Origin of the sequence: Streptomyces sp. LHD-70 (genome assembly GCF_031157275.1) — a bacterium.
GTDB lineage: Bacteria > Actinomycetota > Actinomycetes > Streptomycetales > Streptomycetaceae > Streptomyces.
In genome coordinates this window covers 1-110,003 of sequence record NZ_JAVIFW010000017.1, presented here as the reverse complement: position 1 = coordinate 110,003, position 110,003 = coordinate 1, and the positions used below count along the sequence as shown (strand labels likewise).

113 protein-coding genes and 2 pseudogenes (1 of these 115 running past the window's edge) are annotated in these 110,003 nt (G+C 72.6%); 56 read left to right on the top strand and 59 right to left on the bottom strand.

Annotation, left to right across the window (positions count from 1 at the left end; all coding sequences use genetic code 11):
- From RCO28_RS29045 to RCO28_RS29035, 3 genes are all read left to right on the top strand, one after another.
- Positions 1-711, top strand: partial view of a DNA alkylation repair protein gene (locus RCO28_RS29045; protein ID WP_308944258.1) — the 3' portion only. 42 nt of this gene lie to the left of the window's left edge; 711 of the gene's 753 nt are visible here — the last part of the coding sequence; its start codon lies beyond the left edge, outside the window; its stop codon occupies positions 709-711.
- A gap of 92 nt (positions 712-803) precedes the next feature.
- The gene (locus tag RCO28_RS29040; RefSeq protein WP_308944257.1) at positions 804-1,646 is read left to right on the top strand and encodes a patatin-like phospholipase family protein; all 843 of its coding nucleotides are present in this window, start codon (positions 804-806) and stop codon (positions 1,644-1,646) included.
- Between the two features lie 44 nt (positions 1,647-1,690).
- A complete protein-coding gene (locus RCO28_RS29035) occupies positions 1,691-2,557 on the top strand; it encodes a fused MFS/spermidine synthase (RefSeq protein ID WP_308944256.1) in 867 nt (288 codons plus the stop codon).
- On the opposite strand, the gene RCO28_RS29030 is transcribed toward RCO28_RS29035, so the two are convergent.
- Positions 2,519-3,829: an MFS transporter gene (locus RCO28_RS29030; RefSeq protein WP_308944255.1), complete on the bottom strand. Its 1,311-nt coding sequence runs from the start codon at positions 3,827-3,829 to the stop codon at positions 2,519-2,521. The genes RCO28_RS29035 and RCO28_RS29030 overlap by 39 nt on opposite strands.
- Positions 3,830-3,885: 56 nt before the next feature.
- A complete protein-coding gene (locus tag RCO28_RS29025; protein ID WP_308944254.1) occupies positions 3,886-5,019 on the bottom strand; it encodes a hypothetical protein in 1,134 nt (377 codons plus the stop codon).
- 211 nt (positions 5,020-5,230) lie between these two features.
- On the opposite strand from RCO28_RS29025, the gene RCO28_RS29020 reads away from it, so the two are divergent.
- Entirely contained in the window at positions 5,231-5,668 is a 438-nt protein-coding gene (locus RCO28_RS29020) for a DUF4442 domain-containing protein (RefSeq protein ID WP_308944337.1), read from the top strand.
- 222 nt (positions 5,669-5,890) lie between these two features.
- Here RCO28_RS29020 and RCO28_RS29015 read toward each other — a convergent pair whose 3' ends face one another.
- Positions 5,891-6,421: a gamma carbonic anhydrase family protein gene (locus RCO28_RS29015; RefSeq protein WP_308944253.1), complete on the bottom strand. Its 531-nt coding sequence runs from the start codon at positions 6,419-6,421 to the stop codon at positions 5,891-5,893.
- Positions 6,422-6,569: 148 nt separating this feature from the next.
- On the opposite strand from RCO28_RS29015, the gene RCO28_RS29010 reads away from it, so the two are divergent.
- A complete protein-coding gene (locus RCO28_RS29010; RefSeq protein ID WP_308944252.1) occupies positions 6,570-7,382 on the top strand; it encodes an acyltransferase in 813 nt (270 codons plus the stop codon).
- Between the two features lie 54 nt (positions 7,383-7,436).
- Here the strand turns inward: RCO28_RS29010 and RCO28_RS29005 are convergent, their stop codons facing one another.
- Positions 7,437-8,303, bottom strand: coding sequence for a DMT family transporter (locus RCO28_RS29005; RefSeq protein WP_308944251.1), 867 nt, complete (start codon positions 8,301-8,303; stop codon positions 7,437-7,439).
- 138 nt (positions 8,304-8,441) lie between these two features.
- On the opposite strand from RCO28_RS29005, the gene RCO28_RS29000 reads away from it, so the two are divergent.
- A complete protein-coding gene (locus RCO28_RS29000; protein ID WP_308944250.1) occupies positions 8,442-9,014 on the top strand; it encodes an XRE family transcriptional regulator in 573 nt (190 codons plus the stop codon).
- 64 nt (positions 9,015-9,078) lie between these two features.
- Positions 9,079-9,642: a YbaK/EbsC family protein gene (locus tag RCO28_RS28995; protein ID WP_308944249.1), complete on the top strand. Its 564-nt coding sequence runs from the start codon at positions 9,079-9,081 to the stop codon at positions 9,640-9,642.
- Between the two features lie 54 nt (positions 9,643-9,696).
- Here RCO28_RS28995 and RCO28_RS28990 read toward each other — a convergent pair whose 3' ends face one another.
- Positions 9,697-10,119, bottom strand: coding sequence for a CoA-binding protein (locus tag RCO28_RS28990; protein WP_308944248.1), 423 nt, complete (start codon positions 10,117-10,119; stop codon positions 9,697-9,699).
- A gap of 108 nt (positions 10,120-10,227) precedes the next feature.
- Here RCO28_RS28990 and RCO28_RS28985 point away from each other — a divergent pair, with 108 nt between their 5' ends.
- Entirely contained in the window at positions 10,228-10,746 is a 519-nt protein-coding gene (locus tag RCO28_RS28985) for a DinB family protein (protein WP_308944247.1), read from the top strand.
- Positions 10,747-10,762: 16 nt separating this feature from the next.
- Here RCO28_RS28985 and RCO28_RS28980 read toward each other — a convergent pair whose 3' ends face one another.
- A complete protein-coding gene (locus tag RCO28_RS28980) occupies positions 10,763-11,728 on the bottom strand; it encodes a rod shape-determining protein (protein ID WP_308944246.1) in 966 nt (321 codons plus the stop codon).
- Between the two features lie 188 nt (positions 11,729-11,916).
- Between RCO28_RS28980 and RCO28_RS28975 the strand changes: the two genes are divergently transcribed.
- Positions 11,917-12,189 (top strand): hypothetical protein, encoded by a 273-nt coding sequence (locus RCO28_RS28975; RefSeq protein ID WP_308944245.1) that lies wholly within the window; start codon positions 11,917-11,919, stop codon positions 12,187-12,189.
- Positions 12,190-12,211: 22 nt separating this feature from the next.
- Here the strand turns inward: RCO28_RS28975 and RCO28_RS28970 are convergent, their stop codons facing one another.
- Positions 12,212-12,838, bottom strand: a complete 627-nt coding sequence (locus RCO28_RS28970) for a YigZ family protein (RefSeq protein WP_308944244.1) — start codon at positions 12,836-12,838, stop codon at positions 12,212-12,214.
- 352 nt (positions 12,839-13,190) lie between these two features.
- Here RCO28_RS28970 and RCO28_RS28965 point away from each other — a divergent pair, with 352 nt between their 5' ends.
- The 5 genes from RCO28_RS28965 to RCO28_RS28945 all read left to right on the top strand — a co-directional run bounded on the left by RCO28_RS28965 (position 13,191) and on the right by RCO28_RS28945 (position 19,214).
- On the top strand, positions 13,191-14,354 hold the full coding sequence (locus RCO28_RS28965; protein WP_308944243.1) for an exonuclease SbcCD subunit D: 1,164 nt from the start codon (positions 13,191-13,193) through the stop codon (positions 14,352-14,354).
- Positions 14,351-17,350: an SMC family ATPase gene (locus RCO28_RS28960; protein WP_308944242.1), complete on the top strand. Its 3,000-nt coding sequence runs from the start codon at positions 14,351-14,353 to the stop codon at positions 17,348-17,350. Before RCO28_RS28965 ends, RCO28_RS28960 begins: the two co-directional genes overlap by 4 nt.
- A complete protein-coding gene (locus tag RCO28_RS28955) occupies positions 17,343-18,281 on the top strand; it encodes an endonuclease/exonuclease/phosphatase family protein (protein WP_308944241.1) in 939 nt (312 codons plus the stop codon). The genes RCO28_RS28960 and RCO28_RS28955 overlap by 8 nt, the downstream gene beginning before the upstream one ends.
- Before the next feature lie 73 nt (positions 18,282-18,354).
- On the top strand, positions 18,355-18,591 hold the full coding sequence (locus RCO28_RS28950; protein WP_308944240.1) for a hypothetical protein: 237 nt from the start codon (positions 18,355-18,357) through the stop codon (positions 18,589-18,591).
- Positions 18,592-18,644: 53 nt separating this feature from the next.
- Positions 18,645-19,214 (top strand): DUF6928 family protein, encoded by a 570-nt coding sequence (locus RCO28_RS28945; RefSeq protein WP_308944239.1) that lies wholly within the window; start codon positions 18,645-18,647, stop codon positions 19,212-19,214.
- Positions 19,215-19,217: 3 nt separating this feature from the next.
- Here the strand turns inward: RCO28_RS28945 and RCO28_RS28940 are convergent, their stop codons facing one another.
- Both RCO28_RS28940 and RCO28_RS28935 read right to left on the bottom strand, forming a co-directional pair.
- Complete coding sequence (locus RCO28_RS28940) at positions 19,218-20,180, bottom strand: alpha/beta hydrolase (protein WP_308944238.1); 963 nt, start codon at positions 20,178-20,180, stop codon at positions 19,218-19,220.
- 106 nt (positions 20,181-20,286) lie between these two features.
- Positions 20,287-20,763, bottom strand: coding sequence for an Lrp/AsnC family transcriptional regulator (locus tag RCO28_RS28935; protein WP_308944237.1), 477 nt, complete (start codon positions 20,761-20,763; stop codon positions 20,287-20,289).
- Between the two features lie 94 nt (positions 20,764-20,857).
- Between RCO28_RS28935 and RCO28_RS28930 the strand changes: the two genes are divergently transcribed.
- Together RCO28_RS28930 and RCO28_RS28925 are read left to right on the top strand one after the other, a co-directional pair.
- Positions 20,858-21,361, top strand: a complete 504-nt coding sequence (locus RCO28_RS28930) for a rhodanese-like domain-containing protein (protein ID WP_308944236.1) — start codon at positions 20,858-20,860, stop codon at positions 21,359-21,361.
- Between the two features lie 135 nt (positions 21,362-21,496).
- Positions 21,497-22,345, top strand: coding sequence for an SDR family oxidoreductase (locus RCO28_RS28925; protein WP_308944235.1), 849 nt, complete (start codon positions 21,497-21,499; stop codon positions 22,343-22,345).
- A gap of 48 nt (positions 22,346-22,393) precedes the next feature.
- On the opposite strand, the gene RCO28_RS28920 is transcribed toward RCO28_RS28925, so the two are convergent.
- Together RCO28_RS28920 and RCO28_RS28915 are read right to left on the bottom strand one after the other, a co-directional pair.
- Entirely contained in the window at positions 22,394-24,085 is a 1,692-nt protein-coding gene (locus tag RCO28_RS28920) for a DUF885 domain-containing protein (protein WP_308944234.1), read from the bottom strand.
- A gap of 213 nt (positions 24,086-24,298) precedes the next feature.
- Positions 24,299-24,787 (bottom strand): annotated as a pseudogene (locus tag RCO28_RS28915) (Lrp/AsnC family transcriptional regulator); the annotation flags it as partial.
- A gap of 59 nt (positions 24,788-24,846) precedes the next feature.
- Here RCO28_RS28915 and RCO28_RS28910 point away from each other — a divergent pair.
- Positions 24,847-26,097 (top strand): PLP-dependent transferase, encoded by a 1,251-nt coding sequence (locus tag RCO28_RS28910; RefSeq protein WP_308944233.1) that lies wholly within the window; start codon positions 24,847-24,849, stop codon positions 26,095-26,097.
- A 51-nt stretch (positions 26,098-26,148) separates the two neighbouring features.
- Here the strand turns inward: RCO28_RS28910 and RCO28_RS28905 are convergent, their stop codons facing one another.
- The 5 genes from RCO28_RS28905 to RCO28_RS28885 form a co-directional block, all read right to left on the bottom strand.
- The gene (locus RCO28_RS28905; RefSeq protein WP_308944232.1) at positions 26,149-27,558 is read right to left on the bottom strand and encodes a GNAT family N-acetyltransferase; all 1,410 of its coding nucleotides are present in this window, start codon (positions 27,556-27,558) and stop codon (positions 26,149-26,151) included.
- Positions 27,559-27,719: 161 nt separating this feature from the next.
- The gene (locus tag RCO28_RS28900) at positions 27,720-29,300 is read right to left on the bottom strand and encodes an alkaline phosphatase D family protein (protein ID WP_308944231.1); all 1,581 of its coding nucleotides are present in this window, start codon (positions 29,298-29,300) and stop codon (positions 27,720-27,722) included.
- A 130-nt stretch (positions 29,301-29,430) separates the two neighbouring features.
- Positions 29,431-29,673, bottom strand: a complete 243-nt coding sequence (locus RCO28_RS28895) for a hypothetical protein (protein WP_308944230.1) — start codon at positions 29,671-29,673, stop codon at positions 29,431-29,433.
- A 174-nt stretch (positions 29,674-29,847) separates the two neighbouring features.
- The gene (locus RCO28_RS28890) at positions 29,848-30,027 is read right to left on the bottom strand and encodes a hypothetical protein (RefSeq protein WP_282534235.1); all 180 of its coding nucleotides are present in this window, start codon (positions 30,025-30,027) and stop codon (positions 29,848-29,850) included.
- Positions 30,028-30,289: 262 nt separating this feature from the next.
- Entirely contained in the window at positions 30,290-31,129 is an 840-nt protein-coding gene (locus RCO28_RS28885; protein WP_308944229.1) for an alpha/beta fold hydrolase, read from the bottom strand.
- A 177-nt stretch (positions 31,130-31,306) separates the two neighbouring features.
- On the opposite strand from RCO28_RS28885, the gene RCO28_RS28880 reads away from it, so the two are divergent.
- Both RCO28_RS28880 and RCO28_RS28875 read left to right on the top strand, forming a co-directional pair.
- Complete coding sequence (locus RCO28_RS28880; RefSeq protein WP_308944228.1) at positions 31,307-32,188, top strand: RNA polymerase sigma-70 factor; 882 nt, start codon at positions 31,307-31,309, stop codon at positions 32,186-32,188.
- Between the two features lie 268 nt (positions 32,189-32,456).
- Entirely contained in the window at positions 32,457-33,167 is a 711-nt protein-coding gene (locus tag RCO28_RS28875; protein ID WP_308944227.1) for a GntR family transcriptional regulator, read from the top strand.
- Positions 33,168-33,321: 154 nt separating this feature from the next.
- Here RCO28_RS28875 and RCO28_RS28870 read toward each other — a convergent pair whose 3' ends face one another.
- Complete coding sequence (locus RCO28_RS28870) at positions 33,322-34,482, bottom strand: ROK family protein (RefSeq protein WP_308944226.1); 1,161 nt, start codon at positions 34,480-34,482, stop codon at positions 33,322-33,324.
- 313 nt (positions 34,483-34,795) lie between these two features.
- Here RCO28_RS28870 and RCO28_RS28865 point away from each other — a divergent pair, with 313 nt between their 5' ends.
- Together RCO28_RS28865 and RCO28_RS28860 are read left to right on the top strand one after the other, a co-directional pair.
- The gene (locus RCO28_RS28865) at positions 34,796-35,200 is read left to right on the top strand and encodes a hypothetical protein (protein WP_308944225.1); all 405 of its coding nucleotides are present in this window, start codon (positions 34,796-34,798) and stop codon (positions 35,198-35,200) included.
- Positions 35,201-35,362: 162 nt separating this feature from the next.
- Entirely contained in the window at positions 35,363-36,142 is a 780-nt protein-coding gene (locus RCO28_RS28860; protein WP_308944224.1) for an SAM-dependent methyltransferase, read from the top strand.
- Between the two features lie 75 nt (positions 36,143-36,217).
- On the opposite strand, the gene mug is transcribed toward RCO28_RS28860, so the two are convergent.
- The 8 genes from mug to RCO28_RS28820 all read right to left on the bottom strand — a co-directional run bounded on the left by mug (position 36,218) and on the right by RCO28_RS28820 (position 47,263).
- A complete protein-coding gene (gene mug / locus RCO28_RS28855) occupies positions 36,218-36,751 on the bottom strand; it encodes a G/U mismatch-specific DNA glycosylase (protein WP_308944336.1) in 534 nt (177 codons plus the stop codon).
- Between the two features lie 65 nt (positions 36,752-36,816).
- The gene (purB, locus tag RCO28_RS28850; RefSeq protein ID WP_308944223.1) at positions 36,817-38,250 is read right to left on the bottom strand and encodes an adenylosuccinate lyase; all 1,434 of its coding nucleotides are present in this window, start codon (positions 38,248-38,250) and stop codon (positions 36,817-36,819) included.
- Positions 38,251-38,341: 91 nt separating this feature from the next.
- Positions 38,342-40,870, bottom strand: a complete 2,529-nt coding sequence (locus RCO28_RS28845; RefSeq protein ID WP_308944222.1) for an NACHT domain-containing protein — start codon at positions 40,868-40,870, stop codon at positions 38,342-38,344.
- A 239-nt stretch (positions 40,871-41,109) separates the two neighbouring features.
- The gene (locus RCO28_RS28840) at positions 41,110-41,946 is read right to left on the bottom strand and encodes an SGNH/GDSL hydrolase family protein (protein WP_308944221.1); all 837 of its coding nucleotides are present in this window, start codon (positions 41,944-41,946) and stop codon (positions 41,110-41,112) included.
- Between the two features lie 164 nt (positions 41,947-42,110).
- Positions 42,111-43,793, bottom strand: a complete 1,683-nt coding sequence (gene abc-f / locus RCO28_RS28835; RefSeq protein WP_374991271.1) for a ribosomal protection-like ABC-F family protein — start codon at positions 43,791-43,793, stop codon at positions 42,111-42,113.
- A 23-nt stretch (positions 43,794-43,816) separates the two neighbouring features.
- Entirely contained in the window at positions 43,817-44,830 is a 1,014-nt protein-coding gene (locus RCO28_RS28830; RefSeq protein WP_308944219.1) for a hemolysin family protein, read from the bottom strand.
- Entirely contained in the window at positions 44,827-46,200 is a 1,374-nt protein-coding gene (locus tag RCO28_RS28825) for a hemolysin family protein (RefSeq protein ID WP_308944218.1), read from the bottom strand. The genes RCO28_RS28830 and RCO28_RS28825 overlap by 4 nt, the downstream gene beginning before the upstream one ends.
- A 631-nt stretch (positions 46,201-46,831) precedes the next feature.
- The gene (locus RCO28_RS28820) at positions 46,832-47,263 is read right to left on the bottom strand and encodes a GNAT family N-acetyltransferase (RefSeq protein WP_308944217.1); all 432 of its coding nucleotides are present in this window, start codon (positions 47,261-47,263) and stop codon (positions 46,832-46,834) included.
- A gap of 185 nt (positions 47,264-47,448) precedes the next feature.
- On the opposite strand from RCO28_RS28820, the gene RCO28_RS28815 reads away from it, so the two are divergent.
- Positions 47,449-49,302, top strand: coding sequence for a serine/threonine-protein kinase (locus RCO28_RS28815; protein ID WP_308944216.1), 1,854 nt, complete (start codon positions 47,449-47,451; stop codon positions 49,300-49,302).
- Positions 49,303-49,565: 263 nt separating this feature from the next.
- Here the strand turns inward: RCO28_RS28815 and RCO28_RS28810 are convergent, their stop codons facing one another.
- Both RCO28_RS28810 and RCO28_RS28805 read right to left on the bottom strand, forming a co-directional pair.
- Positions 49,566-52,130: an ABC transporter permease gene (locus RCO28_RS28810; protein ID WP_308944215.1), complete on the bottom strand. Its 2,565-nt coding sequence runs from the start codon at positions 52,128-52,130 to the stop codon at positions 49,566-49,568.
- 7 nt (positions 52,131-52,137) lie between these two features.
- A complete protein-coding gene (locus RCO28_RS28805) occupies positions 52,138-53,154 on the bottom strand; it encodes an ATP-binding cassette domain-containing protein (RefSeq protein ID WP_308944214.1) in 1,017 nt (338 codons plus the stop codon).
- A 121-nt stretch (positions 53,155-53,275) separates the two neighbouring features.
- Here RCO28_RS28805 and RCO28_RS28800 point away from each other — a divergent pair, with 121 nt between their 5' ends.
- Both RCO28_RS28800 and RCO28_RS28795 read left to right on the top strand, forming a co-directional pair.
- Positions 53,276-53,524, top strand: coding sequence for an antitoxin (locus tag RCO28_RS28800; RefSeq protein ID WP_308944213.1), 249 nt, complete (start codon positions 53,276-53,278; stop codon positions 53,522-53,524).
- The gene (locus RCO28_RS28795) at positions 53,521-53,892 is read left to right on the top strand and encodes a fic family toxin-antitoxin system, toxin component (protein ID WP_282534213.1); all 372 of its coding nucleotides are present in this window, start codon (positions 53,521-53,523) and stop codon (positions 53,890-53,892) included. Before RCO28_RS28800 ends, RCO28_RS28795 begins: the two co-directional genes overlap by 4 nt.
- A 1-nt stretch (position 53,893) precedes the next feature.
- Here RCO28_RS28795 and RCO28_RS28790 read toward each other — a convergent pair whose 3' ends face one another.
- From RCO28_RS28790 to bioB, 4 genes are all read right to left on the bottom strand, one after another.
- Positions 53,894-54,571: a methyltransferase domain-containing protein gene (locus tag RCO28_RS28790; protein WP_308944212.1), complete on the bottom strand. Its 678-nt coding sequence runs from the start codon at positions 54,569-54,571 to the stop codon at positions 53,894-53,896.
- A gap of 89 nt (positions 54,572-54,660) precedes the next feature.
- Positions 54,661-55,341: a dethiobiotin synthase gene (gene bioD / locus RCO28_RS28785; protein ID WP_308944211.1), complete on the bottom strand. Its 681-nt coding sequence runs from the start codon at positions 55,339-55,341 to the stop codon at positions 54,661-54,663.
- Between the two features lie 19 nt (positions 55,342-55,360).
- Complete coding sequence (locus tag RCO28_RS28780) at positions 55,361-56,668, bottom strand: adenosylmethionine--8-amino-7-oxononanoate transaminase (protein ID WP_308944210.1); 1,308 nt, start codon at positions 56,666-56,668, stop codon at positions 55,361-55,363.
- Positions 56,661-57,899: a biotin synthase BioB gene (gene bioB / locus RCO28_RS28775; protein WP_308944209.1), complete on the bottom strand. Its 1,239-nt coding sequence runs from the start codon at positions 57,897-57,899 to the stop codon at positions 56,661-56,663. Before bioB ends, RCO28_RS28780 begins: the two co-directional genes overlap by 8 nt.
- 203 nt (positions 57,900-58,102) lie before the next feature.
- Between bioB and RCO28_RS28770 the strand changes: the two genes are divergently transcribed.
- On the top strand, positions 58,103-59,308 hold the full coding sequence (locus RCO28_RS28770) for an 8-amino-7-oxononanoate synthase (RefSeq protein ID WP_308944208.1): 1,206 nt from the start codon (positions 58,103-58,105) through the stop codon (positions 59,306-59,308).
- Between the two features lie 16 nt (positions 59,309-59,324).
- Here the strand turns inward: RCO28_RS28770 and RCO28_RS28765 are convergent, their stop codons facing one another.
- Both RCO28_RS28765 and RCO28_RS28760 read right to left on the bottom strand, forming a co-directional pair.
- Positions 59,325-59,564: a DUF397 domain-containing protein gene (locus tag RCO28_RS28765; protein ID WP_282534207.1), complete on the bottom strand. Its 240-nt coding sequence runs from the start codon at positions 59,562-59,564 to the stop codon at positions 59,325-59,327.
- Positions 59,565-59,573: 9 nt separating this feature from the next.
- Positions 59,574-60,443, bottom strand: a complete 870-nt coding sequence (locus RCO28_RS28760) for a helix-turn-helix transcriptional regulator (protein WP_308944207.1) — start codon at positions 60,441-60,443, stop codon at positions 59,574-59,576.
- A 277-nt stretch (positions 60,444-60,720) separates the two neighbouring features.
- Here RCO28_RS28760 and RCO28_RS28755 point away from each other — a divergent pair, with 277 nt between their 5' ends.
- Positions 60,721-61,152, top strand: coding sequence for an ATP-binding protein (locus RCO28_RS28755; RefSeq protein WP_308944206.1), 432 nt, complete (start codon positions 60,721-60,723; stop codon positions 61,150-61,152).
- A 65-nt stretch (positions 61,153-61,217) separates the two neighbouring features.
- Here RCO28_RS28755 and RCO28_RS28750 read toward each other — a convergent pair whose 3' ends face one another.
- The 4 genes from RCO28_RS28750 to RCO28_RS28735 form a co-directional block, all read right to left on the bottom strand.
- Positions 61,218-61,766, bottom strand: coding sequence for a DUF6328 family protein (locus tag RCO28_RS28750; protein WP_308944205.1), 549 nt, complete (start codon positions 61,764-61,766; stop codon positions 61,218-61,220).
- 102 nt (positions 61,767-61,868) lie between these two features.
- Positions 61,869-62,342 (bottom strand): C40 family peptidase, encoded by a 474-nt coding sequence (locus tag RCO28_RS28745; RefSeq protein WP_308944204.1) that lies wholly within the window; start codon positions 62,340-62,342, stop codon positions 61,869-61,871.
- 675 nt (positions 62,343-63,017) lie between these two features.
- Positions 63,018-63,326, bottom strand: coding sequence for a hypothetical protein (locus RCO28_RS28740; RefSeq protein WP_308944203.1), 309 nt, complete (start codon positions 63,324-63,326; stop codon positions 63,018-63,020).
- Positions 63,327-63,335: 9 nt separating this feature from the next.
- Complete coding sequence (locus RCO28_RS28735; protein ID WP_308944202.1) at positions 63,336-63,977, bottom strand: ATP-dependent Clp protease proteolytic subunit; 642 nt, start codon at positions 63,975-63,977, stop codon at positions 63,336-63,338.
- A gap of 76 nt (positions 63,978-64,053) precedes the next feature.
- Between RCO28_RS28735 and RCO28_RS28730 the strand changes: the two genes are divergently transcribed.
- A complete protein-coding gene (locus RCO28_RS28730) occupies positions 64,054-64,332 on the top strand; it encodes a type II toxin-antitoxin system Phd/YefM family antitoxin (RefSeq protein ID WP_308944201.1) in 279 nt (92 codons plus the stop codon).
- A gap of 34 nt (positions 64,333-64,366) precedes the next feature.
- Here RCO28_RS28730 and RCO28_RS28725 read toward each other — a convergent pair whose 3' ends face one another.
- Positions 64,367-65,365: an ABC transporter permease gene (locus tag RCO28_RS28725; protein ID WP_308944200.1), complete on the bottom strand. Its 999-nt coding sequence runs from the start codon at positions 65,363-65,365 to the stop codon at positions 64,367-64,369.
- 116 nt (positions 65,366-65,481) lie between these two features.
- Between RCO28_RS28725 and RCO28_RS28720 the strand changes: the two genes are divergently transcribed.
- The 8 genes from RCO28_RS28720 to RCO28_RS28685 all read left to right on the top strand — a co-directional run bounded on the left by RCO28_RS28720 (position 65,482) and on the right by RCO28_RS28685 (position 72,906).
- Entirely contained in the window at positions 65,482-66,099 is a 618-nt protein-coding gene (locus RCO28_RS28720) for a TetR/AcrR family transcriptional regulator (protein ID WP_308944199.1), read from the top strand.
- Positions 66,100-66,299: 200 nt separating this feature from the next.
- The gene (locus tag RCO28_RS28715; protein WP_308944198.1) at positions 66,300-66,602 is read left to right on the top strand and encodes an urease subunit gamma; all 303 of its coding nucleotides are present in this window, start codon (positions 66,300-66,302) and stop codon (positions 66,600-66,602) included.
- A gap of 37 nt (positions 66,603-66,639) precedes the next feature.
- Positions 66,640-66,951 (top strand): urease subunit beta, encoded by a 312-nt coding sequence (locus tag RCO28_RS28710; protein WP_308944335.1) that lies wholly within the window; start codon positions 66,640-66,642, stop codon positions 66,949-66,951.
- Entirely contained in the window at positions 66,944-68,665 is a 1,722-nt protein-coding gene (locus RCO28_RS28705; RefSeq protein ID WP_308944197.1) for an urease subunit alpha, read from the top strand. Before RCO28_RS28710 ends, RCO28_RS28705 begins: the two co-directional genes overlap by 8 nt.
- A 16-nt stretch (positions 68,666-68,681) precedes the next feature.
- Entirely contained in the window at positions 68,682-69,356 is a 675-nt protein-coding gene (locus RCO28_RS28700) for an urease accessory UreF family protein (RefSeq protein ID WP_308944196.1), read from the top strand.
- 227 nt (positions 69,357-69,583) lie between these two features.
- Positions 69,584-70,270: an urease accessory protein UreG gene (gene ureG, locus RCO28_RS28695; RefSeq protein ID WP_308944195.1), complete on the top strand. Its 687-nt coding sequence runs from the start codon at positions 69,584-69,586 to the stop codon at positions 70,268-70,270.
- Positions 70,267-71,052, top strand: coding sequence for an urease accessory protein UreD (locus tag RCO28_RS28690; protein ID WP_374991270.1), 786 nt, complete (start codon positions 70,267-70,269; stop codon positions 71,050-71,052). Before ureG ends, RCO28_RS28690 begins: the two co-directional genes overlap by 4 nt.
- Positions 71,053-71,328: 276 nt before the next feature.
- Positions 71,329-72,906, top strand: a complete 1,578-nt coding sequence (locus RCO28_RS28685) for an alpha/beta hydrolase (protein ID WP_308944194.1) — start codon at positions 71,329-71,331, stop codon at positions 72,904-72,906.
- A gap of 68 nt (positions 72,907-72,974) precedes the next feature.
- On the opposite strand, the gene RCO28_RS28680 is transcribed toward RCO28_RS28685, so the two are convergent.
- Positions 72,975-74,018, bottom strand: a complete 1,044-nt coding sequence (locus tag RCO28_RS28680) for an NAD-dependent epimerase/dehydratase family protein (RefSeq protein WP_308944193.1) — start codon at positions 74,016-74,018, stop codon at positions 72,975-72,977.
- A 178-nt stretch (positions 74,019-74,196) separates the two neighbouring features.
- The gene (locus tag RCO28_RS28675; protein WP_308944192.1) at positions 74,197-74,946 is read right to left on the bottom strand and encodes a lysophospholipid acyltransferase family protein; all 750 of its coding nucleotides are present in this window, start codon (positions 74,944-74,946) and stop codon (positions 74,197-74,199) included.
- A gap of 311 nt (positions 74,947-75,257) precedes the next feature.
- On the opposite strand from RCO28_RS28675, the gene RCO28_RS28670 reads away from it, so the two are divergent.
- The 7 genes from RCO28_RS28670 to RCO28_RS28640 all read left to right on the top strand — a co-directional run bounded on the left by RCO28_RS28670 (position 75,258) and on the right by RCO28_RS28640 (position 81,072).
- Entirely contained in the window at positions 75,258-76,013 is a 756-nt protein-coding gene (locus RCO28_RS28670) for a GNAT family N-acyltransferase (RefSeq protein WP_308944191.1), read from the top strand.
- Positions 76,010-76,876 (top strand): lysophospholipid acyltransferase family protein, encoded by an 867-nt coding sequence (locus RCO28_RS28665; protein ID WP_308944190.1) that lies wholly within the window; start codon positions 76,010-76,012, stop codon positions 76,874-76,876. The genes RCO28_RS28670 and RCO28_RS28665 overlap by 4 nt, the downstream gene beginning before the upstream one ends.
- Positions 76,869-77,558, top strand: coding sequence for a VTT domain-containing protein (locus RCO28_RS28660; protein ID WP_308944189.1), 690 nt, complete (start codon positions 76,869-76,871; stop codon positions 77,556-77,558). Before RCO28_RS28665 ends, RCO28_RS28660 begins: the two co-directional genes overlap by 8 nt.
- Positions 77,559-77,628: 70 nt before the next feature.
- Positions 77,629-78,522: a TetR family transcriptional regulator C-terminal domain-containing protein gene (locus tag RCO28_RS28655; RefSeq protein WP_308944188.1), complete on the top strand. Its 894-nt coding sequence runs from the start codon at positions 77,629-77,631 to the stop codon at positions 78,520-78,522.
- 99 nt (positions 78,523-78,621) lie between these two features.
- Positions 78,622-79,518, top strand: coding sequence for a 3-keto-5-aminohexanoate cleavage protein (locus tag RCO28_RS28650; protein ID WP_308944187.1), 897 nt, complete (start codon positions 78,622-78,624; stop codon positions 79,516-79,518).
- Between the two features lie 43 nt (positions 79,519-79,561).
- Positions 79,562-80,581 (top strand): 3-hydroxyacyl-CoA dehydrogenase NAD-binding domain-containing protein, encoded by a 1,020-nt coding sequence (locus tag RCO28_RS28645; protein ID WP_308944186.1) that lies wholly within the window; start codon positions 79,562-79,564, stop codon positions 80,579-80,581.
- Positions 80,578-81,072 (top strand): thioesterase family protein, encoded by a 495-nt coding sequence (locus RCO28_RS28640; RefSeq protein WP_308944185.1) that lies wholly within the window; start codon positions 80,578-80,580, stop codon positions 81,070-81,072. The genes RCO28_RS28645 and RCO28_RS28640 overlap by 4 nt, the downstream gene beginning before the upstream one ends.
- A gap of 119 nt (positions 81,073-81,191) precedes the next feature.
- On the opposite strand, the gene RCO28_RS28635 is transcribed toward RCO28_RS28640, so the two are convergent.
- From RCO28_RS28635 to RCO28_RS28615, 5 genes are all read right to left on the bottom strand, one after another.
- The gene (locus tag RCO28_RS28635) at positions 81,192-81,371 is read right to left on the bottom strand and encodes a hypothetical protein (RefSeq protein WP_282534182.1); all 180 of its coding nucleotides are present in this window, start codon (positions 81,369-81,371) and stop codon (positions 81,192-81,194) included.
- Between the two features lie 152 nt (positions 81,372-81,523).
- Complete coding sequence (locus RCO28_RS28630; RefSeq protein ID WP_308944184.1) at positions 81,524-82,474, bottom strand: cytochrome c oxidase assembly protein; 951 nt, start codon at positions 82,472-82,474, stop codon at positions 81,524-81,526.
- Between the two features lie 91 nt (positions 82,475-82,565).
- Entirely contained in the window at positions 82,566-83,591 is a 1,026-nt protein-coding gene (locus RCO28_RS28625; protein ID WP_282514418.1) for a 6-phosphofructokinase, read from the bottom strand.
- A 232-nt stretch (positions 83,592-83,823) separates the two neighbouring features.
- Positions 83,824-84,552, bottom strand: a complete 729-nt coding sequence (locus RCO28_RS28620) for a glutamine amidotransferase (RefSeq protein WP_308944183.1) — start codon at positions 84,550-84,552, stop codon at positions 83,824-83,826.
- A 41-nt stretch (positions 84,553-84,593) separates the two neighbouring features.
- Positions 84,594-85,841 (bottom strand): MurT ligase domain-containing protein, encoded by a 1,248-nt coding sequence (locus RCO28_RS28615; RefSeq protein WP_308944182.1) that lies wholly within the window; start codon positions 85,839-85,841, stop codon positions 84,594-84,596.
- A gap of 138 nt (positions 85,842-85,979) precedes the next feature.
- Between RCO28_RS28615 and def the strand changes: the two genes are divergently transcribed.
- Positions 85,980-86,543: a peptide deformylase gene (def, locus tag RCO28_RS28610; RefSeq protein ID WP_308944181.1), complete on the top strand. Its 564-nt coding sequence runs from the start codon at positions 85,980-85,982 to the stop codon at positions 86,541-86,543.
- 308 nt (positions 86,544-86,851) lie between these two features.
- Here def and RCO28_RS28605 read toward each other — a convergent pair whose 3' ends face one another.
- Complete coding sequence (locus RCO28_RS28605; RefSeq protein WP_308944180.1) at positions 86,852-87,496, bottom strand: TetR family transcriptional regulator; 645 nt, start codon at positions 87,494-87,496, stop codon at positions 86,852-86,854.
- A gap of 163 nt (positions 87,497-87,659) precedes the next feature.
- On the opposite strand from RCO28_RS28605, the gene RCO28_RS28600 reads away from it, so the two are divergent.
- Positions 87,660-88,886: an acyl-CoA dehydrogenase family protein gene (locus RCO28_RS28600; RefSeq protein ID WP_308944179.1), complete on the top strand. Its 1,227-nt coding sequence runs from the start codon at positions 87,660-87,662 to the stop codon at positions 88,884-88,886.
- Positions 88,887-88,959: 73 nt separating this feature from the next.
- Here the strand turns inward: RCO28_RS28600 and RCO28_RS39480 are convergent, their stop codons facing one another.
- The gene (locus RCO28_RS39480; RefSeq protein WP_372460710.1) at positions 88,960-89,034 is read right to left on the bottom strand and encodes a 50S ribosomal protein bL37; all 75 of its coding nucleotides are present in this window, start codon (positions 89,032-89,034) and stop codon (positions 88,960-88,962) included.
- A gap of 189 nt (positions 89,035-89,223) precedes the next feature.
- Between RCO28_RS39480 and RCO28_RS28595 the strand changes: the two genes are divergently transcribed.
- Positions 89,224-89,571 carry a VOC family protein gene (locus RCO28_RS28595; protein ID WP_308944178.1) on the top strand — a complete coding sequence of 116 codons (348 nt, stop codon included), beginning with the start codon at positions 89,224-89,226 and terminating at the stop codon, positions 89,569-89,571.
- A 13-nt stretch (positions 89,572-89,584) separates the two neighbouring features.
- Here the strand turns inward: RCO28_RS28595 and RCO28_RS28590 are convergent, their stop codons facing one another.
- The 8 genes from RCO28_RS28590 to RCO28_RS28555 form a co-directional block, all read right to left on the bottom strand.
- Positions 89,585-90,124: a 2'-5' RNA ligase family protein gene (locus tag RCO28_RS28590; protein ID WP_308944177.1), complete on the bottom strand. Its 540-nt coding sequence runs from the start codon at positions 90,122-90,124 to the stop codon at positions 89,585-89,587.
- A complete protein-coding gene (locus RCO28_RS28585) occupies positions 90,121-90,669 on the bottom strand; it encodes an AAA family ATPase (protein WP_308944176.1) in 549 nt (182 codons plus the stop codon). Before RCO28_RS28585 ends, RCO28_RS28590 begins: the two co-directional genes overlap by 4 nt.
- A gap of 43 nt (positions 90,670-90,712) precedes the next feature.
- On the bottom strand, positions 90,713-91,408 hold the full coding sequence (locus RCO28_RS28580; protein WP_308944175.1) for an HAD-IA family hydrolase: 696 nt from the start codon (positions 91,406-91,408) through the stop codon (positions 90,713-90,715).
- Positions 91,409-91,815: 407 nt separating this feature from the next.
- Positions 91,816-92,526 carry a phosphatase PAP2 family protein gene (locus tag RCO28_RS28575; RefSeq protein WP_308944174.1) on the bottom strand — a complete coding sequence of 237 codons (711 nt, stop codon included), beginning with the start codon at positions 92,524-92,526 and terminating at the stop codon, positions 91,816-91,818.
- Between the two features lie 66 nt (positions 92,527-92,592).
- The gene (locus RCO28_RS28570; protein WP_308944173.1) at positions 92,593-93,528 is read right to left on the bottom strand and encodes a M56 family metallopeptidase; all 936 of its coding nucleotides are present in this window, start codon (positions 93,526-93,528) and stop codon (positions 92,593-92,595) included.
- A gap of 171 nt (positions 93,529-93,699) precedes the next feature.
- The gene (locus RCO28_RS28565; protein ID WP_308944172.1) at positions 93,700-94,293 is read right to left on the bottom strand and encodes a DUF5134 domain-containing protein; all 594 of its coding nucleotides are present in this window, start codon (positions 94,291-94,293) and stop codon (positions 93,700-93,702) included.
- Between the two features lie 182 nt (positions 94,294-94,475).
- Positions 94,476-95,768, bottom strand: a complete 1,293-nt coding sequence (locus RCO28_RS28560) for a cytochrome P450 (protein ID WP_308944171.1) — start codon at positions 95,766-95,768, stop codon at positions 94,476-94,478.
- A gap of 236 nt (positions 95,769-96,004) precedes the next feature.
- Positions 96,005-96,391, bottom strand: coding sequence for a VOC family protein (locus RCO28_RS28555; RefSeq protein WP_308944170.1), 387 nt, complete (start codon positions 96,389-96,391; stop codon positions 96,005-96,007).
- A 126-nt stretch (positions 96,392-96,517) separates the two neighbouring features.
- Between RCO28_RS28555 and RCO28_RS28550 the strand changes: the two genes are divergently transcribed.
- A complete protein-coding gene (locus RCO28_RS28550; RefSeq protein WP_308944169.1) occupies positions 96,518-97,075 on the top strand; it encodes a GNAT family N-acetyltransferase in 558 nt (185 codons plus the stop codon).
- A 79-nt stretch (positions 97,076-97,154) separates the two neighbouring features.
- On the opposite strand, the gene RCO28_RS28545 is transcribed toward RCO28_RS28550, so the two are convergent.
- Together RCO28_RS28545 and RCO28_RS28540 are read right to left on the bottom strand one after the other, a co-directional pair.
- Positions 97,155-97,838, bottom strand: coding sequence for a glycerophosphodiester phosphodiesterase family protein (locus tag RCO28_RS28545; RefSeq protein WP_308944333.1), 684 nt, complete (start codon positions 97,836-97,838; stop codon positions 97,155-97,157).
- A gap of 1,437 nt (positions 97,839-99,275) precedes the next feature.
- Positions 99,276-99,929, bottom strand: a complete 654-nt coding sequence (locus RCO28_RS28540) for a PadR family transcriptional regulator (protein ID WP_308944168.1) — start codon at positions 99,927-99,929, stop codon at positions 99,276-99,278.
- A gap of 231 nt (positions 99,930-100,160) precedes the next feature.
- Here RCO28_RS28540 and RCO28_RS28535 point away from each other — a divergent pair, with 231 nt between their 5' ends.
- From RCO28_RS28535 to RCO28_RS28505, 7 genes are all read left to right on the top strand, one after another.
- Positions 100,161-101,336 (top strand): LLM class flavin-dependent oxidoreductase, encoded by a 1,176-nt coding sequence (locus tag RCO28_RS28535; protein WP_308944167.1) that lies wholly within the window; start codon positions 100,161-100,163, stop codon positions 101,334-101,336.
- On the top strand, positions 101,333-102,367 hold the full coding sequence (locus tag RCO28_RS28530; RefSeq protein ID WP_308944166.1) for an alpha/beta hydrolase: 1,035 nt from the start codon (positions 101,333-101,335) through the stop codon (positions 102,365-102,367). The genes RCO28_RS28535 and RCO28_RS28530 overlap by 4 nt, the downstream gene beginning before the upstream one ends.
- An 81-nt stretch (positions 102,368-102,448) precedes the next feature.
- Entirely contained in the window at positions 102,449-103,849 is a 1,401-nt protein-coding gene (locus RCO28_RS28525; protein WP_308944165.1) for a DUF6421 family protein, read from the top strand.
- A gap of 29 nt (positions 103,850-103,878) precedes the next feature.
- Complete coding sequence (locus RCO28_RS28520; protein ID WP_308944164.1) at positions 103,879-104,643, top strand: SDR family NAD(P)-dependent oxidoreductase; 765 nt, start codon at positions 103,879-103,881, stop codon at positions 104,641-104,643.
- Entirely contained in the window at positions 104,640-105,722 is a 1,083-nt protein-coding gene (locus RCO28_RS28515) for a low specificity L-threonine aldolase (RefSeq protein WP_308944163.1), read from the top strand. The genes RCO28_RS28520 and RCO28_RS28515 overlap by 4 nt, the downstream gene beginning before the upstream one ends.
- 69 nt (positions 105,723-105,791) lie before the next feature.
- Positions 105,792-106,391, top strand: coding sequence for a transglutaminase domain-containing protein (locus RCO28_RS28510; RefSeq protein WP_308944162.1), 600 nt, complete (start codon positions 105,792-105,794; stop codon positions 106,389-106,391).
- 22 nt (positions 106,392-106,413) lie between these two features.
- Positions 106,414-107,106: a phenylalanine--tRNA ligase beta subunit-related protein gene (locus RCO28_RS28505; protein WP_308944161.1), complete on the top strand. Its 693-nt coding sequence runs from the start codon at positions 106,414-106,416 to the stop codon at positions 107,104-107,106.
- Positions 107,107-107,178: 72 nt separating this feature from the next.
- Here the strand turns inward: RCO28_RS28505 and RCO28_RS28500 are convergent, their stop codons facing one another.
- Together RCO28_RS28500 and RCO28_RS28495 are read right to left on the bottom strand one after the other, a co-directional pair.
- Positions 107,179-107,898, bottom strand: coding sequence for a lysophospholipid acyltransferase family protein (locus RCO28_RS28500; protein ID WP_308944160.1), 720 nt, complete (start codon positions 107,896-107,898; stop codon positions 107,179-107,181).
- 170 nt (positions 107,899-108,068) lie between these two features.
- Positions 108,069-108,497, bottom strand: a complete 429-nt coding sequence (locus RCO28_RS28495) for a DUF4395 domain-containing protein (RefSeq protein ID WP_308944159.1) — start codon at positions 108,495-108,497, stop codon at positions 108,069-108,071.
- 74 nt (positions 108,498-108,571) lie between these two features.
- Between RCO28_RS28495 and RCO28_RS28490 the strand changes: the two genes are divergently transcribed.
- The 3 genes and pseudogenes from RCO28_RS28490 to RCO28_RS28480 all read left to right on the top strand — a co-directional run.
- The gene (locus RCO28_RS28490) at positions 108,572-108,979 is read left to right on the top strand and encodes a thioredoxin family protein (RefSeq protein ID WP_308944332.1); all 408 of its coding nucleotides are present in this window, start codon (positions 108,572-108,574) and stop codon (positions 108,977-108,979) included.
- Positions 108,980-109,184: 205 nt separating this feature from the next.
- A complete protein-coding gene (locus RCO28_RS28485; protein ID WP_308944158.1) occupies positions 109,185-109,694 on the top strand; it encodes a flavin reductase family protein in 510 nt (169 codons plus the stop codon).
- Positions 109,695-109,884: 190 nt separating this feature from the next.
- Positions 109,885-110,003: pseudogene (locus RCO28_RS28480) on the top strand (electron transfer flavoprotein subunit beta); the annotation flags it as partial.

Here is a 110,003-nt window from a genome sequence, read left to right as displayed (position 1 = left end):
TCTCCCGGGGCGCCCCCCGTTCCCGCCAGTGAGCTCGCCGACGAGGTGCTCGCGCGGCTGGTCCTCACGTACCCGAAGGGCGCCGACGCGGAGCGTGCCGGGGAGATGGCCGCGTACATGAAGGGCGTCGCGCCGTTCCTCGGGATCATGTCGACCGAGCGGCGGGCCCTGTCCCGCGGGGTGCTCGCCGGGCTGCCGCGGCCGGGCGAGGCGGACTGCGCGGCGGTCGCGCTGCGCTGCTGGCGGCTGCCGGAACGGGAGTACCACTACTTCGCCGTGGACTACCTGCGGCGGTACGTGCGCGCCTGCTCGTCCGCGTTCCTGCCCGTCGCCCGGCATCTCGTGACGACCGTCTCGTGGTGGGACACCGTGGACCTCCTCGCCGGGCACGTGGTGGGCGGGCTCGTCGCGGCCGACCCGGGGCTCAGGCGGGACATGGACCGCTGGATCGAGGACGACGACCGGTGGGTGGCCCGTACGGCACTCCTGCACCAGCTGCGCTTCAAGGACGCCACCGACACCGAACGCCTCTTCGCCTACTGCCTGCGGCAGTCCGGCCACCCCGACTTCTTCATCCGCAAGGCGGTCGGCTGGTGCCTGCGGGAGTACGCGAAGACGGACCCGGACGCCGTCCGCGCCTTCGTCGCCGACCACGCCGACCGGCTCGCGCCGCTGTCGGTGCGCGAGGCGCTCAAGAACGTCGGAGCCTGACCCCCGCCGGGACCGGGCGCGGCGCCGTGCGCCAGACTGCTGCCCCTGCGAGCCGTGCACCGGCACGGCGGTACGGCGGAGGGGTGGCGGTCATGGCGGAGACGGCACTGGTGCTCGGAGCGGGTGGACTCAGCGGCGTCGGCTGGGAGATCGGCGTGCTTCACGGCCTCGCCGAGGCGGGCGTGGACCTCAGCGACGCCGACCTGGTCGTCGGCTCCTCCGCGGGCTCCGTCGTCGGCGCCCAGCTCACCTCCGGCAAGCTGACGCTGCCCGAGCTGTACGAGCGCCAACTCGCCGATCCCGCCGGGGAGATCCCCGGACAGCTGGGCGCGGGGCTCGTCCTCAAGTACGCCCGCGCCGTGCTCGGTTCACGCACCCCCGAGGCGTACGGCAGGAAGCTCGGCGCGCTCGCCGTGGCCGCCGACACGGGGGACGAGGCGTCGCGGCGCGAGGTGATCGCGCGGCGCCTCGTCTCCCACCGCTGGCCTGAGCGGCGCCTGCTCGTCACCGCGGTCGACGCGGCCACGGGGGAGCTGCGGGCCTTCGACGCCGCCAGCGGGGTGCCGGTCGTGGACGCCGTCGCGGCGAGCTGTGCGGTGCCCGGGGTGTGGCCTGCCGTCACGATCGAGGGGCGCAAGTGGATCGACGGCGGGATCCACTCCTGCGCCAACGTGCATTTGGCCACGGGGTACGCGCGGGTCGTCGTGCTCGCCCCGCAACCGGCGGGCGGCGGTCCGTTGCCCTCCCCGCGGCGTCAGGCGGAACGCTTGGCCGCGGAGGGTGCGCGGGTGACTGTGATCACCCCGAACGCGGAGGCGCGCCGTGCGTTCGGGCGCCGGACCCTGGACCCGAGCCGTCGGGCGCCCGCGGCGCGGGCGGGGCTTGCGCAGGCGGCTGCTTGGGTGGGGGAGGTGGGGCGGGTGTGGGTGAATTGATCCCCTCCCTGGGACTGGCCTCCGTGCCCCGGCACAATCACCCCGTGGACGCATCGACACCCCCGGCGGACGAGCCGATCCCCGTCACCCGCCCCGTGGACCACGGCACCGCCAAGCTGCTGCCGGACGTCGACCGCCCTCGGGCCTGGCTCCTGACCGTCGACGGTGCGCCGCAGTCGTACGTGGATCTGGACGAGCCCACGTACCTGGAGTTCGAGTACGCCCGCAGGCTCGCGCACGTACTCGATCTCGCTGCGGACGAGGGGCGGCCCCTCGATGTCGTGCACCTCGGTGGGGGTGCCCTCACGCTGCCGCGCTACCTCGCCGCGACCCGGCCCGGGTCGGCGCAGGACGTCGTCGAGGCCGACCAGGGTCTGGCCCGGCTGATCGCCGAAGTGCTGCCGGTGGCCGACGGCTCCGGGATCCGTACGCATCGCGCCGACGCCCGCGCCTGGCTGGAGGCGGCGCCGGACGACAGTGCGGACGTCGTCGTCGGGGACGTCTTCGGCGGCTCGCGGGTGCCCGCGCACCTGAGCACCCTCGACTACGCGCGCCAGGCCGAGCGCGTCCTTCGGCCCGACGGGATCTACCTCGCCAACCTCCCCGACAGTGCCCCGTTCACCTTCCTGCGCTCCCAACTCGCCACGTTCCGGGCGGTGTTCGAGGAGCTGCTGCTCATCGCCGAACCCGCCGTGCTGCGCGGGCGGCGCTTCGGCAACGCGGTCCTCGTCGCCGCACACCGCGAACTCGACACCGCCGCCCTCGCGAGGCGTACCGCCGGTGACGTGTTCCCGGCGCGCGTCACCGGCGGCGCGGAGCTGCGGCGGTTCGTCGGGGACGCGCGACCCGTGGCCGAGCAGGACGCCGTGGCCTCACCCGAGCCGCCGGGCGGCACCTTCAGCGTCGGCTGAGGCGTCCGTCCCGGCCGGACCGGAGGAGCCCGCCACCTTCTCCTCGGTGCGGCGCGTGAGGCGGCGTACGTCCGGGACGCACAGGACCGCCGCCGTCATCAGCACGACGAGCACCGCGCAGCCCCACAGCGCGGTGCCCCGGCCGAAGGCCGTCTCGGCCGGGCCCGCGAGTGCAGTGGCCAGGGGGACGAGGGAGACGGAGCCGAACCAGTCGTACGCGGAGACCCGGGAGAACTTGTCCTCGGGGATCTCCTGGTGCAGGGCCGTCATCCACGAGACGCCGAACACCTCGATGGCGACGCCGCTGACGAACATCGCGGCGGCGAGCAGCGGGAGTTGGACCGGCACGGCCAGCGCCGCCGACGGCAGTGCGAGCGGGAACACGCACAGCGAACCGGCGAGCAGCAGCCGCCGCGGCTTCCACCGCATCATCAGGAACGCGCCCGCGATCGTGCCCACGCCGAACGCGCTCAGGGCGAGGCCCCAGGGCGCCGCACCCCCGAGCGAGTCCCGGGCGACCAGCGGACCGTAGACCGCCTCGGCCGCGCCGATCACCGCCACCACCACGGAGAACTGGACGACGATCGTCCACAGCCAGGGCCGGCCGATCACCTCCCGCCAGCCGTCCCGCAGATCGGCGAGCATCCCGCCGCCGGGCGCGCGCTCGGGCACGTCGGCCACCCGCAGGAACGCGCGCAGCCCACCGGCGAGCGCGAACGCGACCGCGTCCACGGCGAGCACCCAACCGGGCCCGATCGCCGCGATCAGGGCGCCGCCGAGCGCCGCACCGCCGATCGCGGCGCCGTGCATCGCCATCCGGAAGAGGGCGAACGCGCGGCTCGCCTGGTCCCCGGTGACGCTGGAGAGCAGCATGCCCTCGGCGGCCGGGCTGAAGAACGCCTGGCCCGTACCGCCGAGCGCGGTGAGCAGCATCATCTGCCACAGCTGCGGTTCCCCGGCGAGGACCAGGACCGCGAACGCCGCCTGGGAAAGGCAGTTGAGGATGTTGGCGGCGACCATCACATGGTGCCGCGGCAGCCGGTCGGCGACGGCGCCGCCGATGAGCAGGAAGACGACGAGCGGGATCGTACGGGCCATGGCGACGAGCCCCACGTCACCGCCGTCGCCCCCGGCGTCGAGGACCGCGAAGGCCGCGGCGATCAGGGCGCCGTGGCTGCCCAGGTTGGTGACGACCGCGGCCGCGGTCAGCAGGGTGTAGTTGCGGCCGGCCCAGGCGGGGCGGCGCAGTCGGGGCGTCACGGCTCTGTCCACCGCTGAACTATCGCCGCACCGCCCCTGGCCTGCCAAACCGCTTCAGCGGAGCGAGGTCAGCTCTGCGGCATGCCCGCGAGCCGCACCGAGCTGAGGATCTTCTTGATCGTGGCCTCGCTGAGCTCGTCCTTCACGTCCTTCGGACCGAAGAGCGACCACACCACGAAGTCGTTGGCCTTGTTCTTGAACGCGAACGACAGGGCCTTGCCCTCGGTGGCACACGGGTTCTTGGACTTCGGCACGCCCTGCGACTCGGCGTACGCGATGCTGCCCTCGAGGCCGGTGAGCTTCGACTTGTACTTGGAGGGCTTGGACAGGCCGATGTTCTTCTGGCTGGGCTGCGTGTACGGGCCGTACACCCACCAGCCGACGGTGTTCTGCGCGGCCTCGCCGGTGTTCTTCGCGCCGTTGGCGCCCTTGGTGCCCGCGGCGGCCAGCTTCCAGCTGTCCTTCTGGCCGTCCTCGTCCTCGTCGTACTGGCACCAGTCGGGCTTGTACTCCGTGATGCCCGTCATCGTCGTGACCGGCTTCTCGGTCTTCTCGTCGAGGTAACTCAGCGTGCTGTCCGGCTCCTTGACGACCCAGCCGGGGGGTACGTCGAAGGCGGTGCCGCGCTTGGGGTTGACCACGACCTGCCAGCCGTCGATGACCGGTTCGACCGAAGGTCCGTTGCCGCGGCCCTCCTCCGTGGGCGAGGGCTCCTCGCTCGGCGTGGCCGGGGCGGAGGACGTGGGCTTCTTCTCGCTGCCCTTGGACTCGTCCTTGGTCTTGTCGTCCTTGCCGCCGAGGACCAGGAAGCCCGTCACACCGGCGGCGATCACGACCGCGGTCGCCGCGACGATCGCCGTGACGGTCGTCTTGTTCCGGCCGCCGCCGGGGGGTTGGGGCGCGCCGAGCGGAGTGGTCGGCACGTTCCAGTGCGGTCCGCCCTGCTGCTGGTAGTCGCCCTGCTGCGGGTACGCGCCGGGCGGCGGCGTGCCGGGCTGCAGGGGCGCACCGGGGGGCGGGGGAGGAGTGCCCGGCTGCATCGGCGCGCCCGCGGGAGGCGTGGCCTGCTGCGGATAGCCCGGCTGTGCGTACGGGTTGGGCTGCTGTTGTCCCGACTGCGGGTACCCCGGCTGCTGGTACTGCTGCTGATCAGGGTCCTGCGGGTTTTGCTCGCCCCCGGGCGGCTGCTGTCCTGGCCACATGGCCCGTAACGATAGAGGTGCGGCGGGCCCGCCTGCCACGCGCGCCCCCAATTGTGACCTGCGGGCCGCCCAAAGGGCCGGGCAAAGGGGGTGACCTGCGCATATAGGTGCCGCTCCGGAGTGGCCGAGCGGCACGTGACGTACGTCACCGGGGTGGCCGGAGGCGTGGAAGATACCCACGGGTAACATCCCGCTCATGAGCGCTGACCAGATGTCCATCGGCGAGATGCTCGCCGCCACCGTCCCGATGGTCCGGACCCTGAACCTGGAGTACGCCGAGACCACGCCCGAGCGGGCCGTTCTCCACCTGCCCGACGACCCCGACTACCGCAACCACGTCGGCGGCCCCCACGCCGGGGCGATCTTCACGCTCGGGGAGTCGGCCAGCGGCGCCATCGTCCTCGCCGCGTTCGGGGACCAGCTGTCGCGTGCCGTGCCGCTGCCGGTCACCGCCGACATCGCGTTCAAGAAGATCGCCACGGGCCGCGTCACCGCCACCGCGACCCTCGGCCGCCCGATCGCCGACGTGCTCGCGGAGCTGGACGAGGGCAAGCGGCCCGAGTTCCCCGTGGCCGTCGCCGTCACCCGTGGGGACGGCGCCGTGACCACCGAGATGACCGTCGTCTGGACGCTGCGCCCCAACAGCTGAGCCACACCTCCCCAGGCCCCGCCCCCTACGCCGCAGGCAGGGGAGCGGGGCCGTCCCGTGTGATCCCGTGGGCTGCGCCGCGTGCGCCCGCTGGGCATGTCAGCGGCCACATCAAGCCCGTCTGGGGGCACCTCCCGGCCGGAGGCTGGGGGAGTTTGAGGACGAGCCCGGAGGGCGATCTGCGGTGCCAAGGTCGACGACCCGGATCACCCTCCGTAAGACCTACTCCGCGTGCGCAGCCGCGTGCGTCTTCGCCAGCTCCGTGTACATCGCCGCGTTCAGCTTGATGCCCTCGCGCTCCTCGTCGGTCAGCGGGCGCTTGACCTTCGCCGGTACGCCCGCGACGAGTGAACCCGGAGGCACCTGAAGTCCCTGCGGTACGAGCGCCTGCGCCGCGACGAGTGAACCGGCGCCGATCACCGCGCCGTTGAGGAGCGTCGCGCCCATGCCGATGAGGCAGTCGTCCTCGATCGTGCAGCCGTGCACCGTGGCGTTGTGGCCCACCGAGACCCGGTCGCCGATGGTCACCGGGAAGCCCGGGTCGACGTGCACGGTGCAGTTGTCCTGGATGTTGCTGTCGGCGCCGAGGACGATCGGGCCGCAGTCGGCGCGCAGCACCGTGTGGTACCAGACGCTGGCCCCCGCCTTCAGGGTCACGTCGCCGATGACGACGGAGGTGGGCGCGGCGAAGGCCGTCTCGTCCACCTCGGGTTCCGCGCCGCCGACGCCTGCGATCAACGCCCGCTCTGCCATTGCGTCTCCTGGGTTGTCGTTCGTGTCCGTCGCGCCCATGTCTTTTCCGGAACGGTAAGTCACGGCTCTCTGGCCTCGCGCGCCGGGTGGGGTGAAGATCACAGCTCACGGGCCTGTCGGCCGCTGCGGCGCTGAGTACGGTGAGCGGGTGCCGAAAAACAAGAACGCGTTCTCATTCGCGGGCAGGGCGGGCAGGTCGGGCGGGCGGAGCAGTGCTCTTGCCGCCTGGCGCCGCCGCGCCGTCACGCGTGCCGTGCACGCCGGCTGGCGCTGGGTGCAGTGCGCAGGCGCGGTCACGGCGGCCCGCCCCGGGCGGCTGCGCTTCGGCGCGATCGGTACGGGAACCAGGCTGGCCTTCCCGCAGGGCACCGTCTTCGGCGAACCGTGGATCCGGCTCGGCGCGCACTGCATCATCGGCGAGCAGGTCACGCTGACGGCGGGTCTGATGCCGGACCTGGATCTCGGGCCCGAGCCCATCCTGCGTATCGGCGACGGTGTGGTCCTGGGCCGTGGCAGCCATGTCATCGCCGACACCTCGGTGACGATCGGCGACGACTGCTACTTCGGCCCGAACGTCTACGTCACGTCCACGAACCACAGTTACGACGACCCGCACACCCCGGTCGGCAAGCAGTGGCCGCGGATGGAGCCGGTGGAGATCGGCCCGGGCTGCTGGATCGGCACCAACGCCGTGATCCTGCCGGGCGCGCGCATCGGCCGGAACGTGGTGGTGGCGGCCGGTTCCGTCGTACGGGGCGAGGTGCCGGACCACGCGGTGGTGGCCGGGGCGCCCGCGCGGGTGGTGCGGACCTGGGACGCCGAGCAGGGCTGGCAGCCGCCGTTGCGCACCCCCGCGCCGGTGCCGATCCCGGAGGGCGTCACCCCCGAAGAGCTGCGCGCGCTCGCCGAGTTGGCGGACCACCTGAAGGCCGCCGAGGACAGCCGGGCGGCCGGACAGTAGGCCCGCGTCGTGCCGGCGGGGCCGGTCAGTAGGCCCGCGTCGAGCCCGCAGACCTCAGCCCCCGGCGAGGAGGACGGTCCCGAGGAGGGCGAGTCCCGCGCCTGCGGCCTGGACGGCGCGCAGCTGCTCCTTGAGCACTCCGCGCGCGGCGAGCGCCGTCACCACCGGGTAGAGCGAGGCGAGTACGGCGGCGACGGTGACGGGTCCGGTCCGCGCGGCCATCGCGTACGTCCCGTTGGCCGCCACATCGGCGAGACCCACGAACGCGAGCGCGGGCAGCGCCGCCCACACGACCCGGAACCCGCCCTCCTCCGGCAGGGCCCGTGCCCCGCGCCGCACCGAGAGCCAGAGGGCCGAGCCGCCCGCCACGACGTTGGTGACGCGCTGCACGAAGAGCGCGAGGAACAGCCCGGTGACCGTCGTCGAGGCCTCCGCGATCAGCGCCATCACGGCGCCGAACCCGAACGCGGCGACGAAGGTGAGCAGAATGGCCTGCCGCTGCACCGGCGCACCCCGCAACTCCGGCCCGCCCGCGAGGAGTACGCCGACGACGGCGACCGCGATCCCGCCGTACTGCAGGAGTCCCGGCCGCTCGCCGAGGAGCAGGCCGACGCCGACCGGGACGAGCACGCCGATGGAGCCGAGCGGGGAGACCACGCCCATCGGGCCGAGGGCGAGGGCCCGGTAGAAGGCGAGCATCGCGACCGGTCCGACGGCACCGGCGGCGACCGCGAACCACAGCTGCGGGCCCCACTCGCTCCACGCGCCGGTCGCGACGACGAGTCCGCCGAGCACGACCACCGCGACGCACTGCGAGACGACCACGACCGTCAGGGCCGGGATACGTCGCGTGAGCAGCCCTCCGCCGAAGTCGGCGAGCCCCCAGAGGAGGCTGGTGGCCAGGGCGAAGAGTGCGGACATGCGGCGGCCTCGCAGTACAGTGTGCTGGACGTTTGGTGCACCACACCGTAGTTCAGTGAAGTGAACTCTATCATTCAAAATATTCGACTGCGCGTGGTGGCGCCGGTTTCTGCCCGCAGACTCGACCATGGACGGGACGTGTCGGACCTCGATCAGCTCACCCAGTCGCTCGCCCGCAATCTGAAGCGCTGGCGCGGTGAGCGCGGCTTCACGCTCGACGCCCTCGCGGCCCGCTCAGGGGTCAGCCGCGGCATGATCATCCAGATCGAGCAGGCGCGGACGAACCCCAGCGTGGGGACGACGGTCAAGCTCGCCGACGCGCTCGGCGTCAGCATCACCACGCTCCTCGACTACGAGCAGGGCGGGCACGTCCGCGTCGTGCCCGAGGAGCAGATCGTGCGCATGTGGTCGACGGAGGCCGGGAGTTGGACCAAACTCCTCGTCGGCACGGAGAAGCGCGGCCCGCTCGAACTCTGGTCCTGGCGGATCATGCCCGGCGAGAGCAGCGAGTCCGACCCGCACCCGCGCGGCACGGTCGAGCTGGTGCACGTCTCGGCGGGCGACCTGACCCTGCGGGTGGACGGCGTCGACCACTCCGTACCGGCCGGATGCTCGGCCACGTTCGAGTCGAACGTCCCGCACGGCTATCACAACGACGGTGACGTGCCGGTCGAGATGACGATGGCGGTGTCCATCCCGCCGGCGACGTGACGGGGCGCGTTCGGCACGTGAGACGGCCGGGGGCGGCCCCGGGGTGCGCTGTTACGTTCAGCTCATGCGCGCTCCCATCGGCTCCTTCGACCACGCCCGTCCCGCCCCCGAGTGCCTGGACGAGCTGACCACGCCCGTCGCCAACGCGGTACGCCACTGGCGCGGCAGCGTCCCCGCCGAGCGATTCGTGTACGTCGACACGGACCCGGAGATCGCCGACACGGCGGTCTTCGTGGAGCACTACGGGCCCGAGCTCCTCGACCAGTCCGCGAACTGCGTGGTCGTCTCCGGCAAGCGCGGCGGCGAGAGCAGCCTCGCGGCCTGCCTGGTCCTGTCCGGCACGCGCGTGGACGTCAACGGCGTGGTCCGCCGTCAACTCGGCGCCCGCAAGGCCTCGTTCGCCCCGATGGACACGGCGACCGGCGAGACCGGCATGGAGTACGGCGGCATCACGCCGATCGGGCTGCCCGAGGAGTGGCCGGTCCTCGTGGACGCGGCCGTCCTCGACGTCCCGTACGTCCTGGTCGGCAGCGGCCGCAGGCGCGGCAAGCTGATCGTGCCGGGCAAGGCCTTCGCGGAGCTGCCCGGTGCGGTCGTCATCGAAGGGCTCGGGGTGGCGGCGGGCTGAGCGGACGCGGGGATGCCAGCGTGCCGGGGCCAACTCGCCCTGGCCGCCCGGCGGTTACCGCGCAGGCGCTGAGTCCAGGCCGGGTATCTCGATCGCCGGGCACCGGTCCATCACCATGTCCAGGCCCGCCGCGCGCGTCCGTTCGTACGCCGCCTCGTCGAGCACGCCCAGCTGGAACCAGACCGCCCGGGCGCCCACCGCGACCGCCTCGTCGGCCACCTGGCCTGCCAGCGAGCCGTTGACGAAGACATCGACCACGTCCACCGGGAAGGGGACGTCCGCGAGCGAGGCGTACCCCTGCTCTCCGTGCACCGTCTCCGCCTTCGGGTGGATGGGGACGATCCGCTTCCCGAAGCGCTGCAGCACCTCGGCGACCCCGTACGCAGCGCGCTCCCGGTTGCCGGACAGGCCGACGACCGCCCAGGTGTCCCCGGTCTCCGTGAGAATCCTGCGGATGGTCGCCTCGTCCGCGTACATGCTCGGCCTCCGTCGGTTCGCTCCACTGCCCGGTCGGCAGTGCTCCGTCCACGCCAACAGCCGCGACCCGGCGGGCATTCCCGCCGTCGCTGTTGCCAGGATGGCCGGATGACTCAGCGGAACGACACCCGGCCCCTGCGGACCGAGGCGGACGAGCGCGCCTCGCTCTGCCGCTTCCTCGACGACCAGCGGGCGATCCTCGAGCGCAAGTGCGCGGGCCTCACCGTCGGGCAACTGCGCACGCGGGCCGTCGAACCCTCCGCGCTCACCCTGCTCGGTCTCGTCCGGCACGCGGCCGAGGTCGAGCGGAGCTGGTTCCGGGGCGTCCTTGCCGGGCAGGCGACCACGACGCGCTGGCCGGGCGGGCGGCCGGGTGAGTTCGCCGAGTTCGACGTGGGGGGCGCCGACCCCGGCGAGGCCTTCGCGGCCTGGCGGGAAGAGTGCGCGTACGCAAGGGAGTTCACCGCCTCGGCCGCCTCGCTCGACGTGACCGGGACGGCCCACGGCGAGGAGTACACCTTGCGCTACGTCCTCACGCACATGATCGAGGAGTACGCACGCCACAACGGCCACGCCGATCTGCTGCGGGAGCGCGTCGACGGGGCGACGGGGGAATCGGGGGAGTAGCTCCCCTGCCCGGCGGTCAGACCTCCACCACGTCCCAGGCGCCGAGGACCCCCACGTCCCCCGGCTGGTCCGGAACGTGGACCGGCAGGCTGAGGTGGTCGCGGAGGCGGTCGGCGAGGCCGCGCATGCGGGCGCCCTCGCCGCACAGGACGAGGCCCCGGTCGTGCACGTCCTCCACCAGCTTCGGCGGACTGTCCGACAGCAGGGCGAGCACATGCTTCGCCAGGGCGTCATACGTGGCGAGGGGGACCCGGGCCAGGTCCGCGACCGGGACCGTGCGGGTGTCGGGCAGGCCGCGCAGCAGGTCGTGGCCGCGTACCGGAAGGGTGTCGGCCGCGGCCGTGCCGATCCGGACCTTGGTGCGCTCCGCCTCGGTCGGGGAGATGATCAGCCCGTGCCGGTGCCGGAGGAGCCGTACGAGCCCCTCGTCCACGTCAAGCCCGCCGACCGGGAAGCTGCTCGTCGCGATCACGTCACCGCAGGAGAGCAGCGCGGCGGAGCTGCGCTCGGCGCCCACGTCGACGACGAGCGCGCCCGCGGGCTCGGCCAGCGGAATGCCCGAACCGACCGCGGAGGCAAGGGACTTGGCGACAAGCCGGACCCGCCGCAGCCCTGCCGTCTCGCACGCCACAAGCAGGGCCTCGGCCTGTAGCTCGCCCAACCGGTCCGGCACGCACAGCGTCGCGGCGGCGAAGTGCTTGGCCTTGGCGTCGCCCGAGACCTCCCGCAGCGCCGCGCGCAGCAGATACGCGGCGACCAGCGGGTCGGCGACGGACCGCTGCAGCACCGGCCGGACCAGGTGCAGCATGTCCGGACGGCTGCCCTGGATCTCCACGGCGCGGCTGCCCCGTGCGCGTATTCGGCCCTCGAAGTCGAGCGCGGCGACCGTCGGCATGTGCAGGATCCGCTCCCCGTTGCGGGCGAGGATCCGCAGCATCGCGCTGCCGAGGTCGATCGAGTATCCGCGGGCCAAGGTGCGCATGGGCTCTCCGCTCACTGGAACCGGTACGCCGGAGACCCGGGAACCCGAAGGGAACAGGCGGGCCGTGCCTTCGACGCTCGCACAGCCCGAACAGGGCGGCGAGCGTGGGGCGTCCGATTCAGCGGTGCGTGGCGGAAGGGCCCGGCCGACGGGAGGCGGGGTCCCGGCGTGCGGCTTAGCCTCGGGGCATGAGCGCGATCCCGGAGCGGTTCACCGTCGTCCTGAAGCCCCAGCTCACCGACGCCGAAGGCCATCCCGACCACGGCACCGCGCTGCGCTCGGCCACCGTCGTGCGCACCGGCGAGACCGGCGCGAGCGGATTCCCCCGGTACGCGGGCGAGGGCGTCCAGGCGGACATCGACCCGGCGACCCGCACCGTCGAGGCCGCGACCGTCGACGGCGACGAGCTGCCGTACGGCTGGGTCGCGGAGGTCGACGAGGCCGCGCCGGACGAGGAGTGAGCGCCCCGGCGCGGGCGGGCCTTCACGCGTCCCCGTACGCCTCCCCGCCGAGCTGGAGCTCCGCCGTGCCCGCCGTCGCGTCCGCGAGCCAGGCGCGGAAGGCCTCGACGTCCGCGTCCGGCAGGCCGATCTCGATCGTCACCGCCTCGCCGTAGTGCACGTCCCGCACCTCGCGCCCCGTGGACCGCAGATCGTTCTGCACCTTGCCCGCGCGCTGGTGGTCCACCGTCACCGTGGCGAGGCGGAAGCGGCGCCGCGTGATCGTGCCGAGCGCGTCCAGGGCCTCGCCGACCGCGCCGCCGTACGCCCGGATCAGGCCGCCCGCGCCGAGTTTCACGCCGCCGAAGTAGCGCGTGACGACCGCGACGACGTACCGCATGTCCCGCCGCGTCAGCATCTGCAGCATCGGCACGCCCGCCGTGCCCCCGGGCTCCCCGTCGTCGCTCGCCTTCTGCACGGACGCGTCGGCGCCGATCACGTACGCCCAGCAGTTGTGGTTGGCGCCCGGGTGCTCCTTGCGGACGCGCGCGACGAACGCCTGGGCCTCCTCCTCCGTCGCCGCCGGCGCGAGCGCGCACAGGAAGCGGGAGCGGTTGACCTCGGTCTCGTGCACGCCCTCGCGGGCCACGGTGCGGTACTCGTCCTGCATCCGGCCAGCCTATGTGCGCACCGCCGACCCCTCCTCCCCCAGGGGGCTCCGCCCCCGGCCCCCCGCTCCTCAATCGCGGAGGGGCTCCCCCCTGTCGTCGTTCGGCTTTCCCGCCGTCGTGGCTCGGGCTTTGCGCAGTTCCCCGCGCCCCTGAAAAGATGCGCAGTTCCCCGCGCCCCTATCCATCAGCCCGTCCGGCGAGGGCTTCGGGAAGGGGCGGGGAGGGGAAAGCAGAAGTGAGCGGGCCGGCGCCGTGCCTCGTCCCGGCGAGCGGTGACGGTGGTCACGTGGGACGCCCGTACGTCCCGAAACCGGCCGAAGCAGCGCCGACCGGCCGATACCCTCGGGGATCATGAGGCTCCTTCACACGTCGGACTGGCACCTGGGGCGGGCGTTCCATCGCGTGAATCTGCTCGACGCCCAGCGGGCGTTCATCGACCATCTCGTCGCCACCGTGCGGGCCGAGCAGGTCGATGCGGTGCTCGTCTCCGGCGATGTGTACGACCGGGCCGTGCCGCCGCTCGCGGCCGTCGAGGTCTTCGACGACGCGCTGCACCGGCTCGCCGAACTCGGTGTGCCGACCGTGATGATCTCCGGGAATCATGATTCCGCCCGGCGGCTCGGCGTCGGGGCCGGGCTGATCGGGCGCGCGGGCATTCACCTGCGGACGGCCCCCGCCGCCTGTGACACGCCCGTGGTCCTGGCCGACGAGCACGGCGACGTCGCCTTCTACGGCCTTCCCTACCTCGAACCCGCCCTGGTCAAGGACGAGTTCAAGGTGAAGAAGGCCGCTCATGAGGCGGTCATCGGGGCCGCCATGGACCGCGTACGCGCCGATCTGGCGGAGCGCCCGCCCGGCACCCGCTCCGTCGTCCTCGCGCACGCCTTCGTCACCGGCGGGGAACCCAGCGACAGCGAACGGGACATCACGGTCGGCGGCGTCGAGTCCGTGCCCGCCACCGTCTTCGACGGCGTCGACTACGCCGCGCTCGGCCACCTCCACGGCTGCCAGACCGTCTCCGAGCGCGTCCGCTACTCCGGCTCCCCGCTCGCGTACTCCTTCTCCGAGCAGCACCACCGCAAGACCATGTGGCTCATCGACCTCGGGCCCGCCGGGGAGATCGCCGCCGGGCGGATCGACTGCCCGGTGCCGCGCCGCCTCGCCCGGATCGAGGGTGAGCTCGAAGTGCTGCTCGCCGAACCGGAGTTGGAGCGGTACGAGGACGCCTGGGTGGAGGCCACCCTCACCGACTCCGTGCGCCCGCAGGAACCCATGGCCCGGCTCTGCGCCCGCTTCCCGCACACCCTCAGCCTCGCCTTCGCCCCGCGCAGGCCCGACGGCGATCCGGTCGTCTCGTACGCGCAGCGGCTCAAGGGCCGCGAGGACCGGGAGATCGCCGAGGACTTCGTCGCCCACGTCCGCGGCGCCGGGCCCGACGAGGCCGAACGGGCCGTGCTGCAGGCCGCGTTCGACGACGTGCGCGTCTCCGACGGCGTCAAGGAGGTCGCTCGGTGAGGCTGCACCACCTCGCGGTCACGGCCTTCGGGCCCTTCGGCGGACGCCAGGAGGTCGACTTCGACGAGCTCGGCAGCGCCGGGCTCTTCCTGCTGCACGGCGCGACCGGCGCGGGCAAGACCTCCGTCCTCGACGCCGTCTGCTTCGCCCTCTACAACGCCGTGCCCGGCGCCCGCCAGACCCCCGGCGGCACCCTGCGCTCCGACCACGCGGCCCCCGCCGTACGCACCGAGGTGTGCCTCGACCTCACCGTCGCCGGACGCCGCATCGAGGTCACCCGGCAGCCGCCCTGGGAGCGCCCGAAGAAGCGCGGCACCGGCACCACCACCGAGAAGGCCAAGGCCTGGCTGCGCGAGTACGACGCGGAGTCCGGCAGCTGGAAGGACCTCAGCCGCTCCCACCAGGAGATCGGCCACGAGATCGAGTCGCTGCTCGGCATGAGCCGCGAGCAGTTCTGCCAGGTCGTCCTGTTGCCGCAGGGCGACTTCGCGCGGTTCCTGCGCGCCGACGCCGAGGCGCGCGGCAAGCTCCTCGGACGGCTCTTCGACACCCGCCGCTTCGCCGCCGTCGAGACCCATCTCGCCGAGCGGCGCCGCACCGCCCAGGCCCAGGTCAGCGCGGGCGACGACCGGCTCCTCGCCGTCGCCCACCGCATCCAGCAGGCCGCGGGCGACGCCGCCGAACTCCCGCTCCCCGACATCGCCTCCGGCGAACCCGGCCTCGCCGCCGCCCTGGCTCAGTGGGCGGCCGTCGCCCGCGCCGGTGCCCGCGAGCGCCTCGCCGTCGCCGCCTGCGCCGTCACCGCCGCCGAGTCCGCCCAGGCCAGCGCCCAGACCGCACTCGACGCCGTACGAGAGACCCACCGGCTGCAGGCCCGGTACGCACAGGCGCGGGCGGGGGCCGTACGGCTCGACGAGCGCGCCGGGGAGCAGCGGGCCTGGCAGGAGCGGATGGACCGGGCCCGCAAGGCCGAGGCCGTGACGCCCGCGCTCGCCCTGCGTGCCGAGACCGACGCCGAGCACCAGAGCGCCCGCCGGGCGGAGGCGGGCGCGCGGGCACTGCTTCCCGCCGCGTTCGACGGAGCCTCAGCCTCCGGCCTGACCACCGCCGCCCGCAAGGCACTTGAGGAGCTCGGCGGCCTCGAATCCGCCCGCCGCGCCGAACAGCGGATCGCCGAGCTCACCGAGCGCCGCGCCGAGGCCGACCGGCAGGAACGCGCCGACACGGAGGCCCTGCACGAGGCCGCCGCCTGGCTCGACGGCTGGGAGACGAGCCGCCGCACGCTCCAGGAGCGGATCGAGCACGCCCAGGACGCCGCGACCCGCGCCGAACACCTCGCCGGGCAGCTCGAACCCGCCCGCGAGCGCGCCGCCGCCGCACACCGCCGCGACCGGCTCGACGCCCAGGCGGGCCGGACCAAGGAGCAGGCCCTCGCCGCCCGCGAGGCAGCCGGGGCGGCGCACGAGCACTGGCTGCACCTCAAGGAGCGCCGCCTCCAGGGCATCGCCGCCGAACTCGCGCAGGGCCTCACCCCCGGCGAGCCCTGCGCCGTCTGCGGCGCCACCGACCATCCGGAGCCCGCCCGTACGGTCGAGGGCCACGTCGGACGCCAGGACGAGGAGGCCGCGCTCGCCGCGTACCGGCAGGCCGACGAGCGGCGCGCCGAGGCCGAGCGCGCCCTCGCCGACGTACGCGAGGCCCTCGCCGCGCAGACCGCCGCCGCCGGGGACGCGCCCGCCCGCGAACTCGCCGACGCCGCTGAGGAGTTGACGCGCCACCACGCCGATGCCCGGCAGCTCGCGCTCGGCCTGCACGGCGCCCGCGAGGCACTCGCCCGCGCCGAGGCCGAGCACGAGCGGCGGCTCGCCCAGCGCCAGGAGGCCGCCACCCGCGCCGCGTCCCGCACCTCCCTGCGCGAGTCCCTCGACCGCGAACAGGCCACCCTGGAGGAGGACTTGGCGCAGGCCAGGGGCGGCGCCGCGAGCGTCGCCCAGCGCGCCGCCCAACTGGAACGGCAGGCGGCCCTGCTCACCGACGCGGCCGACGCCGTACGCGCCGCCGAGGACGCCGCCCGCCGCCTCAAGGACGCCGACGCCCGCCTCGCCGACGCCGCCTACCGCGCCGGTTTCGCCACCCCGCAGGACGCCGCCGACGCCGCCCTCGACGACGCCGCGTACCGCGAACTCCAGCACCGCATCGACGCCCGCCGGCAGGAGGAGGCCGCCGTACGCGCGGTCCTCGCCGAGCCCGAGACGGCCGCCGCCGACCGGCTCCCGCCCGCTGACCCCGCCGCAGCCCAGGTCACGGCGGAGGCGGCCGACCGCCGGCTGCGCACCGCCGTCACGACACGCGCCGCCGCAGACCACCGCTGCGCCGAACTCGACCGCCTCTCCCGCCAGTCGGCCACCGAGACACGCCAACTGGGGCCGCTGCGCACCGTGTTCGACCGCGTCGCCCGGCTCGCGGGCCTCACGGCGGGCACGTCGGCGGAGAACGAACGCAAGATGCGCCTGGAGTCGTACGTCCTGGCCGCCCGGCTCGAACAGGTCGCCGCCGCCGCGACGGCCCGCCTGCAGCGCATGTCGTCCGGCCGCTACACCCTCGTCCACTCCGACGACCGCGCGGGCCGCGGCCGCTCCGGGCTCGGCCTGCACGTCGTGGACGCCTGGACCGGCAGCGAACGCGACACCGCGACGCTCTCCGGCGGCGAGACCTTCTTCGCCTCCCTGGCCCTCGCCCTCGGCCTCGCCGACGTCGTCACCGAGGAGGCGGGCGGCGTACGCCTCGACACCCTCTTCATCGACGAGGGCTTCGGCAGCCTCGACGACGAGACGCTCGACGAGGTCCTCGACGTCCTGGACTCCCTCCGCGAACGCGACCGCACCGTCGGCATCGTCAGCCACGTCGCCGACCTGCGCCGCCGCGTCCACGCCCAGCTGGAGGTCGTGAAGGGGCGGGCGGGGTCGCGGGTGCGGGTGCGGGGCGTGGGTGGGTAACGGGGGGACTGCGCCGCGCGGGCGGTGGCTCGCGGGGCTCGCCGTGCTGGTGGCCACGCTGCTCCTGGGCCACCGGTGGGTGCCCAACTCCGGTGTGCGGTCGGGGAGTCTGCTCGAGTCGTTCCTGCCGTGGCTCGGGCTCGTGGTCGTCGTGCTGCTCGGCGTCGCGCTCGTGCGCCGGTCCGCCCTGGCCCTGGCCGCCCTGGTGCTGCCGGTGGCGGCCTGGACGTACCTCTTCGGCGGGCTGCTGCTGCCCGAGGCGCAGGCCGGGCCGCGCGATCTGCTCGTCGTGCAGCACAACGTCAGTGACGAGAACGCCGACCCGGCGGGCACCGCACGCGCGCTGGCCGCCGCCGAGCCCGATCTGATCGCCGTGCAGGAGCTGGTGCCCTCGGCGCTGCCCGCGTACGAGAGGACGCTCGCCTCGGACTACCCGTACCACGCGGTCCGGGGCACGGTCGGGCTCTGGTCGCGGCATCCGCTCTCGGGGGCCCGGCTCGTGGACATCAAACCCCGTGGGATCACGGAGAGTTGGCGGCGCGGACTGCGGGCGGTGGTGCGGACTCCGCACGGAGACGTCGCGGTGTACGTCGCCCACCTGCCGTCGGTCCGGGTGGGGGCGGGCGGCCTCGCTTCGGCCCGGCGGGACGAGAGCGCCGAGCTGCTCGGGAAGGTCGTGGCCGCGGAGCGGCGGAGCCGGGTGGTCCTGCTCGGCGACCTCAACGGCACGGTCGAGGACCGGGGGCTTGACCCGCTGACCTCGCGGCTGAACGTCGCGGAGCGCGGCTTGGCGTTCACCTTCCCCGCAGCGTTCCCGGTCGCCCGGATCGACCAGGTGATGGCGCGTGGGGCGATCGTCGCCGACCTCCGCACCCTGCCCCGGACCGGCAGCGACCATCTGCCGGTCGCCGCCCGGATCGCGCTGGGCTGAGTCGCGTCGGGCCGGTCGGCGCTCTCCGCCGCGCGGGGGAGACGACCAGGACCTGCGGAGGATGCCGGGGCCGGTGCGGGCCGCGACGATCAAGGCGTACGACATCACCGCGTCCCTGCCTGGGACCACGTCCAGACCGTTGGATCGGAGTTTCACCGTGCTCAAGACCGCCCTGCGCGCCGCCGCCGTCCTCGCCATCGTCGCCGCGATCGCCGTCCCCATCGCCGCGTCGCCCGCGCCCGGCCCCGAGGCCGAGGCCGCCTCACCCCGGCCGGCCGCGGTAGTGGCGGTGGTGTCCTCCCACATCTGAGCGGCACCGAGGGGGCGGGGCGTTGTCAGTGCGGCCCCGTACCCTCCGGCTGCATGGCTACCCGGAACCTCTGCGCCGTCGCTCCGCACCGTCCCGCCGAGGACATCGGCGTGCTCCCCGAGGGCGGGGCGGACGCCGCGTGTTCGGCGGTCGAGCGGCTCTTCCCCGGGCGGTACGCGCCGGTGGCCGACGGTGAGTTCCGGATCGGGACGTACGGCCCCACGGTCCTGATCGTCGGCGACCCGGCGGCGGAGATCCGCGTCCCGGAGGGGCACGGCACATACGCCTACACGTTCCAGACCGCCGCGCTCGCCGCCTCCTTCGAGGTCCAGACCGAGGTGCTGCGGCGGCTGGTGGCGCTGTCGCCGGAGTCCGTCGACTTCGAGGAGGGTGAGCCGCTGCCGTTCGAGGGGGAGTTCCGGGCCGGTGAGTGTGTCCTCGACTCGGACGGCCTGAGCGTGGCGGCACAGCGGTGGATGTTCGGCCCGCACGCCGACGACCCCGACCCCGCGCACTGGCTGGACCGCACGCAGCTGCATGCGTTCGGCCCGCTCCCGGAGCGCACCGGACCCGCCCCGGCCGCCGGATGGCTCAGACGCCTGCTCGGCAGACGCCTGGATTGAGGCTCAGCGGTTCGTGTCGAGCACCGCGCTGAGCTTGATCGCGAACGTCTCCGGCTGCCCCGGATAGCCGGAGCTCTCGTCCGCGAAGCCGCCGTGGTGACTGGGGAAGACCGTCGCCTTCTGGCCGAGCAGTTCGGCGGCCGCGTGGGTCGTACGGCCGGTCAGGGCGTCGCCGGACTCCTCGGCGACCGCGAGCACGATCCGGGTCGGCGCGGCGGTGAGCGCCTCGGCGTCCGGGCGGTAGCCGCTGACCGCCCAGGAACGGTCGGAGAGCAGCGGGTCCTCGCGCGTGCCGTCGTCCTCGGTGGGCAGGTCGAACGCGCCCGGGTCCGGGTCGGGCTGGGCGAAGTACGCGTCGGTGAACTCGCCCTGCCAGGACGTCCACGCGATGAACGCCGCGAAGCCCGCGCCCCAGCCGTTCTTCTCGTAGGCGTCCCTGACCCCCGCGCGGGCGCGCTCGGCGGCCTCGGCGTCCGGGAGGAGCGCGAGCAGGGGCGGCTCGTGCGCGACGAGCGTCGTGACGTCGCCGGGGTGGGCGGCCACGAGAGCGAGTGCGGTCACCGCGCCGCCGCTGCTCGCGAACATCTCCACCGGACCGGCGCCGAGCTCCCCGATCAGGGCGTGCAGATCACCGGCCTGCACGCCGGGATCGTGGTCCACCCGGCCGTCCTCGCGGCTGCTGCGCCCGAGCCCGCGCGGGTCGTACGTGACGACGGTCCGGTCCGGGAAGTACGAGGCCAGGGCTCTGAAACCGGAGGCCTCCATGGGCTGGCCCACCATGAGCAGCGGCGGACGCCCGTCGGCGGTGGGCAGCGGGCCCTGCGTGTCGTAGGCGAGGCGGGCTCCGGCGTGCCGCAGGTCGTGCGGGGTGGCCGTGGTGGCCGTGGTGGCCGTGGTGGCCGTGGTGGCGGTGATGGCTGTGGTGGCTGTGGTGGCTGTGGTGGCTGTGCCGTTGTCGTTCGTCATGTACGTAGAGACCGCTCGCGCCGCGAGAACTCATCGCATGCCCGGCGGGCCCCAGGCCCCCCAGGCCCCCAGGCCCCCTGGGTCCCCCGGGTCCCAGGCCCCGGGCTCACGTGCCCAGCGGGCGGCGGGGCAGTGGCGAGGAGTAGACGACGCTCGTGGTGACCGAGCCGAGTGCGCCGACCTTGCCCGAGATCTCCTCCAGGTGCCGCATCGAGCGGGCCGAGACCTTGAGGACGAAGCAGTCGTCGCCGGTGACGTGGTGCGCCTCCAGGATCTCCGGCGTCGCCTCGACCAGATCGTGGAACGGCTTGTAGTTGCCGTGCGGATAGCGCAGCCGTACGAACGCCAGGATCGGCAGGCCGAGCCGCTCGGGGTCCACCACGGCCGCGTACCCCTGGATCACCCCGGCCTCCTCCATGCGCCGCACCCGCTCCGTGACGGCGCTGGCCGACATGGCCACGGCGCGGGCCAGCTCCGCGTAGCTGGCGCGGCCCTCGCGCTGGAGGACGTCGAGGATGCGCCGGTCGGTGGCGTCCGGGCTGTAGGGGTACGCAGGGGAGGCGTCCGGGGAATGAGCGGTCATGCGCGAGAAGTAGCAGGGAAATCCCGGGCGGGACAAGGGAGCCGCCGGGGATCGTCTCTTCACCGTGATCTTCGGCGAGCCTAGATTTCTCTCCATGAACACACAGGTCAGCCCCACCCTCGCCGTTTCCGCCGACAACCCCGTGCTGCGGGTGCCGCCCGCCTCCCCGTCGGCGGCCGCCGCCTACTTCGCCGCGTCCCTCGCCTTCCACGCCGACGTCTCCGACGTCGCCGTCGCTCTCGCGGCCGACGGCGACCCGGGCTTCGTGCTCGTCGACACCCGCTCCACCGAGTCCTGGGACCAGGGGCACATCCCCGGCGCCGTCCACCTGCCCACCGCCCACATCGCCGAGCAGGCCGGGCAGATTCTGGACCCGGCGGTGCCCGTCGTCACGTACTGCTGGGGTCCCGGCTGCAACGGCGCGACCCGCGCGGCTCTCGCCTTCGCCCAACTCGGCTACCAGGTCAAGGAGATGCTCGGCGGATTCGAGTACTGGGTGCGGGAGGGATTCCGGTACGAGACCTGGGAAGGCCCTGCCCCGCAGCGTGCTGCCGACCCGCTGACCGCGCCGGTCACGGGGGAGGACTGCGGTTGCTGAGCCGCCCTCAGCACCCCCTCAGCACCCCTCAGCACCCCTCAGCACCCCTTCAGCACCCCCTGAGCCCCCTGAGCCTCGCCGGGCCCGGTGATTTCCGGTGGCGTCCCTCCCGTACCGGAACCATCATCAGCTGTCATGCCTCAACTCCCGCACCCCACGCCCGAACAGCTCCGCCGTGACCCGCTGCCGCTGCGCGGCCGAACCGCCCTCGTCACCGGTGCCAGCCGGCGCGGCGGCATCGGGCACGCCGTGGCCCGCAGGCTTGTCGCGTACGGCGCGAGCGTCTATCTGCATCACCACGTCCCGCACGACGCCGCCATGCCGTGGGGCGCCGACCGGCCCGAGGACGTCGTGGCGTCCGTCCGGGACGCGGCGCCGGATCCGCGGCAGGCCCAAGTCCTGCACGGGCCGGGCGACTTGACCGAGGCGGGCGGGCCGGCACGGCTGCTCGCCGAGGCGGCCGACGCGCTCGGCGGGCGGGTCGACGTGCTTGTCGCCAACCACGCCCTCAGCGGCGACGACGGCCCGCTCGACGCCATCGACCAGGGCATGCTCGACCGGCACTGGGCCGTCGACACCCGCTCCGTGATCCTGCTCGTCCAGGCCTACGCCCGGCTGCGGGCCGAGCTGCCACCGCGCACCCCTGGCGGGCGCGTCGTGATGATGACCTCCGGCCAGGACATGGCGGGCGGCATGCCCGGCGAGGTGGCGTACGCGCTGCAGAAGGGCGCCCTCGCCTCCGCCACCCGCACCCTCGCCAGCACGCTCGCCGACCTCGCGGTGACCGTGAACACCGTCAACCCCGGCCCCGTGGACACGGATTACCTCACCTGCGAGGTGTACGACGCGGTCGCCGCGAGGTTCCCCGGCGGGCGCTGGGGCATGCCCGACGACCCGGCCCGCCTGATCGCCTGGCTCGCCACCGACGAGGCCGAGTGGATCACGGGCAACGTCATCGACTCCGAGGGCGGCTTCCGCAGGTAGGGCCCGGACCGGGGGCGCGACAGGCGTGCCCCCGATCCTCAACTCCCGTCACAGCTTGGACAGTTCGTCCACCAGATCGTCCAGGCCGAGCGAGCCCTGCGACAGCGCCGCCATGTGCCACGCCTTCGCGTCGAAGGCGTCGCCGTGGGCCTTGCGGGCGTTCTCGCGGCCGAGGAGCCAGGCGCGCTCGCCCAGCTTGTAGCCGATGGCCTGGCCCGGCATCGAGAGGTAGCGGATCAGCTCGCTCTCCACGAAGTCCGCGGGCCTGCCGCTGTGCAGACCGAAGAACTCCTGCGCCAGCTCCGGCGTCCAGCGCTCGCCGGGGTGGAACGGCGAGTGCTCCGGGATCTCCAGCTCCAGATGCATGCCGATGTCCACGATCACCCGGGCCGCCCGCATCATCTGCGCGTCCAGGTAGCCGAGCCGGCGCTCCGGGTCGGTGAGGAAGCCCAGCTCGTCCATCAGGCGTTCCGCGTACAGTGCCCAGCCCTCCGCGTTGGCGCTGACCAGGCCGACCGAGGCCTGGTAGCGGGAGAGGTTCTCGCGGACGTGCACCCACTGCGCGAGCTGGAGGTGGTGGCCGGGCACGCCCTCGTGGTACCAGGTCGACACCAGGTCGTACACGGGGAAGCGGGTCTGGCCCATCGTCGGCAGCCACGTGCAGCCGGGGCGGGAGAAGTCCTCCGACGGCGGCGTGTAGTACGGCGCGGCGGCGCTGCCGGGCGGGGCGATCCGGGACTCCACCTTCCGTACGGGCGCGGCCAGTTCGAAGTGGGTGCCGTCCAGGGCGTCCATGGCCTCGTCCATCAGGCCCTGCAGCCAGCGCTGCACCTCGTCCACGCCCTCGATGTGCGCGCCGTGCTCGTCCAGGTGCTTCAGGGCCGCCCACGGAGTGGCCGCGCCGGGCAGCACCTTCTCGGCCTCGACGCGCATCTCGCCGAGGATGCGGTGGTACTCGGACCAGCCGTACGCGTACGCCTCGTCCAGGTCCAGGTCCGTGCCGTTGAAGTAGCGGGACCAGCGGGCGTACCGCTCGCGGCCCACCGTGTCCGCGCTGCCGGTGACCGCGGGCGCGTACACCTCACGCATCCACTCCCGCAGCTCGGCCACCGCGCGGGTCGCGGCGGCGGCCGCGGTGTCGAGCCGCTCGCGCAGGGACTCGGGGCCGGAGGCGGCGAACTGCTCGAACCAGCCCTTGCCGCCGTCCGCCCCGGACCACTCGGCGAGCTGGCCGATGAACGTCTCGGTGGCGCGCGGACCGCCGTGCAGCTTGCGGTCCAGGCCGAGGGCGAGGCTCTCGCGGTAGCCGTCGAGGGCGGTGGGCACCGCGGCGAGGCGCTCCGCGACGGCCGCCCAGTCCTCCTCGGAGTCGACCGGGGTGACCGTGAAGACCTGCCGCACCGAGTGCACCGGCGAGCTGAGATTGCTGACCGCGCGCAGATGTTCGTCGGAGTCGTGCACGGCCAGCTCCGCCGTGAGGCGTTCCCTCAGGAGCCGGGCGCAGCGCCGCTCCACGTCGCTGTCGCCGCCCGGGGCGCGTTCGGCCTCCGCGAGCCGGTCGAGGGTGGTGCGGGCGAGGTCCGCGAGCGCCTGCGCGCCCGCGGGGGAGAGGTCGGGCAGCGCGTTCGAGCACTCCCGCACCCCGAGGAAGGTGCCGGTGATGGGGTCGAGGGCGATGAGGGCGTCGACATACGCGTCGGCGACCTGGCGGGGCAGTGGGGTGCGCGTCGTGTCTGGCATGCGCACATCCTCGTACGGCGGGCCGGTTCGCGTCAGTCGATTCTGCTCTGGGCGTGCCCGGTCTGCTGTCGGCTATTTTTCCGTGACGCCGCCAGGTTCGTCGGGTAGGGAGCCGGTTTTCGTTCCGGGTGCTCCGGGTGCTCCGGGTGCTCCGGGTGCTCCGGGTGCTCCGGGTGTTCCTGTCGCTCCTGGCGTTCCGGTCGTTCCCTGCGCTCCGGACGTTCCGGGGGCCGCGGGCGGCAGGAGGGGCCCGCAGTCCCAGCGCTGGAAGATCAGCCGGGTCTCGACGCGGGCCACCTCGCGCCGGGACGTGAACTCGTCGAGGACGAGCCGCTGCAGGTCGGCGGTGTCGGCGACGGCGACATGCACCAAGTAGTCGTCGGGACCCGCCAGATGGAACAGCGCGAGGGCATCGGGCAGACCCCGGATCCGCTCCACGAACGGCCCGACGATCTCCCTGCGGTGCGGTCGCAGCTGCACGGAGAGCAGCGCCTGCAGGCCCCGCCCGAGGCGCGCCGGGTCGAGCCGCAGCTGGTGTCCGAGGATCACGCCCGCGCGCCGCAGCCGCGCCACCCGGTCCAGGCACGTGGAGGCGGCCACTCCGACCTGGGCGGCGAGGTCGCGGTACGTGGTCCGTGCGTCGTTCTGCAGCAGTCGCAGAATGTCCAGGTCCACCGGGTCCAGTACGACGGAATCAACCATCGGCCGAACGTAGCACGGGACTCTCACCCACGACCCCGGCCAGTGTTCAGGCTCTGCCCATGGACTCCACCAGGGACACAGACGCCAGGGACACCGACGGCAGGGGCACAGACGCCAGGGACTCGCACGCCGCACACCCCGCCTTCGCGCGGCGGGCCCTGACCACCGAGGCCGTGCACGCCGGGCGCGAGGACCTCGCCGGACTCGGCCTGCACGCCCCGCCCCTCGACCTGTCCACCACGTACCCCTCGTACGACAGCCGCGCGGAGGCCGAGCGCATCGACACGTTCGCCGCGACCGGGGAGCTCGACGAGGGCCCGCCCGTGTACGCGCGGCTCGGCAACCCCACCGTCGGGCGGTTCGAGACCGGGCTCGCGCGCCTGGAAGGGGCCGAGAGCGCCGTCGCGTTCGCCAGCGGCATGGCCGCCCTGACGGCGGTGCTGATGGTGCGCATCGCGGCCGGGCTGCGGCACGTGGTGGCCGTACGGCCGCTCTACGGCTGCAGCGACCACCTGCTGACGGCCGGACTGCTCGGCTCCGAGGTGACCTGGGTCGACCCGGCCGGGATCGCCGAGGCCATCCGGCCCGACACCGGCCTCGTCCTGGTCGAGTCGCCCGCCAATCCGACGCTCGCCGAGCTGGACCTGCGGGCCGTGGCGCACGCCTGCGGGACCGTGCCGCTGCTCGTCGACAACACCTTCGCCACGCCCGTCCTGCAGCGGCCCGTGGAGAGCGGTGCCCGGCTCGTGCTGCACAGCGCCACCAAGTACCTCGGCGGACACGGCGACGTGCTCGGCGGGGTCGTGGCCTGCGACGAGGAGTTCGCGCGCTCGCTGCGCCAGGTGCGCTTCGCCACCGGCGGGGTGCTGCACCCGCTCGCCGGGTACCTCCTGCACCGCGGCCTCGCCACCCTGCCCGTACGCGTGCGCGCCGCCTCCGCGACCGCCGCCGAGCTGGCTCAGCGCCTCGCCGCCGACCCGCGGGTGAGCCGGGTGCACTACCCGCGGATCGGCGGCGCGATGGTGTCCTTCGAGGTGACCGGCGAGGCGCACGAGGTGATCGCCGGGGTGCGGCTGATCACCCCGGCGGTCAGCCTCGGCAGCGTCGACACCCTGATCCAGCATCCGGCGTCCATCAGCCATCGGGTGGTGGCCGAGGGGGATCGCCGGGCGGCGGGGGTCGGGGAGAAGTTGCTGCGGATGTCGGTGGGCCTTGAGGATGTCGAGGATCTCTGGGCGGACCTTGATGGGGCGCTGGGGGGCGCGGGGGCGGCCCGGGTCGGTGCGGCTCGGGGGACGGCTGCGGGCTGAAGAATCAGCCCCTCCGGCGTTTGAGGAGCGGGGTCTGGGGCGGAGCCCCGGTTACGACGAAGCCGCACCTTTTTCCGCGCCGACCGGAGCCGCCTGCAGACGCGCCGTCACCACCAACGTCCCCTCCTCGATCTGGTAATCAAGGGGAAGCCCGAGCCCGCGCATCGCGGCGACCATCGCCGTGTTGGACGACTGCGTGACCGCGTAGACGCTCTCGCAGCCCGCCTCGAACGCCAACCCGGCCAGTCGGCCGAGGAGTTCGGAGCCGATGCCGCGGCGCTGCCAGTCGTCCTCAACGAGCAGCGCCACCTCGGTCTCGTCGCCGTCCCACAGCAGGTGGCCGAGCGCGACGAGCCGGCCGGAGGGCGTCTGCACGGTGAGGGTGCGGCCGAAGCGAGGGCTGAGCAGGTGGTTGAGGTAGCGGTCCGCGTCGCCGACGGGGCCGTGGTACCGCATGCTCAGGGTCCGCTTCGAGCAGCGCTCGTGCATCGCCTTGGCGGCCTCCAGGTCGTCGAGGTCGGCGCGGCGCACCGTGATGTCCGGGCCCTCGGGCAGCGTGAGGACGTCCTGGCTGCGCGGCATCCGCGGCCCGAGCCGGGAGTCGAGCTCGACGAGGGCGCGGGCCCGGGCGAACTCGGTGGGCGTGAACGGCAGATACGCCCGCTCCACGGTGAGCACCCCGCCGGACTGGTCGCGCAGCCGCATCAGGGTGCCGTCGAGCACGCCCTCCACGGGGACGTCCGCCGTCTCCGTCGTCCTCGACGGCGATTCGGCCGGGATCGAGCGGATGGTGCAGCGGCCCAGCAACTGCCGCAGGGAGAGCGGGAGTTCGGCCGCGTCGAGGGCGGTGCGGGTGGCGAGGTTCAGCATCCGGGTCGGCGCGTCGACCAGGTCGTGGGCGTCGGCGCGCTCGATCCAGGTGCCCGAGCCGCCGGCCGCGGAGACGGCACGCGTCAGCTCGGCGGCGGTGCGCTCGCCGGGGGCACGGAGGAGGAACTCGTCGACGGTGCCCGTGGCCAGCGGGTGCGTCTGCAGGCTGAGGATGTCGACGTGCCGCTCGGCGAGCGCCGTGCACAGCGCGGCGAGCGAGCCCGGCTCGTCCCGGACGGTGGTACGCATCCGCCACAGGCCGGCCGGGGCGGCCTCGGTCTGCTCGGTGGTCCCCGCGGCGGGCGGGGTGCCGGTATCGCCGCCCGTATAGCCGCCCGTATCGCTGCTCGTATCGGGCTTCGGGGGAGCGTGGCCCTGGCGCCGCGCCCACCAGGTGTGCAGGCCGGCCGTGACGAGCAGGGCCACCGCCGAGAAGATCAGGGCGGTGGGTCCCTCGGGGCCGTGCACCACGGTCTTGGCGATGGTGTCGGCCACGGCCACGGCCGTGAACAGGGCGGCGAGTTCGACGACGTCCCGCCGCCAGTGGTGCTGGGCGCGGCGGGCGCGCTTCGCGGAAGTCGGATCAGTCATGTCTGCACTCTGAACCACCGGTGTTGCGTGATCACGAACGCTTTGTGACTGATCGGTTAAGAGGGCTTCTGTCCGATTTGCCGCTGTCTTTCTGCTGTCGCGCCGCTGTCTTCCCGCCGTCTCGCCGCTGTCCTGCCGCGCGGCCGTCCCGGGCCTAGCCGCTACTGCCCGACCCGCCCCGGCTGCAGCACCTTCGTGAACAGCACGCCGCCGCCCTCCTGCCGGAGCCGCACCGTCAACTCCCCGCTGCCGCCGTCGATCTCGACCTCGCCGAAGTACGGCGGCACCTCGGCCGGTGAGACGTTCGCGCGCGTCGGCGCCTTGACGAAGGGCTGCTCCGGGCCGAACGTGCCGTCCAGCTTCAGCGCCGGGAACCCGCCCGCCGCCAGCGGTCCCGAGACGAACTCCCAGAACGGCGCGAAGTCCTTGAACGCCGCCCGCTCCGGGGCGTAGTGCTGCGCCGAGGTGTAGTGCACGTCCGCCGTCAGCCACACGGTGCCGGTGATCCGGCGGTGCTTGATGTGCCGGAGCAACTCCGCGATCTGCAGCTCACGGCCGAGCGGCGCACCCGGGTCACCCTGCGCGACGGCCTCGAAGTTCTCCTTGCCGTCGGGTACGACGAGCCCCAGCGGCATGTCGGAGGCGATCACCTTCCACACGGCCCGCGACCGCGACAACTCCCGCTTCAGCCAGTCGAGTTGCTCGGCGCCGAGAATCCCGACCGGGTCCTCGACCTGCCGGCCGGGCGAGTTGGCGTTGCGGTACGTCCGCATGTCGAGCACGAACACGTCGAGCAGCGGGCCCTGCCGTACGACCCGGTACATCCGGCCCTCCCGGTCGCCGGACGCGAGCGACGACACCGGGAAGTACTCGCCGAAGGCCCGCAGCGAACGCGCCGCGAGCACGTCGACGTCCTTCTCCGTGTACCGCCCGTCGTCCAGGATCTGGCCCGGGTACCAGTTGTTGCGCACCTCGTGGTCGTCCCACTGCACGATCGACGGCACCTGCGCGTTGAAGCGGCGGAGGTTCTCGTCGAGCAGGTTGTAGCGGAAGTTGCCGCGGAACTCCGCGAGGGTCTCGGCGACCTTGGCCTTCTCCTCCGTCGTGACGTTCCGCCACACGCGGCCGTCCGGCAGCGTGACGCTCGACTGGATCGGGCCGTCGGCGTAGACGGTGTCGCCGCTGCACAGGAAGAAGTCCGGGTCCAGGCGGCGCATCTCCTCGAACACGCGGTAGCCGCCGCGCTCCGGGTTGATGCCCCAGCCCTGCCCCGCGATGTCGCCGGACCACAGGAACCGGACCCCGTCGGACCGCCGCGCGGACGCGGTACGGAACGTGCCGGTGACGGCCTCGCCGGTGCGGCGCGGGTCGTCCGGGTCGGCCAGGCACACCCGGTAGTGCACCTGCTCGCCGGGCGGCAGTCCGCGCAGCCGCGTCGTCCCGGTGAAGTCGGTGCCGGGGCCGAGGAGCGGGCCGTGCCAGCGGGTGGGGTTGCGGAACGACTCGGTGGCGGAGGTCTCCACGATCATCCGGGCGGGCCGGTCCGAGCGCACCCAGACGAGCCCGGAGTGCGCGCCGATGTCACCGGCCTGCACGCCCCAGGCCGCGCGCGGCCGCCCGGACAGCGAGAGCGCCGGTGCGGCCCCGCTGAGCGCGGGCAGCGCCAGCGCGGCCGAAGCGGCGACCGAACCACGGAGTACGGCACGACGGCCGGGGGAGTTGCTCGGCAGACCTTGCGACATCGATGCGCCTCCTGTGACGGCTACGACGATCCAGGTACGGGACGGCCGACGCCCGCCCCAGGTGCCCGCACGCTACTAGGTCGGGCGCCGCAAGGCTGCGGTCATGGGTGAAGGGAGGCTGAACCGAGGGTCACAAGATCGTGCCGCGCGGTGCCCGCGCACGGGTGTGTGCGCCCCGTGGATGGTCGTCGCGGGCGCGCGCGTTCCGGCGTGCCAGACAGTGCGTGAGGATCGCCGCGACCAGGACGCCCGTGCCCGCGGAGGCCCAGGCGACCAGCGCGAGCCGGGCCGTCGTGGGCCCGGCCGCGCTGTCGAGGCGCATCACCACGACCAGACCCAGCGCGCCCAGCAGCCCGAGCACGGGCGCCTGCACGAGCCGGAACGGGACGCGATGGGGCGAATCGGGTGCCACTGACCGCGGTGCGGAGTCTGACGATCTATGTACGGAGGAGCCTGACGATCTACGGATGGAGGAGTCTGGCGATCTAAGGGCAGAACGGACAAGGGTGTGGATATCGATGCGGCGCATGACGTGCTTGCGCCCGGCTCAGGCGGCGCGGTGCTGCTCGCCGCGCACGGCGGCGGCCCACTCGACGACGAGCCGGTCATAGGCCACCCGCTCATCGGCGGACAGCCGTCCGCGGGCGCGCGCCCAGAGCGCACGGATGTCCGCGTTCACCGACGCGGCGGAGCGCGGCGCTCGACGGTACGAGGAGAAACTGGCCATGTCCGCCAGAGTACGGAACACCCGTGTCAGTCCGGCGTAAGTGGGAGCCGCCGGGGTGAAGGCCTCAACTCGGGCACGCTTGCAGTGAGTTGATGCTCTCGACGGCCCATCCGGGCTTGCCCGTACTGCCTTCGGGTGAGCCGACTCACAACTCCCGCCGCCCCGTGATCTTCCGCCCGGCGCCCGCCGCCGCGACGCCGCTCGCCGCGTCATGGCGGGCCTGTCGGCGGGTGCCGCCGGGTGCGTCCCGGCGGCCGGCCGGTCAGCGGCTCGTGTCGAGGATCACTCGGGCCACCGCGGCCGGGTCGTCGCTCATAGGCACGTGCCCGCAGCCGGGCAGGCGGACGAGCCGCGCCTGCGGCATCGCGTGCTTCGCGCGCACTCCCTGGCGGCGCAGCAGCAGCCGGTCCTTCGTGCCCCACGCCACAGTGACCGGCAGGCCCTGCACATCGTCCCGGAAGGCCACGTCGAGGCCCGCGGCCAGCGTCTGCTCGAAGCCCGACGCGTCCCGCAGCGCCAGCGTCTCCGCGACGACCGCCTCCGGTGAACGGCGCCACGGGCGGGCGTAGATGGTGCTCGTCAGCGCCCAACGCCCCGCCGCCGTACGGGAGAGCCGCTCGATCGCGGGCAGCGGAAGCAGCCGTGCTCCCTGTCGCATGCCGAGCAGCACACCGAAGGCGTACCGCCGCTCCGCCTCGCTCCAGAAGCCTGCGGGGGCGAGCGCGGTCACCGAGCGCACCAGCTTCTCGCGCCCCAACTCCAGGGCGAGCAGCCCGCCGAGCGAGTTGCCCGCGACATGCGGGGTGCCCACCCCGAGCTCCTCGCAGAGCCCGCGCAGCGCGGCGACGACGGTCGACAGGTCGTACGCGGCGCCGTCGGGCAGCGCGGGCGAGGCTCCGAAGCCCGGCAGGTCCACGGCGATCACGTCCCGCTCGGCCGCCAGGATCTCGAACACCGGGTCCCAGGCCTGCAGATGGTGCCCGATGCCGTGCAGCAGAAGCAGCGGCTCGCCCGCGCCCGCGCGCCGGTACGCGACGGTCACGGGGCGTGGTCCGTGCGCGGTGTCGATGGGGAAGGACGTGAAGGACACAGGGGCCGTCATGCTGCTCCTCGTCAGGGCGCCGGTGGGTCATAGACAGCTTGTCAGCAAGAATTACCCCTGGGTAGCCCCCAGTTCAGGACCGGAGGCCCGCCGTCCGTCGTCCGGCGGTGTGTGCGCCGCGCCACGACGGGCGGAAGTGCCTGGACAGCGGCCCTCGCGCGGCCTTGGATGGGGTGCGTGGCCACCGATACCGCGACCGCCCTCTTCGAAGAACACCGCCCGGTCCTCACGGGCGTCGCCTACCGCATGCTCGGCCGCGTCGCCGACGCCGAGGACGTGGTCCAGGACGCCTGGCTCCGCTGGTCCGCGGCCGAGCACGACGAGATCCGCGAACCCCGCGCCTACCTCGTACGGATCACCACCCGGCTCGCCATCGACCGGCTGCGCCACGTCCAGTCACGGCGCGAGGCGTACGTCGGGCCGTGGCTGCCCGAGCCGCTCGCCACGGACTTCGGCGCGACCGTGCCGGACACCGCCGAGCAGGCCGTGCTCGCCGAGTCGGTCTCCCTGGCGGTCCTGGTGGTCCTGGAGTCGCTGTCGCCGCTCGAACGCGCGGTGTTCGTGCTCCGCGAGGCCTTCGGCTTCCCGTTCTCGCAGATCGCCACGGCCCTGGAACGCTCCGAGGCCGCCGTACGCCAACTCGCGGGCCGCGCGCGGAAACACGTCGAGGAGCGCAAACCGCGCTTCGACGTCGACCCGGCCGAGCGCCGCGACCTCACCGAGCGCTTCCTCGACGCCGCGGCCGAGGGCGACCTGGACGGACTGATGAGGCTGCTCGCGCCCGACGCCCGGCTCGTCGGCGACAGCGGCGGCAAGTCCAAGGCGCCGCTGCGGGTCCTGGAGAGCGCCGAGCACGTCGGCCGCTTCATGGCGAGTGTCGTCCCGCAGGGCGTGCCGAACCCCGAGATCCGCGTGCTCGAACTCAACGGCGGCCCGGCCCTGTTGATCCTCTCCGACGGCAAGCCCGACAGCGTCCTCCAGGTCGATGTCGTCGACGGCCGCATCCAGTCCGTCTACATCGTGCGCAACCCGGACAAACTTATCTCGCTCGCGGACTGAGTCCCCACGGCCCCTCCGGAGCCCTCGCCCCTGCCGGGCGGGGGCTCCGTGCCGTTTCCCGATCCGTTCGCCGGATTGCGGGCGCGTGTACCGCCGCGAACAGCGCATGAACACTCAGCGGAATCAAGCGAGTTCTTTCTGTAACAGCCTGAGGATTGGTCTTGACCAAGGGTGGGGGCGCGCTTATCGTCGCGTAGATAGTGCAGGAACCTTTAATAAACAAAGGCGCGTAATGAGCCGCCGGGCCACGGCGAATGCGGAGGACAGGGTGGGGACCACGCAGCTGCAAACGGTGCCGGAGCCGAAGTACTGGCACCTCAAGACCGTGCTCGCCGAGGCGCTCGACTCCGAGTTCGCCGTCGGCGAGATCCTGCCGAACGAACGAGAGCTCGCGGCCCGCTTCGGCGTGGCCCGCGCCACCCTGCGTCAGGCGCTCGAGCAGCTGGAACTCGAAGGCCGGCTCCAGCGCCGCCGCGGCGTCGGCACCACCGTCGCCCCGCCCCGTATGGGCGTCTCCGTCGGCTCCGCGCAGCAGGGCAGGCCCGGCGAGAGCGGGGACGACTGGGAGGCGGCCGACAGCACCCCGGCCGCTCCGCCCGCCGCCGTCGCCCGCCTCCTCGGCACCGAGGCCGGCGAAACCGTGCACATCGTCCGCCGCTCCCGCGTGACCGGCGGGCAGCCCGTCGCCACCGAGCTGCTCTACGTCCCCGCCGCATCGGTGCCCGCGCTCGCCGTGGACGACGCCCCGGCGGGCCCCGCGGGCGCGCACGCCGTCCTGCGCGAGCTGCGGAACCTCGGCTTCGACGACGAGGACCAGGCGGTCGAGCTGGGCTCGGCCCGCGCGGACGAGGCCAAGCAGCTGGACCGGCTGCCGGGCGCTCCGGTCCTGGTCGTCACGACGCGCTACTTCGCCCAGGGGCGGACGGCGGCGGTCGCGGTGGCCACGTATCGGGCGGACACCTGCCGCCTCACGTTCTGAGGGACGTTCCGGGTACGGCCCTTGTGTACGACCGGTGGGCGTGACCTGTGCGGTACGGCCCGTACGTATGACGTGTTGTGCGTACGGCCCGCACGTATGACGTGTTGTGCGTACGGCCCGCACGCATGACCTGCGCGTACGACGCAAGCCGTCGCTACGCGCGGCGGGCCGTGACCGTGCCCTCCACCGCGAACAGCTCCTCCTCGACGTGGTCGAGGGCCAGGCGCAGGGCGCCCGTGGCGATCGCGGCCTCGCCGAGTGTGGAGAGCGTGACGCGCGGCGGGCGCAGACAGTAGCGGGCCAACTCGCGGCGCAGCGGCTCCAGTACGCCGTCCAGGCCGGCCGCCCAGCCGCCGATCACCACGACCTCCGGATCGAGGGCGAGCACCAGCGCCGCCACATCGTGCACCAGACGCCGGATGAAGCGTTCCACAGCGGCCGCGGCCTGTTCGTCGCCCCGCTTGGCGTGCGCGAAGACCTCGGTGACGGCCTGCTCGTCCAGGGGGTGCAGCGGCTCGCCCGTCGTGGACAGCAGAGACTCCGGCGTGACCTCGCGGCCGAGCAGATGCAGCGCGCCGATCTCGCCCGCAGCGCCGCCGAAGCCGCGGTGCAGCCGTCCGCCGATCAGCGAACCCGCGCCCGGGCTCAGGCCCGCGAGCACGAACACCAAGTCGTCCGAGTCCGTCGCCGTGCCCTTCCAATGCTCGCCCACCGCCGCCGTGTTGGCGTCGTTCTCGACCAGGACCGGGCACTTGAAGGAGCGCCGCAGCCGGTCGCCGAGCGCGAGGCCGGTCCAGCCGGGCAGGGCGGTGCAGAGCCCCACCGTGCCGTCGGCCTGCACGATGCCGGGGCTGGCCGCGCCCACGGCGCGCAGCGACTCCCGGGCGATCCCGGCCTCGGCGAGCAGGTCCGTGACGGTGAGCCGGAGCCGCTCCAGGCGTTCGTCGGCGCGGGCCTTCTCGTCGACCTCCCGCTCGGCGGTGCCGAGTACCTGCCCGTCCAGGTCGGAGAGGACGGCGGCGACCCGGTGCGCGCCGATCTCCAGGCCCAGCAGATGGCCGGCCTCGGCGCGGAAGCGGAACCGGCGTGCGGGCCGCCCCTGCCGTCGGGCGACGCCCTCCTCGGCGGCGACCTCGACGACGAGGCCCGCGCCCATCAGGCCCTCGACGACGCCCTCGACCGTGGGCCGGGAGAGGCCGGTGACCCCGGTGATCTCCGTGAGCGTCGCGAACTCCACGCCGCGCAGGGCGTGCAGCACCACCGCGGAGTTGATCCGCCGCAGCAGCGAGGGATCCCCGCCGGTCAGCCGCCCCACCGTCGTCCTCCCTGGTCGCGAGCGTGTTCGCCGGATCGTACTCGCCGGGGCGGCCTGCGGCGAGGGCGAGCCCCTGAGCTCTCCCCTCCCCGCCCCTTCCCGAAAGTCCTGCGGACAGCTTCGGTGGGCTGCGCCCCGGGCCCTCACTGCGACGCCCGTCTTTCGGCTGCGGCTCCGTCGTGGCTTGTCGCGCCCCGCAGCGGAGCCGCAAGTGTCACGGTCCCGCGCCCCTTTGGGGCGCCCGCCTTCGGCCCAACGTCCAGCAAGTCCAGCCCGTCCGGCCGTTGTCAGTGGTCGCCGGTTTACTGGAGGCATGAGTCCGGCCCGGCATCTGCACGCCATAGACCAGCTGTGTGCCCGCGCGCTGCCCACGGAGCGCGCGTTCCACGTCGAGGAGTTGCAGCGCACGGACTTCGACGCGACGGACCCGGGGGAGTACGAAGACAGATGCGAGCAGTACGCGGCGGAGCTGGCGGCCCTGCACGAGCCGCTGGGGGAGAAGTGGGTGGCCCACGGCCCGTTCGGGCTGCAAGGGGTGCTGCTGCGCGGGGGAGAGGGGGAGGACATACCCGAGCCGTGGCACGGCCTGAGCTGGTCGGCGAGCAGCGCCGATCTGTGGCACACCGGCGACCGCTGGCTGGCCCTGGCCGTCACCGACCGGGAGCGGCCCAGGCTGCTGCGCTTACTCGCGGTGGCCACGGACGTCGACCCACCGTGAGCCGTGAGCCGTGAGCCGTGAGCCGTGAGTCGTCAGCCGTGAAGCCGAGACCCGGGGGCAGGGCCTCCCGGTCCGCGGACACGCCGGAGTTGAACGGCCGTGCCACCATGGCCTCTTGAGGATCATGGACGGCGAAGCCCATGGACGGCCGAAGGAGCCCGGATGACTGAGCACAGCGGACAGGTCGCGCACAACGCCCGCGTCTGGAACTACTGGCTCGGCGGCAAGGACCACTACACCGTCGACAAGGAGGTCGGCGACCAGGTCACCTCGATGTACCCGAGCATCGGCCAAGTCGCCCGCGCCGACCGGGAGTTCCTTGGCCGCGCCGTCCGGTACCTCGCGGGCGAGGCCGGCATCCGCCAGTTCCTCGACATCGGTACGGGGCTGCCCACCGCGGACAACACCCACGAGGTCGCCCAGCGCATCGCCCCCGACTCCCGCATCGTCTACGTCGACAACGACCCCACGGTCCTCGCCCACGCCCGCGCCCTGCTGACCAGCACACCGGAGGGCGCCACGAGCTATGTCGACGCGGACGCGCACGACCCGGACGCCATCCTGCGCGCCGCCGCCGAGACCCTCGACCTCGACCGCCCGGTCGCGGTGATACTGCTCGGCATCCTCAACTTCGTCCTGGACACCGAGCAGGCCACGGAGATCGTGCGCCGCCTTGTGGACGCGGTGCCGTCCGGCAGCTATCTGGTGGTCACCCACCCCACCCTGGAGCTGGGCGGCTCCGGCAACGCGGAGGCGATGGCGTTCTGGAACGAGAACGCCAAGCCGCCGATCCGCGCCCGTTCCGGCCAGGAGATCGCCGCGTTCTTCGACGGCCTCGAACTGCTCCCGCCGGGCCTGGTCTCCTGCTCCCGCTGGCGCGCCGAGCCGGGCACGGAGCCTCAGCAGGTCGCGCAGTACGGGGCGATGGGGCGTAAGCCTTGATCTGAAAGGTGCCGTAGTCATGGGGCGCCGCCTGGGGCTGAGCCCCAGACCCCCTTTTGGTCTGCGGCCTCGTCCTCAATCGCCGGAAAGGCTGGATCTGAGCCTGCCGTACTCCTCGGCCATAGCACCCACCGTCCAACGCGCGTTCAGCCCACTGGGGTTGGGCAGCACCCACACCCCGCTGCCGCCGACCGTCCGCTCCTGCGGGCCGATCTGCGCGGAGCGCTCGCCGAACGCCGCGCGGTACGCGGTGATCCCGACGACCGCCAGCCACTCGGGCCGCAGCCGGGCCACCTTCTCCTCCAGGAGCCGCCCGCCCTGCACGTACTCCTCCGGGGACAGCTCGTCGGCGCGGGCGGTCGCGCGGGCCACGACGTTCGTGATGCCGAGCCCGTACGAGAGCAACTCCCGCTGCTCGTAGGGGCGGAGCAGCCGCGGGGTGAAGCCGGACAGGTGGAGGACCGGCCAGAAGCGGTTGCCGGGGCGGGCGAAGTGGTGGCCCGTCACCGCCGTCATCAGGGACGGGTTGATGCCGCAGAACAGCACACGCAGTCCGCCCGCCCGTCTCCCACCGCCGCCCTCAACCGAGGCGCTACGCGCCACCCCCATATCTGCGACCACATCGGGAACGATGCGGTCGCGGGCGGCTTCGAGTTCGTCCCGGCCTGGGAGCGTCAGAGGATCGCTCCCGGCGTGTACCCGGCGGCCTCCGGGTGCTGCTTCACGATCTCCTCGACGCGGGCCACGACCTGCGTCACCTGGTCTGCGGCCGCGCCCGTGAAGGACAGCTTGTCCGCCATCAGCTCGTCGAGCTGCGCACGGTCGAGCGGGATCCGGGAGTCGGCGGCCAGCTTGTCGAGCAGCTCGTTGCGCTCGGCGCCCTGCTCGCGCATCGCGAGGGCGGAGGCGACCGCGTTCTCCTTGATCGCCTCGTGCGCCTCCTCGCGGCCGACGCCCGCGCGCACCGACGCCATGAGCACCTTGGTGGTGGCGAGGAACGGCAGGTAACGGTCCAGCTCACGGGCGACGACGGCGGGGAAGGCGCCGAACTCGTCGAGCACCGTCAGGAACGTCTCCAGGAGGCCGTCGAGCGCGAAGAACGCGTCCGGCAGCGCGACCCGGCGCACCACGGAGCAGGACACGTCGCCCTCGTTCCACTGGTCGCCCGCCAGCTCGCCGGTCATCGACGCGTAGCCGCGCAGGATCACCATGAGGCCGTTGACGCGCTCGCAGGAGCGGGTGTTCATCTTGTGCGGCATCGCCGACGAGCCGACCTGGCCCGCCTTGAAGCCCTCGGTGACCAGCTCGTGCCCGGCCATCAGACGGATCGTCTTCGCGAGCGAGGAGGGCGCGGCGGCCAGCTGGACGAGCGAGGTGACGACCTCGTAGTCGAGTGAGCGCGGGTAGACCTGGCCGACCGAGGTGAAGGCCTGCGCGAAGCCCAGGTGCCCGGCGATCCGCTGCTCCAGGTCGGCCAGCTTCTCGGCGTCGCCGCCGAGCAGGTCCAGCATGTCCTGCGCGGTGCCGACGGGGCCCTTGATGCCGCGCAGCGGGTAGCGGTTCAGCAGCTCCTCGATGCGGCCGTACGCGACGAGCAGCTCGTCCGTGGCCGTCGCGAAGCGCTTGCCGAGGGTGGTGGCCTGGGCGGCGACGTTGTGCGAGCGGCCGGCCATGACCAGCTCGCCGTACTCACCGGCGAGCTTGCCGAGGCGGGCCAGGACGGCGACCGTGCGGTCCCGCATCAGCTCAAGGGAGAGCCGGACCTGCAGCTGCTCGACGTTCTCCGTCAGGTCGCGGGACGTCATGCCCTTGTGGACCTGCTCGTGCCCGGCGAGGGCGTTGAACTCCTCGATGCGGGCCTTCACATCGTGCCGCGTGACCTTCTCGCGCTCGGCGATCGAGGCCAGGTCGACCTGGTCGAGGACGCGCTCGTAGTCGTCGAGGGCGGTCTGCGGCACCTCGATCCCGAGGTCCTTCTGGGTGCGAAGGACGGCCAGCCACAGCTGGCGCTCCAGTTTCACCTTCTGCTCGGGGGACCACAGGGCGGCGAGCTCGACGGAGGCGTAGCGGCCGGCCAGGACGTTGGGGATGCGGGGCTTTGCAGTCACAGTCGGCCAGTTTACTGACACTTTCGGACAGGCCGACGCCCCGGTCCCCTTCGTCGGAACCTACGAGAGCCCCAGGGCGCGCTGGGAGGGCTCACTCCCGCCAGATCGGCCCCTCCACGTACGGGAACGAGGCCTGCCACTGCTCGTCCGCGGCCGGGTGGTCGGGTTCGAGGCGCAGCCGGCGGACGCGCTCGACGGGCAGTATCCCGGCCAGCCGCGCCGGGTCGAGCTGGCCCTTGACGTGCAGATGGGCGCGGCCGCCGAGGTCGGCGAGGGCGCGTGCCTCGTGCAGGTCGGAGACGGGGAAGTAGAGCCCGCCGTGCTCGTCGAGGTGGGCGATGACCTCCTGCGCGTAGCGGGCCGTGTCGTACCGCGGCCAGGCGTTCGCGAGCTGCACGCGGATGTCCATGCGCTCGCGCTCGCGCAGGCCCGCGAGGTAGTCGATGGCCATGTCGTCGGCGACCGAGGACGCGGTGATCGCGAGGATGTACGCCCGGTCGTCTGAGACCGTGCGCGGGTCCGGCAGCATCTCCAGGACGATCGGGCCGATCCAGCCGAGCGCGCGGGCCCCGGCCGGGCTGGCCGGGTTCACCATCTGCTGGGTGGCCCGCTGCACCAACTGCCGTACCTCCGGGTCGATTTCGCTCACGTTCTCCAGACAGGCCGCTGCGAGCAGCTTGCTGTGCCGGGCGTGCGCGGTGCGCAGTCCGGGACGGCGGGAGACCATGCCGCGCAGCAGTTCCGCGACCTCGTTCGGCCGGGACAGGGAGACCGCCATACGGACCACGTCCTCCCACTCGGTGAGATGGGAGTGGTTGAGCAGCAGCCCGAAGTCGTGCTGCTGCACCATCGCGTCGGCGGCGAGATAGTCCTGGAACGTGCGGTGGATGAAGTCCACGGACCCCGCGGTGGGTTCGCGCAGGAGGCCGGTGCGGTTGAGCAGGTGGCGGTAGATCGTCTCGGCGTCGCCCTGCCTGGCCGCGGCCGGTACGGCGGGCAGATGGCGCCGCAGGATGTCGACGGCGATGTCCCGCTCCATCTCCGACTTGCCGTTGATCAGCATCCAGTGCGCGAGCTTCTGCAGCAGCTGGATCTTCGGCTGCCGGCTGAGCGCGATGCCGTCGTCCGGTACGACGCGCTGGCGGTCCCGCAGTTCGAGCAGCATCGACATGGCCGCGTCGTACAACTCCCTGCGGCCGCTGGGGAGATAGCCGCGCAGATGCCGGTGCAGGGCGCAGAGGAGTCCGCACATCAGCGGGTTGGTGGCGAGGCGGCCCAGGTCGCGGGTGAGGCGCAGGGCGTCGATCAGCGTCTGCTCGTACCGCGCGAGGACCGCCGGGTCGGCGCCGGGTTCCTGGCGGGCGGCGGCGTGCCAGCGCTCGACGAACGCGGCGACCTCGTCCCGGCTCATCGGGGCCAGCTGGACCTCGCCGAACTCCTCGGCGGCCAGCCAGTCCTCGGGTACGGCGGAGGGGCGGGTGGTGACCAGCCAGACGTTGCCCGGGTAGAGCGCCGTCCAGTCGCGCAGGGTGTGGCGGAGGCGTTCGCGGGCGGGCTCGGGCGCCTCGTCCACCCCGTCGATGAGCAGGAGCCCGCGGCCCTGCCGCAGCACCCGGTCCGCCCAGCCGGGCGGCTGCGCGTCGGAGCCCGGGTAGCCGTTCACGGCGAGGAACTCGCCCGGCACAGGCGGGTTCTCGCGGCTGAAGCGGCGTACCGGAAGGACGAACGGCACCCGGTCGCGCAGGCCCGCCAGCTGCTGCGGCAGCTCGCCCTTGGCGGTGGCGACGGCGAGCCACTGCAGCAGTGTCGTCTTCCCGGAACCGGCCACTCCGCGCACCAGGATCCGGCTGCGCCCGGCCAGCGCGCGCGACACCGGCACCGGCGTGGCCGAGCCCTGCGGCCCGCCGCCGGGTTCGCAGCGCAGCCCGAGGTACGTGGTGTCGAGCGGCCAGGAGTCGGGGGCGCTGGCGAGGTCTATGCCGAAGATCGTCAGGCGGTTGTGGAGGATCGCGGTGTCCCGTGCGAAGCGCTCCTCGAACGCGGCGTCGGCGGCCCCCTGCGAGGGCACGCGCGCCTCCAACCGCTCGTACCGCTTGCAGAGTTCGGCGAGGAAGCCGCTGTGCTCGACGAGGGTGCGGGGTACGAAGGCCGACCGGGTGGTGAAGAACTCCAGGATGTGCCGGGCGGTGACCTCCAGGAGCAGGGCGTGCAGGAGCGCGCCCTCCTCGGACAGCTCGCGGGTGGCGTCCGGGGCGAGTGAGCCGAGGTGCTGCGCGAACCCGTCGGCCTGCAGCGCCACCGCCTGGACGTCGCTCATCCCGACCTCGCCGAGCGCGTCGAGGGTGCGGGCGAGCGCGTCGGCGACGACCTGGTCCTCGTCCGGCCGCACGGGCCTCTCACCGGGCCCGCCCACCGCCTGCCGTACGAGCTTCGCGCCCAGGGCGTGCAGTTCGCGCTCCCGTACGGTGCGGGGCTCGCCGTGTAAGCCGACGAGCCGGCGGACCGGCACGGCGCTCTTCTCGACGAGTCCGGCGCCGGGGCCGGGCGTGACGAAGAGCCGCTTCACGAGGGCGGTGACGAACGGCTGGGTGAGACGGCTGAGGACGAGTGCGGGATCCACCTGCGTACCCCCGACAACTGGTGTTCCGGTGAAGGCTGTTGGGTGGCAGACGGTAGAAGGCACCGGAGAGTTCCCGCCACCCCGTATCGGCACAAACCCTTCGCATGTCGGGGGAGGGGTGGTGCGGGGCGCGGGTGTGGGGGCGTGGGTCGCCCCGGTCCGTACGGAGGCTCAGGCCGTACGGAAGCTCAGGCCGTACGGAGGCTCAGGCCGTACGGAAGCTCAGGCCGTACGGAGGCTCAGGCCTCCACGCGGCGCCAGCCCGTCACCGGAACCGGCGTGCCGTCCTCGGCGGGGCCGATCCAGAAGGCCTTGCCCTCGGCCGGGTCGAACTGGGCCCCGTTGCGGCCGTCGCCCGAGGACCGGCCGGTCAGGCGTCGGCCGATCCAGGGCCCCAGGTGCTCCCGCGCGAACCGGGCGTCGGCGACGCGGCGCTGCGCCCAGCGCGGGTCGACGGCGGCGGGCAGCGGGGCGCGCCAGTCCTCCTCGGCCGCGTACCCGAGGGTCTGCCACACCGCCTCCGCGACCCGGCGGTGCCCCTCGGCGGTGAGGTGCAGCCGGTCCACGTCCCACAGCCGCTGGTCGCCGAGCACGGACGCGCCGTACAGGTCGACGACGAGGGCGCCGTGCCGCTCGGCGAGGCCGTCGATGTGCGCGAACAGCTCCTCCATCCGCGGCCGGAACCGTTCGAGCACCGGGCCCTGGCGGCCGGGGCTGCGCATCAGCACGAGCTGCTTGCAGGCGGGCGCCAGCTTCTCCACGGCCTCGTCGAGCAGCGCCCGTACGCGGCCCATGTCGCACTTGGGGCGCAGGGTGTCGTTGAGCCCGCCGACCAGTGTCACGACGTCGGGTCGCAGGGCGGCCGCGGCGTCGGCCTGATCGGCGGCGATCTGCCCGATGAGCTTGCCGCGCACGGCGAGGTTGGCGTACCGGAATCCGGGCTGTACGGCCGCCATCCGCGCGGCGAGCAGATCGGCCCAGCCGCGGTAGGAGCCGTCGGGGAGGCGGTCGGACATGCCCTCGGTGAAGGAGTCGCCTATCGCGACGAGACTGGTGTAGGTGGCATTCATCTGCATGGCGTCAGCGATGGTAGCCGGGGGGTTCGGGGGCTGCGCCCCCGTACCCCCGCAGGATGTTCTTCGGCTGCCGCCGTACCCCCGCAGGTTGGTTCTTCGGCTGCCGCGCCGTCGTGGCTGGTCGCGCCCCGCGGCGGAGCCGCAGATGTCACAGCCCCGCGCCCCTATCGGGGCACGCCCCCAGGGCTGTCCGCAGGACGTTCGGGAAGGGGCGGGAAGGGGGGAACCCGCCCCCTGACCACCTCGATCCGGTGTCCCGTGAACGCGGCCCGCAGGCGGCGGTCGTGGGAGACGACCACCAGCGTGCCGGGGTAGGTCGCGAGGGCCTGGTCCAGGTCTTCCGCCAGGGCGGGGGAGAGGTGGTTGGTGGGTTCGTCGAGGAGGAGCAGGTCGGCGGGGCGGGTGACCAGGCGGGCCAGGGCCAGGCGGCGCCGCTGGCCGACCGAGAGTCCGCGTACGGGAACCACGAGGTCTGCCTCGCGGAAGAGGCCGAGGGCGAGAAGCCGGTCCGCGTGGTCCTCGGGCAGGCCGGGCAGGCCCGCGGCGAAGGCGGCCAGCAGAGTAGGACCCGAGGCGCCCGAGCCGTCGTCGTACGGGACCTCCTGCGGCAAGTGGCCGACGCGGACCGGGCGTTGGACCTCGCCGCGGTCCGGGGTGACCGCACCCGCGAGGACGCCGAGCAGCGTGGACTTGCCCGCGCCGTTGGGCCCCGTGACCAGGAGCCGCGTGCCCGGCGCGAGGCGGAGGCGCTCGACGGCCAGGCGTTCACCCACCGCCACGTCCGTCAGCTCCACGGGCAGCAGGAACGGATGGTCCCCGCCCTCCGGCTCGGCCGTGAACCGCAGCGGGTCCGGTGGCCGCGGCACCGGCTCGGCCCGCAGCCGCCGCAGCCGCTCCCGGGCGTTGCGCACCACCCCGGACACCTGGCCCTCCACCGACCGCTGGTGCTTGGAGAACTTCGCGAACGTGCTGCTGTCCCGCATCCGCCAGCCCGAGCCGAGCCGGTCGGCGGCGCCCTCGGCGATCTTCTCCTGGCGCTCCACCTCGTCCCGCCACTCGCGGTGGCGCTGCTCCCAGCGCTGCCGGGCCGCCGTGCGCTGCGCGAGATAGCCGTACCAGCCGCCGCCGTACCGATCGACGCTGTGCCGGTCGCCGTCGACCTCGACGATCGCGTCCGCGACCCGGTCGAGGAAGACCCGGTCGTGGGTGACGGCGACGACCGTGCCGCGGTGGGTGCGCAGCCGTTCCTCCAGCCAGTCGAGGGCGGCCGCGTCCAGGTGGTTCGTCGGCTCGTCGAGGAGCAGCAGTTCGGGCGCGGCCGCGAGCACGCAGGCGAGCGCGAGCCGCGCGGCCTCCCCGCCGGACAGCGAGCCGAGCGTCCGCCCACGCCCGAGATGCGGTACGCCGAGGCCGTGCAGGGCCGCGTCCAGGCGGGCGTCGGCCCGGTAGCCGTCGCGGGCCTCGAAGGCGGCGACCAGGTCGGCGTACGCGGAGAGTTCGGCGGGACCGGCCGAGCCGAGGGACTCCTCGGCGAGCCGGATGCGCCGCTCCAGGTCCCGCAGCTCGGCGAGCGCGTCCTCCACGGCGTCCTGCACTGTGGCGTGCGGCGGCAGTTCGAGGGTCTGCGCGAGATACCCCGTCCCGCCGTCCGACACCACCCGCAGCTCGCCCTCGGCGGGTACGGCACGCCCCGCGAGGAGCCGCAGCAGCGTCGACTTGCCGGAGCCGTTCTCCCCGATCACGCCGACGTGCTCACCGGGCCGCACGGACAGCGAGACCCGCTCCAGGACCGGCCGCTCGGGGTAGCCGAACGACACGTCCCGCAGGACCAGTTGACTCACCAGCACCCCTCTCGCACAGGCCCCCGCGCTCAGACGGGCTGGCCGAACAGCTCCCGCAGGACGTCCTCCATGGTCACCAGGCCCGCGAGCCGCCCGTCCTCGCCGAGGACCGCCGCCACATGGGTGCGGCTGCGGCGCATGGCGGTCAGCACGTCGTCGAGCGGCGTGGCCTCCCGTACGCGGGCGATCGGGCGCATGTCCCTGACCTGGAACGGCAGGTCGCGCGGCGAGGCGTCGAGGGCGTCCTTGACGTGCAGATAGCCCACGATGCGGCGCCCCTGGTCCACCACGGGGAAGCGGGAGAACCCGGAGCGGGCCGACAGCAGCTCCAGCTGCTCGGGGGTGACGCCGATCTCCGCGTACACCACCTGCTCAAGCGGCAGCACCACGTCACGGACCGGGCGGCGGCCCAGTTCGAGGGCGTCGTGCAGGCGCTCCTGCGCACGGTCGTCGATCAGGCCCGCGTCCCCGGAGTCCTTGACGAGCCGGGCCAGCTGGTCGTCCGAGAACGTGGCCTCCACCTCGTCCTTGGGCTCCACCCTGAGCAGCTTGAGCAGGGCGTTCGCGAAGGCGTTGATCGTGAAGATCACCGGGCGCAGGGCCCGCGTCACCGCCACGAGCGGCGGGCCGAGGAGCAGCGCGCTGCGCACGGGTTCGGCGAGCGCGATGTTCTTCGGGATCATCTCGCCGAGCAGCATGTGCAGATACGTGGCCACGGCGAGGGCGATCACGAACGACGCCGGGTGGATCAGGCCGTGCGGCACGCCCACCGCGTCGAAGACCGGCTCCAGGAGGTGGGCGATCGCGGGCTCGGCGACGATGCCGAGCACCAGGGTGCACAGCGTGATGCCGAGCTGGGCCGCGGCCATCAGGGCGGAGACGTGCTGCAGGCCCCACATGACGCTGCGGGCCCGCCGGTCGCCCGCCTCGGCGTGCGGCTCGATCTGGCTGCGCCGGACCGAGATCAGGGCGAACTCGGCGCCGACGAAGAAGGCGTTGACCACGAGCGTGGCCAGGCCGATCAGTAGCTGGATCGCGGTCATCGCGCACCCTCCCCGGTCCCGGGCGTGCTGGTCGGGGCGGTGGACGCGGCGGTGCGTCCGGGCAGGTCGAGCGGTGCGTGCAGGAGCAGCCGTGCGGCGCGGTGGCCGGTGGCGTCGATCACGTCGAGGCGCCAGCCGTCGACCTCGACCACGTCCCCGGCCGCGGGAATCCGGCCGAGCTCGGTGGCGACCAGACCCGCCAGCGTCTCGTACGGGCCGTCCGGCGTGCGCAGGCCGATCTTCGCGAGCTGGTCGGTGCGGGCGGCGCCGTCGGCGTCGTACAGCCTGCGGCCGTTCTCGTCGGTGCCCGCGGGGGCCAGGTCGGACGTCTCGTGCGGATCATGCTCGTCGCGGACCTCGCCGACGACCTCCTCGACGATGTCCTCCAGGGTGGCGACGCCGGCCGTGCCGCCGTACTCGTCGATGACGACGGCCATCGTGCGCTTGCCGGAGATGCGGTCCAGGAGGCGGTCCACGGTGAGCGTCTCGGGGACGAGCAGCGGCTCGCGGAGCAGCTCGGCGACGGGGAAGCGGGGCCTGCGCTCGGCGGGTATGGCGAGCACGTCCTTGATGTGCGCCACGCCGACGACGGAGTCGAGGTTGCCGCGGTAGACGGGGAAGCGGGACAGGCCGGTGGCGCGGGTCGCGGTGGCCACGTCCTCGGCGGTGGCCTGGATGTCCAGGGCCATCACCTGCACGCGCGGCGTCATCACGTTCTCCGCGGTGAGGTCCGCCAGGTTGAGCGTACGGACGAACAGCTCGGCCGTGTCCGCCTCCAGGGCGCCCTCCTTCGCGGAGTGCCGGGCGAGGGCGACCAGCTCCTGCGGGCCGCGCGCGGACGCCAGCTCCTCGGCGGGCTCCAGGCCGATCCGGCGCACGGAGCGGTTCGCGGTGTTGTTGAGGTGCGTGATCAGCGGCTTGAACGCGGCGCTGAACCAGCGCTGCGCGGTGGCCACGCGCTTGGCCACGGCGAGCGGCGAGGAGATCGCCCAGTTCTTCGGGACGAGCTCGCCGACGACCATCAGGACGATCGTGGAGAGCACGGTGCCCAGGGTCAGGGCGACGCCGTCGGCGGTGCTCTTCGACAGGCCGAGGTCGTTGAGCGGCCCGGAGAGCAGCTTGCCGATCGACGGCTTGGCGAGCATGCCGATGACCAGGCCGGTCACGGTGATGCCGAGCTGGGCGCCGGACAGCTGGAAGGTGAGGCTGCGGACGGCCTTGAGGGCGCTGTCCGCACCGCGCTCACCGTCGGCGACGGCACGCTCGAGGCTGCTGCGCTCGACGGTGGTGAGGGAGAACTCGGCGGCGACGAACACACCGCAGGCCAGGGTGAGCAGCAGGGCCACGCCGAGCAGGAGCAGTTCGGTCATCGGGTCACCTCCGTCCCATGATCGGGCAGGGGAGGGAGGGCCGCGCGATGTCGGTCCGATGTGCTTCTGGTCGTGGAGACGCTACTGGGAGGCTCGCCCATGGACGGACGCTCACACCTTTCGTTCGGGTACGGCCGCTCGGCTCGGAACGAGCGGGAGCGGAGCTACCAGAGTAAAGGACCAGCAAAGGGAAGTGGCCGGGACGAGCTCTGGGCCGGGCTCTGGGCCGAGCTCCGGACCAGCTCCGGGACCAGCTCTGGGTCCAGCTCTGGGCCGGGCTCCGGGGGCAGCTCTGGGCCGGGCTCCGGACCAGCTCCGGGACCAGCTCGGGCCGGGCTCCGGGCCGAGCTCCGGGTCCAGCTCCGGACCAGCTCTGGGTAGAGCTCCGGGTCCAGTTCCCGGGCCGAGCTCTCCGGCCGAGTTCCGGTCCAGTTCCCGGGCCGAGTTCTGGGTAGAGCTCCGGGTCCAGCTCTCGGGCCGAGCTCTGGGTAGAGCTCCGGGTCCAGCTCTCGGGCCGAGTTCCGGTCCAGTTCCCGGACCAGCTCTGGGCAGAGCTCACCGGGCAGAGCTCCCGGACCGAGCTCCGGACCGATCTCCGGGTCCAGTTCCCGGTCCGGCTCCGGGGAGGTGTTCAGGCCCGCTCGGCCAGCGGCTTCACCCAGCGCCGCCAGTGGTCCTCGCGCCGATACCCGGCCGCCGACCAGGCCTGCTGCGCCCGCTCGTTGGCCTCCAGGACCATGGCGTCCCCGCGCCGGCCGCCGAGCGCCGCGAACCGCTCCTCGGCCGTGTCGAGCAGCGCCGACGCGATGCCCCGCCTGCGGTGCGAGGGAAGGACGGCCAGCCGGTACAGGCTGCAGCGCCACCCGTCGTAGCCCGCGATCACGGAGCCGACGAGCAGCCCGTCGGCCTCGGCGAGGAGCAGGGCGCCGGGGTCGCGCGCGATGAGCCCGGTCACCCCGGCCTCGTCGTCGCTGACGCTGGTCCCCTCGGCGGCCTCCTTCCAGAAGGCGAGCACGTCGGTGGCGTCGGCGGGTTCGGCAGTACGGATGGTCAGGGCGCTCATGATCGCCAGCGAAGCATGGCGCCCGCGAGAGCCGCGAGGGGATTTCACGGGCCGAGACGCCAGGACACGGGCGGGTCCGGAGGCCCGGCCACGGGCGGGTCCGGAGGCCCGGCCACGGGCGGGTCCGGAGGGCCGGACACCGGTTCGTATCATGTCCACTCCAACGAACGGGGAGGCGTACGCGGATGGAACAGCTGGCTCCTGACGAGCCCAGGGAGATAGCCGGTTACCGGCTGCAAGGGCGCCTCGGCCAGGGCGGCATGGGCGTGGTCTATCTGTCGCACACGCGCGGCGGCCAGCCCGTCGCCCTGAAGGTGGTGCGCCGCGAGTACGCCCAGGACCCGCTGTTCAAGGAGCGGTTCAGCCAGGAGGTGGCCGCCGCACGCCGCGTACAGGGCCCGTACACCGCGCCCGTCCTGGACAGCCGCACCGAGGACGGCGAACTCTGGCTCGCCACCGCCTACGTCCCCGGGCCGCCGCTCTCCGAGGCCGTGAGCCGGCACGGGGCCCTTCCGCTGCGCACGGTCCTGCAGTTGGCGGGTGGTGTGGCCGAGGCGCTGCAGACCATCCACGGCGCGGGCATCGTGCACCGCGACCTCAAGCCGTCCAACGTGCTGCTCGGCGCGGACGGCCCGCGCGTCATCGACTTCGGCATCGCCCGCGCCGCCGACACCGCGGCCCTCACGGGCACCAACGTCGCGCTCGGGACGCCCGCCTACATGGCGCCGGAGCAGGCCACCGGCGGCGACATCAGCCCGGCCCTCGACGTGTTCGCGCTCGGCCTGGTGCTGCACTACGCGGTCACCGGTACGCACGCCTACGGCGAGGGGCCCTCGCAGGCGATCCTGCACCGCATCGTCGCCAACGAGCCGCAACTGGACGGCTGCCCGCAGGAGTTGCGCGGTCTCCTGGAGAGCTGTCTGAGCCGCGACCCGGCGGCCCGGCCGTCCCCGGCGGAGATCGTCGACCACTGCCACGCCGTCGCGGGCGCCGCCGGGCTCGACCGCTCGGAGGGCTGGTGGCTGCCGCCGAACCTGGCGCAGGCCGTGCAGCAGCAGGAGCACACCCTGCGGATCGCCGCGTCGGCCCCGCAACAGGCTCCGCAACAGGCCCCGCAACAGGCCCCGCAGGCGGCGATGCAGCAGCCCCCTCAGGCGGCCCCCGTCGCGCACCTGCCGACGCAGCCGCCGACGCAGCCGCCCCGGCCGCCCGCCTTCGCGCCGAGTACGCCCCCGCCGCCCCAGCACGCCGCCCCCGTACCGGATCAGCAGCTCCAGGCGCAGACCGCGCCGGGGTCGACGCCGCGCCGCCGGAAGACCGGGCTGATCGTGGCGGCCGCCGCCGTCGCCGTGGTGGCCGTCGGCGTGGGCTCGGTCTTCGGGTACAAGGCGCTCACCGAGGACGACACGCCCCCCTCGAACGAGGCGAACGGCCAGGGCACGCAACAGCCCGGCCAGAACACCGGACAGCCCACCGGCGACGGGAACGCCGACTCCGGTGCCGGGGACGGCAGTTCGGGCGGTGAGCAGCCCGCGCCGGGCGGCGCCAGGACCGAGGCGGGCTGGCGGCTGACCGTGCAGGACAAGACGGTCACGATCGCCGGTCCGAAGCCGGAGAAGGCCACCAACGTCTCCAAGTGCGACACCCTGCACGTCGACATCGACAACGACTTCCGGGTGACCCGCCCCGGCAACATCGACGCCGCCGACTACCTCGGCGCCCTCGCGTACCACGCCTGCGCCGAACCCGAGGAGGAAGAGGGCCTGCAGGCCACCGACGGCAGCATCATGAACACCGTCACCGCCGAGTTCCCCACCCCGAGCGCCTGCCTCAAGGCCGCCCGGGACAGCTCCCTGCCCAACCCGGTCCCGCTGGACAAGCTGCGCGACGACTCGGTCCTGAAGAAGGGCGTCGGCCTCTGCGTGGAGACCGCCGACAAGGCGGTGGCCCACCTGTGGATCCGCAAGGTCAACCGGGACACGCCCGACAGCCTGCCCACGTATCTGACGACGGCCACGCTCTGGGAGCCCGAGAAGTAACTCCCTTACGGACCAGGCCCTGTCTTCAAACTCCCGCCTGCCCCGAGACGCCCGGCACGCTCCCCCAGCCTTCGGCCGGGAGGTGCCCCCAGAGCAGGGGAGGCCCCAATCGAGGACCTTCGCCCGGCACGCCGAGAGCACGCACTGGGGGTCCCCCCGGCCGAAGGCTGGGGGAGCCGCGGGGCCTCCCTCCGGGAGACGACGGGAGTTTGAAGACAGGGCCTGGGAGTTCGGGCCGCGCCCACCGGCCGCACGGGCGTGGCTCACTCGTGCGCGATCGCCGCGAGCACGTTCATCCGGGACGCCCGCAACGCCGGTACGAGCGCCGCCGCCAGGCCCACCACCACCGAGCCGAGCACCACCGCGACGACCGTGCCCCACGGGATCGCCAGCTCCGTCATACCCTCCAGGGCGAGCACCTGCTGCACGGCGAGCCCCCACACCAGACCGAGACCGAGCCCCAGGACCGCGCCGAACACGGCGATCACCACCGACTCCAGGCGGATCATGCGCCGCAACTGCCGCCGCGAGAGCCCGATCGCGCGCAGCAGACCGATCTCCCGAGTGCGCTCCACCACCGACAGGGCCAGGGTGTTCACCACACCGAGCACCGCGATCACGATCGCCAGGCCGAGCAGCGCGTACACCAGATACAGCAGCACGGCCATCTGCCCGCGCACCAGCTCCTTGTAGTCGGCCTGGTCCCGCACCTGCACCTGCGGATACGGATCGAGCGCCTCGTTCAGGGCCGCGCGCAGGGTGTCGGGGTCCGTGCCGTCCGCCGCGTTCACGAACAGCACCGAGTCCTGCCCGCCCGGCACGTACCGGTCCGCGGTGGCCATGCCGACGACGAGGTTGCCCTGCGTGCCCGGAGTGCTCGGACCGCCCAGGTCGGTCAGCGCCCCGACGATCAGCCCGGCCTTCCGCTCGCCGGGGAACTCCACGGGCACCGTGTCGCCGACCCGCACCCGGTGGTCGGCCGCGAACTCCTGGTCCATGCCGATGTGTCCGGGCGCGAGCGCCTCGGCCGAACCGTTCACCGTGTACTCGATGCGGGCCACCCGATCGAGCCCCGGATCGTACGCGGCGGCCGCCGACTCCACCCGCTTCCCGTCCGGCAGCGACAGCGCCAGCGGTACGAAACGCTGCCGTACGACGAGACCCGCTCCGTCGACGTCCTGGACCCGCTCGGTGATCTCGCGGGGGAACGGGCGGAAGTTCGCCGACTGCACCATGAAGTCGGCGCCCAGGGTCCGGTCGATCTCCTTGTCGAAGGACGCCGTCATCGACGCGCTCGCCACCGAGAGCCCGCCCACCAGCGCGAGCCCCACCATCAGCGCCGCCGCGGTGGCCCCGGTGCGGCGCGGATTGCGCAGCGCGTTGCGCTGGCTCATCCGGCCCACCGAGCCGAACAGCGCCGGGAACGCCCCGCCCAGGACCCGGATCACCGGCCGCACCAGGAGCGGGCCCGCGATCACCGTCGCGACCAGGGTGAGGACCACGCCGAGGCCGAGCAGCGAGGCCGAGGTGGACGTGTCCGCGCTCACCGCACAGCCGGTCATGGCCGCCGCCCCGGCCACCGCCACCACCGCGCCGACCACGGCACGCACCGTCAACGGCCGCCCCACACCGGCGACTTCGGCATCCGCGAGTGCCGCCATCGGGGAGACCTTGGCGGCCCGCCTGGCCGGAAGATACGCGGCGACGAACGTGACGCCGACGCCCACCCCGTACGCCGCGACCGGGGTCACCGGGCCGATCACCATCTCCGTGGCGTCCAGGTTCATCCCGGCGAGCGCCATCAGCTCGATCAGGCCGAAGGCGAGCCCGATGCCGGTGGCCAGGCCGAGCGTCGAACCAACCACGCCGAGCAGCAGCGCCTCGACGAGCACGGAGCGGCGCACCTGTGCCCGGTCCGCCCCCAGGGCGCGCAGGAGGCCCAGCTCGCGGGTGCGTTGCGCGATCAGCATCGAGAAGGTGTTGACGATCAGGAACACCCCGACGAGCACGGCGACTCCGGCGAAGCCGAGCATCACGTACTTGATCACGTCGAGGAATCCGCCCAGTTGGGCCGCCGACGACTCGGCCTGCTCGTCGGCGGTCCGCAGCTCGTAGCCGCCGCCGAGCTCCGCGCCGAGCCGCTGCTTCAACGTGGCGTCGTCCACGCCGGGCCCGGCGGTCACGGACAGCGAGGTCGCCGCTTCCGGGTCGCCGAGGAGTTCCCGCTGCGCGGTCGGGGTGTCGAGGAAGACGAGGGCCGCGCCGGGGTTGGTGGTGGTGAAGGTGGCGATGCCGACGACCCGTACGTCGAAGGAGCCGGGCGGTGCGAGCACGGTCAGGGTGTCGCCGATCGCGACGTCCTTCTCGTCGGCGGTGTCCGCGTCGAGCAGCGCCTGCCCGGGTCCGCGCGGCGCGTGCCCGGAGGTCAGCTCGACCGGACTGCGGTCGCTGACGTACCAGTTGGTGGCGATGGTCGGGGCGCCGGTGGTCGGCCCCACGGGCTCTCTGCGGGCGTCCACGACCGTGATGTTCTCGACGGCCGCGTCCACCTGGACGTCCGCGACCCCGTCCACCGCCCTTACCCGCTGGGCGAGTTGGGCCGGGATCGTCGGCACGGTCCCGGACGGCACGGACTCCCCGAAGCCCTCATTCGGCCCGACCGTGACGTCCGCCGACGTGGACGCGAAGAGCCGGTCGAACGTACGGCTCACCGTGTCCGAGAAGATCAGGCTGCCCGCGACGAACGCCACGGACAGGACGACGGCGAGCGCGGAGAGCACGAGCCGGCCCTTGTGGGCGAAGAAGCTGCGCAGGGTGGCTTTGAGCACGACCGGTTCACCCCTCGCGAAACCCGGCCCCGGCCTGCGGTCCGCCGCCGCCGGGCCGGGCCTCTGATGGCGATGCGGGTGCTGGCTGCTGCCTGGCCTCTGTCGGCGATGCGGGTGCTGGCCGCTGCCCGGCCTCAGGCGACGCCCCGGCCCCTGGCTGCTGCCGGGCCTCCGATGGCGATCCGGTCCTTGGCCGAGACCCAGCCTCCGAAGGCAATCCGGTCCCCGGCCGCTGCCCGGTCTCCGGCAGCAGTGTGTCGAAGCGCTTCATCCGCTCCAGTACGGCTTCGGCGCTCGGCTCGGCCATCGTGTCCACGATGCGCCCGTCGCCGAGGAAGAGCACCAGGTCGGAGTGGGCGGCGGCGCCCGGGTCGTGGGTGACCATCACGACGGTCTGGTCGAGCCGGTCCACGGCCTCGCGCAGAAAGCCGAGCACTTCGAGCCCGGAACGCGAGTCGAGGTTGCCGGTCGGCTCGTCCGCGAAGATCAGCTCGGGCCGGGAGACGAGCGCCCGCGCGCAGGCCACCCGCTGCTGCTGGCCGCCGGAGAGCTGCGCCGGGCGGTGGCCGAGCCGGTCCCGTAGGCCGAGCGTGTCCACGACCCGCTCCACCCACGCCGGTTCCGGGCGGCGGCCCGCGATGTCCAGGGGAAGCGTGATGTTCTCGGCGGCGGTGAGCGTCGGCAGCAGATTGAACGACTGGAACATGAAGCCGATCCGGTCCCGCCGCAGCCGGGTCAGCTCCCGCTCCTTCAGGCCGGTGATCTCCGTCCCGCCCAGCCAGACGCGGCCCGCCGACACGGAGTCGAGCCCGGCCAGGCAGTGCATCAGCGTGGACTTCCCGGAGCCCGAGGGCCCCATCACGGCGGTGAACCGGCCGCGTGCGATGTCCACATCGACGGCGTCGAGGGCCCGGACCGCGGTCTCCCCGGTCCCGTACGCCTTGGTGAGGCCGCGGGCGCGGGCCGCGACGGGGCCGGGCTCCGCGTCCTGGACGGCGGCTGCGGCCGCGGCAGATCTGGACAAGGCCGCCTCCTCGGGGTCGACCGTGGGGGCCGGGGCACCGGCCAAGACCACGGTAGTCCGATGCCCGGAATGCCGGAACTCGCCCTTGCCGCTGCTAGCGCTCCGGCGCTAGCTTGGAGGGGTGGCGAAGACTCAGTTGAACGTACGCGTGGACGAGGACACCGCGAGGGCCGCCCGCGAGCGCGCCCTGGCCCGCGGGATGAGCGTGAACCGCTATATCGAGGAGCTGGTCCGCCAGGACGTCGGCGAGACCGGCCAGACCTTCGTGGACGCCGCGGCGGACTTCATGAAGCAGTACGAATCGGTGTTCGCGCAGGAGTTCGCGGTCACCGACCCCCAGAACCCGACGCGCACCGAGGGCAGCCGTTGAGCCTGCGGATCGACCTCGCCTGGCTGTTGATGATCGCCGAACAGAAGACGCCGTCCGACCCGCAGGTCGCCGACTGGGGCTCCCTGGTCGCCGCCGTCGCCCGGCACGAGGCGGAGATCTTCGGCGTGCCCGTCTACGACGACCCGCACACCCGCGCCGCCGCCCTGCTGCAGCAGCTGCTGCACATTCCCGCCCTGGAGCGGGCCAACGCGATGTTCGCCTCGGCCGTCGCGTACGCCTATCTCGTCGCCGACGGCCAGAAGGTCGTCACCTCGCCCGAGCAGGTCCGCGACCTCGCCCGCCTGGTCAAGGACGGCACGGCCGACGTGCACACGATCGCGGCCGAGCTGCGGCAGTGGAGCAACTGAGTCACGTACCGTCCGCGACCGGCCGCCGCGCGGTGCCGAGCACGCAGTACGACGAGGGCAGCTTCGGCCCCCGCTCCGGCACGAGGAACCGGCGGTACGAGGTCACCTCGAAGCCGGCGTCCCGGAGCGCGGCGAGCGGCTCGCGGCCGACGTGGCAGCCGCCGAACAGCCGTGGCCAGACCGTACGGTCGAGCCCGCGCTGCACGGCCTGCATGCCCCGGCCATCGGGTGCCCGCCCGTGCTCGAAGAACCGCAGCTCACCGCCGGGCCGCAGCACCCGGCGCAGCTCGCCGAGCGCCCGTGGCACGTCCCGCACGCTGCACAGCACGAGCGAGAGCACGGCCGCGTCGAACGCCTCGCTCTTCACCGGCAGCGCCTCGGCCGCGCCGGGCACGACGTCCACCGGCACGTCGGCCCGCAGCGCGGCCTCGACGGCGAGCCGACGCAGCACGCTCTCCGGCTCGATCGCGACGACCTCGGCGACGGTGCTCGGATAGCGCGCGAAGTTCAGCCCGTTGCCCGCGCCGATCTCGATCACGCGCCCGGAGAGCCCGGCGAGCAGCTCGTCCCGGTGCGGCCCGATGGCGGACTCGGAGATTGTGCTCTGCCAGGCGTAGAACCGGGCGAAGAGGGGGTGGTGAACGGTGTCTTTGGCGGCACGGCTCGGTAGCGACGGCATAAGGGACCTCCCGGGTCGGGGCACACTTCGCATTCTCCCCGCCCCACCCCTTCCCGTAAGCCTGCGGCGCTTCGGGGTCCGGCAGGACGTCAGGGAAGGGGCGGGGAGGGGATGAACCACCCCGGCGCCGCCGCACGGAACTGCGGGGGCGCAAGGGCCCCCGCCCCCTCCGGGATCCGCCCCAGCAACGGCGCCCCCGCCGCAACGGGAAGATCGTCGAGGTTGCACCGCTCCGCAAGGCCGGGCTCGGCAGGCCAACTGCCGATGACGACCCCCGCCTGCTCAACTCCCCGAGCCCGCAACGCCTCCCCCGTCAGTGCCGCCGCGTTCAGCGTGCCCAGACCGGCCGCCGCCACGACAAGGACCGGCGCCGCCAGCAGCCGCGCCGCGTCCGCCAGCGTGCCGCCCTCGGCGTCGAACCGTACGAGCAGACCGCCCGCGCCCTCGACGAGGACCAGGTCGTGCTCGGTGGCCAGCTTCTGCGCCGCGTCGGCGACCTCGTACGGCCGCACCGGAGGGAGCCCCGCACGGCGCGCGGCGGTGTCGGGGGCCAACGGCTCGGGGTAGCGGGCGAGTTCGAGCGCCGTCACCGGGCCCGCGAGCCGCACCACTTCGTCCGCGTCGCCCCGCTCGTCCGGCGCCACACCCGTCTGCGCGGGCTTGAGCACGGCGACCGAACGCCCCTCGGCGAGCGCGGCGGCGGCGAGCGCCGCCGTCGTCACCGTCTTGCCGATCTCGGTACCTGTGCCACTGACCAGCAGAATCGTCATCTCACGCACCCATCCCAGCTCACGCAGCCCGCGCCACAGCACCGACCGCCCGGCAGATACGGGCCACGTCCGCATCGCCGGTGATGAACGGCGGCATCGTGTAGACGAGGTCGCGGAACGGCCGCAGCCACACGCCCTCGTCGACCGCCGCCCGGGTCGCCGCGGCCATGTCCACCTCGTGGTCCAGCTGCACGACACCGATCGCGCCGAGCACCCGTACGTCCCGTACACCCGGCGTGTCCGTCAACGCGCCGAGGCCGTCCGCCAGTCCGGACTCGATCCGCTTGACCTCGGTCCGCCAGTCCTGCGCGAGCAGCAGCTCGATGGACGCGCAGGCCACCGCGGCGGCGAGCGGGTTGCCCATGAACGTCGGCCCGTGCGCGAGCACCGGCACCTCGCCGCGCGAGATTCCGTCCGCGACCCGCGCTGTGCACAGCGTCGCCGCGAGCGTCATGTAGCCGCCGGTCAGCGCCTTGCCGACGCACATCACGTCGGGCGTCACGGCCGCGTGGTCGGCGGCGAACAGTGTGCCCGTACGCCCGAAGCCGGTGGCGATCTCGTCGAAGACGAGCAGTACGCCGTGCGCGTCGCAGGCCTCGCGCAGCACCCGCAGATACGCGGGGGAGTGGAAGCGCATCCCGCCCGCGCCCTGCACCACCGGCTCCACGATCACCGCGGCCACCTCGTGCGCGTGCGCGGCGATCGTCTCCCGCAGGTGCTCCGCGTACGACTCCTCGTACGCGGCGGGCGGCGGGTCGGCGAAGATCTGCCGGGGGAGCGCGCCCGACCACAGCTCGTGCATGCCGCCCTCGGGGTCGCACACCGACATCGGCTGCCAGGTGTCCCCGTGGTAACCGCCGCGCCAGGTCAGGAGCTTGTGCTTCTCGGGACGGCCGAGCGAGCGCCAGTACTGCAGGCACATCTTGACGGCCACCTCGACCGACACGGAGCCCGAGTCGGCCAGGAAGACATGCTCAAGACCCTCGGGCGACATGTCAACAAGGTGCTTCGCGAGCCGTACGGCGGGCTCGTGCGTGAGCCCGCCGAACATCACATGGCTCATCCGGTCCAGCTGAGAGCGCGCCGCGTCGTTGAGCACCGGGTGGTTGTAGCCGTGGATGGCCGACCACCAGGACGACATGCCGTCCACCAACTCGCCGCCGCCGTCCGCGAGTCGGAGCCTGACCCCGGACGCGGACTCGACGACCAGCGGCTCCTGCCGTCCGGGCATCGGACCGTACGGGTGCCAGACGTGGCGGCGGTCGAGGTCGAGCAGTTCGTGCGTGGTGTACGTGGATCCGTGCAGGGAGGGGACAGGCTCAGGCATTGGGAGCCAGATCCGTGCCCGCTCCGCGGCGGCGCACCGCGACCAGATCCGTACGCGCCTCGTCGGCGGCGGCAGGCTCCTCCGCCGGACCGGAACCGCACGGTCCGCAGCCGCCGGAGCTCTCGCCCTCGTGGGAACCGCAGCCCGCGCCCCCGCTCTCGTGCGAACCGCAGCCCGCACCCGCGTCGGCCGCAGCGTGCGAACCGCAGCCCGATCCGCCCTCCGCTCGCCGGTGCTCGGGCAGCGTCACCTTGTCGGCGCCCTCCACCTCGAACCCGGCGTCCGCGATCATGTCCAGGTCGGCCTTGCCCGCCTGGCCCTCACTGGTCAGGTAGTCGCCCAGGAAGATCGAGTTGGCCAGGTGCAGGGCGAGCGGCTGCAGCGAGCGCAGATGCACCTCGCGCCCGCCCGCGAGCCGCACCTCGACGTCCGGGCAGACGAACCGCACCATCGCCAGGATGCGCAGCGCCCGCTGCGGCGTCAGGTTCCACTCCTTGGCGAGCGGTGTGCCCTCGAACGGGATCAGGAAGTTCACCGGCACCGAGTCCGGGTCCAACTCGCGCAGCGAGAAGACCACGTCGACCAGGTCGCCGTCGCTCTCGCCCATGCCCGCGATCAGGCCGGAGCACGCCGAGAGCCCGGCGGCCTGCGCCTGCTGCACGGTGTCCACCCGGTCCTGGTACGTGTGCGTGGTGGTGATCTCGCCGTACGTCGACTCGGAGGTGTTGAGGTTGTGGTTGTACGCGTCGGCGCCCGCGTCCCGCAGCCGGTCGGCCTGGCCCTCGGAGAGCAGACCGAGGCAGGCGCAGACCTCGACGTCCTCGTTCTGTTCCTTGATCGCCTCGATGGTCTTCCCGACCCGGTCCACGTCCCGGTCGGTGGGCCCGCGGCCGCTCGCCACCAGACAGACCCGCTTCGCGCCGCCCGCGACACCGGCGGCCGCCGCCTCGGAGGCCTGGTCGGGCTTCAGCCAGGTGTACTTGAGGATGTCGGCCTTGGAGCCGAGCCGCTGCGAGCAGTACGAGCAGTCCTCGGGGCACAGGCCGGATTTGAGGTTGACCAGATAGTTGAGCTTCACCCGCCGCCCGAACCACTGGCGGCGCACGCGGCCCGCCGCGGCCACCACGTCCAGGAGTTCGTCGTCGGAAGTCGCCAGTACGGCGAGCGCCTCTTCACGGGTCGGCAGTTCGCGCCTGAGCCCCTTGTCCACCAGCGTGTTCAGCAGGTCCATGAAGGGTGATCCTCGCTTACGCCAGGGCCCGCAGCCAAGTAGGAACCTCACAAGAGAGCGGCCACGGGGTGTGGGTATTGCCACACCCTGACCCCGCGTTACGCCGACTAGGGTCTGTTGACTGCTGACAAAGCGACCGGGACGATCAAGGCGCGCACACCGGGCGGTCCACGCCCGTGCGCCCGCCGTGCGAGGGATGGCCGATGCACCGCCAGGAGACCGACGACCGCACCGCCGCAGCCCCGACGGGCGCGCCGCACCGCGACCCCTTCGCCTGGCTCGACGACCAGGCCGAGCGCCGCCGCGCCGCCGGTCTCGTCCGCACCCTCAGGCCGCGCACGGCCGACAGCGACCTCCTGGACCTGGCGAGCAACGACTACCTCGGCCTCGCGCTGCACCAGGAGGTCACCGAGGGCGCGGCGGCCGCGGCGCACCGCTGGGGCGGCGGCGCCACCGGCTCCCGGCTCGTCACCGGCACCACGGCCCTGCACACCGAACTGGAGCGTGAACTGGCCGAGTTCTGCGGTTTTGAAGCCGCGCTCGTGCTGTCCTCCGGGTACGCCGCGAACCTCGCCGCCGTCACCGCCCTCGGCCCGCACGGCGGCCTGATCGTCTCGGACGCGGGCAACCACGCCTCGCTCATCGACGGCTGCCGGCTCGCCCGGGCCACCACGTCCGTCGTCGCGCACGCCGAGCCGGACGCGGCCCGCAAGGCGCTCGACGGCCACGAGGGTCCGGCGGTCGCGGTCACCGACGCGGTGTTCTCGGTCGACGGCGACGCCGCCCCGCTCCCCGAACTCGCCGCCGTCTGCCGCTCGTTCGGCGCCGCCCTGATCCTCGACGACGCACACGGGCTCGGCGTGCTCGGCGACGGCGGCCGGGGCTCGGCGCACGCGGCGGGGCTCGCGGGCGCGCCCGACGTGGTCGCCACGCTCACCCTGTCCAAGTCGCTCGGCAGCCAGGGCGGTGCGGTCCTCGGCCCGGCCAAGGTGATCGAGCACCTGGTCAACACGGCCCGTACGTTCATCTTCGACACCGGCCTCGCCCCGGCCGCCACGGGTGCCGCGCTCGCCGCGCTCCGCCTGATCCGCCGTGAACCCCGGCGCGCGGCCCGCGCCCGCGAGGTGGCGAGCGCCCTGCACACGCAGCTGACGGCGGCCGGTCTGACGACGGTGCGCCCGGACGCCGCGGTGGTCTCCGTGCACGCGCCCACCCCGGACGAGGCGGTCCGGTGGGCGGCGGACTGCCGCTCGGCGGGCCTGGTCGTGGGCTGCTTCCGCCCGCCGTCCGTGCCCGACGGCATCTCCCGCCTCCGCCTCACGGCCCGCGCCGACCTGACGGAGGCTCAAGTCACGGACGCGGTACGCACGATCGTGCGCACCGCGCCCGCAGGTGCCTTCAAGGGCTGATCCCTGCCCGGGACGCCTACCGTCGGACGGCGGCGAGGAAGGAGTCCCAGGCGGCGGAGGTGAACAGCAGAGCCGGACCGGATGTGCGCTTCGAGTCGCGTACGGCGAGCCGGCCGGCCAGCGGGCCCCGGCTGATCGGCGCGGTCTCCACGCAGTTGTTCATCCCGGTGCTGCGGCTGCTGCGCCGCCAACGGGCGTCGTGCGGTGCACTGTTCAACGAAGTGCTGGTGGGTACGTACCGAGGCAGAGCTGACATGGTGCCTCCTTACGTGCCATCACCGATCCCGGCGATGAATTCCAGGCTGTCATCGGGCGCAAGGGCGTGTTCTCCCAGCGAGTCGAAGGCCTCGCTGTAGGCCTGGAGGTCTTCTTTCCGTTCGAGATAGAGGCTACTCACCAAGTGGTCGAGGACAACCACGTCCAGATCGGCGATGTTCGGAAAGGAGAAGATGACGAAAGGGCCCGTCAACCCGATGTGCGCCCCGACCGTGAACGGCAGCACCTGCAGCCGTACGTGCGGCAGCTCCCGGCCCACCTCCACGAGGTGCCTCAACTGCCGTGCCATCACGCCGTATCCGCCGATGGGACGGCGAAGGACCGCCTCGTCGAGCACCGCGCTCAGCTCCAGCGGCGGGTCCCCGCGCAGCACGTCCTGGCGGGCGAGGCGGATCTCCACGAGCGTGTCCACCTGGTCCTCCGGCAGCCCGTCGAGTGAGGCGCGCGTGACCGCCCGTGCGTAGTCGGGCGTCTGCAGCAGACCGGGCACCACTGAGGTCTCGAGCGTACGAAGGCGGCAGGCCTGCGCCTCCAGGCTGATGAAATCGCGGTACGCGGGCGGCAGTAGCCCCTTGTAGGCGTGCCACCACTGCTGCCCCGCACCCCGGTCGCCGTCCGCCGCACCCGCCAACGCCTCCAGGAGCGCCCGGAGTTCGGTGTCCGCCACCTCGTACGCGTCGAGCAGCAGCCGTACGTCCGCCGGCTTCGCGCTGCTGCGGCCGGTCTCGATCCGGCTGACCTTCGACTGGTGCCAGCCCACCCGGAGCGCGGCCTGCCCGCTGGTGAGACCCGCGCGGTCGCGCAGCGCCCGCAGCTCCGAGCCGAGCTTGCGGCGCCGCACGGCAGGTCCGTACTGCATGGCCGATTCCTCTCCGGCGGCGGTGGTGGTGGTGGGCGAACTGTGCTGCAGACGCACCTCGATGCGCCAGTCTGCCGCCCAAATACGGTCTTCCGTGGCAGAGTTCACCGCTTTGAGCGACAGATATATGCATATCTTGGGGGATCGGCACGTCGGGCGGCTCCGGAGTGGCACTCTGGCGCGAAGCACCGTTCCGGGTCCGTCGGTCATCCGGTGATGCACAGGTCATCGACCGTGTGCCGGATGCCGACCCCGGTGGGAAAGGGACAGCGTCGCCATGGCAGATCACAAGGAAGCCTCCGTCACTCTGCCGAGCGATCCCGCCTCGGTCTCCAGGGCACGGAGGTACGTGACGGAGGTGCTCGCCGACTGGGGCCTGCCGGACGATACGGAGACGGCGGACACGGTCCGCCTGATCGTCTCCGAGCTGGCGACCAACGCCGTACAGCACACCCTCGGCCAGTCGCCGACCTTCACCGTCGACATCGAGCTGGATCGGGACGAGCAGCTGCGCATCGGCGTCACCGACAGCCACCCGCGCCTGCCGAAGCGGCTTCCGGCGGCGGTGCAGCAGGACAACGGGCGCGGCATGGTGATCATCCGCTGGCTCGCGATGGAGTGCGGCGGCCGGCTCTCGGTGAAGCCCACGGCGGAGGGCGGCAAGACGGTGTGGATCGCGCTGCCGTGGACGGCCCCGGTGCAGAGCTGACCCGCCGCTCCTCCTCCGCCTCCCCGCTACGTCTCCGCCTCCCCGGCTACTTCTCCGCGTCCCCGCTACTTCTCCGCGTCCCCGCGGCTGCGACCGTTCCTGCTCCCGATCACGTGCGGCAGCACGCCCCACAGCCCGGAGCACATCACGAAAGTCCCCACGGCCGAGACGATTCCGGCGGGACGGCCCGCCGCGACGTCCACGACGAGCAGCACGGACCCGGTCAGGGCGAGCGCCAGCACCGCCATGCCGATCGACGCGAGCCGCGAGGAGACCTGCACGATCTGCGGCTTGGCGTGCCGTTGGAACAGCGCGCGGTGCACGGCCGCGGGAGCCGTGAACAGCGCGGCGGCCGCGACGGCTAGCAGCAGAGTCGTCACGTACGTGCCCCGCTGCACGGAGTCGAGCGACGGGAAGCGCGGCGTGAACGCCAGGGTCAGCAGGAACGCGAAGAGGATCGCCACCCCGGTCTGCGCGACCCGCAACTCCTGAAGCAGCTCACCGAAGTTCCGGTCGGCCCGCTCGAAGGCCGTCTCGCGCCGGGCTTCGTCCCTCGCCGCCGTGTGCCTGGGAGCGTCGTTGCCGGATCCGTCGTGCCTGGATTCGTCGGCCATGACGGACGAGTATCCAGCCCGGGCGTCCTCAAGCGCCGAAGGCGAGGCGGCGGCGCCCCGGCACGCCGCCCCGGCCCTGCGCACCACCGCCCTACGGTGCCCCTAGCGGACGCGCCCGTACGACACGCTGCTGGTCCAGATCTTCTGCAGCCGCACCACGTCGCCGGTCTTGGGCGCGTGCCAGATGCGGCTCTTACCGGCGTAGATGCCGACGTGGTAGACGTTCCCGCCCGAGTGGAAGAAGACCAGGTCACCGCGTTCGCGCCGGTCGGAGGAGACACGGCGGGTGCGGTTGTACTGCTGGGCGGCGGTGCGTGGCAGCTTCTTGCCGGCCTTCTTGAAGGAGTACTGGGTCAGGCCCGAGCAGTCGAAGCGACGCGGGCCGGTGGCGCCGTAGCGGTAGGGCGAGCCCTTCTTCGCCGCCGCGACCTGGAGGGCCCGCGCCGGCGCCGAGGCGGCCTCGGCCTCGGTCACGGCTCCGGGTGCCAGGGCGGTGCCGCCCACCGCGGCGAGTGTCAGGGCAGAGGCGGTCCCGGCTCGGGTGAGCAGGGCGGGAATCCGAACGCGCGAGGTCATGCGCAACCCTTCGTCAGCCGCCTGTGAAGGATGACCTGTCGGATTCGGGCCAACGAAGAATCTGCCCGGCCGCGGCCTGCGCCGCGGCTTCACCCCAAGGGGCTTGGGGGTGTCTGGCAAACCCCGCACGGCACCCACGGCGCCCGGCACGCACTCTCGCCGCACCGGCCAAAGGCCCTAGTAGCTCCGCTACGAAGACCTTCGTCCGGCACGCCGAGAGCACGCACCGAACCCCGTGGGCACCGCACTGGATTCGCCAGACGCCCCCAGCGCCCCGTCGTGCTCGGGTCCTCCACTCCTGCCGGTCCACCGTCGTCGACCTGGCATCCGGACGGCGGCAGGATTCGGCGTCCGCCCGGACCGCCCCGCCGCGGTGGCGGGGGCTTGTCGTCGCAGGGATCCTCACGCACAGAACCTGTCAAATCCGTGCATACCCGGCCGAGTGTGACGTTCGTCACATGTGCACTGTTCGGGTGGATAAGGGATCTTCGCCGATGGTGACGATCAAGGCCCTTGAGGCCCGTACCAGCAGCGGAAGAGATCACCGCGCCGAGACGGCCCCGCGAAGATCGCAACTGTGCGGGTACGTCGGCGAGATCGGCGCATAGGCCATCCGTGCGAGCCCAACTGGTCACGCCGTGAGGCCGAACGGACGACCCGCGTGCCGACGCACCGTCAACTCCCCGACCTGGGCGGCACCGTGACCCGCCCCGCGCGCCGCTCACCGTCCAGGACGCGCAGGGCGCGCGTCAGCGTCTCGGCGTGCACCTCGCTCTCGCCGCGCTGGTGCATCACGGTCAACGCGTCCCGCAGCGCTGCCGCCTTGGTGACCAGGGCCTGGGCGGCGCGCAGTCCGCCATAGGTGTCACGGCCGCGGGCGGGGTTGATCCGGCCGAGCAGGTCGACGACTTCGAGATAGCGGTCGATCAACTCGCCCTCGGCGCGCGTCAGTGCGGGCAGCCGGGGCAGATCCGGTGGCAGCATCGCGTCCCCTCAGTCGTCGCCGGGTGCGAGCAGGGTGGAACTGCGGCTGTCGATGATCCGGTCCACCAGGCCGTACTCCCGTGCCTGCGTGGCGTCGAGGATCGTGTCGCGCTCGATGTCGGCGGAGATCCGCTCCCGGCTCTGTCCGGTGTGCCGCGCGAGCATCTCCTCCAAGAGGGCCCTGATGCGCTGGAGTTCGGCCGCCTGGATCGCCAGGTCGCTGGTCTGGCCCTGGATCGGCTCGGTGAACTCCGGCTGGTGGATGAGGACTCGGGCCCCCGGCAGCATCGAACGCTTCCCCGGAGTTCCGGCCGCGAGCAGCACCGCCGACGCGGAGGCGGCCTGGCCCATGCAGACCGTCTCCACGTCGCAGCTCACGTACCGGATCGTGTCGTACACGGCGGTCATCGCGCTGAACGAGCCGCCCGGCGCATTGATGTAGAGCGAGATGTCCTGGTCGGGCGCGCTGTGCTCCAGATACATGAACTGCGCCATCACATCGTTGGCCGCCGTGTCGTCGATCGGCGTGCCGAGGAAGATGATCCGCTCCTCGAGGAGCTTCGAGTACGGGTCCCGGGTGCGCGTCCCCGCACTGGTGCGCTCGGTGAACTCCGGCAGGACATGGCGTGCGTACGGGCGGTTCCGGTTCATGGCGGCCTCCTTCAGGGCACGGCATCGCGCGTTCTGTAAAAAATGTACAGGACGTACGTGACGTTATGATGGACCCATGGCCTACGAGATTCCGGTGACGCAAGCCCGCGCTGAGCTCGCCGACCTGATCAACCGCGTGGTGTACGGCGGCGAGCGCGTGGTCGTCACCCGGCACGGCAAGCCGCTCGTGGCCCTGGTCTCGGCGGAGGATCTGCGCCGCCTGGAGGAGTTGCCCGAGGCGGCGGAAGAGCAGGTGATCAGCTCCGTCTCGACGGTCGGCTCGGGCGCGTCCGCGCAGGGCGAGCGCCAGCGCTTCGGGATCGCGGCGGAGCATCGGGGGGCTACGGGGGTGTAGGGCGCCCCGGAGGGGAAAAGGGGGGAACTCGGCCTCAGCCGGCCCGCCGCCCCCGCACCGCCCCACCGACCAGGACGAGCACCAACCCCACCCCCGCCCACACGGCGAGTGTCCACGCAGGCCTGGACGCCGCCGCGCCGTCGAAGAACGACACCGAGCGCAGCAGCGTGCCGCCCGCGCCCGGCGGCAGCCACTGGCCGATCGCGCCCGCGGGCTCGGGCAGCAGCTCGGGTGCCGAGGCGACGCCGGAGAACGGGTTGCCGATCAGGACCACGGTCAGGGCGCCGAGGGCGATCCCGGCGCGGCCGAGTACCGCCGCGAGTCCGGCCACGGTCGCGCTCACCGCCAGCGTCGACAGGGCGAGCACTCCCGCCTCCGTCCACCAGTCACCGGTCAGTGCCCCGAGCCAGCTGTGCGTCAGCGCGGCCGCCACGACTCCGACCAGGGCGGCGGCGCCCACCAGCGCGCAGGCGGCGCGCACCCCACGCAGGCCCAGCAGTGTCACTACCGCACCGGCCGCGACCCCGGCCAGCGCCATCGGCAGCACGCTCGCGCCGAGCGCCGCCCCGCGCGGGTCGCCGGGCGGAGCCGCCACCACGTCCTCGACCTGGACCGGGGCGCCCTTCGGCGCCTGGGCCGAGGCCGTCTCCTTGAGCATCTGCGCGACGACGGGACTCGCGGCCGAGGCGGTGAGCAGCCGGGGCCCGCGCTCGGTGGCGACGATCGCCCCGTAGACGTCCCGGTCCTCGATCGCGGCGCGCGCGGCGGCCTCGTCGTCGTACCGGTGCACCTCGAACGCGCCCTCCTTGCGCTCCAGTTGGTGTTCCAGACCGGCCACCGCGGCGGGCGCGCCGGCGACCGCGATCGGCAGGTCGCGGGGTGCCGTACGGGCGGCGGGCCAGGCGAAGGCCCACAGGGCGAGCGCGACGACGGCCGGGATGAGGACGAGCACCGCGAGCACGTGCCGGGCCCGCCCGGGGGCTGGGCCCGGTGCTGCCGCGGAGGTCGTGCCGGGGGTGGGTGTGGCGGACATGGCGGGCTCCCTCGGATCGGGAACGTATAGAGAATGACCGTTCGTTTTACGTGAGGCCACTGTCCCGCCGTCGCTGTGCCTTGTCAAGAATGAATGTTCGTTTTAGTTTGGGGTCCATGGCTCGCGTATCCCAGGAACACCTCGACGCCCGTCGCCGGCAGATCATCGACGGCGCCGTCCGCAGCTTCACGCAGGGCGGATTCCACGCCACGTCGATGCAGGACGTGCTGCGCGAGGCCGGGCTCTCCGCCGGGGCCGTATACCGCTACTTCAGCGGCAAGGAAGAGCTGATCGCCGCCATCGTCGGCGAGGTCTTCGGCACCATCAGGGGAGCCTTCGAGGACGCCGCCAAGCAGGACCCGCCGCCGCTGCCGGACCAGCTCCTCGGTCAGGTTCTGAACATCGTCCTGAACGGGCGGGTCGGCGGCGGCAGCATCGAGTTCCCGCGCCTCGTCCTGCAGGTGTGGGCCGAGACGCTGCGCAACGAGGAGCTGGCGGCGCCGCTGCGGCAGGGCTTCGTGGAGATGAGGGCGGCGTGGGGCGGGCTGGTCGACGCCTACCGTGAGGCCGGGCTCATGCCGGACGACGTCGAGCCCGACCACGTGGCGCGCACGATGATGGCGCTCGCGCAGGGCTTCATCGCCCAGCGGGCCCTGTTCGGGGACGCGGAGGTCGAGCAGCTGGAGGGCGGGCTGCGGGCCCTGATGCGTATGGAAGTACCCAAGGTCAGTTAACGCGCAGGAAAAACTTCGGCATTAGCGTGCAATCTCTTCCGGCGGGACGCCCAAACGCGAGTCAACAAGATGTTGAAGGCAACTAGTCTCCGCCTGCGTCCTGGCGGAGGCCTGCGCCCCAGCAGCCTCCTCGGCCCGGACGATGCCGGTCACGCCTGCCCGCACACAGGCGGACCATGACGGACTGTGAGGTGGCACGCGTGCAACTGACCCCGCACGAGCAGGAGCGACTGCTCATCCATGTGGCCGCGGACGTGGCGGAGAAGCGAAGGGCACGCGGACTGCGCCTCAACCATCCCGAGGCGGTCGCACTGATCACCTCGCACGTGCTCGAAGGCGCGCGCGACGGCCGCAGTGTCACCGAACTCATGTCCTCCGGGCGGAAGTTGCTCCGCCGCGAGGACGTCATGGAGGGCATCCCCGAGATGCTCCACGACGTCCAGGTCGAGGCGACGTTCCCCGACGGGACGAAGCTCGTCACCGTGCACGAGCCGATCGCCTGACGGGGGAGTCCTGCCGATGTCCTCGTCCCTCCAGCCGTTGGTCCCCGGAGAGATCCTGTACGCCGACGAGCCCGTCGTCCTCAACGAGGGCCGCCCCGTCACCCGCCTGACCGTCCTCAACACCGCCGACCGGCCCGTCCAGGTCGGCTCCCACTACCACTTCGCCGAGGCCAACCCGGGCCTGGACTTCGACCGGGCCGCCGCGCGCGGACTGCGTCTGAACATCGCCGCGGGCACCGCCGTCCGCTTCGAACCCGGCATCCCCGCCGACGTCGAACTCGTCCCCCTCGCAGGGCTGCGCCGCGTACCCGGCCTGCGCGGTGAGACCGGAGGTGCCCTCGATGGCTGAACTGACCCGCGCCGCCTACGCCGATCTGTTCGGCCCGACGACCGGTGACCGGATCCGGCTCGCCGACATCGACCTCCTGGTCGAGATCGAGGAGGACCGCAGCGGCGGGCCCGGACGCTCCGGCGACGAGGCCGTGTTCGGCGGTGGCAAGGTGATCCGCGAGTCCATGGGGCAGTCCTGCGTCACCCGTGCTGAGGGCGCCCCCGACACCGTGATCACCGGTGCCGTCATCGTCGACCACTGGGGCATCGTCAAGGCCGACATCGGCATCCGGGACGGCCGGATCACCGGCATCGGCAAGGCCGGCAACCCCGACACCATGGACGGGGTGCACCCGGACCTGGTCATCGGACCCGAGACCGAGGTCATCGCGGGCAACGGCCGGATCGTCACCGCGGGCGCCATCGACGCGCACGTCCACTTCATCTCGCCGACCCTCGTTGACGCCGCGCTCGCCGGCGGCATCACCACCCTCGTCGGCGGCGGCACCGGTCCCGCCGAGGGCAGCAAGGCCACCACGATCACGCCCGGCTCCTGGCATCTGGGCCGGATGTTCGCCGCGCTCGACTCGACGCCGCTCAACATCGGCCTGCTCGGCAAGGGCAACACCATGTCCGCCGACGCCATGCACGCCCAACTCCGCGGCGGCGCACTCGGGTTCAAGATCCACGAGGACTGGGGCGCCACCCCGGCCGTGATCGACGCCTGCCTGAACGTGTGCGAGGCGTCCGGCGCCCAACTCGCCATCCACACCGACACGTTGAACGAGGCGGGCTTCGTCGCCGACACCCTCGCCGCGATCGCCGGACGCTCCATCCACGCGTACCACACCGAAGGTGCGGGCGGCGGGCACGCGCCCGACATCATCACCGTGGTCTCCGAGCCCAACGTGCTGCCCAGCTCGACCAACCCGACCCGGCCGCACACCGTCAACACCGTCGAGGAGCACCTCGACATGCTGATGGTCTGCCACCATCTCAACCCGGCCGTCCCCGAGGACCTGGCCTTCGCCGAGTCCCGGATCCGGCCGTCCACGATCGCCGCCGAGGACGTCCTGCACGACCTCGGCGCCATCTCGATCATCTCCTCGGACTCGCAGGCGATGGGCCGGATCGGCGAGGTCGTGCTGCGCACCTGGCAGACCGCGCACGTGATGAAGAAGCGCCGCGGCCTCCTGCCGGGCGACGTCCGCGCGGACAACCACCGCGTACGCCGGTACGTCGCGAAATACACGATCAACCCGGCCGTCGCCCAAGGCCTCGACCACGAGATCGGCTCCGTCGAGAGCGGCAAGCTCGCCGACCTCGTCCTGTGGGACCCCGCGTTCTTCGGCGTCAAGCCGCTGCTCGTCCTGAAGGGCGGACAGATCGCGTACGCGCAGATGGGCGACGCCAACGCCTCCATCCCCACGCCCCAACCGGTCCTTCCGCGGCGGATGTTCGGCGCCCTCGGCTCCGCCCCGGCCGGGAACTCCCTCAACTTCGTCACGCAGTCCGCCCTCGACTACGGGCTGCCCGAACGCCTCGGCCTCGGCAAGGAGTTCGCCCCCATCGCCAGTACGCGCGGGGTCACCAAGGCCGACATGCGGGAGAACGACGCCCGGCCGCGGGTGCACGTCGACCCGGACAGCTTCGCCGTCACCGTTGACGGCGAGCTGATCGAGTCGGCGCCCGCGGCCGAACTGCCCATGACCCAGCGGTACTTCCTCTTCTGAGCGCCGGGTCAACGTGATGAACAGAGCAACCCTGCTGGTCCTGGCCGACGGCCGCTTCCCCGCCGGAGGGCACGCGCACTCCGGCGGGGCCGAGGCCGCCGTCGCCGCGGGCCGGATCAAGGACGCGGCCGACCTGGCGGAGTTCTGCCGCGGCCGGCTGCACACCAGCGGCCTGGTCGCGGCCGCCCTCGCCGCCGCTGCCGCGCTCGGCGTCGACCCGCTGGAGCTCGACGAGGCCGCGGACGCCCGCACCCCGTCGGCCGCCCTGCGCGCCGCCGCGCGGAAGTTGGGGCGTCAGATGATGCGGGCGGCCCGCGCCACCTGGCCGTCGGCCGAGCTCGACGCCCTCGCGTCCGTACGCCCCAAGGGCGCCCACCAGCCCGTCGTGCTCGGGCTCGCCGCCCGCTCGGCCGGACTCGGGCCCGAGGACGCGGCGTACGTCGCGGCGTACGAGTCGGTCAGCGGACCCGCCACGGCCGTCGTGCGCCTCCTGAGCCTCGACCCCTTCGACGCGACCGCCGTCCTGGCCCGGCTCGCCCCCGAACTGGACCGGGTCGCGGCGGACGCGGCGGAGTGCGCGCGGCGGGTGCCGGACGAGGGCGCGGATGCCCTTCCGGCCGCGTCCGCCCCGCTCCTGGACATCGGGGCGGAGGCGCATGCGGCTTGGGCGGTACGGCTGTTCGCGTCGTAGACCTGTAACTGGGGCTCCGCCCCGGACCCCGCTCCTCAATCTCCCCCAGCTACCGCTGGGAGGTGCCCCCAGAGGGGCTCATTTTGAGCCCCTCCGGCGATTGGGGAGGCCCGTCCGGCAGGACTTTCGGGAAGGGGCGGGGCGGGGAGAAAAACGCCCCTGACCACCGCCCCCTCGCCGACACCTGACCCCTGACCCCTGAACCCGACAACCCCTTGGAGTCCCAGATGCACCTCGACCACTCCCACACCCACGACGGCCCCGCCGCCCTCAGTGCCGATGCCGTGCGGCCCGACGGGCGGCGGCGGGCGCTGCGGATCGGGCTCGGTGGGCCCGTCGGGTCCGGGAAGACCGCGACCGTGGCCGCGCTCTGCCGGGCCCTGCGCGACGAGCTGTCCCTCGCCGTCGTCACCAATGACATCTACACCCGCGAGGACGCCGCGTTCCTGCTGCGCGAGGCCGTGCTGCCGCCCGAGCGGATCGCCGCCGTCGAGACCGGCGCCTGCCCGCACACCGCCATCCGCGACGACATCTCCGCCAACCTGGAGGCCGTCGAGGACCTGGAGGACGAAATCGGGCCGCTCGACCTGGTGCTCGTCGAGTCCGGCGGCGACAACCTCACGGCCACGTTCTCCCGGGGCCTGGTCGACGCCCAGCTGTTCGTCATCGACGTGGCGGGCGGCGACGACATCCCGCGCAAGGGCGGCCCCGGCGTGACCACCGCCGACCTGCTCGTCGTCAACAAGACCGACCTCGCCCCGTACGTCGGCTCCGACCTGCAGCGGATGGCGCGGGACGCGAAGGAGCAGCGGGCCGAACTCCCGGTCGTCTTCCAGTCGTTGCGGTCCGCGGAGGGCGTGTCCGAGGTCGCCGCCTGGGTGCGGGAGCGGATCGCCGCCTGGACCGCCGCGTGAGCGTGTCCGCGGGGCAGGCCCTGGCGGACGGAGGGCTGCGGGCCACCGCCCGGATCCGCGCCGAGGCGGACGGCCGCGGCACCAGCCGCCTCCCCGTCCTCGAAGGCGAAGGGCCCCTCGCCGTACGGCGGATCCGCAGCGCGGGCCGGGAGGCGCGCGTCGCCCTCGTCGGCGCGATGAGTGCCCCGCTGGGCGGCGACCGGCTGACCGTGTCGGCCGAGGCGGGGCCGGGGGCGCGGCTCGACGTGACCTCGACGGCCGCGACCATCGCGCTGCCCGGCCAGTCGAAGCAGCCCGCCCACTACGACGTGCGGCTGAGCGTCGACGAGGGCGCCGAGTTGCGCTGGCTGCCCGAGCAGCTGATCTCGGCGTACGGCAGCGAGCTGCGCGTGACCACCCGGGCCGAACTCGCCTCCGGGGCACGCCTGTTGCTGCGCGAGGAGCAGGTGCTCGGGCGGGCGGGGGAGGAGCCGGGCGCCCTCACCAGCCGGCTCACCGTGCGCTGCGAGGGGCGGGTTCTGTTCGACCAGGAGCTGGCCTGCGGCCCCGGCGCACCTGGCGGCTGGGACGGTCCCGCCGCCCTGGCCGGGCATCGCGCGATCGGTCAACTCATCGTCGTACGACCGGAGTTGGTGCACGCCCCGGTGCGGCCCCGGATGCTCGGCGAGCTCGCCGCGCTGACCCCGCTCGCCGGTCCGGGACTGCTGGTGACGGCGGTGGCGTCCGACGCGCTGCGGCTGCGGCGGGTCCTCGACGAGGCGGTACGACGAGTGGCCCCGTGAGCGAACGGGTGGCGGCGGGCGGCGGGCGGCCGGTGGCGCGGTTTCCTCGCTGCACGGTGCACTCCTTCGCTGGGCGGTGCACTCCTTCGCCGGGCGGTGAACTCCCCCGCGCGGGGCCACCGCTGAGCGGAGCAGGGGCCACCGGTTATCGGATTGGCAAAGAACATCTGTCCGATCTGTTGCCAGGTACCCGTCAGACGCAAGGATCCCCCGAGAGCGCGTGACGACCTGAGAACGCGTGACGATCTGATCGAAACGATCTGGGGGAGGTACCACTTGAGACGCACAGCGGTGCTCGGCTCGGCCGGCACTCTGATCGCGGGGACCCTCATAGCGGGTGCGATGGCGGCTCCGGCGGCGAACGCCGACAGCGGCCGTCGCACGGTCTCCGAGGCGCGGGGCGTGACCATCGCCGCGGCGCGGGCGGCGAAGACGGGGATCGACTGGAAGGACTGCCCGGCGGACTGGGGGCTCGCTAAGCCCGTCCAGTGCGGCTGGGTCAGCGTTCCGCTCGACTACGGCAATCCGCATGGCAAGCAGATCAAAATCGCCGTCGACCGGGCGAGGAGCACTGGCACCAAGAGCGAGCGGCAGGGCTCCCTGATCTACAACCCGGGCGGCCCTGGCGGCTCCGGGATGCGTTTCCCGCTGCGTGTGACCACCAAGGCCCCGCTGTGGAAGAAGACCGCGGAGGCCTACGACTTCGTCGGGTTCGACCCGCGCGGTGTCGGTCACTCGGCGCCCATCTCCTGTGTCGACCCGCAGGAGTTCGTCAAGGCGCCCAAGCTCGACCCGGTGCCGGACTCCGAGGCCGACAAGCGCGCGCAGCGCAAGCTCGCCGCCGAGTACGCGGAGGGCTGCAAGGAGCGCAGCGGCGAGATGCTGCCGCATATGACGACTCCGAACACCGCCCGCGACCTGGACGTGATCCGCGCCGCGCTCGGCGACCGGAAGCTCAACTTCATCGGGGTGTCCTACGGGACGTACATCGGCGCGGTGTACGCCACGCTCTTCCCGGACCACGTGCGGCGGATGCTCGTCGACAGCGTCGTGAACCCGTCCCGGGAGAAGATCTGGTACCAGGCCAACCTGGACCAGGACGTCGCCTTCCAGACCCGCTGGGAGGACTGGAAGAAGTGGGTCGCGCAGCACGATGCCACCTTCCACATCGGCGACACCCCGCAGAAGGTCGAGGCCCAGTGGCTGAAGCTGCGGGCCGCGGCCAAGAAGGAGCCCATCGGTGGCGTCGTCGGCCCCGCGGAGCTGATCGGATTCTTCCAGGCCGCGCCGTACTACGACTCCGCGTGGGTGTCGACCGCCGAGGTGTGGAGCAAGTACCTCGCCGGTGACGAGAAGGCCCTCGTCGAGGCCGCGGGCCCGGACCTGTCCGACACCGCCGGCAACATCTCTGCGGAGAACGGCAACGCCGTCTACACCGCCGTGGAGTGCACCGACGCCAAGTGGCCCACCAGCTGGAAGAGGTGGGACCGCGACAACACGCGTCTGCACGAGGACCACCCCTTCATGACGTGGGCCAATGCCTGGATGAACCTGCCGTGCGCCACCTGGGGCGTGAAGCAGCAGACCCCGGTCGAGGTGAAGTCCGGCAAGGGCCTGCCGCCCGTCCTCATCGTCCAGTCCGAGCGGGACGCGGCCACGCCGTACGAGGGCGCGGTCGAGCTGCACAAGCGGCTCAAGGGCTCCCGCCTGATCACCGAGAAGGACGCCGGATCGCACGGTGTGACCAACGCGGTCAACCCCTGCATCAACGAGCGGGTCGACAGCTACCTGCTGAGCGGGAAGACCGACAGCCGCGACGTGACGTGCGCCCCGCACGCCGCGCCCAAGCCGTAGGTCCTCCTCCCGGACCTGTACGGCACCGAGAGGCGGGCGGGGACAACTCCGTCCGCCTCTCCGCCAGTTCAGACGGCCTTGCCCCGCCGCGTGAGCCACGCGTCCTCCGCCTCGTAGTCGAAGAGGTCGCCCATCGGGTCGTACGCCGCCGCCAGCACCGGGAAGGCCTCCCGCCAGTCCTTGCCGTGCAGCCGCGCGGCGAGCCACTCGACGGTCTCGGGCAGGGACCGCTCGTACGTCACCACCGGGCGGTAGCCCAACTCCCGTGCCGCCGACATGTCCAGCACCAGCGGGTGCGCCAGGCTCCACGGGGTGCTGCCGACCGTCGGCGCCGGAGGCTCGCCCGGTATCAGGACCGTCTCCGACTCCACGCCGAGCAGCGCGTCGATCGCCGCGCCGATCTCGGCCACCGCGGGCGCCGCCGGATCGGCGGCGTTCAGGACGCGTGAGCCCGGTCGGGCGGCCGCCAGGCGCACCAGTTCCGCGATGTTGTGCACGCTCGCCGGGTGGAACCTGCTCGCCCCGCCGTATGCCAGGATCCGCCGCGGCCGGCCGTCCAGGGCCCGCTTGACGAAGTACAGCTCACGCGGCGTGGTGCAGTGCGGTCCGTGCACGGCGCCCGCGCGCAGCAGCGTCGTCGGCAACGTGTCCCCGGCGCCGAGGAGTTCGTCCTCCAGGGCCACCTTGCGCCCGCCGTACGTCTCGCCCGGAGCCAGTCTGCGGTACGACTCGGGGAGCGGCACCGGATAGCGCGGGTGCCCGTCGGGCTCGTCCTGGGTGAGGAAGCTGCGGCCCTGCTCGTCCTCGTAGACCGCCGCGCTCGATATCACCACCGCCGAGCCGATGCGGTCGGACAGGGCCCTCAACTGCCGGGCGTGGCCCCGGCCGTACGCCACCACGTCCACCACGACGTCCACGCCGTCGCCGATCAGCCGGGCGAGAGCGGCGTCGTCCTCGCGGTCGAGGCGGGCCGTGCGCACCCCCTCCGGCCGGTCCGCGTCAGGGGTCGCGCCGCGCGACGCCGCGGTGACGTCCCAGCCGTCCTGCGCGAGCGCGCGCACCGCCGAACGCCCGATCTGCCCTGTGGCCCCGATCACCAGCGCATGAGTCATGTCTGGAACGTACGACGCTCGGGGCCGTTCGTCCCAGGGTGTTTTGCTGACCGCAGATTCGCGGGCGCGTTGAAGCGGTCGGGGCTTGAGACCTGGTGGGCCGGGTAGAGGGCGGCACGCCCGTCAACGCGGGTCGGGGCTTGAGGCCCGGTGGGCCGGGTAGAGGGCGGCGTGCGCCTCAACGCCCGGGCAGCTTGGGGAACTTGCGGCCTCCGGCCGCCGCCTGGCGCTCCTTCTCCGCCTGCGCCTCCGCCTGCTCCTCGGCCTTGACCACGGCCGCGTACCGGTCCACGTACTCCTGGTCCGAGAGCCCCAGGATCGCGTACATGATCTCGTCCGTGACCGCCCGCAGGATGGCCTTCTCGCCGTCCATGCCCTCGTACCGGGAGAAGTCGAGAGGCTCGCCGAAACGAATCGTCACGCGCTGGAACCGCGGCAGCTTCTGGCCCGGAGGCTGCGCCTCGAACGTGCCGATCATCGCGCACGGGATCACCGGCACATGGGCCTTCAGCGCCATCGCGGCGACGCCGACCTTGCCCTTGTAGAGCCGGCCGTCGTGCGAGCGCGTGCCCTCCGGGTAGATGCCGAGCAACTCGCCCTTGCCGAGCACCCCGAGCCCCTCCCGGATCGCCGCCTGGCCCGCCTCCTTGCCCGAGCGGTCCACCGGGATCTGGCCCGCGCTGTGGAAGAACGCCGCGGTCAGCCGGCCCTTGACGCCGGGGCCCGTGAAGTACTCGGCCTTCGCCAGGAAGGTGATCCTCCGCTTGAGGATGGCCGGCATCAGGAAGTGGTCCGAGAACGACAGATGGTTCCCCGCGACGATCGCCGCACCGTCTTCGGGGATGTGCTCCAGGCCCTCGATCCGCGGCCGGAAGACCAGCCTGAGCAGGGGACCAAGCAGCACATACTTGAGCACGTAGTAGAACAAGAGGGTCGCTCCTCACTCGGCAGGGCCATGTCGACACTGCGTTTTACCAGGTCGCCGGAGTGCCGGGGAGAGCGCGGTCGGGCGGTCGCGCGAGCCGCCGCGCCGCGAGTAACCCTGAGGCAACCCTGAATGTCCCTCATCCTTCCCTGACAACTGTCAGAAATCTTTGACCTGTTCACCGGGCGACTGCACCGTGGTGTGAGGCGGGCCGCCGAGCGGCAACTCGACGGCCCGTGCACGACCGAGCCGACTCGCGCGGTCATGAGCCACGACCCGCGCGGGCCTTCCCCTGCGTAGAAAGCGGGTTCGTCATGCCCAGTCCTGCACCGTCCACTGTAGTCGCGGCCTCAAGCAGCTACGCCGTCGCGATCGCCGACTCCGACGATCAGATCCGCGCGGCCCAGCGCCTGCGCCACCAGGTCTTCGCGGGCGAGATGGGGGCCCGCCTGCACACCCCGCTGCCGGGCCACGACGTGGACGACTTCGACGCGGTGGCGGACCACCTGGTCGTCACCGACGCGACCACCGGCGAGGTCGTCGGGACGTACCGCCTGATCCCCCCGGGCCGCACCCAACGGCTGTACTCCGACGGCGAGTTCGACCTCACCGAGCTGGCCGGGATCCGCTCCCAGCTGGTCGAGACCGGCCGCTCCTGCGTGCACCCCGACCACCGCAACGGCGCGGTGATCAACCTGCTGTGGGCGGCCCTCGCCCGCTATCTGCTGCTCTCCGGGCACAAGTACCTGGGCGGCTGCGCCTCCGTCCCGCTCGCCGACGGCGGGCGGGACGCGAGCAGCACCTGGCTCCTCGGCAACGGCAGGCACGCCTCGCCGCCCGAGCTGCGCGTCCACCCGCACCGCCCCTGGCACCCCTCCGGCCCGCTCGACGGCCCGGCCCGCCCCGCCGACCTGCCGCCGCTGCTTCGCGGCTATCTGCGGCTCGGCGCCTGGATGTGCGGAGCACCCGCCCACGACCCGGAGTTCGACGTCGCGGACTTCTACGTCCTGCTGCCGATGGACCGCATCAACGACCGCTACCGCCGGTACTTCCTGGGGGAGGAACAGTGAACGGACCGGTCGCCACGGCCGCCTCGACCCCCGTCGCTCCCCCCGGCGCCTCCCTCGCGCCGCCCCTGCCGCAGAGCCCCTGGTTCCCGGCCTCGCCCTGCACGCCGCACTGCGCCCGCCCGGCCGCCCCGCCCGTGTCCCGCCTGGCCACCGCCCGGCGCTACGCCGCGTTCGGGCAGGTCGTCGCCGGCGCCCTCGCCTCCCCGTCCGCGACCCGCGACGGGCAGGCGGTACGCGACCGGGCCCGCGCCCTCCTCACCTCGCTCGACGTGCACCTGGACGCGGGCGACGTCCCGCTCACCGTCCCTGGGACCGGCACACTCGTGGTGGCCGACCACATCTCCTGGCTCGACATAGTGGCGCTGCTCGCCTGTGAGCCGGTCACACTCGTCGCCAAGCGCGAGGTGGGCCGCTGGCCGGTGGTCGGCCCGCTCGCCCGCCGCGTCGGCACCTGCTTCATCGACCGCGGCAGCCTGCGCGCGCTGCCCCAAGCGGTCGACCGGGTGCGGGAGTTCCTGGCCGCGGGCCGTACCGTCGCGGTCTTCCCGCAGGGCACCACCTGGTGTTCGGCCGCGGGCGGCGGATTCCGGCGCGCGATGTTCCAGGCCGCGATCGACGCGCGCGTGCCCGTCCGCCCGGTCACCCTGAGCTATCTCCAGTACGGCAGGCCGAGTGCGGTCGCCGGCTTCCTCGGCGACGAGGGCTTCGTCCCCTCCCTGCACCGGGTGGCGCAGGCGGACGGCCTCGCCGTCCGGATCCGCGCCCACGCACCGCTGCCCACCGGCCCCGGCAGCGACCGGAGGGAACTGGCGGCGGCCGCGCAGGAATCGGTCTTCCGGGACCAGCCGAGGCGCCATGGCTGAGTGGCTCGACCCCTATGTGGCGTTCCTGCAGGGCCTGTTGGACTCGCCCTGGCTGTGGCTGGTCATCTTCGGCACGGCGGCTCTGGACGCCCTGCTGCCGTTCATGCCGAGCGAGGGCACGGTCGTCTTCGCGGCCGTCCTGATCGGCCCGGACCTGGGCCGCCTCGCCCTGCTCACGGTCCTGGCCGCGGCGGGCGCGGTGGCGGGCGACCTCGGCGGGTACGGAGTGGGGCGCCGCGCGGGCCCCCGGCTGACCCGACTGCTGCTCCGCGGCGAGAAGGGCAGGCGCCGCCTCGCCGCCGCCCACTCCCTCCTCGCGCGGCACGGAGCGCTGCTGATCGTGGCCGGGCGGTACGTGCCGGGCGGGCGCGTGGTGACCGGCCTGAGCACGGGCGCCGTCCGCTATCCCGTGCGCCGCTTCCTCCTCTTCGACGTGATCGGAGCGAGCGTCTGGGCCGTCCTCAGCGTGGCCGTCGGCGCCCTCGGCGGAGCCGCCTTCGCCGACCGCCCCGTGTACGGTCTGCTGCTCTCGTCCGGCACGGTCGTGCTCCTGACGCTCACGGGGGAGTGCATACGGAGACGGGGCCGCGGCCGATGGGCCCGCCTGGTGTTGCGCAGGCCGACTGATGAGTCAGTCATCATCACAACACCGCCGGATTGCTCGCTGAAAGCCCAGCAGTAGAGGGGGAGTGGCGGAAAGGGTCGGTCGAAGATATTGCGGTTATCTCAACGTGCGGGTACCGTCGTCGACCATGCAGCAGGAACCCGGAAGCCGAGTCGGTGACACCGGCGGCGAGGTGGCGGAACGCGTCCGTCAGGTGATCGCCGCCGTCGGCGTCAGCCAGCGCGAGTTCGCGCGCCGTATCGTCATGGACCCCTCCAAGCTGTCCCGCTCCCTGAGCGGAGCCCGGCGCTTCACCGTCGCCGAGCTGGCCCGCGTCGCGGACACCGGGGACGTCGACGCGGCCTGGCTGCTCGGCTCCGGCGGCCAGCCGGACCAGGCCGCCACGGGACGGGCCACGGCGCGCCCACGGCGTACGACGGGACCGGCGCCGGAGGACGGCGGGCGGCCGTTGCAGATCGTGCGGGAGACGGTCCGGCTCATCGCCGAACGCGGCTTCCACGCGGTCCGGGTCGCCGACATCGCCGAGGCCTGCGCCACCAGCACCGCCGCGATCCACTACCACTTCCCCGGCCGTGACGACCTGCTCGAAGCAGCCGTGCGCTGGTGCATGGACGAGGACACCGCCCGCCGCGCCGCCCACATCGCGGAAGCGGCCGATGTGGCGGGCGAACTGCGGCAGTTGATCGAGCTGCAGACCCCGGACACCCGACGCCAGCGCCGCCAGTGGAGCGTCTGGCTCGACCTGTGGGCGGAGGCCGCCCGCTCCACCGTCGTCGGCCGGCTGCACGTCGAGTACTACCGGCAGTGGCGCGAGACCGTCGCCGACGTCATCCGCCGCGGCGTCGCCGCCGGAGCCTTCCGCCCCGTCGACCCGGAGGCCGCCGCGCTCACCCTGACCGCCCTCATCGACGGCCTCGCCTCCCAGGTCCTCGCGACCACCCCGGGCGAACCCGGCACGAGCGCGGACGACATGCGGCGCGCCCTGCTCGCCCACGTCGAGACCTCGCTCGCCGCGCGCTGAGCGGCAACCCTGCCCACTGAGCGGCAACCCCCGCACGTCGGGCGGCACAGCGACTTCGTCATACCCCGTCATATCCCGTACCAGGAAAGGGAGTTCAGCATGCCCATGAACCAGGACGTCATCATCACCGCCGCGCTCACCGGCGCCGGCGACACCGTCCGCAAGAGCCCGCACGTGCCCGTCACGCCCGAGCAGATCGCCAAGTCCGCCGTCGAGGCCGCCGAGGCGGGCGCCGCCGCCGTGCACATCCACGTACGCGACCCCGAGACCGGCGCCCCCTCCCGCGACCCGAAGCTCTACCGCGAGACGGTCGAGCGGATCAAGGAGACCGGCACCGACGTCATCATCAACCTCACGGCCGGCATGGGCGGCGACCTCGTCGTCGACCCCGTCCAGCCCCTGGAGAAGCTCGGCGAGCTGCCCGGCACCGACCTCGTCGGCGGCCTCGACCGGCTCCCGCACGTCGACGAGCTGCTCCCCGACATCTGCACCCTCGACTGCGGCTCCCTCAACTTCGGCGAGAACCTCTACGTCTCCACCCCCGAGATGCTCCGCCAGGGCGCCCGGCGCATCCAACAGCTCGGCGTACGACCGGAGTTGGAGATCTTCGACACCGGCCACCTGTGGTTCGCCAAGCAGCTGCGCGAAGAGGGACTGCTCGACGACCCCACCGTCTTCCAGCTGTGCATGGGCATCCCGTGGGGCGCGCCCACCGACCCGGGCGTCCTGCAGTCCATGGTCAACATGCTCCCCGAGAACGCCCAGTGGGCCAGCTTCGCCATCGGCCGCATGCAGATGCCCTGGGTCGCCCAGTCCATCCTGCTCGGCGGGCACGTCCGCGTCGGCCTGGAGGACAACCTCTACCTGGGCAAGGGCAACAAGGCCACGAACGCACAGCTCGTCGAGCGCGCCGTGCAGATCACCGAGTCCCTCGGCGCCCGTGTCGTCAGCCCGGACGAGGCCCGCGCGAAGCTCGGCCTCAAGCCCCGCGCCTGACCCCTTCGCAAGCACCCCGCACACCCCTGCCCGAGGACCCCTCATGACCGCAATCAACACCCCCGCCGCCCCCTGCGCCCCCGAGGACGTCACCCGTGTCGCCTGCATCGGCGCCGGCGTGATCGGCGGCGGCTGGGTCGCCCACTTCCTGGCCCGTGGGTACGACGTCACCGCCTGGGACCCGGCCCCCGACGCCGAGCTGAAGCTGCGCCGCCTCGTCGACGCCGCCTGGCCCGCCCTCACCCAGCTCGGCCTGGCCGACGGCGCTTCGCGCGACCGGCTCACCGTGGCCGCGACCCTCGAAGAGGCCGTCGCCGACGCCCAGTTCGTGCAGGAGAGCGCCCCCGAGAAGCTGGAGCTCAAGCGCGACCTGCTCGCCCAGCTGGACGCGGCCGCCCCCGCCGGAGTCGTCATCGCCTCCTCGACCTCCGGCTACCCGATGACCGACATGCAGACCACGGCCGCCGACCCCGGCCGCCTGGTCGTCGGCCACCCCTTCAACCCGCCCTACCTGATCCCGCTCGTCGAGGTCGTCGGCGGCGACCGGACCGCCGAGCACGCCGTGAGCTGGGCCTCCCGGTTCTACGACGTGGCCGGCAAGTCCGTGATCACCATGAAGGCCGAGGTGCCCGGCTTCACCGCCAACCGCCTCCAGGAAGCCCTCTGGCGCGAGGCCCTGCACATGGTCGCCAACGGTGAGGCCACCGTGCAGGAGATCGACGACTCCATCACCGAGGGCCCCGGCCTGCGCTGGGCGTTCATGGGCCCCATGCTCACCTTCGCGCTCGCGGGCGGCGAGGGCGGAATGGCCCACATGCTGGACCACTTCGGCCCCTCCCTGAAGTCCCCATGGACCCGCCTGGAGGCCCCGGAGCTGGACAAGAAGCTGTACGACGCCGTGGTCGAGGGTTGCGACGAGGAGGCCGGGGAACGCACCATCGCGGACCTGGTGGCCGAACGCGACCAGGGCGTCATCGACGTCCTGCGCGCGACCGGCCGCCTGCCGCAGCAGCAGCGTGCCCAGCACGCCGCACAGCACGAACAGCACCAGGAGACCGCATGACCACCACCCCCGAGCAGGCCCTCCCCCTGCTGCACCGCACGGTCAGGCCGGAGTGGATCGACTACAACGGCCACATGAGCGAGGCCTTCTACGTCCTCGTCTTCGGCCACGCCACCGACGCCATGATGATCGAGGCGGGCCTGCACTCCGCGTACCGCGAGTCCAGCGGCTGCTCCCTCTACACCGTCGAGTCGCACATCCGGTACCTGAACGACGTCCCCGAGGGCGCCCACCTCGCCGTACGCACCCGGATCCTCGGCGCCGCCGCGAAGAAGGCGCACTTCGTGCACGAGCTCTTCGTCCTGGACGAGGCCGAGTCCCCGGTGCCCGAGGGCGCCGAGCCGGTCGCCACCAGTGAGCTGCTCGCCCTCCACGTCGACCAGCAGGCCGGCCGCACCACCCCCTTCCCGGAGGACATCCAGGGCCGCCTTGCCTCCTTCACGGAGGCGGCGCCCGACTGGGCGGGACGGTCCATCGCCCCCGTGGCCTGACCGCCCACACCCCGAACGGGCCCTGCCCCATCCCCCGGGGGCGGGGCCCGTTCGGCTGCGCGCACACGGTTTCGTACGGACGCCCGTGCACGGGCGCACGTGCTGGGACGGCGGGGCCCTCAGGGAGCCGGGTTGGACAACGCGATCGCGGCCGTGATCAGTCCGAGCACGATCCAGCCGAACCACAGCCAGCCGTTGCTGCCGAGGGCGACCGTGTAGCCCGTCACCGCGACGAGCGCTCCGACGGTGGCCACCCCCATCGTCTTCGTGGAACTGGGCATCTTCGTGGAACCGGGCATCGCAACACCCTCCTCGCGCCGAGCGGACACCCGGCCGGTGTCCACCGGTGACCTGGGGACATCGTCTCGCGCCCGGGCCCGGTTCCGCCAGCGTGCGTAACAGAAGGCCCCCGGAACTGCACGTTCCGGGGGCCTTCCAGGTGAGCGGTGTGCTACTGCCCCCGCGCGTGCAGCGAGGCCAGATACGCGTTGTACGCCTCCAGCTCCTTGTCGCCGTCCCGGTCCGCCGCGCGGTCCTTGCGGCGGGCCTCGCGCTCCTCCGACTTGCGCCACTGGAACAGCAGCGCCACGAGCACGACCACCGAGGGGATCTCACTGAACGCCCAGGCGATGCCACCGGCCGCCTCCTGGTCGGCCAGGGCGTCGATGCCGAGCGAGGCCGGCGGGTTCATGTACGTACCGACCATCGGCTGGGTCGCCATCATCAGCGCGATGCCGAAGAACGCGTGGAACGGCATGCCCGCGAACAGCTCCAGCATCCGCATGATGTACCCCGGCCGGTGCGGCCCCGGGTCCACGCCCATGATCGGCCAGAAGAACACCATGCCCACCGCGAGGAAGTGCACCATCATCGCGATGTGCCCCGGCGTGGAGCCCATCAGGAAGTCGAAGAGCGGCGTGAAGTACAGCGCGTACAGGCTCGCGATGAACAGCGGGATGGTGAAGGCCGGGTGCGTGATCACCTTCATGTACCGGCTGTGCAGCAGCATCAGCAGCAGCTCGCGCGGCCCCTTGCGCCCACGCCCCGCGACCGGCAGCGCCCGCAGCGCGAGCGTGATCGGCGCGCCCAGGAGCAGCAGGATCGGCGACAGCATGCTGATCACCATGTGCTGCACCATGTGCACGCTGAACATGACCATGCCGTAGTCGTTCAGCTTGGTGCACATCACCAGGGCGACGGTCAGCACACCGAGCACGAACGAGATCGTCCGGCCCACCGGCCAGGAGTCGCCGCGGCGCCGAAGCCGCACCATGCCCCATCCGTACAGGCCGAGCGCCAGCAGGCAGCCCACCAGGAAGAACGGGTCCGAAGAGAACTGAAGGGCTCGGCCCAGCGTGAACGGCGGCAGATCCATCATCATGCCGTGCCCGCTGTGATCCATCCGCTGCTCCTGATTCGTGCCGGTTGTCCGAACCAGAGTAGAACCGCCCCCGGCCGGGAGTTCGGCCGGGGGCGGTTCGGGGCAGCCGGGGTCAGAGGACGGTCTCGGCCTCCGCGTACCGGTCGGCGGGCACCGTCTTCAGTGTCTCCACGGCCTGCGCGAGCGGCGCCATGATGATCTCGGTGCCCTGCAGCGCGGTCATCATGCCGAACTCCCCGCGGTGCGCGGCCTCGACGGCATGCCAGCCGAAGCGCGTGGCGAGCACCCGGTCGTACGCGGTGGGGGTGCCGCCGCGCTGCACATGGCCGAGGATCACCGGCCGGGCCTCCTTGCCGAGGCGCTGCTCCAGCTCGATGGAGAGCTGCCGGGCGATGCCCGCGAACCGCTCGTGGCCGTAGATGTCCTTGCCGCCCTCGTCGAACTCCATCGAACCGGCGCGCGGCTTGGCGCCCTCGGCGGCGACGACGATGGCGAACTTCTTGCCGGCCTCGAAGCGGGCGCCGACCTTCGCGGTCAGCTCCTCGATGTCGAAGGGCCGCTCGGGCACGACGATCGCGTGCGCACCGGCGGCCATACCGGAGTTGAGCGCGATCCAGCCGGTGTGGCGGCCCATGACCTCGACGATCAGGACGCGCTGGTGCGACTCGGCGGTGGTCTTCAGGCGGTCGAGCGCCTCGGTGGCGACGCCGACCGCGGTGTCGAAGCCGAAGGTGACGTCGGTGACCGCGATGTCGTTGTCGATGGTCTTCGGGACGCCGACGATCGGCAGCCCGGCGTCGGAAAGCAGCCGCGCGGCCTTCAGCGTGCCCTCACCGCCGATCGGGATGATCGCGTCGAGCCCGAGCTCCGCGACGTGGCCCTTGGCCCGCTCGACGCCGTCGCGCAGATGGGCGGGCTGGACGCGGGACGAGCCGAGGATGGTGCCGCCGCGCGCGAGGATGCCGCCGACGGCGTCGAGGTCGAGCTTGCGGTAGTCGCACTCGAGCAGGCCCTTCCACCCGTCGTGGAAGCCGATGACCTCGTCGCCGTGGTCGGCGACGGCACGGTGCACGACTGAGCGAATGACCGCGTTGAGGCCGGGGCAGTCGCCGCCGGAGGTGAGGACACCAATACGCATGACCCAAGAACCCTTGCAACGTGGGGCGGATGACCGGACCACGTCGTCCGGCTAAGACAGCGTCACCCTACTAGTGCGAAGCGACGGCGCCGAATCCGTTCCAAGGGCCGGTCTTCGTCCAAGACGACAAAAACGCCTCAGGGGTCGTGAAGACCCCTGAGGCGTCCGCTCAAGCGTGCTGAGGCCCGCTCAGGCGGGCTGCGTGGACCCGCTCATGCGGTGGTGGTCCCGCTCAGGCGGGCTGCGTTGCGGCCGCGATCCGCTCGGAGCGCAGCGCCTCGTACCAGCGGTCGTCGACCTGCGGCAGCGCGTTCACGTCGAGCGCGAGGCGCAGCAGCATGTCGGCGATCTGCGGGTTCCGGGCGAGCACGGGGCCGTGCATGTACGTGCCGAACACCGTGTCGTTGTACGCGCCTTCGGTGCCGTCGCCGGTGCCGTTGCCCTTGCCGAGGCGGACCCGGGCGAGCGGGCGGGCGGTCGGGCCGAGGTGCGTGACGCCCTGGTGGTTCTCGAACCCGGTCAGCTGCGGCAGGCCGAGCGGCTCGTCGATGTCGCCCAGTACGTCACCGACGCAGCGTTCGCCCTCGCCGCGGGTGGAGGTCACGTCGAGCAGGCCGAGGCCGGGCTCGCGCTGGCCGAGGTCGTTGATGAACTCGTGGCCGAGGATCTGGTAGCCCGCGCACACCGAGAACACGATCGCGCCGTTGGCGACCGCGCGGCTCAAGTTGCCGTCGCGGCGGAGCCGTTCGGCGGCGAGCCGCTGCGGTCGGTCCTCGCCGCCGCCGATCAGGTAGATGTCGCCGGAGGTCGGCACCGGCTGGTCGCTGCGTACGTCGTGGCGCTCCACGTGCAGGCCGCGCTGGTTGGCGCGGCGCTCCACGACGAGGGCGTTGCCCTGGTCGCCGTAGGTGCTCAGCAGGTCCGGGTAGACCCACACCAGGCGAAGACTGTTGTCACTCATGCTTGATGGTCCTCAATCCTTGAAGTGCCTTGAGGCGCGGGTCAGTTGCCGACGCGGCGGCGCAGGTCCTGGAAGGCGGTGTAGTTGGCGATCGCCTCGATCCGTCCGGGCGGAGCCAGCTGCACGGCCTCGTCGACGCTGTCGCAGACCCGGAACTCCAGACCGGCCACTTCGAGGCGTACGGCCAGGTCCAGCTTGCGGTCGCCGATCACGAAGATCGGGTGCCCGGCGAGACGGGTGTAGTCGACGTCCCACAGCCAGGAGGTGTCCGTGCCGTCGGCGCCGCGCGCGTTCACCGAGAGGATCACCGGCGTGGGCGGCGGGTCGATCAGCGAGAACGTCTCCAGCCAGCCGGCCGGGTTCTTCGCGAGCAGCAGCCGCAGGTCGCGGTTCATGAACTGCACGACGTCGTACCGTCCGGCGACCGCCTGCACCTGGTACATCCGCTCCAGGGCGACCTGCGGCGGCACCCCGAAGGCGGCGGCGACGGCGGCGGAGCTGGTGGCGTTGGCCTTGTTGGCGCGGCCGGGCAGCTGGAGCTGGATCGGCCAGGCGGAGCCGTGCGGGTCGAGCACGTGGTCGCCGTTGAGCGCCCAGCTCGGCGCGGGGCGGCGGAAACCGCACTCGCCGCAGAACCAGTCGTCGCCGGGGCGCTGCATCACGCCACCGCAGGACGGGCAGGACCAGGCGTCGTCCTTCCACTCCTGGCCCGCCGCGACCCACACCACGTTCGGCGAGGAGGACGCGGCCCACACCACGAGCGGGTCGTCGGCGTTGGCGATGATCGTGGCCTTGGAGCCGGCCAGGCCCTCGCGCCACCTCTCGGCCAGCATGCGGGTCTCGGCGGCCCGGTCGAGCTGGTCGCGGGAGAGGTTGAGCAGGGCGATGGCCTTCGGGGCCACGTCGCGCGCGACTCCGGCGAGGTACTTCTCGTCGACCTCGATCACACCGAACTTGGCGTCCGAACCACCGGCGAGCGCCGAGGTGATGCCCGCGGGCATGTTCGCGCCGAGCGCGTTGGACACCACGGGCCCGGCGGCGCCGAGCGCCTCCGCGATGAGTCGCGTGGTGGTGGTCTTGCCGTTGGTCGCCGAGACCAGCACCACATCGAGGTGCTGGGCGAGCCGGCCGAGCAGATCCGGGTCGAGCCTCAGGGCCACACGGCCGCCGATCACCGAACCGCTGCCGCGGCCGGCCGCCCGCGACACCGCCGCGGCCGCCTTGCCGGCCGTCACGGCCAGCTTGGCCCGCGGCGACAGCGGGTCCACACCACCCGGGTTTGCTGCCATCGTCCTTGTTCCTCCTTGCTTCCGGCGCCGCGCCTGCCCCCGGCACTGGTCGCATCAGCCTATCGAGATCCCCGCCGCTGCCCGAACTGCGGCACCGTGACGCCCGCCGCAATACACCGGAACGTACCCTTGACCGCTATGCGACACGGATCGATCCCCGGCAGTTCCGGGCGCGTACGGCCCCTGACCCTGCTCGGCGACCCCGTGCTGCACGGGCCCTGCGAGGACGTCACCGAGTTCGGCCCCGAACTGTCCGCCCTGATCGACGACATGTTCGCGACCATGTACGCCGCCGAGGGCGTGGGCCTCGCCGCCAACCAGGTCGGCGTCCCGCAGCGGGTGTTCGTCTACGACTGCCCGGACGACGAGGACCGCCGCCACCTCGGGCACGTGGTCAACCCGCGCCTGATCGCCGCCGACGGCGACACCGTACGCGGCCCCGAGGGCTGCCTCTCCCTGCCGGGCCTGGAGGCGCAGACCCCGCGCTTCGACCGCGCGCTGATCGAGGGCGTGGACCGCCACGGCGCCCCGGTCCGCATCGAGGGCACGGGCTGGTTCGCCCGGTGCCTCCAGCATGAGTGCGATCACCTGGAGGGCACGGTCTACCCGTCCCGTCTCGGCAACTGGCGTCGCGCCCGGCTATTGCGCGCGGCGCGGCGGGCACCCTGGGGCGCGGGCGTGGACGTGCGGGCACTCGGCTAGCGCGCTTCTTTCCCCTCCCCGCCCCTTCCCGAACTGGGGCTCCGCCCCAGACCCTCCCCCAAGCTCTCGGCTCCGCTCGAGCAGGGGGACCCCCATCTCAATCGCCGGAGGGGCTGGTTTTTCAGGGGCGCGGGGCTGTGACATGTGCGGCTCCGCCGCGGGGCGCGACAAGCCACGACGGCGGGTCAGTCGAACGACAGCCGCTGCAAGCTTTCGGGAAGGGGCGGGGAGGGGACCAAGACGAGCCCGTCCGGCGTTTGAGGACGAGCCCGCAGGGCGACCGGCGTGCACCGAGCCGACGGTGCGGGTCAGAACCCAGGACCCCCCTCACGATTCCCCGCGGCAGCGAGCCGCCCCCACAACAGATCCGCCAGATCCCGCACCAACTCGGCCCGGCTGCAGGGCCGTTCACCCAGCCACCAGTCACCCGCCGCATGCATCATGCCGACGATCCCGTGCCCCCACACCCGCGCGAGCCGCTCGCTGTCCGAACCGAGGTCGACCCGCTCCGCGATCACCTCGGCCAGCTCCTCGCCCAGCCTGCGCAGCAGCGGCGCGGAGTGCCGGCCCACGTCGAAGCCCTGCTCGCCGGGCGAGGCGGCGTCGGCGGGGTGCATCAGGAAGCGGTAGACCTGCGGCGCACCCTCGATGGCCGAGAGGTACGTGTCGAGCGTGGCCTCGACGCGCGCGCGGCGTTCCGACGGGGCGTCCAGGGCGGCGCGCAGAGAGGCGAGGAGCGCGTCGGTGTGGCGCTTGGCGAGGGCCGCGTAGAGCCCGCCCTTGTCGCCGAAGTGCCGGTACAGGATGGGCTTGGTGATGCCGGCCTCGGCGGCGATGGCGTTCATCGACGCTCCGGGGCCGTCGCGCAGCACGACCCGGTCGGCGGCCTCGAGCAGCTCCCGCTTGCGGCGCTCAGCCGCCAGGGCCTGCTCGGTCCGTTCAGTCGTGTCCATGGTGTTTCTCCCCGCCCGTGCGATTCCGTGACGCAACGCGCAACGTAGCACCCGCCGGTTCGGGTCCTCGAACGCATCGAACGGCACCGCGGAGTTGACAGGCGCTACTGGCGGGTAACAGACTCGAGTTACCGCAAGTAACAAGGTGTTGGAGGGGACGGGCATGGCCGAGTTCACCATGGACCTGAACGACGAGCAGAAGGAGGTCCGGGACTGGCTGCACGGCTTCGCCGCCGATGTGATCCGCCCCGCCGCCGCCGAGTGGGACGAGCGCGAGGAGACCCCCTGGCCCGTCATCCAGGAGGCCGCCAAGCTCGGCATCTACTCCCTGGACTTCTACGCCCAGCAGTTCTTCGACCCGACCGGACTCGGCATCCCCATGGCGATGGAGGAGCTGTTCTGGGGCGACGCGGGCATCGCCCTGTCCATCGTCGGCACGGGCCTCGCCGCCGTCGGCGTCCTCGCCAACGGCACCGAGGAGCAGATCGGCACCTGGGTCCCGCAGATGTACGGCGACCCGAACGACGTGAAGGTCGCCGCCTTCTGCTCCTCCGAGCCGGACGCCGGCTCCGACGTCGCCTCGATGCGTACCCGCGCGGTGTACGACGAGGCCAAGGACGAGTGGGTCCTCAACGGCACGAAGACCTGGGCGACCAACGGCGGCATCGCCAACGTCCACGTCGTCGTCGCCTCCGTCGACCCCGAGCTCGGCTCCAAGGGGCACGCCTCCTTCATCGTGCCGCCGAACACGGAGGGCCTCTCGCAGGGCCAGAAGTTCCAGAAGCACGGCATCCGCGCCTCGCACACCGCCGAGGTCGTCCTGGAGGACGTCCGCGTTCCCGGCCACTGCCTGCTCGGCGGCAAGGAGAAGCTGGACGAGCGCCTCGCCCGCGCCCGCGAGAAGGCCAAGAAGGGCGGCGAGCGTGTGAAGAACGCCGCGATGGCCACCTTCGAGGCGTCCCGCCCGGCCGTCGGTGCCATGGCGGTCGGCACCGCGCGTGCCGCGTACGAGGAGGCGCTGGAGTACGCGAAGACGCGTGAGCAGTTCGGTCGCCCGATCATCGACAACCAGGGCGTCGCCTTCCAGCTCGCCGACATGGCCACCCAGGTCGACGCCTCCCGGCTCCTGGTCTGGCGCGCCTCCTGGATGGCGACCACGGGCAAGAAGTTCGAGAACGCCGAGGGCTCGATGTCCAAGCTGTACGCCAGCGAGACGGCCAAGAAGGTCACCGCCCAGGCGATCCAGATCCTCGGCGGCAACGGCTACACGCGCGAGTACCCGGTCGAGCGGATGCACCGCGACGCCGCGATCTACACGATCTTCGAGGGCACCAGCGAGATCCAGCGCCTGGTCATCGCCCGCACGCTCTCGGGCCTGCCGATCCGCTAGATCATCCGGCCTGTACGCGAGTACGCCGCGGCCCCCACCCGAACTCGGGCGGGGGCCGCAGTGCGCTCACCGCTCAGGTGTTGGGGCGCTTTCCGTGGTTGGCGCCCTTCTTCTTACGGGCGCGGCGCTTGTTCCCTCGCTTGGACATGGAGGCGGCTCCTTGCCGTACGTGCCGACTATTTCGGGATATGTCGGCGTGCTGGCCAGTGTAGGGAGGGGTGGTCCGAGGCCGCATCCGAAGCGGGGGCGAAGTCGCAGGCGCCGGGGGAGTCGGTAAGGGTGAGGACGGTGCTCCGTCATCGGCACCCTCGTACGACCCACGCGAAAGGCTGTGCTCATGTCCTTCACCCACGTCCTCGCGGTCGCCCCCGTGCGTGACATCGACGCCTCGGTCGCCTGGTACGAGCGGCTCCTCGGCCGCCCCGCCGACGCCCGCCCGATGCCCGGCCTCGCCGACTGGCACATCGCGCCGTACGCCTGGCTGCAGGTCTTCCAGGCGCCCGAGCAGGCCGGCAGCACCCTGGTGAACCTCGTCGTGGACGACCTCGACAAGGCCCTCGCGGACCTCGTGGCCCGCGAGATCACCCCAGGCCCGGTCGCGCCCGGCGCGCAGCGCGTCCGCTTCGCCGCCGTCGAGGACCCGGACGGCAACCGCGTCACCCTGATCGAGAACCCGGTCGCCTGAGCGTCGCCCCTGGTCAGGCCTGCCGCAGCGGGTACGCCGTGCGGTCCCGCCAGCCCGTGCCGTCCCAGACGATCAGGTCGACGGCGGTCACGGGCGCGGTCAGCGGCAGCGTCGGCGCCAGTTCGGCCTCCAGCGCGTCGTACGCGGAACGGCAGGTGTCCGGGCCTGCGTCGTTGGCGAGGGTCAGATGCGGCGCCAACGGGCTCGCGCCGAAGATCCCGCGGTACGGCACCGCCTCCGGCCAGCACTCCATGAGCTGCTTGGTGAGGGCGGTGACCGGGTCGTGCGGCCACGGGTCCAGGTACAGCACACCGGGGTAGCGGCCGAACTCGGCGAAGGTCAGCTCGAACGCCTCGTGCCCGGCGAAGAGCGTGCCGAGCCGTGCGTCCGTCGCCGCGTCGATGCGGCTCGCGTGCAGAAAGGGGTAGAGCACCGTGACATGCGCGGGGAAGGGAGCCCGCACCAGTGGGTCGGCCGCGGGCACCTTGATGGTGAGCGCGGTGTCACCGGGACGGTCCGGCCAGCCGTGCGCGTCCTCGTCCGTGCCGCTCACGCCGGGGCGACCTGCGCGTCCAGGTGGCCCAACACCTCGTCCACCAGGCGCTGTTCGGGCAGCAGCCCGTCCAGGAGGACCGTCCGCTCGGGCAGCGTGGCGACGGCGGCCGTGCACGGTTCGATCATGGCCCGGCACCAGCGCCTGGCGGCGGCGTCACGCTCCGGGTCGCCGGGCGCGACCGTGCGCTCCTCGATCCGGCGCTCCAGCTCCTCGGGCGGCACGCGCAGGAAGAAGTGGTGCAGCGTGACCCCGGCACGGTCGAAGGCGCCGAAGACCTCCGCCGCGTACCGGGGATCGACCAGCGTCATCGGCACAAGGAGCGGACGCTCGTACTCCGCGACCAGGCCGAGGCCAAGCTCCGCGACCTGGCGGCGCCACAGCGGCAGATCCTGAAAGTTCCCGGTGGGTACGTCGACGATGCGGCTGAGCACCTGGCCGACGTCCTCGGGGTCGAAGACCAGCGCCTCGGGCAGCCGCCTGCGCAGGTGCGCGACCAGGGTCGTCTTGCCGCTGCCGAAGGCGCCGTTGATCCAGACGATCATCCCGGGACCGTAGCACCGGGCCCGAACTGCCGGGCGCGCGGGCTCAGTCGAGGAGTGCGAGCACCGGTTCCAGACCCGCCGGGCGCTGCTCCACCGGCAGGTGGTCCACGAAGTGCACCGAGCAGCCGAGCCGGGCGGCGCCCCCGTCCGCCCGCCGGTCGTCACCCACCATCAACGCGTCCTCCGGCGCCACCCCGAGTGCCTGACAGGCCACCGCGAACAGCCGCGGATCGGGCTTCTGCACGCCGTGTTCGTACGACAGGACGTACGTGTCGACGTACCGGTCGAGGCCGTGCGTGCGGAAGACGGGCCGCAGGTCCCAGCCGATGTTGCTGACCACGCCGACGAGCAGTCCGCGCTCCTTGAGTGCGGCGAGCACGTCGGCGGTGTCCGGGTAGGGACGCCAGGCGGCCGGAGTCCTGTGGCGGTCGTACAGCGCCTCGTGGAGGCCGGGCGCCGGCAGGGCCACCTCGCGGGACAGACCGGTGAACGCCGCGCGGTGCAGCTCGGCGCTGACGTCCCGGGTGGCATACAGCTCCTCCAGGTGCGCGGGGACCGTACCGGGAGGCGTGCCGCCGGGCAGCGCGCCGACGGCTTCCAGCTCGGCGACGTAGTGCCTGAACTCCTCGTCGGCAACGGTCAGTTCGGACGCGTCCAGAGTGGCGCGCAGCCAGGACTCGGTGGACTCGAGACGCAGCAGGGTTCCGGAGAAGTCGAACAGCACACCCTTGATCGCCATCCCCCGATCCTCAGCGCCCACGCCCAACCCGGTCAAGAACGCGGGGGCGGCCTCCGGCTCCCGTACAACGGATCGCGGTACTGGCCGGCTGACGGCGCTGGCCCCCGCGCAGGCGAACGGGCGGCACGGTCACGGCAAGCGCGCCGTGTGCGCTGGTCCTCGGCGCCCCGGCCCGGCCCGGCCCGGGCAAGAACGGCCTGTCCCGGTCCGGCCGTTCGGCGGGAAACCGCGGCCCGTCTGCGGCGTCCGGCGCGCAGGGCGGTTTCCGGGGCCTGCCCGTGTTGGTGACGGGAGGCGCAGGCAGGGCGCGCCGCGTGCGCGGGTCCTCGGTGCTCCGGCCCGGCCCGGCCTGGCCTGGTCGAGAACGTCCCGTCCCGGTCCGGTCGTTCGGCGGGAACCGCGGCCCGTCAGGGACGTCCCGCTCGCGCCGTCCGGCCGTACAGCACCGCCGTGAGCAGGACCAGGAGTGTGCCGATGAGCCAGCCGCCCAGGACGTCCGATGGCCAGTGGACGCCGAGCCAGACTCGGGTCCAGCCCACGCCGAGGACCGAGACGGTCGTCACCGTGAGCGCCGTGCGCCATACCGCGCGGCCCACGTGACGGAGGGCGAGGACCCACAGGACGAGGCCGCCGACGACCGTAGCCGTCATCGCGTGCCCGGACGGGAACGCCGCGAAGTGGGCGCTGTCGACCGGGTCCGGCCACGTCGGCCGCTCCCGCCCGACGGCCGCCTTCAGGCCCTGCTGCAGCAGCGTCGCGAAGAGGCAGCTCGCGCCCACCCACACGGCGAGCCGCCGGTCGCCGAGCCACCACAGCCAGACGACCAGGACCGTGCACAGCGCGCGCATCGTCCACGTGTCCCAGATCCAGTCGGTGAGGATCCGGTTGGTCTGGGTCAGCGTCGGATCCTCGACGGCCCAGCGGTGGGTGGCGCGGGCGAGCGAGGCGTCGGCGTCGAGCAGCGGCGCCCAGTCGGCCGCCACGGCGCCGACCAGCAGAGCGGTCAGCACCCCGAGCACGGCGGCGGAGACTCGGCCCGCCCGCCCGGCAAGCGGCGCCGACGGACCTTCCGCCGCGGGGGAGTTCTGGGGCGCGTCGGGGCGTGGTGCGGAGTGCATACGAAGATCCTCGCCGACGCGCGCCCGTACGGGCCAGAGCCGAACGGGAGGAATGGGCGGCGCGGCTCAGCCGAGGGCGCTCAGACCCGGAACGAACGCGATCAGCACCGGGACCACCGGAACAAGAGCGGCCGCCGCGGTCAGACGCAGGCGGCAGCCCGCGGTGAGCCGGGGCAGCGGCGACAGCAACCGCTGCACGCGCTGCGGCACTTCGGCCATCGTGCCGGGGCAGGGGCCGAACACACCCCGGTGCTCGTTCAGTTCGACCAGGGCGAGCGCGATCGTCAGGCGCCCGAAGCGGCGCGAGGCCACGTCGTCCGCCGCCAACTCCACGAGCCGGTGCATCTCGTCGCGGAACGACGCGAAGACCCGTACCTGCGGAAAGCCGTTGGCGAGCGCGCCCGAGCAGTGCAGCAGCCAGTCGTGGCGGGCCTGCGCATGGCCCTGCTCGTGGGCGAGGACCGCATCGAGCTGACGGCCCTTCAGGCGGCGCAACGCGGCGGTGGTGATGACCAGTTGGGGCGCCGTGCCGGGCAGCCACCAGGCATCCGGACGCTCACCTTCCAGAACGACCAGGCGGTCCGTGCCGGGCTCCTCGCCGGGCAGCAGTGGGGAGCGTACGAGGAGTTCGGCCCGGCGCGCGCGGCGGCGGACGCGCGCCCGGAACACCTCGCGGCTCAGCATCGCAGCGGTCCACACCCCGCCGAGGGCGAGCGCGACTGCGGTGGCGGCGGCCCAAGGGCCCGCGGCCGACAGGGCGTACGCCTCGACGACGCCTTGTGGGGCGGGCGCGAAGAGCTGTCCTCGTACTGCCTGCCAGGCCGCGGCGGCGCTCAGCGTCATGGACAGCGCGCAGCACAGCAGCACGGTCGCGATCACGCACTGCCACACCCACAGCGCGACCACGGGTTCGCGCTCCGGCCACTCGGCGCGTGCAAGGAGTCTGGGGCCCACGACGGCGGTCAGCGCGCCGAGCATGAGCAGGGCGACGGGGACCAACATGACCCCAGCCTATGAGTGCGCGCTACCGGAGGACATGGGCTGAGCCGTCAAGTGACGCACGCCACGGATTTCGTAGGTGTGGGCGTCGACGACGGATTCCGCAGGGGGTCGGCGCATGCCACGGATTTCGTAGCGGACAGGCCCTAGCGCCACGTCCGTGGCGCGGAGGGCTCACATCGTCAGCAGCATCGCGAACATCCCGATGCCCATGGCGAGTCGGCAGGCGAGCGCCACCTCGGCCCGGTCCCCCCAGGCCACGGCACCAACGCCCCCGGCACCCGCGCCCCCGCCTGGGCCCCCGACCGAACCCGCAGCAGGCACGAGCCGCACCCCTGCCCCGAGCACGTACCCGGCGAAGTACAGCAGCAGCACACCGGTGACCAGCGGGGCGCCCGCCGGACCCGCATGCGCCGCGTGCCCCGCGCTTCCCGCGGGCGCCGCCGCCATCGCCACCGCCATGTACACCATCGCGAGGGTGCCGACGAGATGGTGCAGGTGATGCGCACGGGCGTGCCCTCGCGCATTCCACAGCGCGCGCACCGCGGCCGTGCCGAACACCACTCCGTACGCCCACCACGCCCAGCGGGGCGGCCCGAACACCGCGGCCGGGACCGCCATCACCGCCATCCCGAACCCCATCAGAGCCTCACCGCCCGCCGCGCTGCGCTGCTCGGCGACCGGGCTGCGCATCCGCAGCAGGCAGTACGCCCCGGTCGCCGTGCACAACGCGACGAGCAGCCACCCGGCCAGTGCCGGTCCGTGCACGGCACACCTCCCCCTCCGTCACCGTCGACGTATCGGCACTCATCCGTGTCGACAGGTCGATGCCCGGTGGGGCCGTCCCCTACGCGGCGCACGGGTGTACGCGGGGAGCACGCACCGGCGGAAGGGGAGCGGAAGTACTCCGAGGGGAGCGGGCGGGGAGCGGGCAGGGAGCTGGGGGAGCGTCAGCGCAGATGCACCGGAAGGGACTCGACGCCGTAGACGATGGACAGCTTGCGGAAGGCGAGTTCGTCCGGCGAGACGGCCAGCTTCATCTCGGGGAAGCGGCGCAGCAGCGCGGGGTAGGCGGCGCGCAGTTCCATACGGGCCAGCTCGGCGCCGATGCAGCGGTGGATGCCGTAGCCGAAGGCGACGTGTCCTGAGGCCTTGCGGTCCGGGTCGAAGGCGCCGCGGTCACCGCCGGTGAAGCGCGGGTCGCGGTTGGCGCCGCTGAGGGAGCACAACATGAAGTCGCCCTTGGGGATGTGCACCCCGGCTATCTCGATGTCCTCCTTCGCGAACCGCGGGAACGCCAGCTGCACCACGGTCAGATAGCGCAGCGCCTCCTCGACGAACGGCGCCGCCGCCGCGTCCTCGTCCCGTACCCGGGCGAAGGCCTGCGGGTCCTGGAGGAGGACGAGCGAACCGAGCGCCAGCATGCTCGCGGTCGTCTCGAAACCGCCGGTCAGGACGCCGTCGGCGAGGCCGGCGAGCTCCTCGTCCCCGACGGTGTCGCCGTGCTCGCGGACGATCATGCCGAGGAGTCCGTCACCGGGCTTCTCGCGCTGCTTCTTCACAACGTCCCGGAAGTAGTCGAGCGAGGCCGAGGTGTGGCCGAAGGGTGCTATCGCGCCGTCGGACAGGTCGAAGCGGGCCATGCTCAGCTGCTGGAAGTCGTGCCGGTCCTCGTAGGGAACGCCGAGCAGTTCGCAGATCGTGAGGGAGGGGATCGGCAGGGCGAAGCTCTGCACGAGGTCGACCGGACCGGGGCTGCGCTCCATCGAGTCCAGACAGTCGCTGACGATCTCGTCGATCCGCGGAGTCAGCCTGCGCAGGCGGCGCATGGTGAACTCCGGGGTGAGTATCTTGCGCAGCCGCGTGTGCACCGGCGGGTCCGCGAAGCCGAGGCCGCCGGGGTTCTGCTCCTCGAGCACGCCCGCGTTCCCCGCGAGATTGGTGAAGTCCGTGCTGAATCCGTCGGTCGCGCCGAGGACGGCCTTCACTTCCTCGTGCCCCGTGACGACCCAGGCGTCCATGCCGAACGGCAACGGCACCTTGGAGATCGGTGCCTGCTCCTGGGCGCTGATGAGCTGCGGCGCCGGATCGAGCCCCTCGCGGCGCAGCGGCATCAGGAGTTGCTCGGGCAGGAGCGAGATCGTGGACGACCCGATGCCGTGCTTCTTGATCCTGGCCAGGTACTTGCGCCCCAGCCGAGCGGCGATGCGGGATCGGAGATTCGCCCTCAATGTGAGCTCCATGGTCGACGTACAGCCCAGACTCTCGATGCGGTCTCGGTATTAACGGGAGCGGTCAGCATAAGTGGCCGACCGGTACCCGTGGTGACCGAGGGGCGTCCCCGGGCTGGGAATCAGGGTCGAATCAGGGACGCTCGGGCCCCGTCTCGGGGTTGCACGGATCATGGTGTGCGCTGTGGCACAGGGGGCGCGTGAGGGCGCCCCGCGGGGAGCGGGGGAGCAGGGTTACGCGCGGTACGTCACGGGCGGTGGCGCAGCGGGTGGTCGGCGGGCACCTCGACGAGCACGATGTCGTTGCCGTCGGGGTCCTTGATCCACATCTCGATGAGGCCCCACGGTTCCTGACGCGGCTCCCGGACGATCTCGACGCCGCCCGACCGCAGTCCGTCGTGCGCGGCGGCGACGTCGGCGACCTGCAGCCAGAGCTGGATCCCCGGCGACGGCGCCCGCTCCGCCCGCCCGGACAGCTCCAGGAAGCCGCCGCCCAGGAAGTAGACGGTGCCGCGCTCCGGCCCGGTGCCGAACTCGCGGTAGATGTCGAGGCCGAGGACCTCGCCGTAGAAGGTGCGGCTGCGCTCGGGGTCGACGGGGCGCAGGAGGGTGCGGCTGCTCAGTACGTGGACCATGAAACGGCACTGTAACGGCGCGCTAGGCTCGACGGCATCGCGAGCGGAGACCGCCGGGGGGCGCGTGGTGGTCCGCCGCGGTATCCCGTCACAACCCCGCCGCGAGACACGAAGGGCAGCACCTCCATGGACACCGCATCCCGCACCGCCACCACCGGCGAACCGACCTTCCGCGACGCCACGTACGCCGACGTCGAGGCACTCGTCGCCCTGATCGAGTCGGCCTACCGGGGGGACAGCAGCCGCACCGGCTGGACCACGGAGGCGGACATCCTGGAGGGCCGGCGGACGGATCCGGAGGGCGTACGCGCGGTCGTCGAGGCGCCGGACAGCCGGCTGCTCGTGGTGGAGCAGGACGGCCGGACGATCGCCTGCTGCCAGCTGGAACACCGGGGCGACGCGGCGTACTTCGGGATGTTCGCGGTCAGCCCCGAGCTGCAGGGCGCCGGCCTCGGCAAGGTGATCATCGCGGAGGCGGAGCGCACGGCCCGCGCGCAGTGGGGCGTACGACAGATGCAGATGACGGTGATCTCGGTCCGCGAGGATCTGATCGCCTGGTACGAGCGCCGGGGCTATCGCCGTACGGGGGAGATGTCCCCGTTCCCGTACGGCGATGAGCGCTTCGGTGTTCCGCAGCGGGACGACCTGCAGTTCGAGCTCTTGGTGAAGCCGCTCGGCGTCTGAACAGGGCGTGTACGGAAGGCAGTTGGGTGGTTGTTGACGTGGCTGCCCTGAGATGCCTCTGAGATGCCTCTGAGGTGGCTCAGGCGGTGAAGCGGCCGGTGCGTTTGATCTCCGGGTAGTCGGTGGTGGCGCCGTCGAGGCCGAGGGCGCGGACCAGGCGCAGATGGTCCTGGGTGTTGACGACCCAGCCGATGATCCGCAGGTCCGCCTTGCGCGCGGCCTCGACCGTCTCCAGGGTCAGACGGCGGATGTTGAGTACGAGCGTGGTCGCGCCGACGGCCACGGCCCGCTCCACGACGTCGGTGCCGTAGCGGCTGGCGACCAGCGCGGTGCGGACGCCGGGGACGAGCCGGGAGATCTCCGCGAGCGCCTCGTCGTGGAAGGAGAGCACCTCGACGCGGCCCACGAGGTCGCGCCGGTGCATCACCTCGGCGAGGGCGCGGGCGGCGGCCACGTCCTTGATCTCCGCCTGCAGTGGCGCCTTCACCGCGTCCAGGACCTCTTCGAACACGGGGATGCGCTCGCCTCGCCCGGCGTCGAGGGCGCGCAGCTCGGCGAGGGTCTTCTCGGCGATCGGTCCCTTGCCGTCGGTGGTGCGGTCGACCAGCGCGTCGTGCATGACGACGAGGGCGCCGTCCTTGCTGAGGTGGAGGTCGAGTTCGATGACGTCGAGGCCGCCCTGCTCGGCGGCCACGAAGGACCTGAGGGTGTTCTCGGGCTCGACGCCCATGACTCCACGATGACCGATGGTGAGGAAGTTCAAGGGTTCACTCGCTTCCGTCGACATGCCTGACGCTGTCCAGGTGCGCCGCGATGGCGGGCGGTCCGGGAGGTCCGGCGCGACGCGGCTCGCGGCTCCGCCGGGCGCTGCCGTGAGTCCCGTTCACGGGCAGGTCGGCGGCCATTCACCGCGGTCGCGGGGCGAATGCCGAACTCGGGGTCCGAGCCACTGCGCAAGCTTGGCGAGGGTTCCTGCGGAGCGCAAGACGACGCTCGTGAACGTGTGCGTCGGGGGTCAAGGCGGTGCGCGCGGGATTCACCCGTGCTTCTGCTTTCTCCCCTCCCCGCCCTTTCCCGAAGTCCTCAGCGGACGCCTTACTGGGGGCTGCCGCCCCCAGGCCCTCACCCCGGGGGCTGCGCCCTCAGGCCCTCACCCCGGGGGCTGGGCCCCCAGACCCCGCCCGGCGGGGCTGCCGCCGCTGGACCCCGCCGGGGCTGCGCCCTCGAGCCCCACCCCTGGGCTGCGCCCCAGACCCCGCCCCTGGGCTGCGCCCCTGGGCTGCACCCCTGGGCTGCGCCCCAGACCCCGCCCCTGGGCTGCGCCCCTGGGCTGCACCCCTGGGCTGCGCCCCAGACCCCGCCCCCAGACCCCGCCCCTGGGCTGCGCCCAAGCCCCCAGGGGCTGCGCCCGCCGGTGCTGCGCCGCAGACCCCGTTCAGGGGCTGTCGCCGCTGGACTCCACCGGGGCTGGGCCCTGAGCCGCCCCACCCGGGGTTGCGCCCCAGACCCCGCCCCCGGGGTTGCGCCCCCCGGGGCTGCGCCCCTGACCCAGCCGGGGCTGTGCCCCCGAGCCCGGCAGGGGGCTGCGCCACCCCCGGGGCTGCCGCCCTCAGACCCCGGGGCTGCGCCCCTGCCTCCCGCCGGGGCTGCCCCCCCCTGACTCCCGCCCGGGCTGCGCCCCTGACCCCGACCGGGGGGCTGCGCCCAGACCCCAACCGGGGCTGCGCCCCTGACCCCTCCCGATCGCGCTTCGCGCTCGTCCTCAAGCGCCGGACGGGCTGGATTGGCTCACCTGTCAGCCTCGGACCTGCACATTCTGCCCCTCCGGCATTCGCGATGGGGGGTCCCCTGCTCCGCACCTCCCGGCCGAAGGCCCGGGAAGGGGGGGAAGCCGAGAGCCTGGCGGAGGCGCCCCGGGGCGGAGCCCCGCAGTCGACCGCAGGCCACGCGGCGCCAGCCGCATCTCGGACACTGCCGGGAAGGGGCGGGAAGGGGCAGGCAGGGGCGCCGATTCCGCCCGCCCGGCGCCCGCCGTGCACCGAGCGCGCCGATTCCGTCCGCCGGGCGCCGGGCGGAAAGCGCCGATCCTCCCGCAGCGCGCCCGGCGCGCCCGGCGTGCACGAAGCCGCCGAGCGCGCCGATCCCCCGGCAGCACGCCCGGCGTGCACCAAACCGACGGGGCGGGACGGCCAAGGGGGACCTACAGCCCCTCCAAATCCCCCAGCATCGCCTCCGCCAGCTCCACCTCGGAGATCAGGCGCCGCTCGCTCCAGCGCAGGGCGATCTGCGGGTGCCCCCAGGCCTCCACCCCGTCGGCCCGCGCGAGAGCGTCCCGTACCTCCTTCAACTCGCCCTGCGTACGCGCCACATGCTCGTGCACCAGCGCCCGCAGCTGCTCCGGCTGCGTGAGGTGGCCGAGCCAGACGCGCAGCAGCAGCGGGTGCTTGAGGACCGGGGCGCCCGGGTCCTGGCCTGCGCTCGCCCAGCGGGACAGGGCGGTGCGGCCCGCGTCCGTGATCGTGTACGCCCGCTTGGCGCGCGGCTCCTCGGGGCCTGAGCGGCGCGACGTGGCGTAGCCGCGGGACTCCAGGCGGCGCAGCTCGGCGTAGATCTGACTGATCGCGGGCGACCAGTAGAAGAAGCGGAGGGAGGAGTCGGCCCACTTCTTCAGCTCGTAGCCCGTGCGCTCGCCGGGGAACGAGAGCAGGCCGAGCACCGCCCAGGCCGTCGGGGGCAGACCCTCGCCCGGGTCAGCCGGGTCAGCCGGGTCAGCCGGGTCAGCCGAGTCAGCCGGGTCAGCCGGGTCAGCCGGATCGGCGGGGTGTGCTGTCGCCTGGTGATCGCCCTTGGTCATGGCCGCATTGAAGGCGGCGGTGCGGCCGGGCGCAATCCCCCGCCGTATTCGTTGTCGTATCCCGCGTCCGTATCCCGCGTCCGTATCCCGCGTCCGTATCCCGCGTCCGTATCCCTAGTCGTATCCCTCGTCGTATCCCTTGTCACTTCATCCGGCTCCCGCTAGACCTGACTATTAGTCATATAGCTGATCGAGGCATAGGCAGACCCCACTCAACTCCCAGGAGGCGGCGTGAAGTTCTCCGTGATCTTTGAGGCGCAGCTGGCGGATCCGACCGTCGAGCGCGAGCACCAGGTGATCCGTGACTGCGTCGAACAGGCGGTGCTCGCCGAGGAGATGGGCTTCGACCGCGTCTGGGCGGTCGAGCACCACTCCCTCAAGTGGTACGCGCACATGAGCGCCCCGGAGATCTTCCTCACCTGGGTCGCCGCGAGGACCAGCACGATCCGGATCGGGCACGGTGTGGTCTGCATGCCGTTCGCCTTCAACCACCCCGCGCGCGTGGCCGAGCGCGCCGCCATGCTCGACCTGCTCTCCGGCGGCCGCGTCGACCTGGGCGCGGGCCGCGGCGGCACGCTGCAGGAGACCTCGCTGTGCGGCGTGGACCGGGACCGCACCACGCAGGAGGTCGAGGAGGCGCTCAGGATCATCGGAAAGGCCTGGGAGAAGGACGAGTTGGAGCACCACGGCGAACTGCTCGACATCGACCCGCACCCGATCCTGCCGCGCCCGAAGCAGACCCCGCACCCACCGCTGTTCCTCGCGTGCAGCCGTACGGAGACACTGCGGCAGGCGGCCGAACTCGGCATCGGGGCCCTCGTGATGGGCTTCGCCGGGCCCGAGTCGATCAAGGAGATGCGGACCGCGTACGACACGGCGCGGGCGGAGCGCGGCAGTGAACGCCTCGTCTCCTCTGTCGTCAACGACCACTTCTCCGTACTCTGTCCGACGATCGTGCTCGACGACGGTGAGACGGCACGGAACATCGGCATCCGAGGGCAGCGGTTCTTCGCGCAGTCGATCGGCCACTGGTACGGCGGGGCGGGCGTTCCCGACGAGGCCGTGGTCGAGGGCGCCGACGAGGCCGAGGAGATGCGCAGGGCCGCCGAGCAGGTCGTGGCGCGACTGCACGAGCACAGCATTCCGGTACGCCCCACGTCCACGGCCACCTTCAACGCGGACCACGCCTACGGCACCGCGGACGACGCGATTCGCTACGTCGAGCAGCTCCGCGACGCGGGCGCCGACGAGATCATGTGCCTGATCCAGATGGGCACGGTGCCGCAGGAGGCCTGCATGGAGACCATCCGGCAGTGGGGCGAGAAGGTGATTCCGCACTTTCGCGACGACGCGCGACGCCGGCCGTTGGGCCGGCGGACCGCGCGGGACCAGGAGGCAGCCCGATGACGACCCAGCCCGCGACCGAGGACCGACTCCCTCCGGAAGCACGGCAGTTGGTGGACCTGATCACCTCCGTCTTCCCGGATCTCGGGGGCACGGTGACCGACGCGGCTCAGGCCCGGCGGATCCTGTCGGCGCAGCCGCGCCCGCCCTGGGAGCCGCCCGAGGTCGGCTCGGTGGAGGACCGCACGATCCCGGGGCCGGAGGGTGAGCCCGAGATTCCGGTACGGATCTACCTGCCGGACCCGGCGACGGCGCGCGGGCCCCGGCCGACCGTGCTCTTCCTGCACGGTGGCGGCTGGGTCATCGGCGACCTGGAGAGCCACGACAACACGGCCCGCGGGCTCTGCCGGGAGGCGGGCGCCGCGGTCGTCGCGGTGGACTACCGGCTCGCGCCCGAGCATCCGTTCCCGGCGGGGGTGCGGGACGCTTACGCAGCGCTGTGCTGGACCGCGGCGCACGTCGCGGAGCTCGGCGGGGACCCGGGCGCCCTGGTCGTGGCCGGGGACAGTGCGGGCGGCAACCTCTCCGCGGTGATCGCGCAGCAGGCCAGGGACGAGGGCGGCCCGGCCGTCGCGCTGCAGCTGCTGATCTACCCGGCGACCGACATGAGCCGCCCGTGGCCGTCCCTGCAGCGCAACGGCAGCGGCTTCTTCCTGTCCCTGACGCACATGAAGTGGTTCGGGCAGCAGTACCTCGCGGCCGGCGGCGACCCGGCCGACCCGAGGATCTCCCCGCTGCTCGGCGAGCTGTCCGGACTGCCGCCCGCGCACATCGTCACGGCGGGCTGCGATCCGCTCTGCGACGAGGGCCTGGCCTACGCGGAACGCCTGCGCGAGGCGGGCGTCCCGGTCACGGAGGCGCACTTCCCGCAGATGTTCCACGGCTTCTTCGGCTTCCCGCAAGCGCTCGCCGACGCCCGCGCGGCACTGGAGGGCGCGGCGGCCGCGATCGCCGGGACAGCCGCCCCCGGGACTGCTGCGAACCCGGGGAACGACAGGAAAAACTTCGGTGAATCAGGGGGTCTCACGGGATAATTTCCGCAGGCTCCACTTGTGGCGGAGAACCTCGCATGCATACGGTGTCTTTACGCGAGGTTCTCCCGTGGAGGAAGTGACATGACGGAAATTCTTGTGCAGCCTGTGGTGGAGGGACAGATTCCTTCTGCGTCATCCAGGGTGATCGAGCACCCTGCCTGGCCGGTGCTCAAGGATGCCGTGGAAGAGATCAGGCCCTGGCAGTCCGCGGACGGCTCGATCGACTTCGACGCCGAGAGCGCCCCGCCCCGCTCCGTGGCCGAGCTCACCGTGGACCGCGTCATATCCGCGGTCGAGCAGCTCGCGCCGCTGCTCCCGCACGACGCCGCGTACCTCCGGGCCCTCGGCCTCGACCTGCGGCGCTGGGCCGACGAGGGCTTCCAGGTGCCCGACTTCCTGGACTCGCTGCTCGCCTTCCAGCCCGCGGCGCACCGCGAGGACGGACTGCAGCACCTCGTGGTCTTCCCGATGTACACGCAGAACGGCAACCCCGACCGCAACCTCGAGGCGGTCGTCCTCAAGATGGTCTGGCCCGACTGGCTGGCCGACCTCGAGGCCACGCGCTACGACAACCCGCTGTTCTGCGGCATCACCTTCGAGGACTTCACCTCCGGGTACGACACCAACTCCGCGGTGCTCTTCCCCGAGACGATCGCCGTGCGCGAGGCCCCCGAGCGCTTCTCCTGGGGCGGCATCTTCTGCGACCGCGAGGCGGCCCGCTTCCGTCGCGTCACCGAGGCCGCCGTCGACCTCCTCGGGCTCGAACTGCCCGACGACATCCGCGAGATGATCGGAGACCAGGAGCGCTGCAAGGAAGCCTTCGTGCTCTGGGACATGGTCCACGACCGCACCCACAGCCACGGCGACCTGCCCTTCGACCCGTTCATGATCAAGCAGCGCCAGCCGTTCTGGATGTACGGCCTGGAGGAGCTGCGCTGTGACCTCACCGCCTTCAAGGAGGCCGTGAAGCTGGAGTCCGAGGGCAACCGGCACGGCCGCGACGTCCAGTACGCCGTGCTCTTCGACCGGATGTTCCGCTTCCCCGTCACCGGCGACCGCGTCAAGAACTACGACGGCCTCGGCGGCCAGCTGCTCTTCGCGTACCTGCACAAGCACGACGTCGTGCGCTGGACCGACAACACCCTGCGCATCGACTGGGACCGGGCCCCGCAGATCACCAACCAGCTCTGCGCCGAGATCGAGGAGCTGTACCGCGCGGGCATCGACCGCCCCAAGCTGGTGCACTGGTTCGCCGCGTACGAGCTGGTCTCCACCTATCTCGCCCCGCACCCGGGATCCCGCTGGGCCAAGGGCCCGGACGCCCTGGACACCTCCTTGCCGCCCCGGAAACTCGTCGACGAGGTGCTTGCGGACGAGTTTCCGCTGAGCATGTTCTATGAGGCGCTCTCCAAGAAGCTCAAGGGCGTGATCGCCTCGACCAGGGGGATCACGGCAGCGGACGTCCAGCGGGTCGCCGCGTGAGCCGCCCCGCCGACGCGGAGGTGAGGACCATGACGAACGGAAATGGGAACGGTGTGCTGAACGGTGCTGTGATCGCGGTGGCAGGAGCCGCCGGACCTGCGGGGCGGGCCACCCTGCTGCGCCTGGCCGAGGCGGGCGCCACCGTCGTCGCCTCCGACGCGGACGCGACCCGCCTCGCCGAGGCGGTGGACGCCGCCCGGTACGCGCACGGCGGCGCGACGGTCACCGGCGACACGGTCGACCTCCTCGACCTCGACGCCACCCGCGACTGGGTCGCCCGTACGGAGAAGGAGTTCGGGCGGATCGACGGCCTCGTGCACCTGGTGGGCGGCTGGCGCGGCAGCGCGACCTTCGCCGAGACGGACCTGGCCGACTGGGACGTCCTGGAGAAGCTCCTGATCCGCACCGTCCAGCACACCTCCCTCGCCTTCGAGGAGGGCCTGCGCCGCAGCGACCGCGGGCGGTACGTCCTGGTCAGCGCCGCCGGTGCGAGCAAGCCAACGGCAGGCAACGCCGCGTACGCCGCGTCCAAGGCGGCCGCCGAGGCCTGGACGCTCGCCCTCGGTGACGCCTTCCGCAAGACGGCCAAGGCGGACGGTTCCGAGCTGACCTCGGCAGCGGTCATCCTGGTGGTGAAGGCGCTGGTGCACGAGGCCATGCGGGCCGAGCGCCCCAACGCGAAGTTCGCGGGCTTCACCGACGTGACGGAGCTGGCCGAGGCCATCGCCGGCATGTGGGAGCGGCCCGCCGAGGATGTGAACGGAACCCGCCAGTGGCTGATCGAGAAGCCGTGAACCCTGCGAATCCGCCGAGGACCGACGCACGCCGCCATCACGACCCGGAGACACGAGGCTTCGCCAGCGACAACTACGCCGGGGCGCACCCCGAGATACTCGCGGCCCTCGCCCTCGCCAACGGCGGCCACCAGGTCGCGTACGGGGAGGACGACTACACCGCGCACCTCCAGCAGGTGATCCGCGGCCACTTCGGCGCGAGCGCGGAGGCCTTCCCGGTCTTCAACGGAACGGGCGCCAACGTCACGGCGCTTCAGGCGCTCACCGACCGCTGGGGCGCCGTGATCTGCGCCGACACCGCGCACATCCACGTCGACGAGTGCGGTGCCCCCGAGAAGGTCGGCGGCCTCAAGCTCCTCACCGTGGCGACGCCGGACGGCAAGCTCACCCCCGAGCTGATCGACCGGGAGGCGTACGGCTGGGACGACGAGCACCGGGCGATGCCGCAGGTCGTGTCGATCGCGCAGAACACCGAACTGGGCACCGTCTACACGCCCGAGGAGATCCGCGCGATCTGCGAGCACGCCCACGCGCACGGCATGAAGGTGCACCTGGACGGCGCCCGCATCGCGAACGCGGCCGCCTCCCTCGACGTACCGATGCGGACCTTCACCAACCGCGCCGGGGTCGATGTGCTCTCCTTCGGCGGCACCAAGAACGGGGCCCTGTTCGGCGAGGCCGTCGTCGTCCTGAACCCGGACGCGGTGCGGCACATGAAGCATCTGCGGAAGCTGTCCATGCAGCTGGCGTCCAAGATGCGGTTCGTCTCCGTGCAGCTGGAGGCGCTGCTCGCCAAGGATCTGTGGCTGCGCAACGCCCGGCACGCCAACGAGATGGCCCAGCGCCTCGCCGAGGGCGTCCGCGCCGTCGACGGGGTGGAGATCCTGCACCCCGTGCAGGCCAACGCCGTCTTCGCGCGCCTCCCGCACGACGTGAGCGAGCGCCTGCAGCAGCGCTACCGCTTCTACTTCTGGGACGAGGCCGCGGGCGACGTGCGCTGGATGTGCTCCTTCGACACCACCGCGGACGACGTGGACGGATTCGTGGCCGCGCTCAAGGAGGAGATGGCCTCCCGCTGACTGTATGAGTATGCGGCCGACCGTAAAGTGATTGACTTGCGGTCGGCCGCTTCCGTACGTTCTGGCCGCATGGAACTCCTCCAGGAACACCCTCAACTCGCCCCGTATCTGGCCGAGAGTGAGGCCGTGAACCACGGCCACCCGTCGATCCGGCACGAGGCGGAACGCCTTCAGACCTCGACCCCCGATGCATACGCATACGCCCGCGCCGCCTATGCCTTCGTACGGGACGCCGTGCCGCACTCGCAGGACTCCGGTGATCCCCGGGTCACCTGGCGGGCCTCGGACGTACTCGAACTCCGTACCGGCATCTGTCACGCCAAGGCCCATCTGGCCGCCGCCCTGCTGCGCGCCGCCGGCATCCCCACCGCGCTCTGCTACCAGCGCCTGACCCTCGGCGACGGGCTCGGAGAGGGGCACGCCCTGCACGGCCTGATCGCGGTCCGGCTCGACGGTGCCTGGCACCGGCAGGACGTACGGGGCAACAAGCCCGGTGTGGACGCGCGGTTCTCGCTCTCCGGGGAGCGGCTCGCGTGGGTGCCGCGGGCGGAGTTCAGTGAGCTGGACTATCCAGTACTCTATGCTGAACCGCGCGTCGTGGTCCTGAACGCCCTGAAGGCCGCCCCTGACCGCCCGACGCTGTGGCGGACGCTCCCCGACGCACTGTGACCGCATCGACCCAAGGCTCGGCATGACTCTCGAACTGACCGTCGCGGACGAGGTCCGCACCCTCGTCCCCGGCTTCACCCACCTCGCCATCGAGGCCCGCGGGCTCGTCAACGGCCCCAGCACCGAGGCCAGTTCGGCCCTGCTCGACGACGCCGCGCGCCGCCTCGCCGACCACCTCGACGGCCGCGCCCCGCACGAGGACCCGCACATGGCGGCCTGGCGCGCGGCGTACACCGCGTTCGGCGCCAAGCCCTCGCGCACCCGCAACTCCGCCGAGGCCCTCGCGAAGCGCGCCCTCGCGGACGGCGGACTGCCCCGCATCAACGTCCTGGTCGACGTCTACAACGCGATCAGCGTGGCCCACCTGATCCCGGTCGGCGGCGAGGACCTCGACCGCATCCAGGGCGGCATGCGTCTCGTACGGGCGCAGGGTGACGAGGAGTTCGTGACGACGGCGGCGGGGGAGGAGACCGTCGAGCACCCGGACGCGGGTGAGGTCGTCTGGCGCGACGAGGCGGGCGTCACCTGCCGCCGATGGAACTGGCGCCAGGGCCCCCGCACGCGCCTCACGGAGGACTCGACGAGCGCGCTGTTCCTGCTGGAGTCACTCGCCCCGATGCCGCTCGCCGACCTGGAGCGCGCGGGCGCCGAACTCGCGGAACTGGTCGAGAAGTTCAGCCCGGGGGCGCGGGTCGACGTGCGTCGGCCGGAGTAGCGGCAGGCGAACATTCAGCCCCGCCGGCGTTGGAGGAGCGGAGGTCTGGGGGCGGAGCCCCCAGAAGAACCCTTACGCCTCGCGCGACCGCACCGGCTCCGGAGCCGTACCCCCGAGGTGCGCCGGCACCCACCACGTGTCGTCCGGCCCCTTGGGGCGTACGGGATAGGAGCGCTGGGCGGCTTCGAGGAGTTCCTGGACCCGCTCGCGCAGCCGCCGCGTGATCGCCCCCGCGTACTGCTCGCGCGGCGCCTCCACCGGCTCGCCCACCCGGATCGTCACCGGGATGTGGCTGCGCTTGAAGTTACGCGGCCGCCCCTTGGTCCACAGCCGCTGCGTGCCCCACAGCGCCACCGGGATCAGCGGAACGCCGGCCTCCTGCGCCATCCGCGCGGCACCCGACTTGAAGCTCTTCAGCGTGAACGACGGCGAGATCGTCGCCTCCGGGAAGACACCCACGATCTGCCCGGACCGCAGCGAGTCGAGCGCGTGCGCGTACGCCGCCTCGCCCTGGTTGCGGTCCACCGGGATGTGCTTCATGCCGCGCATCAGCGGACCGGACACCTTGTGCCGGAACACCGAGTCCTTCGCCATGAACCGCACGAGGCGCTTCTGCGGACGCGTTGCGAGCCCAGCGAAGATGAAGTCCATGTAGCTGATGTGGTTGCTCACCAGGACCGCGCCACCGGTGCGCGGAATGTTCTCCGCACCCTTCAGGTCGATCTTCAGGTCCAGCGCTTTGAACATGGTGAGCGCGGCACCGATGACCGGACGGTAGACGAGTTCTGCCATGGGGGGCGATCGACCCTTCTGTGCGCCTGGGAAGGGTCTCCCCTGGCGGGTAAGTTACGGGCCCGTAGGTTTCGGGCGCTGCCGCAGATCGTGCCCCATCGACGGCCGAGTAGCCACCCCTCACGGCGGTGAGCAGGGAGATTCTCGTCACGTACGCCCCGTTCGCGTACTCAGATCCGAACGCTCGTACCCCTCTTGAAGAGCAGAAACAGCCGGCAGCCGAGGCAGTACGCGAACGCCGCGTTGAGGAACGCCGCCGCCAGGGCACACGCCGTGGCGGCCATTCCCAGCCATTCCGGGCCCACCGCGTACCCCACGAGCCCGAGCACCGCGAAGAGCAGCCCGACCCCCTGTGCGAACCGCGGCGGCGCCGGCGACTCACGTTCCGTGACGGGCCCGAGCCGCGGCCGTACGACCGTGCGGAACAGCAGTCCGTACGGAGTGCGCTGCACCCCCGCCGCCACACCGATCGCGAAACAGAGCGCCTGCCAGGCGAGCAGCCAGACGCTGCCCATGATCAGCACCAGGGCGAGCGCGACCGTCGTCAGGGCGGCGCCGAAGCGGGGTCCGCGTACATCGATCTCGTCGTTGGGGTCCACAGGGCAAGCATCGCCCGGGAAGCCACCTCAGGGGAACGGGAATGTTTACGGCTTCATGAATGCTGCACGCGGTGATGACCGGACTCATGGTGTGTGTGGCGGTGCTCCTCGCGGCGAGCGCCTACGGCCTGCTGCACCAAAGGCGGAGCGGGAGGCTCAAGGTGCGCGACGGTGAACGGGTGCTCGGGGAGCGGGAGTTGGGTGCCGCCCTCGGCGAGCGCGCCACCCTCGTGCAGTTCTCCAGCGCCTTCTGCCAGCCCTGCCGGGCCACGCGGCGCACGCTCACCGAGGTGAGCCAACTCGTCCCCGGCGTGGCCCACATCGAGATCGACGCCGAGGAGCACCTCCAACTCGTCCGCGACCTGGACATCCTGCGCACGCCCACGGTCCTCGTGCTCGACTCCCGGGGCCGGTTGGTGCGCCGCGCGAGCGGCCAGCCGCGCAAGGCGGACGTCATCGCCGCGCTCGGCGAGGCGGTCTGAGCCCGCGGTGCGCCGTCGTGAGCCTGCTCCCACATCCCGGTACGCACTTGACTGCACGCCACACGTATCGTCAGCCTGACTCCATGCCGCAGGAAATCCTTCTTTTCGAGCGCGCCCACGTGGACCTCGGCCGTCATGCGAGCGCGCGCTGTCCGGGCTGCTGAGCAGCCACGGACCTCGTTCACCACGGCAGAAGGACAACTCCATGACGGCCTCACCCGATCTTCGTACTCCGCAGCTCGCCTCACCCGACCTGCTGCGCTCGGTCTTCCGGCGGCATGCGGCGGGCGTCGCGGTGATCACCGCGAACGGCCCCGCAGGGCCCGTGGGTTTCACCGCCACCTCCCTCAGCTCGGCCGCCGCCGAGCCGCCCCTCGTCTCCTTCGGCATCGGCACCGGCTCCTCCAGCTGGCCCGTGATCGCCGACACCGAGCACGTCGGCATCCACATACTCGGCGAGCACCAGCAGGACCTCGCCGCCACCTTCGCGCGCAGTGGCGCCGACCGCTTCGGCTCGCCCACGCGCTGGCACGAGGGTCCCGAGGGGGTGCCGGTCCTGGACGACGTGCTCGCCTGGATGGTCTGCCGGGTCGTGGCCCGGGTGCCCGCGGGCGATCACCGGCTCGTCCTCGGCCAGGTCGTCGTCGGAGACCCCGCCGGAGTCGGCCGCCCGCTCCTCTACCACCAGGGCCGCTTCACCGCGCTGCGGGACTGATCCCGAGGCTCGCCCGGCGTTGGCAACGTCACAGTGCTGAGCGCTTGCTTAATGGGCAGGTAGTGGATGTACTAGCAAGTAACATTTCGATCGGAGCGCGGGTCGCCCCGACCGGGATCCGCCTCTTCAGGCGCCTATGCTGCCTGTAAAGGCAGCAGCCCAGAAATGACGATGCAGTAGGAGAGCCGGCGTGAGCTTGAGGATCGTTGTCTGTGTGAAGTACGTGCCCGACGCCACCGGCGACCGGCACTTCACCGATGACCTGACCGTCGACCGCGACGATGTCGACGGCCTGCTGTCGGAGCTCGA

Excerpts from the sequence above, each read along its gene's own strand:
- RCO28_RS29040 (WP_308944257.1), top strand. The coding sequence starts at position 804 with ATGGCGGAGACGGCACTGGTGCTCGGAGCGGGTGGACTCAGCGGCGTC.
- RCO28_RS29025 (WP_308944254.1), bottom strand. The coding sequence starts at position 5,019 with ATGTGGCCAGGACAGCAGCCGCCCGGGGGCGAGCAAAACCCGCAGGAC.
- RCO28_RS29020 (WP_308944337.1), top strand. The coding sequence starts at position 5,231 with ATGTCCATCGGCGAGATGCTCGCCGCCACCGTCCCGATGGTCCGGACC.
- RCO28_RS29015 (WP_308944253.1), bottom strand. The coding sequence starts at position 6,421 with ATGGCAGAGCGGGCGTTGATCGCAGGCGTCGGCGGCGCGGAACCCGAG.
- RCO28_RS29005 (WP_308944251.1), bottom strand. The coding sequence starts at position 8,303 with ATGTCCGCACTCTTCGCCCTGGCCACCAGCCTCCTCTGGGGGCTCGCC.
- RCO28_RS28995 (WP_308944249.1), top strand. The coding sequence starts at position 9,079 with ATGCGCGCTCCCATCGGCTCCTTCGACCACGCCCGTCCCGCCCCCGAG.
- RCO28_RS28990 (WP_308944248.1), bottom strand. The coding sequence starts at position 10,119 with ATGTACGCGGACGAGGCGACCATCCGCAGGATTCTCACGGAGACCGGG.
- RCO28_RS28985 (WP_308944247.1), top strand. The coding sequence starts at position 10,228 with ATGACTCAGCGGAACGACACCCGGCCCCTGCGGACCGAGGCGGACGAG.
- RCO28_RS28980 (WP_308944246.1), bottom strand. The coding sequence starts at position 11,728 with ATGCGCACCTTGGCCCGCGGATACTCGATCGACCTCGGCAGCGCGATG.
- RCO28_RS28975 (WP_308944245.1), top strand. The coding sequence starts at position 11,917 with ATGAGCGCGATCCCGGAGCGGTTCACCGTCGTCCTGAAGCCCCAGCTC.
- RCO28_RS28970 (WP_308944244.1), bottom strand. The coding sequence starts at position 12,838 with ATGCAGGACGAGTACCGCACCGTGGCCCGCGAGGGCGTGCACGAGACC.
- RCO28_RS28965 (WP_308944243.1), top strand. The coding sequence starts at position 13,191 with ATGAGGCTCCTTCACACGTCGGACTGGCACCTGGGGCGGGCGTTCCAT.
- RCO28_RS28945 (WP_308944239.1), top strand. The coding sequence starts at position 18,645 with ATGGCTACCCGGAACCTCTGCGCCGTCGCTCCGCACCGTCCCGCCGAG.
- RCO28_RS28940 (WP_308944238.1), bottom strand. The coding sequence starts at position 20,180 with ATGACGAACGACAACGGCACAGCCACCACAGCCACCACAGCCACCACA.
- RCO28_RS28935 (WP_308944237.1), bottom strand. The coding sequence starts at position 20,763 with ATGACCGCTCATTCCCCGGACGCCTCCCCTGCGTACCCCTACAGCCCG.
- RCO28_RS28930 (WP_308944236.1), top strand. The coding sequence starts at position 20,858 with ATGAACACACAGGTCAGCCCCACCCTCGCCGTTTCCGCCGACAACCCC.
- RCO28_RS28925 (WP_308944235.1), top strand. The coding sequence starts at position 21,497 with ATGCCTCAACTCCCGCACCCCACGCCCGAACAGCTCCGCCGTGACCCG.
- RCO28_RS28920 (WP_308944234.1), bottom strand. The coding sequence starts at position 24,085 with ATGCCAGACACGACGCGCACCCCACTGCCCCGCCAGGTCGCCGACGCG.
- RCO28_RS28910 (WP_308944233.1), top strand. The coding sequence starts at position 24,847 with ATGGACTCCACCAGGGACACAGACGCCAGGGACACCGACGGCAGGGGC.
- RCO28_RS28905 (WP_308944232.1), bottom strand. The coding sequence starts at position 27,558 with ATGACTGATCCGACTTCCGCGAAGCGCGCCCGCCGCGCCCAGCACCAC.
- RCO28_RS28900 (WP_308944231.1), bottom strand. The coding sequence starts at position 29,300 with ATGTCGCAAGGTCTGCCGAGCAACTCCCCCGGCCGTCGTGCCGTACTC.
- RCO28_RS28890 (WP_282534235.1), bottom strand. The coding sequence starts at position 30,027 with ATGGCCAGTTTCTCCTCGTACCGTCGAGCGCCGCGCTCCGCCGCGTCG.
- RCO28_RS28885 (WP_308944229.1), bottom strand. The coding sequence starts at position 31,129 with ATGACGGCCCCTGTGTCCTTCACGTCCTTCCCCATCGACACCGCGCAC.
- RCO28_RS28865 (WP_308944225.1), top strand. The coding sequence starts at position 34,796 with ATGAGTCCGGCCCGGCATCTGCACGCCATAGACCAGCTGTGTGCCCGC.
- RCO28_RS28860 (WP_308944224.1), top strand. The coding sequence starts at position 35,363 with ATGACTGAGCACAGCGGACAGGTCGCGCACAACGCCCGCGTCTGGAAC.
- mug (WP_308944336.1), bottom strand. The coding sequence starts at position 36,751 with ATGGGGGTGGCGCGTAGCGCCTCGGTTGAGGGCGGCGGTGGGAGACGG.
- RCO28_RS28840 (WP_308944221.1), bottom strand. The coding sequence starts at position 41,946 with ATGCAGATGAATGCCACCTACACCAGTCTCGTCGCGATAGGCGACTCC.
- RCO28_RS28830 (WP_308944219.1), bottom strand. The coding sequence starts at position 44,830 with ATGACCGCGATCCAGCTACTGATCGGCCTGGCCACGCTCGTGGTCAAC.
- RCO28_RS28825 (WP_308944218.1), bottom strand. The coding sequence starts at position 46,200 with ATGACCGAACTGCTCCTGCTCGGCGTGGCCCTGCTGCTCACCCTGGCC.
- RCO28_RS28820 (WP_308944217.1), bottom strand. The coding sequence starts at position 47,263 with ATGAGCGCCCTGACCATCCGTACTGCCGAACCCGCCGACGCCACCGAC.
- RCO28_RS28815 (WP_308944216.1), top strand. The coding sequence starts at position 47,449 with ATGGAACAGCTGGCTCCTGACGAGCCCAGGGAGATAGCCGGTTACCGG.
- RCO28_RS28790 (WP_308944212.1), bottom strand. The coding sequence starts at position 54,571 with ATGCCGTCGCTACCGAGCCGTGCCGCCAAAGACACCGTTCACCACCCC.
- bioD (WP_308944211.1), bottom strand. The coding sequence starts at position 55,341 with ATGACGATTCTGCTGGTCAGTGGCACAGGTACCGAGATCGGCAAGACG.
- RCO28_RS28780 (WP_308944210.1), bottom strand. The coding sequence starts at position 56,668 with ATGCCTGAGCCTGTCCCCTCCCTGCACGGATCCACGTACACCACGCAC.
- bioB (WP_308944209.1), bottom strand. The coding sequence starts at position 57,899 with ATGGACCTGCTGAACACGCTGGTGGACAAGGGGCTCAGGCGCGAACTG.
- RCO28_RS28770 (WP_308944208.1), top strand. The coding sequence starts at position 58,103 with ATGCACCGCCAGGAGACCGACGACCGCACCGCCGCAGCCCCGACGGGC.
- RCO28_RS28765 (WP_282534207.1), bottom strand. The coding sequence starts at position 59,564 with ATGTCAGCTCTGCCTCGGTACGTACCCACCAGCACTTCGTTGAACAGT.
- RCO28_RS28760 (WP_308944207.1), bottom strand. The coding sequence starts at position 60,443 with ATGCAGTACGGACCTGCCGTGCGGCGCCGCAAGCTCGGCTCGGAGCTG.
- RCO28_RS28755 (WP_308944206.1), top strand. The coding sequence starts at position 60,721 with ATGGCAGATCACAAGGAAGCCTCCGTCACTCTGCCGAGCGATCCCGCC.
- RCO28_RS28750 (WP_308944205.1), bottom strand. The coding sequence starts at position 61,766 with ATGGCCGACGAATCCAGGCACGACGGATCCGGCAACGACGCTCCCAGG.
- RCO28_RS28745 (WP_308944204.1), bottom strand. The coding sequence starts at position 62,342 with ATGACCTCGCGCGTTCGGATTCCCGCCCTGCTCACCCGAGCCGGGACC.
- RCO28_RS28740 (WP_308944203.1), bottom strand. The coding sequence starts at position 63,326 with ATGCTGCCACCGGATCTGCCCCGGCTGCCCGCACTGACGCGCGCCGAG.
- RCO28_RS28735 (WP_308944202.1), bottom strand. The coding sequence starts at position 63,977 with ATGAACCGGAACCGCCCGTACGCACGCCATGTCCTGCCGGAGTTCACC.
- RCO28_RS28730 (WP_308944201.1), top strand. The coding sequence starts at position 64,054 with ATGGCCTACGAGATTCCGGTGACGCAAGCCCGCGCTGAGCTCGCCGAC.
- RCO28_RS28725 (WP_308944200.1), bottom strand. The coding sequence starts at position 65,365 with ATGTCCGCCACACCCACCCCCGGCACGACCTCCGCGGCAGCACCGGGC.
- RCO28_RS28720 (WP_308944199.1), top strand. The coding sequence starts at position 65,482 with ATGGCTCGCGTATCCCAGGAACACCTCGACGCCCGTCGCCGGCAGATC.
- RCO28_RS28705 (WP_308944197.1), top strand. The coding sequence starts at position 66,944 with ATGGCTGAACTGACCCGCGCCGCCTACGCCGATCTGTTCGGCCCGACG.
- RCO28_RS28700 (WP_308944196.1), top strand. The coding sequence starts at position 68,682 with ATGAACAGAGCAACCCTGCTGGTCCTGGCCGACGGCCGCTTCCCCGCC.
- ureG (WP_308944195.1), top strand. The coding sequence starts at position 69,584 with ATGCACCTCGACCACTCCCACACCCACGACGGCCCCGCCGCCCTCAGT.
- RCO28_RS28680 (WP_308944193.1), bottom strand. The coding sequence starts at position 74,018 with ATGACTCATGCGCTGGTGATCGGGGCCACAGGGCAGATCGGGCGTTCG.
- RCO28_RS28670 (WP_308944191.1), top strand. The coding sequence starts at position 75,258 with ATGCCCAGTCCTGCACCGTCCACTGTAGTCGCGGCCTCAAGCAGCTAC.
- RCO28_RS28660 (WP_308944189.1), top strand. The coding sequence starts at position 76,869 with ATGGCTGAGTGGCTCGACCCCTATGTGGCGTTCCTGCAGGGCCTGTTG.
- RCO28_RS28655 (WP_308944188.1), top strand. The coding sequence starts at position 77,629 with ATGCAGCAGGAACCCGGAAGCCGAGTCGGTGACACCGGCGGCGAGGTG.
- RCO28_RS28650 (WP_308944187.1), top strand. The coding sequence starts at position 78,622 with ATGCCCATGAACCAGGACGTCATCATCACCGCCGCGCTCACCGGCGCC.
- RCO28_RS28645 (WP_308944186.1), top strand. The coding sequence starts at position 79,562 with ATGACCGCAATCAACACCCCCGCCGCCCCCTGCGCCCCCGAGGACGTC.
- RCO28_RS28640 (WP_308944185.1), top strand. The coding sequence starts at position 80,578 with ATGACCACCACCCCCGAGCAGGCCCTCCCCCTGCTGCACCGCACGGTC.
- RCO28_RS28635 (WP_282534182.1), bottom strand. The coding sequence starts at position 81,371 with ATGCCCGGTTCCACGAAGATGCCCAGTTCCACGAAGACGATGGGGGTG.
- RCO28_RS28630 (WP_308944184.1), bottom strand. The coding sequence starts at position 82,474 with ATGGATCACAGCGGGCACGGCATGATGATGGATCTGCCGCCGTTCACG.
- RCO28_RS28625 (WP_282514418.1), bottom strand. The coding sequence starts at position 83,591 with ATGCGTATTGGTGTCCTCACCTCCGGCGGCGACTGCCCCGGCCTCAAC.
- RCO28_RS28620 (WP_308944183.1), bottom strand. The coding sequence starts at position 84,552 with ATGAGTGACAACAGTCTTCGCCTGGTGTGGGTCTACCCGGACCTGCTG.
- RCO28_RS28615 (WP_308944182.1), bottom strand. The coding sequence starts at position 85,841 with ATGGCAGCAAACCCGGGTGGTGTGGACCCGCTGTCGCCGCGGGCCAAG.
- def (WP_308944181.1), top strand. The coding sequence starts at position 85,980 with ATGCGACACGGATCGATCCCCGGCAGTTCCGGGCGCGTACGGCCCCTG.
- RCO28_RS28605 (WP_308944180.1), bottom strand. The coding sequence starts at position 87,496 with ATGGACACGACTGAACGGACCGAGCAGGCCCTGGCGGCTGAGCGCCGC.
- RCO28_RS28600 (WP_308944179.1), top strand. The coding sequence starts at position 87,660 with ATGGCCGAGTTCACCATGGACCTGAACGACGAGCAGAAGGAGGTCCGG.
- RCO28_RS28595 (WP_308944178.1), top strand. The coding sequence starts at position 89,224 with ATGTCCTTCACCCACGTCCTCGCGGTCGCCCCCGTGCGTGACATCGAC.
- RCO28_RS28585 (WP_308944176.1), bottom strand. The coding sequence starts at position 90,669 with ATGATCGTCTGGATCAACGGCGCCTTCGGCAGCGGCAAGACGACCCTG.
- RCO28_RS28580 (WP_308944175.1), bottom strand. The coding sequence starts at position 91,408 with ATGGCGATCAAGGGTGTGCTGTTCGACTTCTCCGGAACCCTGCTGCGT.
- RCO28_RS28575 (WP_308944174.1), bottom strand. The coding sequence starts at position 92,526 with ATGCACTCCGCACCACGCCCCGACGCGCCCCAGAACTCCCCCGCGGCG.
- RCO28_RS28570 (WP_308944173.1), bottom strand. The coding sequence starts at position 93,528 with ATGTTGGTCCCCGTCGCCCTGCTCATGCTCGGCGCGCTGACCGCCGTC.
- RCO28_RS28560 (WP_308944171.1), bottom strand. The coding sequence starts at position 95,768 with ATGGAGCTCACATTGAGGGCGAATCTCCGATCCCGCATCGCCGCTCGG.
- RCO28_RS28555 (WP_308944170.1), bottom strand. The coding sequence starts at position 96,391 with ATGGTCCACGTACTGAGCAGCCGCACCCTCCTGCGCCCCGTCGACCCC.
- RCO28_RS28550 (WP_308944169.1), top strand. The coding sequence starts at position 96,518 with ATGGACACCGCATCCCGCACCGCCACCACCGGCGAACCGACCTTCCGC.
- RCO28_RS28540 (WP_308944168.1), bottom strand. The coding sequence starts at position 99,929 with ATGACCAAGGGCGATCACCAGGCGACAGCACACCCCGCCGATCCGGCT.
- RCO28_RS28530 (WP_308944166.1), top strand. The coding sequence starts at position 101,333 with ATGACGACCCAGCCCGCGACCGAGGACCGACTCCCTCCGGAAGCACGG.
- RCO28_RS28525 (WP_308944165.1), top strand. The coding sequence starts at position 102,449 with ATGACGGAAATTCTTGTGCAGCCTGTGGTGGAGGGACAGATTCCTTCT.
- RCO28_RS28520 (WP_308944164.1), top strand. The coding sequence starts at position 103,879 with ATGACGAACGGAAATGGGAACGGTGTGCTGAACGGTGCTGTGATCGCG.
- RCO28_RS28510 (WP_308944162.1), top strand. The coding sequence starts at position 105,792 with ATGGAACTCCTCCAGGAACACCCTCAACTCGCCCCGTATCTGGCCGAG.
- RCO28_RS28505 (WP_308944161.1), top strand. The coding sequence starts at position 106,414 with ATGACTCTCGAACTGACCGTCGCGGACGAGGTCCGCACCCTCGTCCCC.
- RCO28_RS28500 (WP_308944160.1), bottom strand. The coding sequence starts at position 107,898 with ATGGCAGAACTCGTCTACCGTCCGGTCATCGGTGCCGCGCTCACCATG.
- RCO28_RS28490 (WP_308944332.1), top strand. The coding sequence starts at position 108,572 with ATGACCGGACTCATGGTGTGTGTGGCGGTGCTCCTCGCGGCGAGCGCC.
- RCO28_RS28485 (WP_308944158.1), top strand. The coding sequence starts at position 109,185 with ATGACGGCCTCACCCGATCTTCGTACTCCGCAGCTCGCCTCACCCGAC.